The organism is Ruegeria sp. HKCCD7296 (genome assembly GCF_013110775.1).
In the GTDB taxonomy this organism is placed as follows: domain Bacteria; phylum Pseudomonadota; class Alphaproteobacteria; order Rhodobacterales; family Rhodobacteraceae; genus Ruegeria.
Genome location: NZ_WVRF01000002.1, coordinates 1 through 115,343, shown reverse-complemented (window position 1 = coordinate 115,343; position 115,343 = coordinate 1). Strand labels below are relative to the sequence as shown.

The window sequence follows — 115,343 nt, the reverse complement described above, 5'->3', positions numbered from 1 at the left end:
GATACCACCATTCAATCCGATAAGAGGGGTGAGGTCCGTGATCCTTCGGGAAATCAAACGCATACCCCGCTTTGGGCACGTCAAAGCCCTCGGCGGACCCACCCAATCCGGCATACCCCTGGGCCCAGAGCGGTAGCGGGAAAAAGGTCATCAAGCAAAGTAGAAGGGTTTTAACGTTCATTCGCGAACACTCTCAGCAAATCAGCAGGGGGTAGGCGCAGCATTCGTAACGCGGGCAGGGCGGCAGCGATAAGCGCAGCCAGCAAGGTCAGCACGAACAGCCACAGCCAGTCCCAAGGGAACAAGAACATCGGCAGACGCCAGCCAAACGCTTGTACATTGATCACCGCCAGTAGAACCCAGGCCAGAACCAGCCCCAGCGGCAGGGCCAGACAGGCGGTCAGTGCGGCCAGCAGCACGCTGCGCAATAGCTCCAGCCGCGCCAATTGCGCCCGATTCAGCCCCAAAGCCCAAACCGGGGCGATTTGCGGCAGTCGTTGGGTCCATAGGGTCAATAGGCTGGTCAGAATGGCAAAGCCAGCTACGCCAAGGGTCAGAACGTTAAGCGCCGAGGTCACAACAAAGGTCTTCTCGAAAATCGCACGCGATTGCGCCTTCATCGCGGCTTGCTGCACGACCATGCGCGGTGACAGGGCAAACTGTTCTCGTACGTTTCGAGCCATCGCAGTCGCGCCCTCTGGGGGCATTCTGACGCCAAACCGCCGCATCTCGGCCCCTGGTGCGATTTGGTCCAGCTGCGCCATTGACACGATCGCCTGCCCGGTTGGGTTGCCGTAGTCGGAATAGACGCCAGCAATCGGCAGATAGTGTTTAGAGGACAGTTTCAGTTCATCACCAGGCCAAAGAGACGCGCGTCGCGCCAGTTGTTCGTTGATAAGCACTGCGTTTCCGGCCATCACGTCATCCCAAACGGAGTAGGTTGAGGCAATCAACGGCCAGTGCTGCCGGTACACGGGATCATCGACCACGCCGTATAAGAAAAGAGGACCCGTTTCATGGAACAGTTCCACGTTTCGGATCGGCAGGATGGCATCGACTTGTGGGCGTAACCAAGTGGTGATCTCGCGCGCTTGGTCTTCATCTCGCGCGGTCACGTAGAGCTCGGCCGTCAGTCGTTGGTCCAGCCAGCCTACAAATGTTAACCGGAAGCTGGAAACCATTGTGCTCACGCCGATATTTGCCGCCAGCGCCAGCAAAAGCGCCATCAAGGCCAATGACAGACCAGGCAATTGCGCCCGCATATCGGACCAGACCCATTGCGAAACAGGTTCGCGCGCCGTGCGAGCCAACGCAGACAGCGCCATGGCCAACAGCGCGGGCAGCAACAGCGCGGCACCAGTCAGCAGCCCGGCCAGCAGCACGAACCCTGCGACCAGCCCTCCGACACTGATGTAAGCCAACGCCCCGCTGGCGATCAGGACCAGACCAATTGCTCCGACGATGTTGCGTGCGCGAGAATTGCTCTGCCACGCTTGGACGCCCGGTCCTTCGAGCAAAGGCATGTTGGACAAGCGCCATAGCGCATGGCCGCTGGCCAGCAACGTCCCAAATACGGCCATAGCGAGCCCGGCCAAAACCCATTTAGGTTGGAGCGTAAGCTGTCCTGTTACAGGCGCACCATAAAGCCCGCGTAGGGTGGCCGCGACGTCTGGCAGCAGCGCTCCGGCCAGAAAGAAACCCAACAGCAACCCAAGGCTGCCGCCAATCAGGGCCAGCACGGTCAGTTCCGTCAGGATCAGCCAAACCAAACGCCGCATCGAAACGCCCAACGCACGCAAAGTGCGGATCATCCCGCGCCGCTGGGCAAAGGCCAGACCAACGGTGCCGTTCACAATGAATAATCCAACGGCAAAAGACAGCAAGCCAAAGGCCGACAGGTTCAGGTGGAAACTGTCGGTCAGCCGTGCGGTGTCAACTTGTGTTGTAGGGCTGATCCGCTCTAGCTCGGGTGCGATCTGGTTCAAAGGCAAACGATCACGAGGTTGGTTCGGCAACACGACCAGCCTCGAGATTGCGCCCGGTTGGTTCAGAAGTCGCTCGGCCACACCTATATCCGTCAGGATAACGTCCGGGGGCAGGGCCGATGTGATTAGAACAGGCGGAAGGTTAGTTTGCCCTCTCAGCAAAGGCTGTAATTCCGGGGATGCAAGTAGGCGACCTGGAGCGGTAAGCATGTCGGCGGGCTCGGTCGCTTCTGCGCTTTGTTCCGCTTCGATCACGGCGGGTAAGGCCGGATAGGCTACCATGTCCACGCCCATCAGGCGCAAGGTTCGCCCACCTACGCGGTAGGGGCCTTCAAGTACGGCGGCAACCTGCCAACCCGCACGACGCAGTTCGACATAGCGGGACATCGGAATAGGCCCCGAGGGGTCACGCAGTTCGTCAAATTGCCCAACAGCCAGTTGCGCATTGGCACGGGCATAGCTTGCGCGCGCCTCAGCATTGATGGCTTGGACGGCTGACCACAAACCGGTGGCCAAAGCGATGCCGATTAGCAAAGTCGCCAATTGCAAGCGATGTACCCGCCAATGGGACAGCAACGCCTGAACAGTGGCCCATGTCATTGGATACGCCCGCCACTCAGCTTGACCTGGCGATCCAACCGACCGGCAATTTTCTGTGAGTGCGTCACCAACAGAAGCGCGGCGCCGGTATCTGCCACTAGCGACAACATCAAGTCCAACACAGTTTCGCTGGCGGTTTCGTCCAGATTACCCGTTGGTTCATCTGCTAGCAACAAATTGGGACGCGCGGCCATGGCCCGCCCGATGGCGACCCGTTGTTGTTGACCGCCCGACAGGTTTTCGGGGAAGCGGCCCAGCAAATCGGACAGGCCTAACCGTTCGGCGAGATGACTGTTCCAAGTGGTATCTTCTACACCGGCAAGACGGGCGTGAAACGACAGGTTTTGCGCAACGTTCAGAGACGGGATCAAATTGAACTGCTGAAACACCAGCGACACTTGATTCCGGCGCAAACGCGCCCTGCCAGCATCATCTAGCGTGGAAAATCGTGTGTCGCCCAGCGTGATCTCACCACCGTCAAAGCTGTCTAAAGCTGCGGCAAGGTTCAAAAGGGTACTTTTCCCGCTTCCGCTTTCACCGGTCAGGGCCAGCGTTTGACCTTGATCCAGATCCAGTGAAACATCGCGTAGCACCGGTCGTCCGCCGGGATAGGTTTTCTGGACACGATCGATGGTCAACAACATGATCTGCTTTCTTTTCTTCCAAGAATTTGCTGCGGAAATCCAAACTGTCCAGTGCAGACTATCACCCGGTTCCATTCGCCGCAGGTGAACTTGGTATTGGCCGGGGTTGTGCCTTGTAACTCAAAAGGTCATTCTGCCCTGACGATCCACTGCCGTAAATCAGGATGAAAAACATGACGTTGCTGCATCAGATCATTTGGGGCAGTACCTTTCTCGGGCTCTGCTTTGTGATCGAAATCCTGTTGCTGACCTGGTGCACCGTCACGATTATCAATTGGGACAAAAAATGGGCGGACAAAGGTGTGTATGTCGGAACCGCTGCGCCCATTGCAGTATCTTTGGCGTTCATCGTCGCGACGCACACGATACAGGTCTGGATTTGGGCGATCGTGTGGGTACTGCTTGAGGTGCTGCCGGATTGGAATACGGCCATTTATTTTTCATTGGTGACATTCACGACATTGGGCTACGGCGACATCGTGCTGGGTGAAGGGTTGCGTATCTTTGGCTCTTTCGCGTCGGTCGCCGGACTGTTGGCCTTTGGTCTGTCGACGGCTTACCTAGTCGCAATGATGACACGGGTCTTTCAGGAAAAGTTCTTTTCCTAAAGGATCGGTGCAAACAACCGTGCCAGGGGAGAGCCAAAGCGAATGTGAGCAGGTTGCTGGGCCAGCGTGCGCGTCAGTTCATAACTGTTCTCGAAATCTGCTTGCAGCATGTCTGCGACCCGGTTCGCGGCCCTGACATCAAAGAACAGGGCCATCGCCTCGAAATTCAGCCGGAATGAGCGGTTGTCCAGATTGGTGGTGCCTACCGCCGCAAGCGTGTCATCAACCACAAAGGCCTTTTGATGCATGAAGCCGTCGGTATAGCGAAAAATACGCGCGCCGCAGTCACGGACCTCGTCAAAATAGGCGAACGCGGCCAGCCAGGGTAAGCGGTGGTCGATCATGTCCGGTACCAGAATTCGTACGTCCACGCCGCGCATTGCCGCGTGTTGCAGGGCAGTCGTTACGTCGATATCCGGCACAAAATAAGGCGAAGCGATCCAGAGCCTTTCCTTGGCTGCGGCAATGGCGGCAAAAAACATCATCGCACCGGTTTCCGTTTCATCACCGGGGCCGGTGGCAACCAATAAGGCGTTCATGTCTTGCTCGGCCTCTGAGCCCGCCCAGTCCAATTCGTCGATCAGATCTTCGTTACGGGCCCAGTGCCAGTCTTCGGTGAAGATCAGCTGCAGTTGGCGGACGATATGGCCGGTCATTTTCAGATGCGTATCGCGCCAATGACCGAAATGCTTGTCCTGTCCCAGGTATTCCACGCCAATGTTGTGGCCGCCTATGAATCCGGTTTCCCCATCGATGACCACGGTTTTGCGGTGGTTTCGATAGTTGAGTTGAAATCGGAAATTGGGGCCGCGCTGATCCTTCGGATTGGCCACGTCAATCCCGGCCTCCTGAAGTGCCCCAAGATAATCCGAGGGGAGGCCGTAACTGCCCACTGCGTCGGCCATGAAACGGACGCGCACCCCGCGTTTCGCCGCAGCGATCAGCTTTTCCTGCAGCCTCAGCCCCAATTCATCAGCGCGCACGATATAAAATTGAATAAGGATATAGCTTTTGGCTGAGTCAATGGCGTCAAAAATCGCATCAAATGTGGCTTGCCCATCAATCAGCAGCTCGGCCCCGTTCCCGCGTGAAACTGGTAAATGCGCCAGAACTTCGAACGGGCGCGGGTTGATCGACATGCGCGACGGATCGGGTTTTGAATAATCGGCGAAGGTTTTGATGCCTTCGACAACGCGTTCGCTTTCCTGACGTGCGATGCGGTATCCGCGAAAGCGATGGTGGCCTAGAAACAGGTAGGCAGGCACTGCGATAAAGGGGGCTGAGGCCAGAAACACGACCCACCCAACGGCACCTTGAGGGGTCCGCGCTGTTTGCGCAGCGCGGACGACAAACACCGCTGCCGTCGCATAGAGGGCAAAGACGACGGCAGAAACAAGCAATGTCCACATAGGGTTAAGGCTCCGGGTTTGTCAGTTTGCCCCAGTGTAGACCCGAGTCCAATCCTGCGCCATATCCACAATGACCCAACCCATATTCGGGCCTTTGTCCAGCCCGTCAGCCAACTTGCCAACAAGGCCTTCACGATCATAAGCCCATTCGCGGTCTGCATCTGTGTGGTGGATCAGCACGCCCAGTCGGGGGCCGTCACCAGCGGTCACCCACTCCATCATCGCAAAATCACCGTCCGAGTTGCCCCCGGCCAGAATCGGGCGCTTGCCAATTGTGCGTTCGATGTTGATGGGTTTGCCTTCTTTGTCATCAATGAACGCGATTCCCGGCGCCTTGACGATCGTCGGCTTGCCATCAATCACCTCATAGCTGGTGTTACCATAAGTGCCCAAAACCTGATTGGGTGGAATGCCATAGGCTTCTTCGGCAAAGACACGCATGAAATGCAGGCCACCGCCTGAGACGACATAGGTAGTGAACCCTTCATCTCGCAAATAGCGCAAAAGTTCTACCATTGGTTGATAGGTCATCTGGTCATAGGGCAGGCCGGTATCCGGGTGGCGCTCGGTGGCCAGCCAGTTCGACACGGAAGATTGAAACGCGTCGACGCTGTTGCCTGAGTGCGAGGCGTTTACGACTTCAATCAGGGCGTCATGGCCGCCTTGCAGAACCGTGGCCAAATCCCCTTCGGCCGCAGCTTTCAAAGCAGGCGTTGACAGGATCGATGGGTCTTGCTCGGCCATTTCTGCAAGACGGTCCATGGCATAGATGAACTGGAAATATACCGGCTGCTCGGCCCAAAGCGTTCCATCATTGTCGAACACGGCAATCCGGTCGGATGGGGTAACATAGTAGGGACTGTCTTGGCTGGTCACGCCGTCAACAAAAGCGACAATCTGATCTTTGGCATGACTATTGGTCCAACTAGGCAGCGGGTCGGCAAGCAGTGACAGCGGGGCGAAGGCAAGAACTGCGCTGAGAACTAGGTATCGCATGAATTGCTCGTTTAGTTTCAAGAAAAAAAGGGCCGCCATCGAAGTGGCGGCCCGGTTTGGATTTACACGCGACTTAGTTGTTTGTCGGTGTCGTCAGCTTCTCCATAACCTGATCCAGGTTGAAGCTTGCCGCTTTCTGGCGCGGTGGGAATTCCTCGAAGGTTGAGAGGAAATTGCCCACGTATTGCTGTGCCGGCACTAGGAAATACGCGCGATCCAGCAGCCAGTCATAGTAGGTGTTGGACGTGCGATAGGCGCGCTCATACGGGTCGCGACGCAGGTTCACGATCAGCGGGATGCGCAACTCGGTCCAAGGTTCAATCCATGCGCGTAGCGTGGCCCAAGCTTTCTGCTCAAGGAAGATCAGCTTCCAGTCGTCGTAGCGCAGCGCTGTCAGGTCGCCGTCATCCGAGAAATAGAATATCTCGGCGCGCGGGCTTTCTGTCGTCTCACCGGTCAGCAGGGGCAGGATGTTGTAGCCATCCAGATGCACTTTGTAGTCACGCCCCATGCCGGACGAGCTATAACCTGCTTTCAGCTTTTCCTTGATGTCAGGATCGCCAGCAACCGCCAGATAGGTCGGCAACCAGTCCATATGGTGCACGATCTCGTTCGTAACCGATCCAGCTTCGATCTGACCGGGCCAACGGACCATTGAAGGAACGCGCCAGCCGCCTTCCCAGTTGGTGTTTTTCTCACCCCAGAACGGTGTGGCCGCGGCATCTGGCCATGTGTTCATGTGCGGGCCGTTATCGGTCGAGTAGTGAACGATGGTATTGTCGGCAATGCCAAGTTCGTCCAACAGATCAAGCAGTTGTCCGACATGCATGTCGTGCTCGATCATGCCGGCGGTGTACTCGTCCGCAACGCCACCAAAGATTTCGTTGGCCTGTTGGCGCATTTCATCTTTGACGTGGGTGCGGAAGTGCATGCGCGTACCGTTCCACCAAACATAGAAGGGTTGACCCTGCTCATGCGCACGCTTGATGAAATCGATTGCAGCAGCAACAGTTTCATCATCCACCGTTTCCATGCGCTTGCGAGTCAGCGGACCAGTGTCCTCGATCGTGCCGTCCGCCTTGGACTTGATCACGCCACGCGGACCATACGCTTCGCGGAACGTCCGGCCATCGGCCAGAACCTGATCGCCGGGATAGTCTTCGTTTTCCGGCTCTTCCTCAGCATTCAGGTGATACAAGTTCCCGAAAAACTCATCAAAACCGTGGTTTGTCGGCAGATGCTCATCTTTGTCACCCAGGTGGTTTTTACCGAACTGACCAGTTACGTAACCGTGGTCCTTCAGCAGGCCCGCAATTGTTGGATCTTCGACTTGCATACCCAGATCGGCACCGGGCAAACCCACTTTCGACAGACCTGTGCGGAACACCGACTGACCCATGATGTACGACGACCGACCGGCGGTGCAGGACTGCTCGCCATAATAGTCGGTGAAGATCATGCCCTCTTTCGCAACGCGGTCGATGTTTGGCGTCTGGTAGCCCATCAGGCCCATTGTATAGGCCGAGATGTTCGACTGACCGATATCGTCACCCCAGATAACCAGGATGTTGGGCTTTTGATCTTGTGCCCATGCGGGCAGGGCCAGTGCAACAGCGACCGAAGCTACAGCGAATTTGCGGATTGTGCTGCGCCAACTTTCTGTAATCGAACGAGGTGGTGACATAGTTTGCTCCTGAACTGACCGGGTTTTAATGACCCGTTGAAGTAAAAGTAATGGAAGGCGATCATTATCTTATTAGATCGTCCAACAAGGTATTGATTCCCGAAAGGAAAAATTCGCATTACGTCGAGAATCGGATAGCTTTACCTTAGGCTATGACAATGTCTTGAAACCTATCATATGATGAGATTGAAGAATACTAATGATTGATAATCCGCATGATAGACAGCGATTGTTGGGCTCTGGCTGGTTTGGTGCGCGTGGGGCGCGGTTTCAGGCGGATCTGCTGGCCTGCGGGATAGGAAGAAACTTCAAGGCGGACGAAGCGCTTTACCTGTATGGTGATTTGGCCAATGGGGTTTATGCGGTTCTGGAAGGTGCGGTTCAAATCACGGCCCCCGCTGATGATGGTCAGGAATTCGTTGTTCACAAACAAGGCGGTGGGTTCTGGATCGGTGATCTGGCTGTGTTTGCCGAAGCCAGCAGGCTTGTGAGTGTCGTGGCCACCCAAACCACGCGAACGCTGTTTTTCCCGTCGTCACGGTTGGACAGGCTGGTCGACGACAATCCCGATTACATCCGTGATTTTTACGCTTTGTCGCATGAAAACATGCAGACTGCTTTGCGTATCATGGCCAATCTTGCCGTGACAGGAACGGAAAAGCGCCTTGTTCTGCGCTTATTGCACTTGGACGAGGGGACGGCGAAGTCCGATGGGTGGATCGTGATATCCCAGGATGAGCTGGCCGCAATGGTGGCCGTGTCCCAACCGACGTTGCATCGCAACTTGCATCGTCTCGCGGATTTGGGGCTGATCGAGCTTGGGTATGGACGCGTGCGCCTGAAGGACCGACGGCAGTTGATTGCCTCATGTCAGTGCTAAGCTCAGGGGTTGAGCGGCGGTAACGGGTTCGTTGGCGATTGCACGGATTGCTTCAATGACGCGAGCGCCGACAACGCCGCGGCCCAATCCTCGGTCTTGGTGTCGGGGTGCGCCGAGTATCTGGCGGCTCCAATCTGGGCGAGGTGTTGGTCCAAACTGGTGGTTTGACTGGCCATATCGCTGCGGGACTTCCACATTTCCAAAGCTGTGTAAGTCGCTGCAATATCACGATTTTGCAGTGATTTCTTGAGTTCACCCAACGCATAGTCGGGCGAAGCCAGGAACGCATCCCGACGAAGCTGGCGCCAGCGATCGATCCGCGGGCGCAGGAAACGGATAGTAAGCCATAAGAACAGCGCAAAAGCCACCAACCATACGACGAACCTAATAGTGGTTTCTGTGTCTGGCGGCTTCCATTTCGGTCGGGCCAGTGTCAAGTCGACCGGGGCAATGTCGATAGTTTCGACCTGGTCGCTGTCCAGATTGTACCAGCGGATCGAGACCGGAGGCAGCTGCGTCTGACCGCCTTCCTGAGCCAGGTAAACGACCTCATCCACACGCTGCCCGGATAGAACACCCCTGTCTTCATTTTCAGTAAAGCGTGGCTCTTTGGGATAGGCTCGCAGCAGCGATTGCGGGCTGTCCGGGATCAATTCGGGCACCAGAAAAGGCGTTGTTCCAGAGATCTTGGCGGTCAGGCGGCGCGTGATTGATCCACCATTCTCCATATTTTTGTCCCCGTCGATCTGCTGATCTACCGTAAGACCGGTTGCGATGATAAGCGGATCCAGGTCGCGTGCGCCCTCTGGGACCACGGCGTTTAGGGTCAAGTCCGGCAAGGGCACGCTGACCTGAACCGGCGCATTTGTTTCGGGGTCGGCAAAGGTGACCACGACGTCCTGCGCACCAAACGCAATTTCTTCTGCGCTCAGAGGATAGAGGCGATAACTGCGTTGAACGCCGGACCAAGTTTCGCCTTCGACGGTTTCACTCACTGGTCCCGAAGCACGTTCCGGCAGGCGCACCAGCAGGTTCTCTTGCTCAAGCGATGGGAACACCGGAGGCGAGGGCATGAATGTTGGCACTAGCACCTTGATGCGCACAATTGCGGGTTGCCCAACGATAACGGGTTCCGTAGGTGTTTCGGCGGTCACCTGTGGCTGGACGCCGGTCTGGGCGAACAGTTCAGTCGGAATTAGAAGCATGAGAAGAGCGAGGTATCTCATTGCTGCTGCTCCTGATTTTCCAACAGGAACCGGTTGCGAAGAAAATCCTGCATGTCGGTATCAATTGTGCTGATCCACTGGTCAGCGGACATGGCCTGCGATCCGTCTGTCGGAGCCTGAATTGTCGTCTGTTCACCACGCCCGGCGTCGTTGTCAAAGACCGTGTCATCAGCCCCGATCCCGGCTTCTTCACCTGTATCAGACTGTTCGCGCGTGGTTTCAACATAGTCGAGGATCGCTTTCGAGACCTCGAGGTTATGCTGCGCTTCTGGCCAATCCGGCCGGCGTTCCAATGCGGTTTCAAAGGACGCGATGGCTGGACGATACTCGCGGTTTCGTATGCGCGCCATACCTTCGGAAAACGCGGCTTCGGGCGTATCCAGCTCGGCAAAGATCGCAGCAGCTTCGGGATATTGCCCGGCCTTTAGGCGTGCATAGCCTTCCTGATACGGGTCCTGAAACAACTCGGCCGCTTCAGCATAGCGCTTTTGGTTCATCGCGATTTGGCCCTGTTGGTCCGGGGTCAAGAACCAATCCCGCCAGCCATCGGCATAAGCCGGGCCAGACGGGGACCAAATGCAGAAGGTGAGCAGTATCAACCGGATCACCCAACCTCTGCGAAACCAAAGCAATGACAGAAAGGCGGTTGGCCAGGCCAGCAACCATCCTTTGTCTTGCCAGTCTAGGCGGTCTTCATCATCCAGTGAGGCTGTGTATGCTGATTGAATGTGACGCTGTAAGCGATTGATATCCCGATCATCGCTTGAGAACGGAACCACAGTTGTCCCTTTCAAGCCGTCGAGTTGCGCGATGCTGTGACCATTTGGCAGCATGGTCAGAAAGAACACTGGCATGGTGGCGGTCTCGAAACCCGACAGTTGTGAGGGGTCGAGGTCGTCCAACACGAAAAGGACAGCGCCGGGCGTTTCGCTATCGTTCAGAACCGTCTCGGCCAGCGTCAGCGCATTAGCGGCTGCATCCCCCTGTTTAGGCATAATGGTGGGGGTGAGGCCCTCTAGCAGCGGGCGCAGGATATTGGCGTCTTCGGTCAAAGGTGCGACGCGATGCGGGGTACCGGCATATGCGATCAAGGCAGTTCGGGCACCCACGCGCGCATTGATCAGATCGGTGACTTTAAACTTGGCGCGATCCAGACGGGACGGGGCCAAGTCTGGTTCTTCCATGCTGTCGGTCACCTTCAGGGCGATCACCAATGGAGCGGCGTTCGCAACCAGCGGGTTGGGTGCCCGTGACCATGTTGGCCCCGCAGCAGCCAGTGTGACCAAAATCGCCGCAATCATCGCAACGTCAATTGGATAGAGGCGTCTCGCATTGTCAGCCCCCAACTCAAGCGCAGCGGCAAGGTGCGGTGCAATACCGGACATTGCTTGAGCACGGGTTTTTGGCGTGGGGCGGATCAACCACCACAGTGCTGCAATCGGTATGAGGAGCAGGAGCCAAGCCACTCGAATAAAATGGAAATCTGCAAAAACGCCAATCATGCTGCACCTCTGCGCCGTTGGGCAACGTGTTGGAAGGCCAGTGTCATCAGCATCAAAAATACGACCAGCCCAAGTGGATAGTGCGCAAGGCTTTCACGTGGTCGGTAGCTTTGCGTTTCCACAATTCTTGGGTTGAGCTCATCAATCCGGGCGTATGTTTCGGCCAGCGCTTCCTGATCATTGGCAAAGAAATACGCTCCACCTGTTCTGTCTGCGATATCCTTTAGCGCATCCAGGTCGACCCGATCCTCGCCCGACGCGTCTGGGTCGCCTACGCCGACCGTATAGATGACAACGCCTTTTTCCGCCGCGATAGCCGCCGCATTGACTGGCGTCATGCGGCTTGAGGTGTCAGCGCCGTCGCTCAAGACGATCATCAGACGTTGGTCAACCTCGCTGGATTCAAACGTGCGGATACCCAGTCCGATGGCATCCCCAAGGGCTGTGTTCGGACCGGCCATACCTACTTGAGTTTGGCCCAGAAAGCCATTCAAACTATTGAGGTCTTCTGTAAACGGGGCTTGCACAAAGGCGCGGGTGCCAAAGATGATCAGGGCCATCCGATCGCCTTGTCGTTCCGCAATGAACTGGCGCAAAACATCCTTAACCGTAGCAAGGCGTTGGGTCGGCACACCGTCGGACGAGGTGAAATCCTTCTGGTTCATTGAACCCGAGATATCCAAGGCCAGAACCACGTCTCGGGCAGACTTTTCAATCACGATCGGCTCTCCCAGTTCTTCCGGCCGGGCCATTGCGATGATCAGAAGGCACCAGATCACAACGACGGTCACAGTCTGGAAGACTGCACGGCGCGGGATGACAGACCCTGGCCGGGGCTCGACGCCAGCAGCCTTTGCAACATGGCGGAAAAAAGGAATGCGGATCGAGCTGCTTTTCTCGCGGTGAGGCGGGGCAAGCCAGTACACCAACGCGGGAAGCGGCAGCAGGACGAAAACCCAAGGCGCGGCAAAGGAGAACATTACGTACTCCTTTCGCGTTTGTGGGACCTGATCCATTGCTGTGCCAGCTTCGTCAGTTCGGGACTGGCGGGTATGGTCGTGTAGGGTGCTGCAGTAAGTACGCGAGCCTCTACATCAGAAAAATGTGTATGGTCAGAGATTTGCGTCAGAAAACTGATCCACTCGTCTCCATGCAGGGCAGCAACCCGGCTACGTGGAAAGGCAACAAGTGCTGCGCGGCGCAGGATCTCGGCGATCTTTGCGGGATTGTCTTTCGCCACCGCCAGTTCAGTCAGCGCCTCGCGCCGATAGGCATTCATCCGTCGATGGCGAAGATACGCATGAGCACCGAAAGCGATCAGCCCTGCAACAAGGACGCCAAGAACGACCCATCCCCAAGTCTGCGGCACCATGGAAACCGGGCCCGGTGCCGGAGCGGGTTCAAGCATGTCAAGCAGATCCACCAGTGATTTGCCTTCGACGTCAACACTCATCTGCGGCCTCCGGTATGACCAAACAGCATGAGCAACTGGTCGAGAGTTGGTTGCGCGGTTGTCAAAGGCACGATGGGAAAGCCATAGCGGCGCGACCAAGTTTGCAACTGTGCCAACCGATCTTCCATCGCTTGACGGATGCGGTCCGACAAACCCGTGTCCGCGCTGTCCAGTTCGATCTGCTTATCTCCGTCCGATACAGTCAGCCTAAGGTTGGGAACCAATTCACGAGAGCTTGGGTCTGAAATATTGAACAAAATCAGATCATTTGACGCGGAAAGTTCACGTATCAATATCTCGGAGCTGTCATCCAGCCCATCGAAATCCGAAAAGACGCAGATCAGTGTGTTGGTATGCGTAATCTGGGCGGCCTGTTTCAGCACGGCGTTCAAAGTCACGGTCGCGTAGGCGCTCTGCGAGGCGCGCAGACTACTGTTCAGCGCACCCACGGATGCCAAAAAACGCATCAGCGCGGCAGGCCGCCGTTGCGGGCGATGTTCCGCCAGATCAGTGTCGCCAAAGACGAGCCCTCCGACCCGGTCGCCTTGGCCTAGCACACTGTGGGCGGAAATTGCTGCAGCCTCAGCCGCGATGACCGACTTCATATAAACTTGCGTGCCAAAAAACATCGAAACACGCTGGTCGACCAGCAAAAGGGCCGGGCGATCGCGTTCCTCGGTATAGACCCTAACGTGGGGTTTTCCTGTGCGAGCCGTGACTTTCCAATCGATGGTGCGGATGTCGTCGCCGGGCAGATAGTTGCGTAACTCTTCAAAGTTCAAACCGCGCCCGCGCAGGCGCGAGGCGTGCCGTCCGTTGAGAATAGAACGGGCGGGTTGACGCGGCAAAAGGCTGATCGCGCGCGACTTTGGCCCCAACCTTAGAAGGTGGTTCGCATCCACATGGATGCGCGGGTCGTCGCGATATGCGGCGGTCTGTGACACGCGGCGTTCCTTAGCTATCAGGGCAGCGCAACAAGCTGCAGGACTTCCGAGATTACATCGTCGGCGGATTTCGCGCCGCCTTGCGCCTCGAAGCTTAGGGTGATGCGATGTCGGAATACGTCATGGGCGATGGCGCGTACGTCGGCTGGGTCTACATAATCACGCTGGTTCATCCAGGCATAGGCGCGTCCGCACTTGTCCAGTGCCAGCGAAGCGCGCGGGCTAGCTCCGATGTCTATCCAACTGGCCAGTTCCTCGCTCAGCGCACCGGGGGTCCGTGTGGCTTGCACCAGATCGGCCATGTAACGGTCCATCGCGTCTGAAACGTGGATCTGCCCGATCTCGGCGCGTGCGGCAAATACGGCGTCCTGAGGGATCGTCGGCGGCGCATCCTTGGCCCCGCTTTGGCCCGCCGCAATCTCTTCTCCGCGCACTAGTCGGATTACTTCTACTTCGTCTTCGACTGGGGGGTAAGTGATCTGGACATGCATCAGGAAACGGTCCATTTGCGCCTCGGGCAAGGGGTAGGTACCCTCTTGTTCGATCGGGTTCTGCGTTGCCATAACGATGAACAACGGTTCCATTTTATGTGTGGTGCCTGAGACAGTTACCTGCCGTTCTTCCATTGCCTCAAGCAGTGCTGCCTGAACCTTGGCGGGTGCGCGGTTGATCTCGTCCGCAAGAACGATATTGGCAAAGATCGGGCCAGGCTCGAACCGGAAGGTTCCGCCATCGTCGGTTTGCTGAAAGACCTCGGTGCCTGTGACGTCCGAGGGCAAAAGGTCGGGCGTGAACTGGATGCGGCTGAAACTTGCGTCCAGATTGCGGGCCATCGCCTTTACCGCGCGGGTTTTGGCCAAACCGGGCAGTCCTTCGATCAGCAAATTGCCGTTGGCCAATATCCCGATCAACAAGCGGTCGATTACGTCTGTTTGTCCGATGATGGATTGCCCCATGCGGGCCTTGAGATCATTTATCTGATTAAGTGCATTCATTTGGCTGGTCCAATTGGCGTCCACATTCGGCGTTAGCAGCGTGGTTGTTCAGAAAAGGGCTGAGAGCAGAAAAACTGTCGTGACGCCGGTAAGTTAGCAGTGTTCCTTCGGACGATCTACCGAGAAATCCGCGCGGTTAATCGGCGCAAGTCCTGTTTCAGTTCTTCTTGGATCGGCCCGAAATTAGGAGCGTCCCGCAGCGTGTCCAACCAGTGTGGGGGTGGGTTCCGGCCTGCCGACCGGTTCCAGGTCAACGCGCGCAGAATGGTTTGGGTGTCCGTGTCTAGTCTATCGGGAATATAGAACCCGTTCAGCGTCGCCCACACTCCGGTCCACAACCGCCCGACGGACCACGGATTGTAACCACCGCCGCCCAACACCAGAAATCGGGGTGCGAGCTCCTTCAGCGCGGCGACCGCGTTCCAGTGCGAAGAGCTGGACAAGGTCAAACGCGACAGAGGATCCTCGGTCACGGCATCCGCACCGCATTGCAGGACGATGGCCTGCGGCTTGAAGGCTGCCGTGGCAGGAAGGATCAATTCGTCCATGATCGCGCTGAATTCATCGTCGTTCAGGCCTCGGGCAACCGGAAGGTTGAAAGCGGCCCCGCCTGCGTCATCGTCTAGTGTACCGGTAAAAGGCCATCGCCGCGCTTCGTGCATGGAAATCATACGCAGGTTTGTTGAACCATGAAACGCAGCTTCGACCCCGTCACAATGATGGGCATCAATGTCGATATAAACCACGCGGTCGAGACCAGAATTCAGCAGCGTCCGGATCGCCAGCACCGGATCGTTGAGATAACAAAACCCGTTGGCCCGATCAGCCAGCCCGTGATGCGTGCCACCGGCCGGGTTGAAAACGATACCGCCATCTCGGATGAGTTCCGCTGCAAGCATAGAACCGCCAGCCGCTGTGGCTGGGCGTCGGTACATTTCGGGAAATACGGGGTTCGACAATGTGCCCAGCGCATAGCGTTCACGAGTTTCATCCGAGACGTATTGATCCTGTTCCGCCTTTTGTAATGCGGCGATGTAGTCCGGGGTATGAAATGTCTCTAACGCGCTGGGTTTGGCGCAGGGGCTGACACGATAGTTTTCGGGCGTCAACCAGCCCAACGCGCGGCAGAGGTCAATGACGGTTGAAACTCTTGGAATGGCCAACGGGTGCTTCGATCCGTAAGTCGAGTTACGATAAATTTCTGATCCAATGAAAATTGGGCTCTGCATGGCTTAGCGGGCAGGGACCTGTTGATCATCTTCGCCCAATCTGCCGTCCAGAGACATCATAATAGCAACCGGGCGCAGCGCTGGAATATGGCTGAAGACGATCAAAATACACACTGTCATCGGCACGCTCAGGAAAGCGCCGATCAGACCCCAAACGGTTGTCCAGAAGGTCAGGGCCAGAATAACCAGAAATGTCGACATGTTCAGCGAACGGCCCAGCATGGCGGGATCCAGAAAATTGCCGATCAGGAATTGCAATGTCCCACAACCCAAGACGATGACCAGAAACGGACCGATGGTCTCGAACTGAACCAGTGCGATCATAGCAGGAAAGAACACCGCGATGATCGACCCGATGGAAGGTATGAAGTTCAAGGCAAAGGTCAGGACAGCCCAGGTTTCTGCATATTCCAGACCCAGGGCCCGGAACACGCTATAGCTGATGCCTGCGGTAATCAGGCTGATCAGGGTTTTGACGCCAACATAGCGCTGAAGACTGATCGAGATTGCGTCCAGCATGGTTGAAAACTCAGCACCGGTTTTTGGGTCACCTGCGGCCAGTTGTATCTTTTTGCGAAAGGCCAGACGCTCGGCCATCAGGAAGGCGACATAGAGGCTGATGAGAAAGAACTGGTTCAACAGTGACGTGGCGCTGCCCAAAAGCAGGCGACCGACGAAATTCATGTCGATATTGACCAGATTGTCCCGAATGAATCGGGTTACGTCATTGCCCACCAGCCCGGTGATGCGTTCAACCGCGCCGTCGAACTGGTTCTCATATGTGCTGATCGACCGCGCAAATTGTGTTGCCTGACTTCCAAGCACGTACATAATCATGAACAAACCGGCCAAGACCACAGTGACACCGGCAATATTGGCCACCCAAACGGGTGCGCGGGTCAGGGCCGACACCCGATCGCTGAGCGCAAGGATCAGGACGTTGATCAGCAACGCCATGGCCAGCGGGATCAGAAAAGCCGCGCCCGCGTAGAGACCCACAACAATCAGCGTTGCAATGATGCATGTGTCGCGGACAACAGACAGACGTAGCCTGGGTCGAACATTGGTGTCATTATGATCCGGGGTCATTTACCTTCCTGCATGTTCGACGCTGATTGGGCCGTTTCGGTCATTAACCACACAATCCTGCACGCGGCGCTGTTCGGATGCAATGCGTTCCCGCTCGCGCCTGACTGCTTTTGTCAATTTGATACCGATGACGGGTTCTGTGTTTTATTTCGGCAGGTTAGGGTTGCAGGATGACCAATTCTGCGAATCCTCTGTTTGGCCGTCCTGTTCAGGCCCTGTGGTTGGCGCTCCGCCGCTTTGGCAACAAGAACGGAGCCGTCATGAGCAGTCATGTCGCCATGTCGCTGATGATGGCGTTGTTTCCGTTTGTACTGTTTACAGTTGCACTCGCTGGTTCGCTTTCGCAGGGTTATGTGACCGATGAATTGATCGACCTGCTTTTTGGTGCCTGGCCCAAAGACGTCGCTGACCCAATTGTGGCCGAGCTGCGCGCGGTTCTGGCCGGGTCGGGCACGGGTGTTATTACTTTGGGTGGTCTTCTGGCAATCTACTTTGCCTCGAACGGCGTGGCAGCAGTGCGCGCCGCCATGAATAAAGCCTACCAAGATCAGGACAGCTGGCCGTTTTGGAAAACCCGGCTGTTGTGTCTGGTGCTGGTTATCCTAGGGGGTGCAGCAATTCTGGTCATCGCCGCCGTGGAGGTGATACTGCCAGTCTATACCAACTTGGTGGCTGCACATACTGATGTGGCAGTGACGCAGTGGCTATCGGTCGATCGCCTGCGCTGGACTTTTACCGTGGGCGTTCCTGCGGGCACGGTCCTTTTGGCGCATCTCATACTGCCGACCCGTCGGCACAGACTGACGCAAATCCTACCCGGTGTGATCCTGACGCTGACCTTGTGGGCTGCCGGAGGATGGGCGTTTTCGATCTATATCAGCCAGTTCGCCACCTATAGCGCCACATATGCCGGGCTGGCGGGTGCCATGGCCGCGTTGATCTTTTTGTATCTTTGCTCGGCGTTGCTGATCCTTGGTGCTGAATTCAATGGTGCGTTGATGGATCTGAAAAACGCAGCAGATGGGGCCGTGACATGAGGCGTGTAGCTCTTTCAATTTGCCTGATGCTGGCAAGCGAGGCACAGGCTCAAAACTATGTTGGTTCGGAACAATGTGCTGACTGCCATCAAGCAGAAGCCGCAGCCTGGGCAAGTTCGCACCACGCGCTGGCCTGGACAGATGTAGAACACGGCGCGCTGGTTGCAGATTTTGACGGTACGCGATTTGACCTTGATGGGATGACAGTCGCGTTCGCGGAAGATGCTGGCAGATATTCGGCCCGTGTCACCGAAAAGGACGGCGTAACAAAAGGCTATGACGTGCATTCTGTCGTCGGGATCGAACCGTTGCAGCAATACCTGTTCGAAACCGAAGCTGGGCGTCTACAGAGCTTTGACGTGGTTTGGGATACCGAGCGCAAGCAATGGTATCATCTGTATCCTGATCAGGATTTGCCGCCCGATGACGGGTTGCATTGGACGGGCCCTTACAAGAATTGGAACAGCCGCTGCGCCGAGTGCCACGCCACGGGATTTGAAAAGAACTATTCCGCGGAAACAAAATCCTATTCGTCGCAACAAGTTGAAATCGGCGTCGGGTGCGAGGCCTGTCACGGTCCCGGCTCAGCCCACATCAATTGGGTGAAGGGGCAGGGCGCTTCCGAAAATCTTGGACCTTCTGGTTTTTTGATCAGCTGGGGCAAAGGCCAGACCGAGGCAGAAATTCAGCAATGTGCTGGGTGCCATTCCCGGCGTGAAGCGCATGGCGATGGAAACCCTTTGCCCGGCACACCCTTTCACGACGCCTATAATCTAGCGCTGTTGAGACCCGGATCGTACCACCCGGACGGGCAGATATTGGATGAGGTGTATGTTTACGGCTCGTTCCTGCAATCCAAGATGTACGCGCAAGGCGTCGGTTGTATGAACTGTCATGAACCCCACAGCGCAAAACTGAAGGCGGAAGGAAACGGTGTTTGCACACAGTGTCATTCCCCGGCAGGGAACCCGGACTTTCCGACGCTTACAGCAAAGGAATATGATACGCCTGCACATCATAATCATCCTGAAAACAGTGACGGTGCACAGTGCAAAAGCTGCCATATGATCGAAAGGGTCTATATGGGCGTCGATGGGCGACGCGATCACAGCTTCCGCATCCCACGGCCTGATCTGGGGCTTGGCGTAGATGCCTGCACCGATTGTCATGAAGATCGGGATCAGGACTGGGCGGCCAAACTGATCGAAGGGTGGTTCCCGGATGACACTCATCGTGGCCCGCATTTTGGGACAGTTTTCAATGCCGCGGCTGAAGGCGGATTGGACACGCCCGAAGGTTTGCTGGCCGTTGCGATGGACCCCTCCAATGCCGGAATCGTGCGGGCGACAGCGGCCTACTTGCTGCAACCCTTCGCTTCCCCGGACTTGGCCACGGCGACTGCGTCATTGCTGCAAGACGACGACCCCCTTATCCGCGCCAACGCAGCCGCCCTGCAGCGTCAGGCCAACCCGGTTGAGCAGGTTCAGAGATTGGAGCCTTTGTTGTCGGACCCTCTGCGCAATGTACGTATTGCTGCTGCGAAAGAGTTTCTGACGATACCACCGCAAGCACTTACACCTCGGCAACAATCGCTGGCCGGGCAGGGCATGTCAGAATGGCAGCAGGCGATTGCGAACCGATTGGATTTCCCGGAAACCCACCTTGTTCTGGGGGGCATGGCTTTGACACTGCGCAATGCGCCTGCCGCCGAACAGGCCTTTCGCGAAGTCGTAACTTTGGATCCGCAAAGGGGCGAGGCGTGGCCCATGTTGGTGCAACTAGCGCATATCAACCGCGGTTCCGGCGCCGCGCGCGCTGTTCTGCGTGAGGCGCTAGAGCTGTTGCCCAACGACCCGAACCTTCAACAATTGTCGCAACAGCTTGGTCCCTGAGCCGGCACATCCCCGCCCGAATTGCTCCATTTTCACGGCAAAATTTCACGCTACGGACGGGATGAATGTGCTGTTCAGAGGTGAAACATGTCTAAAAATGCGAAAAAGCGACCAACTGCGGGTGTCAACTCGGTTACACTTGCCCAACGCATAGAAGAGCTGCGCGGGCGGGCACCGGTATACGTGTCACATGGTGAAGCGTTAATGTTGCAGGGTATGGCAAACGCCTCTTTCCGCGTTCAGTGCCTGACCGAAGAACGCATTCGTCTAGAGGATTAATCTCCGCCGCGAAACCCTGTTGCTACAACAAATTTTTCGGAACTGTCCGAGCGTGAAGCAGGCGGTTTCACGTTGGCGACTTTCTGGAATTTCTGCTTCAACAGCTTTTGCAAATCGCCCTCGGCGCCTCCGGCCAGAACCTTGGCTACGAAGGTGCCGCCGTCTTCCAACACATCAAACGCAAAGTAAGCCGCCGTTTCGCACAAGGCCATAATGCGCAAATGGTCCGTCTGTTTGTGACCCGAAGACGCGGCGGCCATGTCTGACATCACAACATCGGCCTTGCCACCCAGCCACTCTTTGACCTTTACGTCGGCGTCGTCTTCCATGAAGTCCAGAACATGGGCGGTTGCACCAGCAACGGGTTCGACCTCTTGCAAGTCTACGCCCAAAACTGTGCCGATCCGTTTACCGCTTTTCTCGCCCAGCGCGTTTACGCGTTTAACCGCGACTTGCAGCCAGCCTCCGGGCGCACAGCCCAAATCTACGACCCGCGCTCCCGGTACGAGAAACCTGAATTTATCGTCCAGTTCCAGTATCTTAAATGCAGCGCGACCGCGATACCCTTCGGCCTGTGCACGTTTCACATACGGATCGTTCAATTGCCGCTCAAGCCACCGGGTCGAGCTGAGCTTGCGCCCGCGCGCGGTTTTGACTTTGACCTTCAGGTCGCGCTGGCCGCGGCCTGAGGTGTTTTTTCCACTCGGTGTCTTCGCCATCAAAACGGTCCGTCTTCCAATACCCCGTCCGCGCTCATCTGCGCATAGAGCAGACCTTCACGCAGCCCACGATCCGCCACGGAAAGGCGGTCGGTGGGCCAGCATCTAAGTAAAGCCTGCAAAATGGCCGAGCCGGACATGATCAGAGCTTGCCGGTCATCTCCAATTCTGGGGTCCCGGCGTCGCCCGTGAGGGCCGAGTTCTAAATACCCGCGGATAACTTTGTCAATCTGATCGCTGGTCATGCGCAGACCGTCCACTTTAGTCCGGTCATACCGCTTGAGCCCAAGGTGCGAGGCTGCGACGGTCGTCACAGTGCCGCTGGTGCCGACGATCTGAAACCCCTCACGTGTCTGTTCGTCTTTGTAGGGTGCGAAGTCAGCAAGGTTTTCTTCAAAAAACCAACTCATCAGTGCGAAACGGGCCGCGTCGTCTTCAACGTCGTTGAATTGATCTCGTAGGGTGGCGACACCCAAGGGAACGCTGATCCAATCCACGACTTTCGCCGCTGGAAAAGGGCTGTCGGCTGTATGAAAACCATTGTGAAGCCGCATAATCGCCGCCGGACGATCACGGCGTGGGACGGACGAAATGTCGATCCAAACAAGCTCGGTCGAGCCACCACCAATGTCCACGACCAACAATTGTTCAGTCTTGGTCGAGACCAACGGAGCACAGGAAATCACCGCCAGGCGTGCTTCTTCTTCGGGTTGGATGATCTCAAGCGTCAACCCGGTTTCCCGCTTCACCTGCCGGATGAAGTCGCGCGAGTTCTTAGCGCGACGGCAGGCTTCGGTTGCGATCAAACGCATTCGATTGACCTTGTTGCGTTTCAGCTTTTGCTGGCAGATTCTCAATGCTTGTACGGTGCGAGCCATCGACGCCCGCGACAGCCGTCCGGTGCGTTCCAGACCCGCGCCCAACTGCACGGATTTGGAGAAGCTGTCGACCACATGGAACCCGCTCCCCTTGGGTTGGGCTATCAACATGCGGCAACTATTTGTCCCCAGATCCAGTGCTGCATAAAGGGCATCCGGATCGGGTCTTGCCGGCGCGGGGCTTTCGACCGCCTTCGGGAACGCGCCCGCACCTTTGGGACGCTTGGGCGCCATTCGTCACGCCCTCCGATTTTCGAGTTAACTTGACCCTAGGCGGGGGATTGCCGACGTGCAAGTGATTTCAATTTTGAAATTAACGTCAGTGTCACATGTCGTTCATACTGAAATGCGATTTGAGTGCCCGATCCCGATTTTGGGATTCTTTACTAGCTTACAGCCAGATACGGAGTCTGCCATGAATGATGAGCGTCCCCTTTCCTTTGACGAATTCGATGAAGTCGTAAATCCACGCCCTGAAGAATGCGAATTTGATCGTGTTGTCGAACGCGCATTGTCGCGTCGCGGTTTTCTGGGCGGCGTTCTTGCCATGGGAAGTTTTACGGCTGTTGGCGGTGCACTGATTCCTACGGGCGCACGCGCGGCAGCCGACCGGTTCTCGTTTGAAGCGATTCCGGTTTCCACTGCAGACGATGTTGTTGTTCCTGCAGGCTACAAAGCCGAGGTTATGGTGCGTTGGGGCGACCCGCTGTGGTCTGACGCGCCCGAGTTCGATCACGCGACCCGTGGCACCGCTGCCAGCCAAGAGCGTGCATTTGGCGACAACACTGACGGTCAGGACGTGTTCTTCCACGATGGCCACGTGCTGCTGGTCGTAAACAACGAATATACCAACCGTGACATCCTTTGGGGCAACAACCCTGATGCCAAGGCGGCCTCGGACGACGATGTGGCCAAGGGTATGATGGCGCACGGCGTGACTGTGGTCGAGATTGCCAACACGGACGGTACATGGGGCATCGTCAAAGACAGCCCGTACAACCGTCGTATTACACCGCAGACCGATATGACGATCACCGGCCCTGCGGCTGCTCATGACTTGATGAAAACCGCTGCGGACCCGACAGGCACCACCTCGAAAGGGACCTGGAACAACTGCGGCAATGGCATGACGCCGTGGGGCACCTACCTGGCCTGTGAAGAAAACTTTAACGGCTACTTTTCGGCAGAAGATGAAAACCACGAGGTTAGTGCGGAGCTCAAACGCTATGGCGTCTCGTCCAAGGACTGGGGCTATGGCTGGGCCAAGATCGATGATCGGTTCGACGTCTCGAAAAACCCCAACGAACCGAACCGCGCCGGTTATGTGGTCGAAATCGACCCAACTGACCCAAATTCGACTCCGCGCAAGCTGACCGCTCTGGGCCGATTCAAGCATGAAAACGCCGAGTCGGTGGTGAACAATGACGGTCGTGTTGTTGTGTACATGGGCGACGATGAACGTGGCGAGTTCCTGTATCGCTTTGTTTCGGATGGCGTTTACGCCGCTGGAGTTGACACCAATGCCTTGTTGGAAAACGGCACCTTGTCTGTTGCCAAGTTCAATGACGACGGTACGGGCGAATGGCTGGATCTGACGCCCGAGACGACCGGTTTGGCTTCGCAAGCTGAAATCAGCATCCACACTCGTCAGGCCGGTTCTGCCGTAGGCGCGACCACCATGGATCGCCCGGAGTGGGTTGCTGCAAACCCGAACGTGGCCGAGGTTTACTGCTGTCTGACCAACAACAAGAACCGGGGCGTCAAGCCGAATGCCGGTGGTGATGACACTTCGGTCAACGGTCCGAACCCGCGTGAGGCCAACAACTACGGCCAGATCGTGCGCTGGCGTCCTGAAGGTGGTGATCATACCGCCTCGGGCTTTGCTTGGGATCTGTATGTGCTGGCGGGCAACCCCAATGTGCATCAGGATGCCTACGGAGGGTCTGACAACGTTAATGCCGACAACATGTTCAACTCGCCCGACGGTCTGAAATTCGACAGCAATGGCCTGCTGTGGATCCAGACCGACGGCAACTATGGCAATGAAGGCGACTTTGCCGGTCAGGGCAACAACCAGATGCTGGCAGGTGACCCGGTCACCGGTGAAATCCGCCGTTTCCTTGTCGGCCCGAATGAGTGTGAGATCACCGGCCTCAGCTGGTCACCGGATCGCCGTACCATGTTCGTGGGCATTCAGCACCCGGGTGAGGATGGCAACAGCCACTGGCCCGAAGGCGGTGATGCAGTTCCGCGTTCGGCGATCATCGCGGTGACTCGCGAAGATGGTGGTTTGGTCGGCTAAACCGCACTGACCTTTGAAATACCGCCCTGGACGGATAACTCCGTCCAGGGTTTTTGCGTTTTATGCAGCGCTTTCATAGTGACGTTGAGAATTATGATATGCGCGTCTGCCGTTTGTTTGTGTAAAAGCGCCCTTGGCTAGCTTTAGCAAAAAGGTCGCTGGAAAAGCGCCGTGTGTCGAAAACCGACCGACCAAAGCTAAGTTTGAAGTTTAGAACCGGCCCATCGGGTTAGGAGGAATCACAGCAATGCCTGACGTCACAATCGTGTATTGGCGCGACATTCCCGCTCAGGTCATCGTCGGCAAAGGCCGTCGTGGCGCAAAGCGGCAGTTGGAAGAACGGTTCGAGCAAGCCATCGACCGGGCTGCCATGAAGGTGAACGCCAAGGACAGTGATGCCTACCTGGCCGAATGGCGCAAAGCCGCACCCTTTGCAGTAGATGGCGATCCCGCCGAGATTGCCGAGACCGAGGCGGTGCGTCTGGAAACAGAATACGATCAGGACCGCGTCAAAGCGCTGATCGCCAATGACGGTTGGGCGTAAGCCCAGATTTTAAGGGAGGCCGAAATGGCTTTGCTGAACTTCAAAAAACGTGATGCGGTCGAAACCGGCCCTGTGAACCCAACCGTCGAAGCCTTTTTGCAGGGCTATTCGATCGAGGTGATGCCGCGTACCGCTGAAAAGGTCGACGATTTCCGCGCTTTGCTGCCTGAAGGCACACGCGTCTATATCGCTCATATCGAGGGCACCCCGATTGAGGACATGGTCAAGAACGCCAAGCGCATCGCGGCCGACGGCTATCAGGTGATGCCGCACTTCCCGGCGCGGATCATCAAAGACGCGGCGACGCTGGAAAACTGGATTTCCATGTACCAGGGCGAAGCGGGCGTTGATCAGGCGTTGCTGCTGGCCGGTGGCGTTGCCAACCCGCATGGCGACTTCGACAGCTCGATGCAATTGTTGGAAACCGGCCTGTTCGACAAGGCTGGCTTCAAGCGCCTGCACGTGGCCGGTCACCCGGAAGGCAACAAGGACATCGACCCCGATGGCTCGACCAAGAACGTGGACGATGCTCTGCGCTGGAAGCAGAAGTTCAACGAAACCACCGATGCCGAAATGGCGCTGGCAACCCAGTTTGCCTTTGACGCTAAGCCGATTATCGCATGGGCTGACAGCCTGAAAGGGGCGGGTATCGATCTGCCGATCCATATCGGCATCGCGGGTCCGGCAAAGCTGCAAACGCTGATTAAGTTTGCCATCGCGTGTGGCGTTGGCCCGTCGCTGAAGGTTCTACAGAAACGCGCTATGGACGTGTCCAAGTTGCTGCTTCCTTATGAGCCGACTGACGTGATTACGGAACTGGCCGAGCACAAAGCGGCCAACCCGGATTTCAACATCACCAACGTGCATTTCTTCCCGCTGGGTGGAATCAAAACCAATGCCAACTGGGCGATCAATAACGGCGGCGCTTCGGCAAAGCCTGTAAACTCCTAAGGAACGGACATGACCCGTACAGTCTTAGAATCAAAAACAAAAACCGCCGTTCTGGGCTTTGACGAACCGTTCTGTGTGATCGGTGAGCGGATCAACCCGACCGGCCGCAAAAAGCTGGCGGCCGAACTGGAAGCGGGCGATTTCTCGACCGTTGAGAAAGACGCGCTGGCGCAGGTGATGGCGGGCGCAACCGTTCTGGATATCAACGCAGGCGTTGTCTACAACTCGAACCCCAACCCGAACGAGACCGAGCCGCCGCTGATGCGCAAGATCGTTGAACTGGTGCAGGGTCTGGTCGAAGTGCCGCTGTGCATCGACTCGTCGGTTCCGGGTGCCTTGGAGGCCGGTCTTGAGGCGGCTGAGGGTCGTCCGCTGCTGAACTCGGTCACTGGTGAAGAAGAGCGGCTGGAACTGGTTCTGCCGCTGGTCAAAAAGTACAACGTACCGGTTGTGGCGATCTCGAACGATGACACCGGTATCTCGGAAGACCCCGATGTACGCTTTGACGTTGCCAAAAAAATCGTTGAGCGTGCTGCTGACTTCGGCATCCCGGCACATGACATCGTGGTAGACCCACTGGTCATGCCGATTGGAGCTATGGCGACTGCCGGTCAACAGGTGTTTGCTCTGGTCCGTCGTCTGCGCGAAGAGCTGGGCGTGAACACCACCTGCGGTGCCTCGAACATCTCGTTTGGTCTGCCAAACCGTCACGGCATCAACAACGCCTTCCTGCCGATGGCAATGGGAGCTGGCATGACCTCGGCCATCATGAACCCGGTCGCGTTGCCGGTGACACAGAAAAAGATCGTCGAGAAGAAAGAAGCTGTGGCCGCAGCTGGCATCATTCTGCCTGAAGGCATGGATGACGAAGCATTTGTACAGATGTTCGGTTTGGGATCGACCAAGCCGCGCGCTGGCAAAGAGATGGAGGCCATTCGGGCCGCCAACCTGCTGACCAACAACGACCCGCATGGCGGCGAGTGGATCCGGTTCAACAAAACGCCTGACGAAGCCGGTGCCGCCGGTGGCCGTCGCGGTGGTGGCCGTCGCCGCCGCGCCTGATCGGATCTAATTTGACACCAAAGGCCGGGCCCAGTGCCCGGCCTTTTTGACTCTGATCAATGTCGATTGCGCAGAAGGTTTCACAATAGCCAGATCATTCGCACAAAGATCAGGTGGCACCATGAGTAAACATCATCCCCCGAAACTTTCGGATGCAGACCTGACTAAGCGTCTAAACAAGAAGGATTATTTTGATCAACTGATCGATTTACAAGCCAAGCTTGCCAGAATTCAACAAGCTTATCTTTTTCATGGCCTCAAGGGCGTTTTGGTCTTTGAAGGGTGGGATGCTGCAGGAAAAGGGGGAACCATCCGCCGCATCAGCCAAGCGCTGGACCCGCGAAGTTTCAAGGTTTGGCCCATCGGTGCCCCGCGAAACTATTACCTCAACCGTCACTATCTTTTACGGTTTTGGGAACGTTTACCGCCTGCGGGCGCAATCTCGGCTTTTGACCGCAGTTGGTATGGTCGGGTTCTGGTCGAGCGGATCGAAAAGCTGACGCCGGAAGAACGGTGGCGCGCGGCGTATCAGGAAATTAATGATTTTGAACGCATGCTCGTCGATGACGGCACGCGGATCGTGAAGCTGTTCTTTCACATCTCACAAGAAGAACAGATGCGTCGCTTTACCGAGCGGCTGACAAACCCTTTGAAACGCTGGAAGCTGACGTACGAAGACTTTCGAAATCGCGAAAAGTGGGATGTTGCTGAGGTTGCCGTTGACGAAATGCTGGCGCGCACCTCGACCGAGTTGGCCCCATGGCACGTCATACCTGCGAACAACAAGAAACACGCTCGTATCAAGGCGATGCAAGCCATTGTTGAAGCGTTTTCTGACGGCGTTGACCTGAACCCTCAGCACTTGGACAAACGGACGTTGGAAGCTGCCGGAGAAGCGCTGGACGTAGACCAATCGTTGATCGACAGCCTGCGCGCCCGGACTGAGTGATAATTTCGCCTGATCTGTCTCGCGCCGGCTTGAACCTCTGTCATTACTGGTGATATCTCAAAAGGCGCGGCGGGTATGATGTAATGGTAGCCTGTCAGCTTCCCAAGCTGAACGCGCGGGTTCGATTCCCGCTACCCGCTCCATAAAACACAGCTAAGCTTCGATAAAGTAACAATAAAAAAATGGGGCAACCGAATTTGCCCCACATTCTGCCCCACATCTGGGTTTTAATACCTGCCGATTATGCGGCCCTTCCTTCGTTCAGCTTTTCCAGATCTTCGACCTTCACCATCTTGCAGCCCGTGCCCCGGTGACTATACGATTTGCCGTTTTTTTCTGTGCACAAGATCGGTTGATCCGATTGGCATGGTGTGTAGAACGTTTACTCTTTATCCAGGGCGGATCCCTTAGCTACTTTCGCCCATTCGAGCCAAGCTTTTCGCTGTTCGGGGGAAAGGGCACGGAACGCCTCGAGAAGAAGCACCTCTTCGTCTTTGTCGGGTGCGCTGAAATCTACAAGCTCAGTTGGCTCCACATCAAGGGCTGCGGCAATAATGGCCTGCTTCTTGGTGGTGAGTGGACGTTTCCCCTTTTCCAATTGCGCCAAATAAGATCGAGATAAATCAACCTTCACTGCAAGTTCGTCCTGAGTAAGCCCTTTGGCTTGCCGGATTTCTTTAATGCGTATTTTCATGATCGATCTTTGGGGTCATTGTGGAGCCCGTATTAGCGGTTTCTATCGGGTTTGGTGTGCAGTGAACCGGATTTGCCTTTGAGCCTGCCAATTGGGCATTGTGGGTGGTTGCGTAGTACCGGTTGAGAGCTGCAGGCTCGATGAACATTTTTGGGGATGATCCGTTTGATGAGTGCCATTTCCACTCTTTGCTGCATAGGTGGATCGCAATCTCAGGGCTCGACATTTTCTCGATCAATGACCTTTTCCATGCGTGTACTCCTTGGCCTCATTTGTAAAGTATACATGTTGCACTATGCAACAACAAAGTGAACACGTTTACAATTTTCATGATGTGAGGGTCGGAGCCAGCGCAGGAGCCAAGTAAGAGCCAAATAACTACCTGTTTAAAATAAATAATATTTACATGCGGAGCCAAGTAAGAGCCACAACAGGAGCCAAGCAGGAGCCACTAAAGTAACAAGTAAACAAATACATTGGTGGTGGTAGTAGGGTTTTTGCGTTTACATTTTGTTGCTTAACGCAGAGTTTGCGCCTATCCTGCGGTCGATCTTGAGGCGCAAGAGGCACCGCCCCCCGGAATGAGCAGCACAACCGACAATCCAGCCTTGGCAGACACAACCTGGCTCGATCAATTCGACCTGAACCCGCGCCAGCGGGCCTTTGTGCTTGCCTACCTTGCTGATCCGAACGGGAAAAAGGCTGCAATCAGCGCCGGATATGCAGAAGGATCAGCGGAAGTCACCGCATCCAAATTGCTAAGTAATGCTAAGGTTGCCCGCGCTATCGCAGAGGGCCGCAAACAGGTCGAGAGCAAGGCCATGCTGGATGCAGAGGGCATTGTGAACCTCTGGACGCAAATCGCCCTCGCAGACCCCAACGAGCTAACTCAGCACATCATCGCGCCCTGCCGCTACTGCTACGGCATCGAGCATCAGTACCAGTGGAAAACAGAACGGGAGTTCACCGAGCGTAAGGCCGAAGTGATCTTCTCGATGTTCCACGACGAGAAAGAGCGCGACGTTGCCATGTCAGGCGCAATCGTGGACCCGCGCATCCCTGACGACGCAGGCGGCTACGGTTATCGCCACACAGATCCGCCAAACCCAGCCTGTCCCGAGTGTTCCGGCATGGGGACCGAAATCACCCGCATGGCCGATACCCGCAAGCTCAGCCCCGCTGCGCGCCTCCTGTTCGATGGCGTGAAGGAAACCAAGCAGGGTGTCGAAATCAAGATGCAGGACCGTGCCAAGGCGCTTGAGAACATCGCCAAGCACTACGGCATGTTCGCAGGCAAGGTCGATGCAGAAGAGGTCAGCCCGCTCGACCGCCTCGTTCAGCGCATGATGGGCGCAGGCAACGCAGTGCCTGTCAATCCCAGCAACGAAAGTAACTAATTGGCTAGTGCGCCCTGCATCGCAGGCCGTTGCTGGTGAAATGGATGGTACCGCTGAGAACCTTGAGGTTGTGGAGCCCAGCAACGCCGCTTAGTTTCGGGAAAATGATATTGATGCGGTTAAGACCCTCGTGATCGGGCGAGAACAGATGCGATATGGATAATCCTCCTGTCGCCCTTGAATCACGACAGCGCAGTTGAAGGAATCTACCGAGTAATGACCGCTCAGCATGAGAACCTGTCATCCGATAGAAACCGTCTTATGACGGCTTAGAGCCCAGAGCGGGCATTCATCTAACGGTAGCCCGCTGCTTCGCGGCAAGCGCCTGTTCTGCACTCAGAGTGGCGATCTGATCGATATGCGGCTCTCTCAAACTATCTTCGCAGAAAGAGATACAAACATCGCGCTTCAGCTAACACTACACAAAACAGAGCCTTTTCAAGCTGGGTTCCCTCGTCGTCATCTTCAAATATACTTTCGCAAAGAATCCATAGTAAAGAGCCAGACAGATGAGTATTTTGGAGAGGGCAAATCTGCCGGACGGCTTTGGCTATGTGTTGCTCGTATTCGGCTTGATCCTTACGCTGGCGCCTTGGTTTCATGGCCGTGACTTCGGCATTGTAAAGATCCCACAATTTGAAAATGACCAACGCCGAAAACTAAAGCTATTTGGACCGGCGATACTGACAGCAGCGATTCTGTTGCATCTCCCGTTCTCCGCGGAAACGGTAGGCACCGATTTGACCCGCAACACACCGCCAGGTTCGTCCGTTCCAGAGGACCTAACGCCATCGGTTCTTAAAAACAGTTTCATCCTTGCGGAGTGGAACGAGTCAGGATGTCTGTTTCCAGGCGAACTCATTGAACGAGACAGCGGCAGCGGACTTGTACTTTTTGATTTTGATGATCTTAAAACACTCCCGCTTTCTCAGATCTACGTGACGATAGAGCCAAAAATCTTCATTGGTGCGAGCCTCTATGCTAAACTGCCCGAACGGGATGCTTGGTTACCGGTTTCGGTGCGGAACCACACCGACGGCAAAGTGCAGGTCAGACGTGACGAATCCGCAATTTGCGCAGCTGAATTCGGTAAGAGTGTGAAGTGGCTACCGGAAGCTAGCGTAGTCGGCATTCAGCCGATAGGAGGTGACCCATGACGACCACAACGCAGTTTATTTCCACTGCCACGCTAAGTCTACTTATCTGTTTGTCTTCGCCGGTGGGCATGGCACAAGAAAAGCGCGAATTCTTTGATGACTTCCAAGGGCAGACGCTTAGCCCTGCGTTCAGAGTTTTGAACCCTGACCGGCAAAGAATGGCACTTACACAGGACGAGTTTCTTCTTCTTGTTGCGCATAAAGACAAGAAAAACGTCATTGAGTACAATGGCCTTCTTCCGGAGAATTATGTCGTAACGATCAGGCTAGCCGGCACCCCATCTGAAAGACAACAAGGTGTGCAAATTCGCATTGGCGACGCGTCAAACAACGTGCGGGTGGGTGTATATGTGGACTATTATAAGAGCCTTTATCAGTTTACGAACAAGACTTTAGACAACGAGGACGCCAAAGAAATTTCAATTCGAGATGATGGCCTTCTGGGTGAGCCACTGTATTTGAAGTTCACCAAAACCGATGTAGAATTTGAGGGGGCTTCGAGTCCAGATGGAGTGCAATGGAGTTCACTGGGAAAGCAGGTGTTGATCGACCCATCCGCAAAGGTAAATTTCGAAGTCTATGGGTGGGGTGATGCACCCGAAAGTCCAATAAAGATTGATAGCTTTGAAATTGTGGATATTACTAACTGACATTAAACGGCACAAACTCGATAAAAGCTATCAAAACGAAATTCCGTTCTTGAATGGGGATCAAATGAGTTTGACAAGGTGGTGTATTCCGGGGACTGCGCAAAGGGTTGAGCGTTCGATCTTCTCGGATGGCGGTTTTGTCCCGCGAAGCAGACGCTCCACCAAATTTGCCGACTGTCCGCTTCGAGCCGGAAGCGGACATGGTTGTTTCGCAGAAGTTGTGTTTTAGGTTGTCCTCTTAGTAGCGATATTGCCACCTAATGCATAAATCGGGTTCAATCCAACTGGAGGCTGACAATATCAAAAAAGGCATCTAAATCCTCGCTCTGAGGCCTCTTACATTACATTTATCCGTTGCTTGCAAATTCGTCTTCCGGCTCTTCATCTGGGGTTTGATCTGCTCCCTCCGCTTCTCCATCAGCATCATCGTCCTCCTGGCCGTCGGCATAAATGCTTCCGTCGTCCGAAGTACCTAGTGTGGCTTTTACCGATTCTTCATCGGGATTGGAGGCGCGGACGGCGCCAAGGACGCGGTCTTGCTGTTCCTCCGCGATGATTGTGTCGTCAGAAAAGTCGCCTTTGTAGTGCCCCAACAGGCTGGCTTCCGCGTCATGCACCGCCTCCGCAGCCGCCAACTGATCGTCGGTCGGCTGCCCTATCTTATTTCCGTCCTCATCTGTTGTTACGTCGTGCGCATCTTTCACCGCTTGTGCGGTCTCAAGATCTTCAGGCGCAATCGTACCGGGGGTGGCCGCCTCATCGGCAAGAACCTGTTCAGCTTCCTCCAGCGTCATTGGAGCCGTGTCCAAATAGTCATACGCCGCAGCAATTTCCTTCACTTCTTCTGGGCTCAAGTCGTAGTCTTCACCCATGACATGATTGAAGTTCGCGTCGGCTACTGCAAGACCTGCAGCCAGGCTTACCGGCCCTGTACCTTTCGCATACTGTCCGTTCGCGATATGCGCGAGTTTTGCATTTATACTGGAGTTAATCGCACCATTCAGTTTGCCAAGGTTGCGAGGGTCAAGCGTGCCATCATCAAGGAGTTTTGTTTTTCTGCTTGGTGGGCTGAGGGACTGCTTAACACTCGTTTTTTTTGCTTGTGTTGTGGTCGTCCGCGCCTTGTTCCCGTTGAATAGACCTTTGATACCGTTTTGCTTTAGGTTGCGGCCTAAAGCCTGAAAGTCTTTCTTCATAGCTCGACCTAAACGACTGCCGCTCTTTGACTTACGACTTTTGCTGGCAGACTTCGAGTTTGTCCCGTTCAGCGATTTGTCAGAACCCCATCCCCTTTTGGCACCTTTTTCACCGCTGTTGCCGCCCTTTTCACCTCCGTTATCCCCTTTTCCACCGCCGTTACCTCCACCCTTGCCGTTACCATTTTTGGCGTATGCGTAATCAGCGGCAGAAACCGTCACGATCGGTGCAACTACAAATGCAGACAGTACGAGTGCGGAGACGCTCACTTTAAGGAAGTTCAACACGTAAGAAATCCTTTTTACTTAGCGAAATACAGATTAGCGGTGACGTGCAAATGCCACACTTAAGAGTGTTGCCAAAACGGGGCCAGAATGTGGCAACTATCCGACATTTCGGAGTGGATATTTTTAATTTAACATTAACAGCTTAGCCGTTACTCCCAAAAGAATCACTGGGGAAGTATTAATACTGTTGACAATAGTAATTAGCTTGGAGCTTTTGTCTCCAAAAGCGGTCAAAAAAACCGCCAAAACTGAAATAATTTGAGCGTTAATCTTCGGTTAATGTGAGGTTTGAAACAGATTAGTCAGTTTTTCACGAGTTGACTATGATTAAGCAAAGCAAAAGAGATCTATTTCCACCTTTAAGTGACGCCAAGGTCGAAAATTTTAGCCCAAACAAGAATAGCGACCTAAAATATATGATAAGGAAGGCTATAATTGCTTTTCCCGTATTGCTATATTTTCTTCTTTTGGCCTTTTTTCTAAATAGAGCGTCCGCCGCAAGTTATGTATCGATCCTATTGTAGAAGAAGGCTTTTGCCCTCGGCTGGAAAATGAGGGTCCGTGCCGTTAGGCCCAGCAGCGAAAGGTAGCTCTATTCATCAACTTGGTCAGCTGATCAATCATTCAATTGATTCTGGAGCTCCCCGCCGCAACAAACGGAAGCTTTGCCTGCCCAGCAGTCACTGGTCGTTTCCAGTAGACTGCCCCAATTACAGTTGTGCACCGCTTTTTTTGTTTTTCATTTGTCAAAAGCTACGTTGGCAACCCTTTCGGGATGATGCGTCTAGGAAATCAAACTTCACTCTAAACGACCTCGCTCGGAATTTTTGAACTAAAACTTAGGAGATTGCAGGCAATTTCCAGGCCGCGCGCAATCTAAGTACAACGCCTTCTTTGTTACTCCTTCGAAGACAGACAGTAGAATTTCTTTACGCAAAAGACCTCAAAATTGAAAATTGTCACTTTTGACCGAACAAATTCAAAATTTTATTGAAATTTCTCAATGGCAAAGCGACCCTTTGAAAAGTCGGTGCCGCTTTGTGTTTTGGCGGATATTTCGGCTTTGTTAGTGCCAAGGTGGGGGGACATTTTGGAGTATGGTAAATGGTTTTTCGTTTTCGGGCTTTGACCCTATCTCTTGTCGCCTCTACAGGCTTGCTTTCTGCATGTGCGACGCCTTCTGAAACAACGATTACGCGAGACTCACAGATTGACGACACATTGGCAAATCCAGACAAGGAATGTCAGTTCGACGCGATTTCGCATGTGGTCGCGCGGCAAGTAAAACTTCACGACGGCGGCGGAGAAACACTTCTTCAACTTGGCGATGCTTGCCCAGACTTGGAAGTTGCATTCTATTTTGAGAACGGCCGACGGGAAGTTAGGATGCCGTTTGAAGACGGCAATTTTTCCGATCCACCTCTCGGAGCAATCGATTCTGACCGTGAGCAGGATTCTTCCCAATTTGCTGATTTCAGTGATGGTGTTCAGTCCGGTGGCCGTGACAGCTCCGGCAGCGAAAGCTCTGGCAGCGGGGACAGTTCCGACGGCAGTGGCAGTTCTGGTGGCGGGAGCAACTCCGGTGGCAGTGACAGTTCTGGTGGTGGGGACAGCTCCGACGGAGCGGACAGTGCAGAGAGTGAAAACCGCGGTCGTGGAAGCACGGCTAATAATGGACACGGCAATGGTAGTGAAGGGTCCAGTCCTGGACGCGGCTCGCGCTCAAATGTCGACGAATGAAGCTACGTGGGTCTTCCCCATTTTAACGTTCATCATACCCATCAATTGTAGATATAAATCGGCAGTTCGTTCAAAATGCCGCGAACGGCCGCTGTCGTAAAATGCAGACCTTCAGGCGAAAATTCTCGGAATGACCACGAACAATGATCGCTATCGTTCTTAAGCCGTCATCTGACAAAATCACTCAGATGACCGCCTAGAGCCCAAAATTGTCAATCGGTAAAAACGCGTCGAAACACTTTCTAGTTGTTGATGGCCGCGCGATCTTTGTCTGGGATGACTGACGACGCGGGCAACAGTTTGGATACAGGACTGCCCAGACTATCTGGATCGTGCCTAGAAGCACACTTATTCAAACGGTGTGGTGTGAACGCTAGCTCGTGATACCGGCGCTCAAACTAGTGACCAAACACCCAAGCAGATATTTCGCTGCGTTTTGGTGTCTCGCCGTTGGGTTTTAATACGCAAGTTAACTTCAATCCAACGAGACTATTCTTCTTTGCGCGCGTAAAAATAGTTGATTTGTTGCATTTTGGAATCAAGTATCCGCACGCGTGGTAAAACTGAATTACCTCTGTTACTTACGCATTCGCCAGACTTTTCTGGTCGCCTCCTGGAGATGTAAGTGAGTGGCGTCGCCAGGAGGCTGCTGATATATTGAGCGGGTCGTTACAGGGAAACTATGAAAGAAGCGATTTTATAGTCAGAAGAGATATGTGACTCGCCTTGAGCAATGTCGCTTATTTCGGGATTCCCAGAGATTCTTGTTCGACGTCACAAGGAAACATTCAAACATCAGCATAATTCTGGATTTATTGCGTCAGTACGTGCTTTCTTCGACCGTTAAGGAAGTAGGGGAGAGCCAAATGAAACAGGAGCTGAGAACGTTGACGATTTGGTCATTCCTTTGGTTCACGGCATTTTCGATTGCTTTTCCCATCGGCGCGCAAGAAACTGAGGCGGATCAAGAGGCTGTCGAGGTCGAGAACGACGATCTTATTAATGCAGCCGTAGATGAGATGATTGCGGCCGATGATCTCGAAATCCTACTTGTTCCCTGAAGTGAGTTAAGAGACGGTATGTGCATAAGCCGGAAGTGTTGAATGCGGTGCGTCAAGCATGACAGAGTAGAAGGGAACCACTAAAATGCCGTTAAACAGATACCGCGGACAATAGTTGTTCTTTGCCAATTTGGCATTTGGATCCGCATAGAAGAGGGGTGCCTCGCTCGAGAACCAAGAATTCATCGCCTAACGAATAAGCAAACTCAAAAAACTGCTCGACCAAAATTATGGCCATTTCGCCTTGATCGCGTAGCAGGCCGACGACTTCCCCGATCTGTTTGATAATGTTCGGTTGAATACCTTCGGTCGGCTCGTCCAAAAGCAGTATCTTTGGCTTCGTGATCAATGCACGCGCAATTGCAAGCTGTTGCTGCTGACCTCCAGATAAGTCGCCCCCGCGCCGAGAAAGGAACTCTTCTAAGATCGGAAAAAGCTCGAAAATATAGCCGGGGATCGCGTGATCGCTGCGGGGCAGGCAGGCGAAGCCTGTTTCGAGGTTTTCGCGAACCGTTAAAAACGGAAAAATCTCGCGCCCTTGCGGAACGTAAGCCACTCCTTTTCTGGCGAGTTCAAAGGAAGTGACATTGCCGATTATTTCGCCGTTCAGGACATAGTCGCCACCGCTGCGGGGATGCGCGCCGGATATAGCTTTCAACAGGCTTGTTTTTCCAACGCCATTGGTGCCCATGACACAGGTCACTTGACCTTGACGCGCGGTGATGTCGACACCGTTCAAGATCTGGCTGCCTCCATAGTGAAGGGTCAGATCGGAGATGTTCAGAAAGTCAGCGGCCAAGATAAACCTCGATTACTCTTTCGTTCTGGGTGACATGGTCCAACGATCCTTCGGCCAGAACCGACCCCTCATGCAGAACGGTTACTTTGCAGTTGAGGCGGCTGACGAACTCCATATCGTGTTCTACGACGACCACTGCTCGGGTTTTGGCCGCTTCAACAAGGATGTCGGTCGTATGTTCGCGCTCTGCCGGGGTCATCCCTGCCGCAGGCTCATCCACCAGCAGCAATTGCGGATCCTGGGCCAGCAGCATCCCGATCTCGAGCCATTGCTTTTGCCCGTGGCTAAGTTCACCGGCTTTGCGGTCCAAGGCGCTCTGCAGACCGATTTCGTCGGCCAGCGATGCGACTTTCTCATGATCTTGCTGACGCGCCCGGAACCGCAGCACGGCCAACGGCCCGCGTTTGTTTTTCAGGGCAAGAATCAGGTTTTCGCGGACACTTTGGTCTTCGAACACAGTTGGTCTCTGGAACTTTCGCCCCACTCCGGCCTGCGCGATCTGACTTTCGCTCATCGACAGTAATGAGACAGATTTTTCGCCCCACAGAACATGACCATCGTCCGGCTTGGTTTTGCCCGTGATGATGTCCATGAACGTCGTCTTTCCCGCCCCGTTCGGGCCGATGACAGCGCGCATTTCGGCGGGGCCGATTTGGAACGTGAGGTTGTTGATCGCCTTGAAGCCGTCAAAGGATACTGAAACGCCAGAAACTTCGAGAAGTGTGCTCATTCATTCGCCTCCTTTTCGCGCAACGATCCAAGGTCCGGTCCCAGGTCGGCCCCATGTCGGTCCGGTGCGCGGCGTTCCGTAAGCTTGTCGATCAGTCCCCCTATGCCGCGGGGCGCGAAAAGCGTGACCGCAACAAACGAGAACCCAAGCAGGATGGTCCACCAATCGACCCATTGGATCGTGTAGAACCCCAGCGAGATGTCGGGGGCCTGCCCGCCTGTGAACCATGTCGACAGCAACGAGACAAAGGCCGCACCGATCACCGCCCCGTACAGCCGTCCGCGCCCGCCGATCGCCACCCAAACGGCCAGATAGATTGACGCAATGGGCGCAATTTCGGCCGGGTTAATGATGCCCGCCTGTGGATAGTACAAAGCTCCCGCGATACCACAGATCACGGCGGTGAAGGTAAAGATGAAAAGCTTGTAGGCCTCGACCGAGTATCCAAGGAACCGGACGCGGCTTTGGTCGTCGCGGATGGCGCGAATAACCGATCCTAATTTGCCAGACACCACCCATGCGCAGACAAGGTAGCCAAGGCCTAGCGCCAAGGCGGACGCCCAGAAGAACAGGATCGAAACCGTTGATTGCGGCACCGAGTCCAGCCCTGGCAGGTTCTGCAGCCCCGACAAACCGTTGTTCCCGCGCAACCCGCTGTCGTTCTGGAACAGGTACAGGGACAGCGCCAGTGTCATCGCCTGCGTCAGGATCGACAGGTAAACCCCGGTCACCCGGCTGCGAAACGCCAGCCACCCAAAGATAAGTGCCAGAAGACCGGGCACCAACACGACGGCAGCCAGTTGCAGCGGCAGGGAATGTGCAAAAGCCCAGATCGGGGGGAACTCGGATGCGCCGACAACGCCGAAAATCTGGGTGGCAATGCCATCCGAGATTTCCTGGGCCGTCGGCGGCAAGGCAGAGGCCGCGAGGCTGTCGACCACGATAATCTCGGTACGGGCGTACATCAGCCACATACCGATGGCATAGCCGCCAATGCCAAAGAACGCCATGTGCCCCAGCGACAGGATACCTGTGTATCCCCACACCAGATCCATCGCCAGTGCAGCAAGACACAGGCACAGCGTTTTGCCCAAAGTTTTGATAAAGCTGGTGGAAATCAGCCCGATGCCAAACCCTTCGCCCAAAACGGTGATGATGGCAGTAAACAGGGACAGGAAGATCAGAAAGATCGCGACAGAGGGATAGCGCAGCACCAGTGGCTTGCGTATCGGTTCGACTGTAGAAGTCATGTCAACCATATCACGCTTCCGCCGCCCGACCTTTGAGCGCGATGATGCCGCGCGGTCGGAATTGAATGAACAGGATGATGAAAAGGATCATGTAGGTCTGCGCCGCCAGCGTATTGGACGGGTTGAACCACTCGATCCCCTTTTGCAGCGTTCCAACCATCGTCGCGCCCAGCAGCGTGCCCCAGATGTTGCCAACGCCGCCGACGACCACCGTCATAAAGCTTTGCACGATGTAGTCAGAGCCCATCTCGGACGTGACTTTGGCGTACAGCCCGATGGCCACGCCGGCGATGCCAGCAATGCCCGAGCCCAGACCGAACGTCAACATGTTGATCCGGTCCGGGTTGATCCCCATCGAGGATGCCATGCGGTTGTTCTGGGTTACGGCCCTCACCTCAAGCCCCAGCCGAGTTCGGTTCATGACGATAAGGAATAGCGACAGAAACAGCAGCGCCAGAACGAAGATCGCGATGCGGATGTAGCTGATCGACACGATGTCGTTCAGAACCATCGACCCATCCAACCATGCCGGAGCCGTCAGAGGACGCGCCTGCGTGCCGAATATATTCTTGGCCAGTTGCTGCAAGGCAATGGAAACGCCGAAGGTTGCCAGCAACGTCTCTAGCGGGCGGTGATACAGCCACCGAATGACCAGCCGCTCCAGCAGAACTCCGGCCCCGAAGGTCACGAGAAACGCGCAGGGAATGGCCACAAGTATCGAAAGCGTCAGGTCAGGAATGAACAACTGCACCACATAGCCGGTATAGGCGCCCATCATGATAAACTCACCATGCGCCATATTGATCACGCCCATGACCCCGAAGGTGATCGCAAGACCGATCGCCGCAAGGAAATAGATCGAGGCCAGAGACAGCGCGTCCAACACCAGATCCGCTGTCTGGTTCAAAGCAACCTGCGTTTCGATGTTGTCCAAAGCCGCCTGCGCAGCAAGAGCGATGGGCAGGGGGGCTGAGACGTAAACCTTGAAAAACTTATGCTTTTGAACAGTTTCGGCAATATCTTCCTGTGTCACCAGCGGGGTCGCAAGACCTTGCTGGGCCAACACCTGATACGCGGCCTCTCGGGCGGCGTCCTCGTCAAGGCTCGCCACTTGTACACCCGCAACGGTATCGCCGTTTATGTTGGCGATCAGGGTTTGCTTTACCGCTGCGGCATCCACCGGTTCCGGGGCCAACCCATTTGCGACAAGAAGTTTATAGGCCTGGTCCTGCGTCAACTCGTCTGATCCGACCTCAATGCCAACCGCACCGTCCGGGATTTGATCTGCGACCTTGATTTCGGATGAAACCAAAGGATTGAGCGTTGCCCTGACATCTACACCCAGATCGCCGGCAAAGCTGTCGATTGCAGCAAGCCTCGCAGCCTCATCCTCATCAAAGCGAATGGTGAGCAAGCGTTCCAACCGGTCTTTGCGCGCCTTGAGGTCGGCGTCTTGTTCAGCTTCGATGGAACCCCGCAGGGCAGACAGGTGCGACGCCTCGGCGTCTCGCTCAATCGCTGTCAAAGCAGCGTCGCGTGTCCTGGGATTGGGGTCGTTCAGCTGAAACTGTACCAGGGCAGACGCGATCAACCCGCGAATACCAGAATTGGGTTTGAGTTGTTTGTATTCCTTCTTATCGACAACTCCGATCTCGACACCGTCAGATACATCAAAAATCTGCAACCCACCGTCAGCCGTTGAGGCAAAGACAAAAAGACCGGTTTCTTTGTTGAACCACATGTCCTTGGCCTGCCAACGCTCCAGAACGGTCTGCGCTTCCGGCAGTCCACTTTGCGCCAACGCGTCAATCGCGGGGCCAATCGTCTTGCGAGAGGATTTCTGGATCACCTCCGCGTGGGACCGCAATATCTGCTGAACCGGGGCGTCTGCGGATTGCGCTTGCAAAAGGGTAGGGGCCACAAGGACCAGCAGGGCAAGCACTGCCCGCCTGAACGGAAGCGTCATTTAGGAAGACCTTTGTTTTGAGCCTCGGGGCACAACTCGTGCGCCCCGAGGAATTCAGGTTCTTAGTAGTTGGACTTGATCTGTACGCAGCTCTCAGTTTCGGTGTTGTACATACCGCAACCCAGCTGTTTCCAATCCGACACGAGAATGGCGGATTCAGGCAAATAGTCGGTCCAGGCGTCGCCCGGAACTTCTTCTGTCTGGCTGATGATGTCGAACTGACCGTCTTCCTGGATTTCACCGATCAGAACCGGCTTGGCCAGATGGTGGTTGGGCAACATCACAGCGGTGCCGCCTGTCAGGTTCGGGAATTCCTGACCGTACATGGCGGTCCGAACGGCGTCGACATCGGTGGTGTCGGCAGCAGTCGCCGCGTTCACCCACATATTGAAGCCGATGTAGTGGGCCTCCATCGGGTCGTTGGTCACACGGTCTTCACCCATGCGGGCTTTCCACGCTTCGACCCATGCCTCGTTCGCATCGCTTTCGGCCGACTGGAAATAGTTCCAGGCCGCCAGGTGACCGACGAGGTTGGTGGTATCCAGACCGGCCAACTCTTCCTCACCGACCGAGAAGGCGACAACCGGAATGTCGTCAGCCGAGATACCGGCGGCAGCAAGTTCCTTGTAGAAACCGACGTTCGCATCGCCATTGATGGTCGAAATCACTCCGACTTTCTTGCCGTCTGCGCCAAGCGCGACCACGTCGGCCACAATCTTGGACCAGTCCGAATGACCGAACGGCGTGTAGTTAACGAAAATGTCCTCTTCCGCGATGCCCTTTTGCTTCAGATAGCTTTCGAGGATGTTGTTCGTGGTTCGCGGATAGACGTAGTCGGTTCCCAGCAGCGCGAATTTTTCAACTTCCAGCTCATCCAAGAAGTAATCCGTGGCTGGGATCGCCTGCTGGTTCGGCGCGGCACCTGTGTAGAATACGTTTTTCGAGCTTTCTTCGCCCTCGTACTGAACCGGATAGAACAGCAGTCCATTCAATTCTTCGATTACCGGCAGGACGGATTTGCGGGAAACAGAAGTCCAGTTGCCAAAGATCACGTCAACTTCATGCACTGTCAGCAACTCACGCGCCTTTTCGGCAAACAGTGGCCAGTCCGAGGCCGGGTCTACAACGACGGCTTCAAGCTCGCACCCCAAAAGACCACCGGCTTCGTTTTGCTGTTCGACTAGCATTTCCATTGTGTCTTTCAGCGTCGTTTCCGAAATGGCCATGGTGCCAGACAACGAATGAAGGACGCCAATCTTGATCGGGCAATCGGCCAGTGCAGGCAATGAACTGGCCAACAGGACTGCGGCGGTTGTGGTGAGAAGTTTGGTGTGCATCAGCATTTCCTTTTATGCGACGCGCAGCAGGGTTGTTCGGGGCGCTTAAACGTCCCATATACCCACTACGCATAATTGCGGTGTGCGAGGGCGTCTTCAGGTTCCTAGGCCGGGCACCTTCGCACATGTTCCAAGCCGTCTTGCGGCACTCCATATTGCTAGGATAGTTCTCCACAACACTCAGAGTCTCATGACCCGAGTTACTGGACAGATTGAGGGTATTGCCTGATTTTGCGGCAGCGCAGCATGTCTCGCTTAAAAATGCGGCAACGCAGCGAAGCGACTCTTATACACCGCCCAGGATCAACAGATTACACTGATCCAAATACTGCTTGGCGGCACGGCGCGCCGCACTTGCTTTCACCTCATCCGAAGCAAAGGTCGCGGTTTGCAGCAAACGTGCATGCGCGTGTTTGGAATTCACCCTGTGGCTTAGGACAAATTCTGCGTTGTCCGCTGTCGTAGTCGCTTCCAGCAATGAGATAAATCCGCCGCGCCGCAGTTCATAGTCCTGAGCTTTTGGATCGTTCAAAAGCCACGCGTGTTCCATTTCAGCCGAGAATCGCCCTGCACAACCCGCAAAGGACTTTACGATCCCAATTTCCGCATATAGCAACCCAGAAGACACCAGGGTGCACAGATTTGAAAGCAAAAGTGTTCTCAAAGCGCTCATAAAATAACCATCATCAATGGAATTGCGCCCGTCAAGGCAGCGCTCTGAAATTAACTGTGTTCAGTTTAGGGCTTACTTGAAATAGTATTTCCCGCCTTTTTCGAGCTCAGATTTGGTTAATCATAGCGGTTCCTCAATGAACGGCTGAGCTCGCCCTAAACTTCTGAAGAGGACGAGTTGACGCTTACTATCGGCTTCAAATAACTAAAGCGTCGCATTGGTTGGAAGTTTCAAAGTCTGAACTGAGACCCGCTTGAGACTCTCGATCCGCTAACCAAGACCAAGATTGAGCACGCTCAAGCAGTCGTTCACTCAAACCAAACGTGCTGCAATGCAGCTAACGACAGCTTTGTCCGCATTGCAGACATTGGGCGTTATTAACTGAATGTCCGCATCGAGCCCAAAGCGGCCTATTGTGATCCATCGCGTGCCGGATCGATACGATGGCAGAGACCATTGTATGACCTCTGCCTTATCCCTTTTTGGAAGGCGGGTTTCCTCCGCCTTTCGAGGCCCAGTTTGGACCAACAATGCTAAGAGCTTTGGGGCACCGGAAGCGGTGGGACGAGTTGTTCCATTGGTGGCGGCATAAGAAACAAAACGTACACCTGAAGAAGCTGCGCCGCGGACACCTATTCTTCGACAATTCCCACGGCGAGACCTTCCGTGAAGCTCAGAGCTACTCTGTCTCCCGGGCTAAGCTGTTCAACAAACTCACGACCAACTTCTGTTTCAACCTCGATCATTTGTTCCGTGCCGCTGCTGTCTGTCACAGTGGCGATTGAGCTCGCGGCGTCGAAGGAAACAAAAGTCAGAATTAACGTAACCATCGTTCCGGCAGCCACGCCCGGTGTTGATCCCTCTGCAGCCTGGGCTTCCAATTCAACCATACTGTCAACCTCACCGGGGAAGGCCATGCTTGCAGCTACCCCCAGTGTGTAAACCGCTTTGACTGTGTCGCCTTCTTCAATTTGGTCGAAGTTTACGACTTCCGGTCCCGCAACAATGGTCTCTTCTTCGCCCGTCTCTGAGTTTTGCAGCACGATAAGCCGAGTGTCCGGATCAACCGACTTAACTGTCGCATCGGCTTCGATGGTCACGCTGCGCTCAGCTGTTTGAGCGAAACTGAGCGCGGGCAAAATCAAGAAAAATGCGGACGCTAGAAGTTTGATTAGCATGTCTTCTCCTAATGAGATTGATGATGGAAGTCTGCAAAGTAGCACACAGTTTCGCAGGATAGCCAAACGTTGCCACACCGCTTCGCAGTTTCAAAGATGTTTGTCAGTCAGCATCAGCAAGGACCGAAGTTCTCGAGCATCAGATTTCCACCAGAGCGCACACGTAATCTTGAGTGCTTGGGCGGACAACGCTTCAGGTTTCGGTCTCTTGCTTGCCATTCTTGGTCCTCCGTTTCCTAAATATAGCAGTGGACCAATTCAGTTGGGGAAGCTCATACAAGGCTGTAGGCTGAGTACCGTTGTTTATATTGTTTAGGGGTCATATCGCCAAAAAAATGGCCGCCCACAACGTGAGCGACCTTGAGATTTTGAGTCAAATTAGTTGGTTAGAGAGGCATTGCACTCACGCGCCGCTTCTATTGCCTTCTTTGTTCCAGCAAGGCTTACTTCGAAAGCAAAATTACTCTCTGGCATTACAATCATAGACTCGCGTTCCATAACGTCTGTTACGAAGTCAGGGTTGTTGGCTAGAAGATAACCGCCCTTGTAACCATCTGCCAGATTGGGCGGCGCCGCTGTTGTATCTCCGTAGTACAACTTGTTGTCCATGAGTAGCTCGACCTTGTCATCCTTAAACTCCATGTCCGCCTTGGTGAAGACCCCCATGTAGCCGAACTCTTTGTCCGGGGTCAGACCCATTTGCACGACGTTGGTATTCTCATCGACCCGTTCTATCAGGCAGGTGTTCCGGCTCTTGTCCACAAAGATGTTCCAGCCGGATTCTTCGCCATAGTTTACGAACTCCGCATTGTCTTTCGGCAGAATGTTTTTGTCCTTGGCATTCCCGACGGTTGCACCGCAGGCCAGCACGGCAGCAACAAAAAGAGCCTTGGTTGTCGTTTTCATAGTAATACTCCCGCATAAGTCTTTCGTTTCGGCATTGCGATACTAGGCGGCGTACGCTCGCCGTGTAAATGATCAGATCGAACTTCGAGCTGGAGCTTATACGCAAATCGTATGGCGGACATAGATTACAAGCAAGTTAGCTCAGCATATTCGATTGTAGCGACGTCTGTTTCGTCCGCGAAGCAAACGCTCACGATAATACTGCGAATGACCGAACCGAGTCCTTTTCAGACTTTGGGTCAGGCGCAGCATCCGTTTCGAAGGCGGGTATCAGCTATTCGCTTCATCTGAATAAGCAATACTCTTACCGGCATTCACTTCGCTAAAATAAAGTAATCGGCTTCACTGATGCGCCATCATACGCATGCTAAAATCCTACGCAGAGAATGTTGGTTCATGAGAGGTGCGCGGTTTTTTTTGCGCACGGTGAAGGATTTGAAAAATGGAGCTTCTGGCGTTGAAACCACTGGCCTTGGCCGTCTTGGCGGCAGGGGGGTATGGCGTTGCAACCATCGGAATGAAACTGGCCTCAGCCGAATGGACGGCGGTGGCGCTCGCTCTGATCATTCTGGGTTTTCTTGCCGCCACCCAATCCGAGGTGGTGCTGATGCGCACAGTTCCACTTTCCGAGCTGTATCTAATAATAATTGCGCTCGAGACGCTGATCGTACTGACCTACGCCTACAGTATCGGCGAAGGGCTAGAGCCGCGCGATTGGACAGGCGGCGCGCTTGTATTCGCGGGGCTCGCGATCGTCTCGCACTGACCGGACATGGGGTGGCCGGCGCGATACGCTACGCTCGGGCCAACGATGACTTGTTTGCCCAATGGGGTCGGGAGCAGTCTCTAAGTGTTCTGACGGCAACGGCGGGTATGTCCGCGCAACAGTCATTGGTGACCGTTGTAGCGAATGGCGGCTGTGAGCCCTTTGCGGTCATTCGGCTTGACCTGACGCAAGCATTCAAGACAAGCGGCAAAGCAAGGGCCGATCACAGGAAAAATCAGGCCGGGATACCTGCCTTTGCAAGCCCTGCAAGGTAAAGTTCCATTTGATCATCCCGCTTCAGATAGAACAGCTTATTTTTTGCGAATGACCGCGAGAATTTCGGCTCTTCCACCATTAGGTTATGCACCATCTTCGCCAGATCTTTGTCCCGCCCGAGATTGGCAAGCGCCACGACTGCATGCGCGGTGGCCCAGTATTGGCAATTTGGCACATCGCGAGCCCGCTCTGCCCAGTCCAGAGCTTTCTCGAACTGGTGATCGAAAAGCAGAGTCAGCGCGCCATAGCTCAGAAAGGCCCAAAGCTGTGGATGGTTAGGGCTCATCTCCACGGCTTTCTCGAAATTGGCAATCGCCTCTTCGTATCGTCCCTCATAGGAAAGTGAGTCTCCCAATCCGCAATATGCTGGAGCCAGCGTCGGGTTCAATTTGATTGCAGTTTCATTCTCAGCCAGCGCGCTGCGGTATTCCCGGCGGGCCAGTTGGACTCTGCCCATCAGCATGTAGAGCAGCGCATTCTGGTTATCCATTGAAACGGCGGTGCGTGCGGCAGCCAGCGCTTCGTCCATAAAGGCAGAATCCGGTTCCGTGTCCCAATACACCATCCCGAGAATCGTGGCATAGGCCCACCAGGCGTGTGCCTCGGGAAAACTGGGGTCCAGTTCGCGGCTTTGGAGAAACAACCTCTGAGCTTCACGGTTGCTTACGGCAGTAAACTTGTAAAAGTGCGCAAGCCCAAGATGATAGCAGTCCCAGGCATGGGGGTTTCGGCGCGGCGTATCTTCTAACTTGCGCCGGATCGCATTTCCGACCTCGGGCTCCAGTCTGCCAACAATTGTTTCCGTGATCTCGTCCTGAACATCGAAGATGTCTTCCAACTGACGGTCATATTTTTCCGCCCACACGTGGTTGCCAGTCGATGCGTCAATCAGCTGAACCGTGACTCGAATGCGCGCACCCGCTTTTCTGACCGAGCCTTCGACAACGTAGTCGGCGTCCAAGTCATCGGCGAGCTGCCGAACATTCGGGGATTTTCCCTTGTAGGCAAAGGTCGTGTTGCGCGCGACGACCTCGAGCCAGTGGTGTTTCGACAGAGCCGTAATTATGTCTTCGGACAACCCGTCCGAAAAATATTCCTGTTCAGGGTCGCCTGAAATGTTGTCAAATGGTAATACGGCGATCGCAGTTCCGTCAGGGGACCCGGGCGGTTCAGAATCAAAAAGCGGATCTACAGACTCGGCGTCCCCCCACCACCAGACTGGCACCGGTCGATCAATGTTCTTAAGCTCACGGTTTTCTCCGCCTTGGAACGCGCAAGCCGTTTTGCTGTCCAGGCATTCATAGGCGGAGCCGGAGATGAGAACCTGCCCGGCTTCGGCAAGCGCTTCCAAACGAGCGGCGACGTTAACGCCGTTACCAAATACATCATCCTCCTCGAAAACGACTTCACCTGTGTGTATCCCAATTCTCAACTTCAGTGTATTCTGGCTGGCCAAAGAGTTCTGAATGGCGACAGCACAGGTCACAGCGTCAGAGACTGATGGAAACTCGACTATCCAACCATCCCCCATGCATTTCACTAAATTGCCGCGATGCGCGACTACAGAAGGGTCAAAAAGCCCAGATCGAAACTCTCGCAACGCGCTGAGCGTTCCGCTTTGATCCGAGTTCATAAGGCGGGAATACCCGACCAGATCGGCTGCTAGTATGGCGGTCAGCCTGCGTTTCAGAGGTCATCCTCCTCCGAGCAAAGTGTAATTATCAAAGATTATCATGCGCAGGCTTGGAAAGAAACCGAAGGGCGACTTCGCCCGCAAGACGGCCGCCGGATGAGTAAAGTTGCAGCGAAGGCATGAGCAAGGCCATTGGATGTCACAGTCGTGCCGAAGCGCATTAGCAGCGCTACTGGCCCACGCGTAACAAGCTGAATTGGAAGGGCTGAGAGCTTCCCCAAGGAGTATGGTGTGTGTGCTTCCGATGCGTGACCAGGGAAATACGATCGCCTAATACCTCGCTTAGCCCCTCTGGATCATAGCGAACGATTGGCAAACCGCTGCACTTCTTCGGACCATCGAGTGCAAACGTTGCGATAATCGCATGGCTACCTGGGAGAAGGCAGCGGTACAACTGGTCCCGGTAGGCGGAACGGTCGTCCTCATCGACAAGGAAATGAAATACGGCGCGATCGTGCCATAGATCATAGCTTCTCTCCGGGCTCCAGGTTGTGACATCGGCTGCGATCCATTCAATCTGCTCGCCTACGGCGCCAAGTTGTCCACGAGATCGATCAAGCGCAGCTTTGGATACATCGAGCACAGAAACGTCGCTCAGTCCTCTTTCGATCAGGCGTTCTGCGAAGCGTGAAGTGCCTCCGCCTATGTCTATCACAGAAGAGGCATTATCGACGCCGACCACGTCGCAGAGCTCCAACGAGATCGAGGGATCATCCTGATGCCAACTCAGCTGGGTATCGTCTTTCTCGCGGTAGACCTCCTCCCAGTGGCTCACTCTCTCGTCTGCCATGGTGTCTCCACTTGATCCCGTCAGGTGGTGATCATGTAACTTTAGGTCAATGACTGCAATGTCCGCAACTCGGTCACAGCCCAAATTTTGACGAACGTCCGCTATTTGGTTTGAAGATGCAGTTGAAAATATGCTTGTTTTCAGGTCTTGCCCCCAGAGTACACAAAAATTGTGTCGTAAACGAACCGAGCCGCTGCCTATTTAACCGCGAAGCTGCAATATCTTGCTTTCGGTCTGGGTTACGAAATCGGCCCATTTCTGCATGAGGACGCGTCGCTTATCCAGCAGATCTGAGCGCGCATAGGACCGCTCCACCTTATTGCCGATGGCATGGGCTAAGGCCGTTTCCGCGGTTTCGAAACTTGCCGTTTCATTGTCCTGAATCCACATCCTGAACGACGACCGGAAACCGTGTATGCGACCCATTTCATTCAGGTGGTTCAGTACCTTCGCCATGGCAACGTCGCTGACGCCTTTGTTCGTCCTCGGGCTTGGAAACAGGAAGTCATTGCGCCGTAGTTCGCGGCATATCTCAACCACGTTCATGGCCTCGGTCGATAGAGGGATACGGAAATCCTGCACTTTGCCTCGTTCGCCTTTCATCCTCTCTTTCGGCACCGTCCACACGTCGCCGTCAATCTCATCGAATCGAGCCCCGCGCACTGGCATCCCGCGCGCCGCCGTCAGGATCGTGAAACGCAGAGCCAGGTAAGAGGGGTGATGTTGATCCAGCCGCGAATACAGATCAGGGATCTCTTGCCAAGGCGTTGCGGGCAGGGGCTTTTGAACGCGTTCGACATAACCCAACATATGACGGGCCGCGTCACAGATGAACGGTTCCGCCTCATAGCCCATCAACTTTGCCTGCCGCAGAACCATGCGAGTGCGGTACATCGCCTTGTCGGCAGTCTCGTGCTTGGTGCGCCAGATCGGTTTCAAGGCATCGTGAATATCGCGCTGGTGCAGGGTGCTGATTCTGCAATTGCCGATCTTGGGGATTACGTGGTTCTTGAGCGGCGAAAACCACATGCCTCGCTTGCCATCGCCGCGCAGACGCTCCTTGCGCCCATCGAACACCAGTTGTGCCATTTCCTCAAACGTAGGGTCGTTCTGGCTGTTTTCTTCCTCTAAGCGCCTGCGCTCACGCTCCGCAATCGGATCTTCGCCGCGTTCCGCGAAGGCGGCCCACTTAGATCGTTCTTTACGTGCATCAGACAGGGACATGTCAGGGTAAGAGCCCAAGCCCATATCTCGCCGCTTTCCGTTGATCTGGAAACGGAATGTCCAGCGCCCGCCGCTCTGCGACCGCTTTAGGGATAGGCCGCCGCCATCCTGCACGACGCTGCCTGGAGGTGCGTTCTTTACTTGAATCGCGGAAAGTCGGTTATTTCCTCTTGCCATATCTGCCCCACATTCTGCCCCACACTTGCGGTGGATTGATTTGCAACATGTTGACACAAGTTGCTACAAGCCAAATTCGCAAAATGCAACATGGACAAGGATGTAAGTTCGATTTGCAACATGTTGCAACAGCAACATGGTGCGCGCTACCCGCTCCAGAGCACGCCACGGCCATGCGGAGTCTAACGGATCTGGTTTTCCTTTGCCCCGGTCAAAGAATCTCGCGCAACCAAGCGGGTGGACAGTTCAACGGAACGTCCGGGCGCGCTTGTTTCAATCATATGTATCAATTCCAATGCTGCTTTTTGACCCATTTTACGATGGGGGACATGAACCGTTGTCAAAGTAGGTGAAACTATACAGGCCAATTCGATGTCATCGAACCCGGTGATCGAGATTTCGTCAGGCACGCTCAGTCCCATCTCTTGCGCTTGGCGCATTGCGCCCACGGCCAGAACATCATTGCCACACAGAACCGCCGTCGGGGCAGGGGTTTGAGACATGAGATTCTTGAAAGCGTCGGCACCGCTTTCGATTTCATAAGTGGTTTCCACTACGATCAGGTCGTCTGGCAGCAGTCCGCTTTCCGCCATCGCGTCTTTGATGCCCGCGATTCTCAACCGAGCACGGTCGTTGCCTTTGCTGATGCCTGAAATCGTGGCGAGACGTCGATGCCCAAGCGCGATAACTTGTTGCGCCAAGGTTTTCATGGCTTGCCGGTTGTCGAATCCTACCGAAGGTGTGCGGTTGCTTGGGTTGAAAGACCAAGCAACCAGCGCTGGTATCTTTTGCCGTTCCAGATAGTCATAGATCCGTTCTTCACGGTCATGACCGATCAGCAAAAGCCCGTCAGCGCCGCGCGCAACCAGAGTTCTGATCTGCTCTTCCTCGGCTTCGGGTTTGTAGGCAGAGCTTGAGACAAGCAGCGTGTAACCGCGTTTGTGAATCTCTTCTTGAAACGCCTGCAAACCGCGCGCAAAAATGGAGTTTTCCATCGTTGGAATGATTGCACCGATTGTGAAAGACCGCTTTGCCGCCATCACTCGGGCTGCAAAGTTTGGCGTATATCCCAGTTCATCAACCGCGCACAAAACACGCTGGCGCGTCGTTTCAACAACGCGTTGCGGATTGTTCAGACAGCGCGACACCGTGGCGGTGGAAACACCCGCCGCCTTGGCAACGTCATCCAGCGTCGGTGCGGATCGGTGCTTTGACATTTTCAAACTCTTAGTTCCGTTTGCCCTAAGTTATGCGTTTTTTGGGTGTGATGAAAGTGGTTATGTAAGCGCTTGCATTTATCATGTAAGCGCTTACAAATGAATTTGAGAGCCGATTCTATTGGGAGCCCCGAATATGTTTGTCGCTGCATCTGCTGTCGTTTTTGCGATCTACTTCGCCAACGTCGCCCTTGGTGCCTATGCGAACAGCGCGTTTCTTGGGGACGTTGGAGAGATGTTGGTTCTGTTCGCGGCGTCGATCTTGTTCGTTGTCGCAATTCTGAAAAAGGAAGCTGACCGCGACGCAACAAACGGTAGCTGAATTTTTGCTTGGGAGGACAATTCATGAACAACGACAAGACCGAACTGGCGTCAGCCGAACGCCGTAATTTTCTTAAGCTGAGCGCAAGTGGTGCGTTCACAGCTGCCTTGGTAGCCGGGGCAGGCGGGGTGTTGTGGTCGTCCGAGGCCGCAGCGCAGACCGCTAAGGAAGAGCGCGAGCGCGAGCAAGCTGCAGACCATGTGATGACGGTCGCCACGGCCTACGTTCTGGGCGCCTCACGCAGCTATCCAATCATGCAGCTGGACCTGAAAGAGAACATCCAGAACGCCACTAATGGCAAAGTCTATGTCAAACTGGCACCGGGCGGGCAGTTGGGTGCTGGCGGGTCCCTCGTTCAGAAAGTGCAGGGCGGGACCATTCAGGCGGCGCAGCATTCGCTTTCGAACTTCGCGCCTTTTGCGTCGACTGTTGACCTGATCAACATGCCTTATCTGTGCGGTTCGAACCAGCGTTTTACCAATCTTGTCCATTCTGACACGTGGAAGAACGAAGTTCATCCCAAGGTCGAAGCTGCGGGCTTCAAGGCCCTGTTCTACGTTAACATTGACCCGCGTGTTGTCGCGGTTCGGCAGGGTGGCAATGCGGTCATCACGCCGGGCGATATGAGTGGCATAAAGTTCCGCGTTCCCGGCTCTAAGATGCTCCAGCAGTATTACCGTATGGTTGGTGCCAACCCGACGCCTGTTGCCTGGGGTGAGACGCCTTCGGCCATCAAGCAGGGTGTCGCGGATGCGCTTGACCCCTCGGTCGGGGCGCTGTTTGTCTTTGGCTTCAAGGACATCCTGAGCCATGTAACCTTCACACAGGCGGTTCCGGACAGTCAGGTTTATTCCTGTAACCTCGAGTGGTTCAACTCGATGCCCGCTGATGTTCAGGAAGGCATCATGTGGGGGTCTGAAATGACTGCGCATCAGAACCTCTCCAAAGTTCCGTCAGCACGTGCATACGCCATGGCCGAGTTGAACAAGGCAGGCGTCCAATTCCACTCGCTCAGCGAAGACCAACTGGCCGAATGGCAGGATGCGGGCGGCTATCAGAACGCCGATTGGGATCCGTTCAAGACCGAACTGGCCGGGTCGATGGAAAACTTCGAAAAGCTGGTCGAAGCCGCCGGAACGCAGGGCAAATACTACGTTCACGACGCCTAAGGCGCTATCCGTGGACGCCATCCGGGCGTCCACGATTGTTTTCTGCAGTCAGCCCGTTATCGGCCCGCCACGGCGGGCGAGGGTCTGGCTGTGCTGTCGCCGGAGGATCAGATGGCCATTCTTCATAACATAGACCGAAACGCAGAGCGCTGGTTGCTGCTGGTGTTCTACGTGATGCTGGTGATCACCATGGCGATCGAAGTGCTGCGGCGTGAGATCTTCGCTTACTCCTCGATCTGGGGCGAAGAGATCGTACGCTATTCCTTCATCTACCTCGCCTGGATCGGGGCCGCCGCTGCGGTCAAGGAACGTGCGCATATCCGCATTGATGTCATCATGCATTACCTTGGACCGCGCCCCAAGGCGTTACTGTATATTTTCGGCGATCTGGTGATGTTCGTCGTGGCCGTGATCGCGCTCTATTGGTCTTACGAGGCGGTTCATGTCTCGGCCAAATTCGGCTCGGTGACGGATGGTCTGCGGGTTTCCAAAGTCTGGTTCCTCATGGCCGTTCCAACTGGGTTTGCGCTGATGATCTGGCGGCTGATCCAATCCCTGATACGCGATCTGAAATGTCTGCGAGACGGCACCCCCGTCTTCGAAGGCGACAAGCTGTTTGACTGAGGAGAAATTGAATGCTTTGGAATTCCCTCAATCAAACCGTTGAACTCGGCTGGGATTTCTATGTCCCTGTAATTCTTTTCGTTGCTTTGATCGCCATGGCCGTGCCTGTATGGGCCGCTATTGGGTCGGCAGCTATTGTAATGCTGATCATGTCTGGCGACTTGCCGCTAAGCTTGGTGGGCGAAAGCCTTTTCACCGGTATCGATGCATTCGCGCTGACCGCTGTGCCCCTGTTCATCCTGACCGGAGACGTTCTGGTTCGTACAGGATTGTCGCGCAAGTTTCTGGACGTGGCCGAGGCGCTGACCTGCTTCGCCAAGGGCGGGTTCGGCTCGGCCACCGTGCTTGTCTGCGGCATGTTCGCGGCGATCTCGGGTTCGGACGCGGCGGGCGCTGCTGCCGTGGGCCGGATGACCATCAACCGTCTGGTCGAAAGCGGGTATCCGCGCCCTTATGCCTGTGCACTAGTGGCCGCCGGGGCCTGTACCGGCATTCTGATCCCACCCTCTATCGCATACATCATCATCGGCCTTGTTCTGGGTATTTCCGCCTCGACACTGTTTCTGGCCGCTCTGATCCCAGGACTGGCCATTCTGGTATCGATCCTGATCACCAACATCATCATGAATCGTCTATACGCCTATGAGGGCGGCGGCATAATGACTATGGGTGAATGGTTGTCCAACTTGGGCAAAGCCCTTAAATCAGGCTGGTACGCTTTCATCGTGCCGGGCATCATTTTCTACGGCATCTTTTCGGGCCGACTGACGCCGACCGAGGCCGGTGCGACCGCCGTGGTGGTCACCATCATCATGGGGTTTATTCTGCGCACGCTGACGCTGGCTGACTTCCCGTCCATGTTGGTCAGCTCGGCGAAAGTGAACGGGGTGATCCTGCCCATCATCGCTTTTTCCGCGCCGTTGGCCGAAGCGCTGGCAATCATGGGCGTGCCCCAGGGGTTCGTGGCCTCGGTAACGTCGCTGACGGATGATCCTTATCTGCTGATCCTGTTGATGATCGGCATTCTGATCGCTGCGGGGTGCGTGATGGAAACGACGCCCAACATCGTGATCCTGGCACCGATCCTGAAACCCTTGGCCGACAATATCGGTATGAACGAGATCCAGTTCTGCATCATGATGATCACCGCGCTGGGTGTTGGTTTCATCACGCCACCGCTGGGTCTGAACCTGTTCGTTGTGTCTGGCATTACCGGCGAGTCGATTCTGAAGATTGCCGCCCGGGCCGTGCCTTTCGTATTGACTATGCTGATCGTGGTGCTCTTGATCGCCTACGTACCAGCTGTCTCGACCACCTTGCTTCCTGAAATCTACCAATAGGACCTTTGCAACATGCCCCGTGACTATCTGAAAAAGGCAACCCTGACGGCGCAGTCTCATGCGACCGAGGTGCATGATACGGTCAAGACAATCCTGTCTGATATCGAGACCGGAGGCGACGCCAAGGCATTGGAATACGCCGCCAAATTCGACAAGTTCGACGGAAATGTCCTGATGACCCAGGACGAAATCGACGCGGCCATAGCGTTGGTGCCCGAGAAACTAAAAGCCGATATCCGCTTTGCCCATGACAATGTGCGTCGCTTTGCCGAAACACAAAAGGCCACTGTGTCGGACGTTCAGACCGAGATCGTGCCCGGAGTTGTGGCGGGACAAAAGGCCATACCCGTAGATGCGGCAGGGTGCTACGTGCCCGGCGGGCGCTACAGCCATATCGCCAGTGCGATCATGACTGTAACCACGGCCAAGGTTGCCGGGTGCCGCCACATCACCGCCTGCTCTCCGCCCCGTCCGGGCGAAGGGGTCGCGCCAGCGATCGTCTATGCGGCCCATATTTGCGGGGCCGACAGTATTCTGGCGATGGGCGGCGTGCAGGGCGTGGCAGCAATGACCTATGGTCTATTCGGCCTTCCACGCGCAAACATCCTTGTTGGGCCGGGCAACCAGTTCGTGGCCGAGGCCAAGCGCATTCTTTACGGCAAAGTCGGTATCGATATGATCGCAGGACCAACTGACTCCCTGATTCTGGCCGATAGCAGCGCAGATGCACATGTGGTCGCCACAGACTTGGTCAGTCAGGCCGAGCATGGGTATAACTCTCCGGTTTGGCTGGTGACGGATGATCGTGCTCTGGCTCAGAAAGTCATGGACCTGGTGCCGCAGCTGATCGACGATTTGCCCGAATTGAATAAGGAAAACGCTGCAGCCGCGTGGAGGGACTATGCAGAAGTCATCGTCTGCGATAATCGCGAAGACATGGCTGCGTGTTCCGATGAATACGCCCCCGAACACCTGACCGTGCAGGCCGAGGATCTGGATTGGTGGCTGGACCGGCTGACTTGTTATGGTTCGCTGTTTTTGGGTGAGGAAACTACTGTATCCTACGGCGACAAAGCCACCGGAACCAATCATGTTCTGCCGACCTCTGGCGCGGCCAGCTATACCGGTGGTCTGAGTGTCCACAAATATATGAAGATCGTGACGTGGCAGCGGGCAACACGCGAAGGGTCCAAGCCCATTGCCGTCGCCACCGCGCGGATTTCTCGGTTGGAAGGGATGGAAGGGCATGCACGCGCCGCAGATGTGCGTTTGGCCAAGTATTTCCCGGATGAGCAGTTCGATCTGACCGCAGATGGATGACCCGCGCGCCTTGTTTGACCTGACGGGCAGGGTGGCTTGTGTCACCGGCGCAAGCTCGGGGCTGGGGCGGCAAGCGGCACACGCGCTTGCAGCCGCAGGCGCGCAGGTTGTTGGCGTGGCTCGACGCCAAGATGCGTTGGCGCAGCTGCAAGTCGAGATTGGGTCTCGGGCCGCTTCGGTGGAAGCCGATGTTGCTGATCGTGACGGAATTGAGCACGTGGCGGAAGCCGTCAGCGCCAAGTTCGGCGCGCCCGACATCTTGGTTCATGCGGCTGGGCTAAACACGCGTGAGGTCGCCGATGATGTGACACCAGAAGGGTGGGACGCCACGCTGGCGGTGAACCTCAGCGCACCTTTTTTTCTAAGTCAGGCCATGGTGCCTGCGATGAAAGAAAAGGGGTGGGGGCGCATTGTCAATTTTGCTTCGCTGCAAACAACGCGCGCGTTTCCCGGCGGTATCGCCTATGGCGCAACCAAGGCGGGGATCGGGCAATTGACCCGCGCGATGGCCGAGGCATGGTCGCCCTTTGGTATTACTGCAAATGCCATCGGACCGGGGTTCTTCCCCACAGAACTGACGCAGGCCGTGTTCGATGACCCCGAGCGTGCCAAGCGGAATGCGGCGCAAACCTGCATCGGACGCAATGGTCGGATGCAGGATATCGACGGACCGATTCTTTTCCTGTGTTCACGGGCCTCGGACTATGTGACCGGGCAGGTTTTGATGGTGGATGGGGGGTTCACAGCCAAATGAAAGCACTGGTTTACAAAGGTGTAGAGCAGATGGAGTTCGGGGATGTGCCGAATGCAGTACCCGACGCATCTGAACATCTGATCCGGATTGAAGCCGTAGGCATCTGTGGATCAGACATGCACGCGTATCTTGGCCATGATGCGCGGCGACCGGCTCCTTTGATCCTTGGCCATGAGGCCGCCGGGGTGATTGTCGAAGGTCTTCGCGCAGGAGATCGCGTGACGATCAATCCGCTGGTGAGCTGCGGTCAATGTCCAGCCTGCGTGGCAGGTCGTGAAAATCTGTGCCCGGATCGTCAGATCATTTCAATGCCACCACGCGAAGGGGCGTTTGCGCAGTTTGTCTCGATGCCGGACAGAAATCTGGTTGTTGTACCGGATCATGTCTCGTTTGCGAAGGCCGCTTTGGCCGAACCACTGGCCGTCAGTTGGCATGCGGCGCGGCTGGCGCTGGAAGCATTGCACCCGGCGATGCCTCGTCGCGCTCTGGTCATAGGCGGCGGCGCGATTGGGCTTGCCGCCGCATTGGCCTTGCGTGCGATGGAGGTCGAAGATGTCACAATTGCAGAACCCAATGCCTTGCGCCGGACTTATCTGCAGAAGGTTGAGGACTTCAAAATCGCGGACGCTGCGATTGGAAACTTCCCGCTCGTTATCGACGCTGTGGGATATGCGGCAACACGATCCGTCGCATCAGCCGTCGCGGACCCCGGCGGCGTGATCGCGCATGTAGGTCTTGGCGAAGACACCGGCGGTCTGGACGTGCGCCGCATGACGTTGCAGGAAATAACCTTCATCGGCACATACACCTATACCGCTCGGGATTTCCGCGAGACGGCAGAAGCGATCTTTGACGGACGGCTGGGCGCGTTGGACTGGGCTGAGGAACGCGCCTTGGCTGAAGGGGCGCAGGCATTTCGCGATATCCGCTCTGGTGCTGTGGCCGCTCCCAAGATTATCCTGAGACCCTGGGCATAGTCCCGCCAGATTTGGAGGCCTCGATGTATAAAAAAGTTCTTGTCCCTATGGCATTGGATCACGGCATATCTCAGCATACGCTGGAAGTTGCACGCGCATTGTCGGAAAACGGGGCCGACATAATCGCATTGCACGTTTACGAAATGCCACAGGGGTCTGTCAGTGCCTATCTGGATAAATCCCTTGTCGCAGAAGGTTTTGAACGTGCGCGACTGAAATTGCTTGAAAAAGTCGAGGGCCTTGAAGGGGTGAAGTCCGAAATCGTCAAAGGCCATACGGCCCGAACGATCATTGATTATGCCACAAGCCAGGGTGTCGATTGTATCGTCATTGGTTCTCACCAACCGGGGTTGAGCGACTATTTCCTAGGATCGACAGCTTCGCGCGTTGTTCGTCACGCGCCGTGCGCCGTGCATGTGCACCGCGGTTTGACTTGATTTCTGGCATTGACGGCCATTGAACTTGGAAGTTCTGCAAGGAACGACCGGCTAACGTAAGCCGGTCGTTCCAATGCATGATTGCCCGCGACGCCGACGGCGACGACCGCCACCGGCTTCGGCGTCGGCACCGCCGGTATTGAAGCTTGGGTTGGGCAGCCTGACAACCTGCGCCAGTTCCGGGAATGGATCAGTTTTGTGTGGAATCGCGTTGGCCGCGACGAAGTGATCCTGGAACTTTGGTTCGATAGCGGTTTCAATTTTCGTGATCTCGCGTACGACGCGTTCAATCTCAGTCCGCGCTGCGATATTGCACAGTGCAATACGTGCGCCGGTTCCTGCGGCGTTGCCCGCGCTTGAGACTTTCTCAAGCGGCGCATCCGGTATCATGCCTAGTACCATTGCGTGTTTGGTTGAGATATGCGCCCCAAACGCGCCGGCCAAAACCACACGGTCCACACGGTCGACATCCATTTCATCCATCAGCAGGCGTGCACCGGCATAAAGAGCCGATTTTGCCAGCTGGATCGCGCGGATGTCGCCTTGGGTGACGGTGATACGCGGGCCACCTTCGGCGCTGGCATCGTGGATCAGATAGGCATGGGTTCGGCCTTCGGGGACACAGCGTGCTGTGCCAGTCTGCTCGGCCGAGCCAATCAACCCGCTTTCGTCCAGCAAGCCTGCAATGCGCATTTCGGCAACGGCTTCGATGATGCCGGAACCACAGATGCCGGTGATTCCTGTGGTTGCGATATCAAGGTCAAACCCGTCCTCATCCGACCATTTCTCGGATCCGATCACGCGAAAGCGGGGTTCTTTTGTGACTGGGTCGATCTCAATCCGCTCAATTGCGCCGGGGGCTGCGCGCTGGCCCGAGCTGATCTGAGCGCCTTCGAATGCAGGTCCGGTGGGCGACGAACAGGCCAGAACGCGGCTGGTGTTGCCCAACAGGATTTCCGCGTTGGTGCCGACGTCCACAATCAATACCAGATCTTCGGATTTGCCTGGTTCTTCTGACAACGCCACGGCGGCGCAGTCCGCGCCCACATGGCCTGCAATACAAGGAAGGATATAAACCTGCGCGCGTGGATTCATGGTCGTCAGATCCATGTCACGCGCGGGCAGGGACATGCTCTCCGAAGTTGCCAGCGCAAAAGGTGCTTGCCCAAGCTCAACCGGATCCAGCCCCAACAGCAAGTGGTGCATGACCGGGTTACAAACAAATACGGTTTCCACGATCAGGGATGCGTCGATCTCGGCCTCTTGGGCAATTGAGGTCGTCAGATCGTTGATCGCTTCGCGTACGGCCTTGGTCATTTCCTGATCGCCACCAGGATTCATCATCGAATATGAAACGCGGCTCATCAGGTCTTCGCCAAACCGGATCTGCGGGTTCATCAGACCCGAGGACGCCTTGACCTCGCCGGTTTCCAGGTCGGTCAGGTGGGCCGCAATGGTGGTCGAGCCGAGGTCGATCGCCAAGCCATAGAGCCCGCCTTCATGCAGGCCCGGCCAGATTTCGACAATTCGGGCAACGCTGTCGTTGTGGCCCTTGTGAACGGCCACTGTGACCTCCCATTTGCCTTTGCGCAGAACGGGCTGAAGCTTGGACAATAGCGATAGATCGGCTGTGACAGCTTCGATCTTCCATTGTTCGCGCAGGGTACGTTCCAAACGCTCAAGATCCCCGGTGGGCGAGTGCATGTCGGGTTCTTCGACGACCACGAAATACAAGCGTGTCGCGGGATCCATGGTGATAGCACGCGCCGCCGCAGCCTTGCGTACAACTTGACGATGCACCTGGCTTTCGGGCGGGACGTCGATCACCACATCGCCTTGCACCGACGCCTGACACCCCAGACGACGACCCGGTTTCAGACCACGTTTATCGTCATAGCGCTGTTCAACCGCGTTCCACTCGCTCAGCGCGTTTTCGGATACGGTGACACCATGCTTGGGAAATTCGCCATAGCTGGGTGTGATCTGGCATTTAGAGCAGATCCCACGCCCGCCACAGACCGAATCCAGATCCACACCCAACTGGCGGGCCGCAGTGAGAATCGGGGTCCCGACGGGGAAGTGTCCGCGTTTGCCAGAAGGCGTAAAGACTACAAGAGGATCGGTGGTCATCAGTGACATACCTTTTCATATTCGCGCGTATGGGGCGCAAGATATGATGTTGAGCGCAAAGGGAAAGGCCTATCAGCGGCACGATTTGCTCAGCTAGCGGCGTTTTCTGCACAGCGATGGCTCAGAGTTGCGCTGGGGGGCTTTCCCTTTGGTTAAATCCATGCGATAGGGTCGCCGTCAAACGGGCTTTTGCATGGGGTTTTCAGATGCAGATTCGTGAGGCACTCACCTTTGACGACGTTCTCCTGGTTCCGGGCGCATCTTCTGTGCTGCCGGCAACGGCGGATACCACCACGCGGGTGACGCGTGAAATCACAATGAACATCCCGCTGCTAAGCTCAGCTATGGATACTGTGACCGAAGCCCGCATGGCCATCGCCATGGCACAGGCAGGTGGCATCGGGGTCATCCACAAGAACCTTTCGGTCGAAGAGCAGGCCCGTGAAGTGCGGCGTGTCAAACGGTTTGAATCGGGCATTGTTTATAACCCGGTGACATTGCGCGCGGATCAGACGCTGGCGGATGCACAGGCCTTGGTGGAACGCTATAACTTCACCGGCTTCCCTGTTGTGGATGCGGAAGGTCGTGTCGTGGGTATCGTGACCAACCGTGACATGCGCTTTGCAACATCGGACGATACTCCGATCAAGGCGATGATGACGGCTGACAATTTGGCCATGCTGCAAGAACCCGCTGATCTGGAAGAAGCCAAAAGCCTTATGCGGGCACGACGCATCGAAAAGCTGCTTGTGGTTGACGGCCAGGGGAAACTAACTGGCCTTCTGACGCTAAAGGACACAGAACAGGCCGTCCTGAACCCCACCGCTTGCAAAGATCGGCTTGGTCGTTTGCGAGTGGCTGCTGCAACTTCGGTGGGTGATGCAGGATTTGAGCGGTCCGAACAGCTGGTTGATTCCGGCGTCGACATCATTGTGGTCGATACGGCGCATGGTCATTCTCAGGGTGTTCTGGACGCAGTCAAACGCGCGAAAACCCTGTCGAATGAGGTTCAGATCATCGCAGGAAACGTCGCCACGGGCGAGGCGACCAAAGCGTTGATCGATGCGGGTGCTGATGCCATCAAGGTCGGTATCGGCCCTGGGTCGATCTGTACGACGCGCATGGTGGCGGGTGTTGGCGTGCCTCAGTTGACTGCTATCGGAGATTGCGCCGCCGCAGCGGGTGACGTTCCGGTTATTGCAGATGGGGGCATCAAATTCTCGGGCGATTTTGCCAAGGCAATTGCGGCGGGGGCCTCCTGCGCCATGGTCGGCTCGATGATTGCAGGCACCGATGAAAGCCCGGGCGAAGTGATTCTGTATCAGGGTCGTTCGTTCAAATCCTATCGTGGGATGGGCAGTCTGGGTGCAATGGCACGCGGATCGGCTGATCGTTACTTTCAGAAGGACGCAGCCAACGACAAACTGGTACCGGAAGGCATCGAAGGGCAGGTGCCCTACAAAGGGTCTGCCAGCGCAGTGATTCACCAACTTGTGGGCGGTTTGCGCGCAGCGATGGGGTACACGGGGTGTGCGACCGTTGAAGAGATGCGCAAAAACTGCAGCTTTGTCAAAATCACCGGTGCAGGTCTGAAGGAAAGCCATGTGCATGACGTTCAGATCACCCGCGAAAGCCCGAACTATCGGGTGATGTAATCTGTGGACCTGTTGCACGCGGCGCCCTGATCCGGGCGCCGTTTTGCGTGTCCCTGCACCTCAAGGAACTCGACATGACCCCGGTAGCCCGTGTTCAGGCCTCAATAGAAATCCTCAACGAGATTCTGGACGGTGCTCCGGTTGAAAAAGCGTTGACCGGATGGGCCCGTCGCAGCCGTTTTGCGGGCTCAAAGGATCGCGCGGCAGTGCGGGATCACGTTTTTGATGCCCTGCGATGTCAGCGGTCCTTTGCAGCACTTGGTGGCGCCGACACTGGACGCGGTTTGATGATCGGAGCGATCCGGGCACAGGACGGCGACGTTTCCGCAATGTTCACCGGCGACCGTCATGCTCCTGAACCGGTGCTACCCACAGAGACGCCACGCGCCTTCCGGTCCGACGCCGAACGGCTTGATATTCCCGAATGGCTTTGGCCTCGATTTTTCGCCTCGTTAGGGCCTGACACACAGGCGTCGGCCGAGGCCTTGCAGTCTCGCGCGCAGGTACACCTGCGGGTGAACCTGCTGAAAACTGACCCGGTGTCTGCGATTGCCGCACTCCGGGCGGATGGCGTTACGGCTCAACCGCATCCGTTTTGCACAACGGCTTTGGAAGTGACTGATGGCGCGCGGAAGATCGCGCAAGGTAGGGCCTATCAAGATGGGTTGGTGGAGTTGCAGGATGCGGCCAGTCAGGGGGTTGTTGCAGTGCTGGATCTTCAGCCAGGCATGCGTGTTCTTGACTATTGCGCCGGGGGTGGCGGCAAAGCGCTGGCTATGGCCGCGCATGAGGGGGTAGAAGTCTTCGCCCACGATGTAAATGCGGGGCGCATGCGTGACCTTCCCGCGCGAGCAGAACGCGCGGGAGCCAACGTCAAGATATTGACTTCAAAAGATATTGCTGAACACGAGCCCTATGACATCGTGCTGGCTGATGCACCCTGTTCCGGCAGCGGATCATGGCGGCGTGCACCTGCTGGAAAGTGGTCGTTGACCGAAGAACGCTTGCATGACCTCACGCTTGTTCAGGCAGGTATTCTGGAAAGCATTTCCCCCTTGATCCGATCAGGCGGCGTTTTGGCTTACGCTACTTGCTCGGTCCTGGCTGACGAAAACGGGGCTGTAGTCGATGACTTTTTGCAGCAAAACCCCGAATGGACAGAAACGTTCCGCAAATCATGGCAGGTCACACACGGGTCTGATGGTTTTTTCACCGCGCACTTGACGCGCTGACCTTTCGGCAAATAACAACCTTAGGTAGAAGTTCGCTTTTCGCGTTTTGTTAAGCGCGCGTTAACCATTTGTGCTGTTACTGCCGATACCTTTGCCCTTGAGCCTTTTTAATGCCTGATACTGCCGCTTTGTTACGCGACCCTACTGCTGCCCATCAACCCTCAGCGATGCGCCTAGGATCGTTGCTGGTGTTGGCTTTATTAATCACGATAGCACCTTTCACAGATTTGGTGCCGCCCAACTGGGGCGCAGGCCTGAAAGTGGCGGGTCTCTCTCTGCTAGGTGTTCTGCTTTGTTTCGTAGCCAAAAAACAGGTGGAGCTCAGATTCGAACTGCGTAGCATTTCCATTATGCGCTTATTTTCGGAACTAGAAGATGCTCCGGTTCTAGTTGCTAACGGGTATGGTGATATTCTGCTTGCCAATACGCACGCACAAAGGCGGTTTGGTGCCGAAGCCGAAAAACCACTGACCTTGTGCCTGCGGTCGACATTTTCGAACCCGCAAGCAGTTTTGTTCAGGCTGCAATCTCAGGCACATTTGAGCGGCCGTGCATACGAGGAATTTCCCAGCAATGCCAACATGATGGCTGTAACAGTTTTCCGATTGAGACCCGAGGTATATTGCTGGCGCTTTCAGGAATGCGACGACAAAAGCTGCCGAGAGTTAACCATCCCGGTTCTCTCCGTTGGACGCAAAGGTGAAATCCTGCAGTTCAATTCTGTCGCCGAAAAGATGTTTGGGGCTGATCTTGGCGATTTTCAGGACCTGTTTTGTGGTGGGGCGCCAAGTGTGGGGGCGATCAACCAGGTTCGAACTCGAAATGGTGTGGATTCGGTTGCCGTTGCCGAATTGTCCTCATCCGGGTCGCATCGGCGATTGGGATTGATCCCTATACAACTGTCTTCACCTCCCGGGGCAGGCGCGTCGATTGAGGATCTGCCAGTGCCAATCCTTAACTTGTCTTCGGATGGCACAATTCTTGACACTAACAGGCTGGCTGCAAAGCTCTTGGGGAAAGACAGCCTCAAGGGAACCTGCATCAATGAAATTATGCGGGGGCTGCGCATACCACTTCGCGATTGGCTGGCGCAAACGGCTTCGGACGAAGACGTGCCGCGATCAGAGTTCCTGCAGTTGATCCGGGATGACAAAGAGGTCTTTGTGCAAGTAACTTTGAGCAAAGCTGCCATAGAGGGCAAGGCGGGTCTGATCGCCGTCTTGAATGATGCCACCGAGCTGAAAACACTGGAGGCGCAGTTTGTCCAGGGCCAGAAAATGCAAGCCGTGGGACAGTTGGCCGGCGGCGTCGCGCATGATTTCAACAACCTGTTGACGGCAATCTCGGGTCATTGCGACTTGTTGCTGCTGCGGCATGATCAAAATGACCCAGACTATGGAGATCTGGTGCAGATCAATCAGAACGCCAACCGCGCAGCAGCATTGGTCAGCCAGCTCTTGGCGTTTTCCCGGAAACAAACGCTAAGGCCCGAAGTTCTTGATCTGCGCGACACGATTTCGGACCTCATTCACCTTTTGAACAGATTGGTGGGCGAAAAGGTTCAGTTGACGCTCAGCCACGATCCAGTTCTCAAACCGGTGCGCGCTGACAAGCGGCAATTGGAACAGGTTTTGATGAACCTTGTGGTCAATGCCCGAGACGCGATGCCTGATGGTGGCGAGATTCGCATTGAGACTGAGGTCATGCGTCTGTCACACCCTCTCAGCCGAGATCGTGCAACGGTGCATCCCGGAGAATATGTAACGGTAAAAGTTGTGGACAGCGGCTCAGGTATACCGGCTGACAAGCTGCAAAAAGTGTTTGAGCCTTTCTATACAACGAAACGCACGGGTGAAGGCACTGGGTTAGGGCTTTCGACCGTTTATGGCATTGTGAAACAAACCGGAGGTTTTATCTTTGTCGACAGTGTGATGGGGCGTGGTACAGAGTTCACGGTCATTTTGCCGATTTGCACCGCCGCTGACGAGGTCGAAGAAAAAACTTCTGACCAACCCGACCCACAAAGCACGCGGCAAGGCGAAGGGGTTGTGCTTTTGGTCGAAGACGAAGCGCCGGTACGCGCCTTTGCAACGCGCGCATTGCGTTTGAAAGGGTATACGGTGCTTGAGGCGGACTCGGCGGAAGAGGCGCTCAGGTTGCTTGAGGATACCACTTTGAATGTGGATGTCTTTGTAACCGACGTGGTTATGCCGGGTATGGACGGGCCAACCTGGGTGCGCAAAGCGTACGAAACACGCCCGGACGCGCGGGTGGTGTTTGTCTCGGGCTATACCGAGGGCGCGTTCGGCGAATCTGGAACGGGTATCGCTAATTCGACATTCCTGCCCAAACCGTTCTCACTTAATCAACTGACCGAGGCCGTTTTTCAACAATTGAACTGATTACAACGCCGCATCGTGGATCGCAAATTCGGCGGCGAACCTGTTGCGGAATCGGCTTTCCGTATCTTTTGACAAGTTCAGGTTTGCGGCAGGCGACACGTTTTCAAGCGGCAAGTCGATTTCCATGTTTAGCCGTGTCTGCAGGAATTCCAGAATCCGGGTTTGGTTTTCGTATTTGAAGATATGCGTAGCACCACGACCGTTGCTGCGGGTGCGGAAGAACTGGCTTTGGCTGCCAACATCGGCGAACTCGGGACGCTTGTCTTGCATATAGGCTTGGACGAAAGCGTCGAAACTAACATCATGTGTGGAATGAGGGTGTCCAATCAGGTCATCGCGGTTGCGAAACCGATACCAGCTGCCCAGCCAGTCGATGGGTTCACGGACGACGGCCATTATTTCCATTTCTGTATCGTACATTTTCAGGAAGATGTTCTGAAAAAAACGATCAAATCGGCGCACCGGCGCATGTTTCAACTCAGGAGGATGTGTCACAACAAAATCCGCGCGGTCACGCAATGCACTGTGATACGCCGTGCTGCCGGTTTTTGGAACGGCAAGAAAAGCCAGACGTTCTTCATAAAAAACAAGCATATATCGCGTTCCGCTTCAATCTGATCCTCTGAGCAGATTGTCGTAAACGACTCTTTAACACAATTGCAGAAGAGTGAGTTCTGTAAGTTTTAGTTGAAATGTTCTCTTTTTGGTCCCATAAGGAACAAGAGGCGAACAAAGCAGCGATTGCCGCCCGATCAAGGGTGTGACAAAAAGGAAGGCGACAGGACAATGGCGGATCTTCTGACAATGAGCGACAAGAAAAACGCAGACAAGCAAAAGGCGCTCGACAGCGCACTGGCCCAGATCGAACGGCAATTCGGTAAGGGTTCGATCATGAAGCTGGGCGAAGGTGCCAAGCAGGATATCGAAGCAAGCTCGACCGGCTCTCTGGGACTGGATATCGCGCTGGGAATCGGTGGTCTGCCAATGGGGCGGATTGTTGAAATTTATGGCCCGGAAAGCTCGGGCAAAACGACTCTGACGCTGCACTGTATTGCCGAACAACAAAAACGTGGAGGTGTGTGCGCCTTTGTTGATGCAGAGCACGCATTGGACCCGCAATATGCTCGCAAATTGGGCGTCGATTTGGATGAGTTGCTGATCTCGCAGCCGGACACTGGTGAACAGGCACTGGAAATCACCGATACGCTGGTGCGTTCGGGGGCGGTCAACATGGTCGTGGTCGACTCGGTGGCCGCTCTGACGCCGAAATCCGAGCTGGAAGGCGATATGGGCGACAGTAATGTTGGCGTTCAGGCCCGTCTAATGAGCCAGGCGATGCGTAAGCTCACGGGTTCGATCAGTCGTTCGAACTGCATGGTGATCTTCATCAACCAGATCCGGATGAAAATCGGCGTGATGTTCGGCAGCCCGGAAACCACCACCGGTGGTAACGCGCTGAAATTCTACAGCTCGGTGCGTCTGGATATCCGCCGCATCGGTGCGATCAAGGATCGGGATGAGGTTGTCGGCAACCAGACCCGCGTCAAAGTCGTCAAGAACAAGGTTGCGCCGCCGTTCAAACAGGTCGAATTCGACATCATGTACGGCGAAGGCATCTCAAAAATGGGTGAGCTGCTGGACCTCGGTGTCAAAGCAGGCGTGGTTGAAAAGTCAGGCTCATGGTTCAGCTATGGCGATGAACGGATCGGGCAGGGGCGTGAAAATGCCAAGCAATACTTGCGCGACAACAACCGGATCGCATTTGAGATCGAAGATAAGATCCGCGCCGCGCATGGGTTGGATTTCGATATGCCTCCGGGTGCTGCTGAGGATGACGATATCCTGGAAGCTTAAAGGCCGCAGAACGGAGCAAGATCATTCGGTGGGTTTCGTTTCAAACAGAATAGGAAACTCCTGTAACAAGGCGGTCCAAAGGATCGCCTTGCCGCATTCTGGCACACCTCTGCTGTGGACACTTTTCTGACAGGGGGATAAACCTGCGGAGACCAAGATTTATGTGCGCCGAGAGAGCCCAATGCCAACCCTGAACGATATCCGATCGACCTTTCTGAATTACTTTGAAAAACAGGGGCATGAGGTTGTGGCATCCAGCCCGCTGGTTCCACGCAACGACCCAACGCTGATGTTCGTGAATTCTGGCATGGTCCAGTTCAAGAACCTGTTCACTGGTTTGGAAACCCGCGACTACACACGTGCCACAACCGCCCAGAAATGTGTGCGGGCCGGTGGCAAACATAACGACCTCGACAATGTGGGCTATACCGCGCGTCACCACACGTTTTTCGAGATGCTGGGTAACTTTTCCTTTGGCGACTATTTCAAGCATGAAGCAATCCCGTTCGCTTGGAACCTGATTACCAAGGAATTCGGCATAGACAAAAACCGCCTGCTGACCACCGTCTATCACACCGATGACGAAGCGTTTGAGATCTGGAAAAAGGTCGGTGTTCCCGAGGACCGCATCATCCGCATCGCCACCAATGATAATTTTTGGCAGATGGGCCCGACCGGTCCCTGCGGACCGTGCACCGAGATTTTCTATGACCATGGCGATCACATCTGGGGAGGCCCTCCGGGATCGGCCGAAGAAGATGGTGATCGTTTCATCGAAATCTGGAACGTCGTCTTCATGCAGAACGAGCAGTTCGAAGATGGTTCGATGGTCGAACTGGACATGCAGTCCATTGACACTGGCATGGGGCTGGAGCGGATCGGTGCGTTGTTGCAGGGCAGCCATGACAACTATGACACTGATCTATTCAAAACCCTGATCGAGGCGTCTGCAGATGCGACCGGCGTGGATCCCTATGGGGATCAAAACGTGCATCACCGCGTCATTGCGGACCACCTGCGATCGACCTCGTTCCTGATTGCCGATGGCGTCATGCCCAGCAATGATGGGCGCGGTTACGTTCTGCGGCGGATCATGCGCCGTGCCATGCGCCATGCGCACCTATTGGGGGCCAAGGATCCGGTGATGCACCGCCTTGTTCCAACGCTGGTGCAGCAGATGGGCGGGCATTACTCGGAACTGACGCAGGCCCAGCCCCTGATTGAAGAGACTTTGTTGCTTGAAGAAACTAAGTTCAAGCAAACACTGGATCGCGGCTTGAAGCTGTTGGATGACGAGGTAGCCGGGCTTGCCGAAGGCGCGCCTTTGCCAGGGGCTGCGGCCTTCAAACTCTATGACACCTATGGCTTCCCGTTGGACTTGACGCAGGATGCGCTGCGCGAGAAGGGTCGCGCCGTGGATACCCACGGGTTTGATTCTGCGATGGCAGAGCAAAAAGCCAAGGCGCGGGCGGCTTGGGCCGGGTCCGGCGAAGCTGCAGATCAGGCCGTGTGGTTTGATGTCTTAGATACGGCAGGTGCGACAGATTTCTTGGGCTACGAGACCGAGAAGGCCGAAGCGCAGGTTGCCGCGTTGGTCGTGGAAGGCACTCTCGTCGATGCGATCAAGGCCGGTGGCAGCGGCTGGGTTGTCGTGAACCAGACCCCGTTTTATGGCGAGGCCGGTGGTCAAATCGGTGACACCGGAGAATTGCGCCGCGTTGATGATCGCGACGACCTAAGCCGCGTGGATGACACCAAAAAGTTTGCCGATGGCAAAGTCTATGCGCATAAGGTTACAGTCGAAAACGGCACACTCTCCAAAGGGGACGCGGTCGAGCTTGAGGTCGATCACGCCCGCCGATCCGCCATTCGGGCCAACCATTCGGCCACACACCTGCTGCACGAAGCGTTGCGGGAGGCGCTGGGGGATCATGTGGCGCAGCGCGGCTCGCTGAATGCGGCGGATCGCTTGCGGTTTGACTTCAGCCATTCCAAAGCACTGAGCCTTGAGGAAATCCAAAAGGTCGAACGCGAAGTGAACAGCTTCATTCGCCAGAACTCAACCGTCGAAACCCGGGTCATGACACCCGACGACGCGCGCGAACTGGGGGCGCAGGCGCTGTTTGGAGAGAAATACGGCGACGAAGTACGTGTTGTCTCGATGGGCAAGGCCCCGACCGGCAAGGGACAGGATGGTGAAACATGGTCGATAGAACTGTGCGGCGGTACTCATGTGCGCCAGACAGGGGATATCGGCACTTTTGTGGTACTGGGCGACAGCGCCAGCAGTGCCGGTGTACGCCGGATCGAAGCGCTGACCGGGGACGAGGCCAACCGTTACCTCTCGGCCCAAGATCACCGGCTTGCTCAGGTGGCGCTGGAACTGAAAGCGCAGCCAGATGACGTGGTCGCCCGTGTGAAAGGACTGTTGGACGAACGCAAATCCTTGCAGAACGAAGTAGCTCAACTGCGTCGCGATCTGGCAATGGCCGGAGGCGCCGGACAGGGCGGCGGGGCTGATGCGCGTGACGTCAACGGTGTAAAATTCCTGGCCCAAACGCTCAGCGGAGTTTCGGGTAAGGATCTTCCCGCGCTGATCGACGAACACAAGGCCCGCCTGGGGTCGGGTGCAGTCCTTCTTATTGCAGATACGGGAGGCAAGGCAGCGGTTGCAGCCGGTGTAACGGAAGACCTGACCGGGACCGTTTCGGCGGTAGATCTGGTCAAAGCTGCTGTCGTCGAATTGGGCGGCAAGGGCGGTGGTGGCCGACCGGATATGGCCCAAGGCGGCGGCAAGGACGCATCGAATGCAGAAGCCGCAATTAAGGCCGCGGAACAAGTAATGGGAGGTTAAGATGGCAGCACTCTGGATCGCGCATGTAACGGTAACGGACGCCGAGGCATACGGAAAATACGCTGAACTGGCCGGACCAGCCATTGCCAAGCACGGTGGTGAATTCATAGCGCGCGCCGCACGGTATGTTCAGCTGGAAGGTAAAGAGCGGCCCCGCAACGTGGTCGCCCGATTCCCTTCTTTGGAGGCAGCGGTCGAGTGCTACAACTCAGACGAGTACCAACAGGCGCTGAATCACGCCCGAACCGCCAGTGAACGAGAGTTGGTCGTGGTCGAGATCACCGAATAAGTGTAGAACAAAACGCTGTTTTGCTGGTTTCAGCAGTTTTCAGCTTAATGTTGGGTATCGAGCCCTTAGAGCAGCCTGCATTTGCAGGCTGTTTATTTATTCTACTTTATTACAAAATCTTACGTCGCCTTCTTAATGTTTTTTTCCGCGTGAGTTTTCCAGAATTGTGGCGACTCTATCCAATTTCCCACCCGAAATTGTCAAATTGTAGAACGAATTTTCGCCCTTTTTCATTTGCAGGTTCTCTATGATTGCGACTGAGGCCCGTTCAGCGATAGGTTCAAGAAGTGGAATATAGTCCTGCGGTATCGGCAATCATACGAATGATACTGAACCAGGGAATAGGCATGACATCATTGATCAAAACGACCAACGAACAGATTGCAGAGGTTTTGACCGCTGCCGCGTGTGTCATTGGCCTTGGGGTCGTGTTCCTGGCTTCGCCTATTAGCACAACAGATGCCCAGGCGTCGGAAGGGCGCTTTATTCCTGCTGTTGCTTCTTCACCGCCACCGTCCGGAGCGATAAACCTGTGTGATCAGTACCGTTGGGCATGTACGGCGAAACGTTCGGCGGCCCTGTCCAGTCAACAAGAACTAAAGGTTGTCGAACAAATAAACCGGCGGGTGAACAGATCCACCCGTGAAATTACTGATCAATCTCAATATAAAACTCGCGAACGGTGGGCGCTGCCGACGGCCCTTGGGGGTGACTGCGAGGATTTTGCGCTTCTGAAAAAGCGAGAGCTGGTTCATGCCGGTGTCGATCCAAACAAACTTTTGATCGCCACAGTTTTGGACACGCGCCGTATCCCACATGCGGTTCTTGTTTACCGGTCGGATCAAGGAGATCTTATCCTGGACAACCAAACCAATCGCATCAAACCCTGGGCAGCTACACGTTACCTGTTTCTGCGGATGCAAGACCCGAAACGGCCCAGTGGATGGGTCGGCATCTACGGGCACAGCTAAGGCTAGTGTGTATTTTTAACTTTGGGTATTTGATTCACGGGCGCAAGGTTATTACGCGCCCGTAATCTCTTCTTAGCTCACCTTGGTACTTCGAAATTTTGCACCAACCAAACCGGCAACGACAAATATTTATTCGTCAAAAAAGCAGGCCTTCGAATAAGGTTCAGCGACCAAGTTAGCTTGCGATCACCGCAACTCTTCGCCGGGTTCTTCGCCACCGGGTTCTTCGCCACCGGGTTCTTCACCACCAGGCTCTTCGCCACCGGGCTGTTCACCACCGGGCTGTTCGCCGGGTTCTTCGCCACCGGGTTCTTCGCCACCGGGTTCTTCACCACCAGGCTCTTCGCCACCGGGCTGTTCACCACCGGGCTGTTCGCCGGGTTCTTCGCCACCGGGTTCTTCGCCACCGGGTTCTTCACCACCAGGCTCTTCGCCACCGGGCTGTTCACCACCGGGCTGTTCGCCCTCTGGCTCGCCCCCGCGTGGTCCTTCTCCTCCTGGAGTTTCTCCTCCGGTGGTTTCCGGACTTCCGCTCGGACCAGATGGGCCCGGCCCGCCAGTAAGGCCTGTATCTTGGCCTTCATTTGCTGGACCATCCCCCGCTCTCTGATCGGAAGCGCCGATTGATGCTGTGGGGAGGTCAGTCAGCAAATCCGCAAGCGGCGAGCACTCTGCGCCCAAGCGTGCAACGATCTCCTGAAAATCAGCCCGACGCTGGATATAGCGCAGCATCCCGGATGTAACTGAATCGCATTCGCAGAGCACTCCAGGAGAACCAGCAGACTGGCGCGCCGTTTTGACAGTACACGCCCCACTTGCAAAAGCTTCGGTTACAGGAGCGACCACAAAAGTCGTGGCGGCTAAAAAAACTGGTAACTTAAGGGAACGAAAAACCATCATTAACTCCTTGGAACTCGGTACCTATCACGTGCATCCCTATGCACCATTATTTTGGTCGTGTGAGTGAAGATCATCACACTTCGGGCACATTTACACCTTGAGATCGACTTAATCGCAATATGTGGGAAGAGAGAATGGAGCAAAAATAATGCAATTTAAGGTAGAAAAGCACATGTTTTCAAGAAAAAGCCGGGTTTTTTGCCCGACTCTCCGAATTTCGTTTTTTGACCCATAGGAAGCAAAAATGCCACAGTATCGCCATTGTTTCCCATTTGGGTCGATACAGGCGCAGGTTGATTAGGCCGATTTCGCCATTCGTTTGCGTTCGTGAGGATCCAAAAAGCGTTTGCGCAGCCGCACAGCGTTCGGCGTCACCTCGACCAATTCGTCGTCATCGATATAGGCGATGGCTTCTTCCAGCGAAAATTGAACGTGAGGCGTCAGGCGCACTGCATCGTCCGAACCGCTTGCGCGGACGTTGGTGAGTTTCTTGCCCTTGAGCGGATTGACTTCCAGGTCGTTGTCGCGCGAATGCTCTCCGATCACCATGCCCTGATAGACGTCGGTCTGAGGGCCTACAAACATGCGGCCGCGCTCTTCCAAATTCCAGAGCGCATAAGCCACGGCCTGGCCGTTTTCCATCGAGATCAGAACGCCCGCGCGACGGCCCGGGATTTGACCTTTATGTGGGGCCCAGTCGTGGAACACACGGTTTAGAACACCTGTGCCACGAGTATCCGTCAAAAACTCGCCGTGATACCCGATCAGACCGCGCGAAGGTACATGCGCGATGATGCGTGTTTTGCCAGCACCGGCAGGGCGCATTTCGACCAATTCACCTTTTCGCGCACCTGTAATCTTTTCGATGACCGAGCCAGAATACTCATCGTCCACGTCGATTGTGACTTCCTCGATCGGTTCCAGCCGCTGGCCGTTTTCTTCGCGGAACAAAACCTGTGGGCGCGAGATACTGAGTTCGAAACCCTCGCGGCGCATGTTCTCGATCAGAACACCCATTTGCAATTCGCCGCGGCCGGCAACTTCGAACGCTTCACCGCCCGGCGTGTCGGTGATCCTGATCGCAACGTTCGATTCGGCTTCTTTCATGAGCCGGTCGCGGATGACGCGGGACTGAACCTTTTTACCGTCGCGGCCAGCCAACGGAGAGTCGTTGATACCAAAGGTCACGGTGATGGTTGGCGGGTCGATGGGCTGCGCGGGCAGCGCCTCTTCGACCTGCGGCGAAACCAGCGAATCCGCCACGGTTGCCTTACTCATGCCTGCAATGGTTACGATGTCACCAGCTTCGGCTACGTCGATGGGCTGTTGCGCCAAGCCGCGGAATGCCAGGATCTTCGAGGCTCGGAAGTTTTCGATCAGCGTGCCGTCGCGGCTAAGGGCCTTCAGGCTGTCACCCGCCTTCAAAGCTCCGCTTTCGACGCGACCGGTCAGAATGCGGCCGATGAACGGGTCGCTGCCAAGCGTCGTGGCCAACATCCGGAACGGTTGGTCTTTTTGATCGACCTGCTTGGGGGCAGGGACGTGATCGACGATCAGATCGAACAGTGCGCTCAGATCCTTGCGGGGACCGTCCAGTTCCATATCCGCCCAGCCAGAACGGCCCGAAGCATACATGGCCGGAAAATCCAGCTGGTCGTCATCGGCGCCAAGGTTGGCAAACAGGTCGAAACATTCGTCCAGAGCGCGGTCAGGCTCGGCATCGGGTTTGTCGACCTTGTTCAGAACTACGATCGGGCGCAGACCTAACGCTAGCGCCTTGGAGGTCACAAACTTGGTCTGCGGCATAGGGCCTTCCGCGGCATCGACCAGCAGAACCACGCCGTCGACCATGCTGAGAATCCGTTCAACCTCGCCACCGAAATCGGCGTGACCGGGGGTGTCGACGATGTTGATGCGGGTGCCATTCCATTCGACGGATGTTGCCTTAGCCAGAATGGTGATTCCGCGTTCGCGTTCCAGGTCATTACTGTCCATGGCTCGTTCTGCCACAGCTTGGTTTTCCCGGAACGCACCGGATTGTTTGAGAAGCTCATCCACCAGGGTCGTTTTGCCGTGGTCCACGTGAGCGATGATTGCGATGTTGCGCAGGTCCATGAGAGGTCAGCCTTTGAACGGGAAGTTGTCGCGCGCATAACGCGGCGCGGCAAAATATACCAGCCCTAACCGCAGATCAGTGGCCAGCAGTCTTCGAAAACAAGTGAATGATCAGAATTCCGGCCAGAATCATGGTCAGTCCAAGTATTGCAGGCCAATCCAGCTTTTGACCGAAAACCACAAACCCGATGAGCGCGATCAGAACAATGCCCAGGCCGGACCAGATTGCATAGACAATGCCCACGGGCATGGATTTCAGGGTTAGTCCCAGCAAGTAGAAAGCAACACCATACCCCAAAATGACAAGAACGGACGGTCAAAACCGGGTGAACTGCTGGCTCGCCTGTAGGGCGGTTGTGCCAATGGTTTCCGCCATAACGGCCAATAACAAAAACAGATAGGCTTGAGGCATTGCAGTCTCGCGGGGCTATAGGGTTTCAGCACCTCGAACACAGAATGTGTGGACAAGGCAAGGTCAGTCTCAAAGTTTAACTTCCGTCGGGTCAGGTATACCTTACTGTTATCAGCCTAGAATAAGTGTAAGATACTCCACATATTTTATTAATTGTTAATGAGTTTTGTTCGATGACGACATTCGCAAAGTCGATCGTTTTTGTTTCTGGTCTGATAGTGGCAGTTGGGTGGCTTGCTGACGGGGGGTCCGTCGATAATGAAGCAGCCGGTGTGGTTCAACAGTTTGATGGTAATCGTGTTTTTTAACGCCACTCAGAACTAAGAAGGGAAAAGGAGCCTTTGGGCTCCTTTTTTCTGTTATGCGTCTAACGGCGTCGCTTCGAAACTTTGGAAAAATGCCGCAAGTTGCGGGTGAAGCCAGTTCCATAGTTCAGGTGCTCCGGCTGTAATGGAGGGTTCAACCCGCGCTTTGAGCTGGGCGAGGGTAACGTTGTAGTCCGCCCACGACCCACCACCGTTTTCCAGATTGGCTATCGGTGTTTGAAAACGATCTACTGCCTTTGCGAACCTTGCGTCTGTACTCTTGGCGGCTTCGAACTCGAGCCACATATCCGTGAAATGCGCCTGCTGCATGTCCGGTAATAAGCCAAACAATCGCTGAGCTGCGGCCTGTTCCTTGACCTCTTGTTCGGCGTGGTTCACCTGTCCGTGAATAGGGTGATCTCCGGCGTCGATTTCGACGATATCGTGCAGAAGAAGCATCTGAAGCACACGATCCACGTTAATTTCTGATTGCGCGTGCTCAGCCAAAACCCAAGCGTAGAGCATAATATGCCAGGAATGCTCGGCAGAGTTCTCGAACCGATCCCCGGCCATCAGACGCGACGCGCGAATAACCGATTTCAGTTTGTCTGCCTCGGCCAAAAACGCGATCCGCGTTGAGAATGCGTTTTCCTCTGTTGCAGATCCGGCCAGCAAGGCCGTGGCTTGGTGATAGGCCAGCGGAAATACCTGTGAAAGATAGGCCGCGCGACCGCCATCCAGATTGGCCCGTGCAATTTTCACATGGTCCGGGTGAGGGTCCGAAGCGCACAGAACCTGAAACAGCGGCTGACACCGATCCAGGATTTTGGCAAATTGCGCGTCCGGTGTCTGATCCGATTCGAACTCCTGCCACAAAGACAGGAATGTCTGTGCTTGATCCCGGGGCAGTAAACCAAACAGTTCTGAGGCGGCTGCCTGTTCCGCCTCAGCCAGATGATCCCAGTCGGTTTCCAAGTGAATAGGATGGTCGCCAACCACGATCTCGACCAGATCGTGTAACAGCAACATACGAATGACTCGATCAATTGATACATTTGGCCCCGCCAAGGGGGCCATGACCAAGGCCCAAAGCGCCAGATGCCAGCTGTGTTCGGCAGAGTTTTCAGGCCGGGACTGATCGAGCAGGACATTTGCCCGCTCAACCATCTTCAACATGTCGGCCCGTTTCAAAAACGCAATTTGTGCCGACAACCGTTCCGTCATTGTTTTTCGATCGCTTTTTGTTTCGAGCGATGCGCAGCCAGGCGTTTGATGACAAATTGTCTGGCTTTGCGTTCCGCCAAGCGCACGCGGATTTCGGTCAAGTAGGCCTCTTCCAGCGATTGTGAAGCGGCCCCAAGAACTTCGCCGACCTCGACAAAGAAACGGTCTTCGCCAGTTTCGTCCATAACCTTCATCGTGTCTTCGGCCAGTTTGGCCGCAAGAGTTGTGATGGTGTCGGACATTAGCGGGTGTTCTCGGTCAAGCGACGTTTCACATAGTCACTGACATCGGTGATCAGCGTGTCCATGTGGCGATCCTGGAAGAAGTGGTCTGCGCCCTCGACCTCGGTGTGGGTGATCGTGATGCCTTTTTGTTCGTGCAGTTTGTTCACCAGTGACGTGGTGTCTGCCGGTGGGGCCACGCGGTCGGCTGATCCGTTAATGATCAGGCCCGAAGACGGGCAGGGCGCCAAGAACGAAAAGTCGTACATGTTGGCCGGAGGTGAAACACTGATGAACCCTGTGATCTCGGGCCGGCGCATCAGCAATTGCATGCCGATCCATGCCCCAAACGAAAACCCTGCGACCCAGCAGTGTTTCGAATTGTTGTTCATGGATTGCAGATAATCCAGCGCCGAGGCAGCATCGCTTAGTTCACCTACACCCTGATCATACTCGCCCTGACTGCGGCCAACGCCACGGAAGTTGAAGCGAAGCACGGTGAAGCCCATGTTGTAGAAGGCATAGTGCAGGTTATAGACCACCTTGTTGTTCATGGTCCCGCCAAATTGTGGATGCGGGTGAAGCACGATTGCGATCGGTGCGTCTTTTTCCTTTTGCGGGTGGTAGCGGCCTTCCAGGCGGCCTTCGGGTCCGGGAAAAATCACCTCGGGCATGTGTGCTTTGGTCCTGTCTTTTTCGTACGGGTGCCCGGATATACTTGACGATAATCGTCGGACACCTTAGAACGGTTCTAATTACATAACGTTGCGCGTCAGCGCTGTCAGTCGGAGATACGCACTGGCAGCGTCGGCGTCAATGATTTCGCGCAAATCCTGCTGAGAAGGGGCTAAATATGAAGCTGTCGACCAAAGGCCGATATGCGATGGTTGCCTTGGCGGATATTGCGTTGCAGCCAACAGACCGGCTTGTAACCCTTGGCGAGATCTCAGAGCGCCAGGATGTGTCGCTGCCTTATCTGGAACAGCTCTTTGTCAAACTTCGTCGCGCCGAGCTGGTGTCTTCAGTCCGTGGCCCGGGCGGCGGGTATCGTCTTGCGCGTCCCGCGTCGGAAATCCGTGTGGTCGAAATTTTGGCAGCAGTGGACGAAACGGTAGATGCTTTGCAGAAAGGGGCCGGGGCCTCTGGTGCGTCTTCAGGCAGCCGGGCGCAATCCCTGACCAACCGCCTTTGGGAAAGCCTGAGCGCGCATGTCTATGTGTTTTTGCATCAGACGCGCCTGTCTGACGTGATCAAGAACGACCTGGCTCCATGCCCCGCAGTGCCGAGCCTGTTCTCGGTGGTGGACGAGTAAGACGAAAAGGCGGCACCGTCATATGAAATCTGCTGGCAAAAAGATGCATCCATGAATCGTGTTTATCTGGATCATAACGCAACAACACCACTGCGCCCTGAGGCACGAGAGGCGATGATTGCCGCGATGGAAGTCTGCGGAAATCCGTCCTCTGTTCATGCCCAGGGCCGAGCTGCAAAGGCACTTGTCGAACGGGCGCGTGCACAGGTTGCAGCTGCTTTCGGCGCTGATGGTGCGGATATCGTTTTCACTTCGGGGTCGACCGAGGGCGCGGCATTAACTTTGGCCGGGCGCAATTTGCATGGTGCCGCAGTTGAACATGATGCGGTAAGGGCATGGATCCATGAGGATCTTCCGGTTTCTGCGGCCGGAGAGGTTCTGGTTGAGACACCAGAGGCTTCAACCGTTCAACTGGCAAATTCCGAGACTGGTATCGTTCAGACATTACCGCCCGGATTGGCTGTGACAGATGCCACGCAGGCATTTGGAAAGCTGCCGATTGCGTTTAATTGGATGTATGCCCAGATGGCTTTGGTCTCGGCGCATAAACTTGGTGGACCCAAGGGTGTTGGCGCCGTCGTGATGAAGCGCGGTACCGACCTGCCAGCTCTGATTAAGGGCGGAGGCCAGGAAATGGGGCGCCGCTCCGGCACTGAAAATGTCATTGGAATCGCTGGCTTCGGAGCCGCAGCTGAAGCCGCAGCACGTGACTTGGCGGATGGCGTTTGGGAGCAAATCGAAGAATTTAGAAATATTCTAGAAAACGCTCTTGAGGGCGCTGTAAAATCACCTATTTTTGTCGGGAAAGGGCGGCAACGCCTGCCGAACACCTTGTGTTTTGCCGCGCCGGGATGGAAGGGTGAAACCCAGGTCATGCAGATGGATCTGTCGGGTTTTGCGGTCAGTGCGGGCTCTGCCTGTTCCAGCGGCAAGGTTCGTGCCAGCGCGGTGCTCACCGCAATGGGTTTTGACGAGGTGACAGCCAGCAGCGCAATCCGCGTTTCGCTGGGCCCTCGGACAACGAAAGAAGATGTGCTGCGTTTCGCCGAAACGTGGCTTGAAAAAGAGAAAAAGCATCGCGCGCGGGCCGCGTGATCTGACGGAGGGTAAGTTATGGCCGCTTTGGACCAGACCCAGGTGAAAGAGGGTGTCGATCAGGAAACCGTGGATGCGGTACGCGAGGTCGGAACCTACAAGTACGGCTGGGACACTGATATTGAGATGGAGTACGCGCCGAAAGGTGTGAACCCGGATATCGTCCGTCTGATCTCGGAGAAGAACGAAGAGCCAGAGTGGATGACCGAATGGCGCTTGGCCGCGTTCGAGCGCTGGACCAAGATGAACGAACCAAAATGGGCGATGGTCAACTACCCTGAAATCGATTTCCAGAACCAGTATTACTATGCGCGTCCGAAATCGATGGAAGAAAAGCCAAAGTCTCTGGATGAGGTCGATCCCAAGCTGCTGGCCACATATGAAAAGCTTGGTATCCCACTGAAAGAACAGATGATTCTGGCTGGTGTCGAAGGTGTTGAAGACGCGCCTGCCGAAGGGCGCAAGGTTGCTGTGGACGCGGTGTTCGACTCGGTTTCTGTAGGTACGACCTTTCAGGCCGAACTGAAAAAGGCCGGGGTGATCTTCTGCTCGATCTCGGAAGCGATCAAAGAACACCCCGAGTTGGTCAAGAAATATCTTGGGACTGTCGTCCCAGTTTCGGACAACTTTTATGCGACACTGAACTCGGCTGTGTTTTCGGATGGGTCTTTTGTCTACATCCCGCCGGGCGTTCGGTGCCCGATGGAGCTGAGCACCTATTTCCGCATCAACGCCGAAAACACTGGCCAGTTCGAACGCACGCTGATCATCGCTGACAAGGGCTCGTACGTCTCTTATCTGGAAGGCTGCACTGCGCCCCAGCGTGATACGGCGCAGCTGCACGCGGCTGTTGTCGAGATCATCGTCGAAGAAGACGCCGAGGTGAAGTATTCGACCGTGCAAAACTGGTTCCCAGGGGATGAGAATGGCAAGGGTGGCATCTATAACTTTGTGACCAAACGCGCCGATTGCCGGGGCGATCGTTCCAAAGTCATGTGGACACAGGTGGAAACTGGGTCTGCCGTGACCTGGAAATACCCGTCCTGCATCCTCCGCGGCAATGAAAGCCAAGGCGAGTTCTACTCGATTGCGATTGCCAACAACTATCAGCAGGCCGACACCGGCACCAAGATGGTTCATCTGGGCAAGAACACCAAATCGCGCATTGTGTCCAAAGGCATCAGCGCAGGTAAAGCGCAGAACACCTATCGCGGTCTGGTCTCGATGCATCCGAAAGCTAAAGACAGCCGGAACTACACGCAGTGTGACAGTCTGTTGATCGGAGATAAATGCGGCGCGCATACGGTTCCGTATATTGAGGTCAAGAACAACTCGTCCCGCGTTGAGCATGAGGCGACGACGTCGAAAGTGGATGACGATCAACTGTTCTATTGCCGTCAGCGCGGCATGGACGAGGAAGAGGCCGTTGCGCTGGTTGTGAACGGGTTCTGCAAGGACGTATTGCAGGCGCTGCCGATGGAATTTGCCATGGAAGCGCAGCAGCTGGTGGCGATCTCGCTTGAGGGGAGCGTCGGCTAACAATGCGCCCGCGTTCCAAGATCAAACGGTTTGTTGACCGCACGGTTGCCAAACTATTTGTCAGCTTATGCGGCCCGTTCGTGCGGTATTGCGATGCCGGCGGTCAATTTCTGTTGTTCGAAGTGTCCAATCCACGTGATGTGATCCAAGGACGTCATTTTTGGGGTGATGTGTATGAGTTGGGTCTGCTCCAAGACATATCGCGCTATCTGCCGAAAAACGCGCAAATCTCTGATATTGGAGCCAATATTGGTAACCATGCAGTGTATTGGGGGCGCGCGTGTGCAACCAAGATCGTACGTGTGATCGAAGTTAACCCGGACGCTATCGCCATCTTGAAGCGCAACATCAAGCTTAACGGCCTGGAAGATGTTGTTGACAGTTCGAAACTGGGTGTTGGAGCAGGGCGCGAGGCTGCGTCTGGCTTTGAGCTTAAGCCAGAGGCGGGCAATCTAGGCGGCACGCAATTGACACTGGGATCTGGAAATCTGCGGGTAGAGCCCGGTGATACGCTTTTAGAAGGTATGACACCGGATCTGATCAAGATCGACGTTGAGGGCATGGAGCTGGACGTGTTGGCAGGGTTGTCCCGCACGGTGGCTGCGACGCGCCCCATCATCTTTGTCGAGGTAGATCACAAAAACCGCGCGTTCTTTCAGAAATGGATGGCCGAGCAAAACTACGAAACTCTTCGGAGCTTTGGGCAAGACCGCGACAATGAAAACTTCCTGATCGTTCCGGCCGAAAAGGCCGACACGTTCAAATCGAAATGACACCCGCGCAAGATGACGCGCGAATAGAGATGAGAGCCGAGGAAAATATGCTGGAAATCAAGAACCTGCACGTGCAGCTTGAAGAAGAAGACAAGCAAATTCTCAAAGGTGTGGACCTGACGGTTGAGGCCGGCAAGGTGCATGCGATCATGGGGCCCAATGGGTCGGGTAAGTCGACGCTCAGCTATGTTCTGTCCGGTCGCGACGGTTACGAGGTGACCGAAGGCTCGGCCACGCTGGACGGCGAAGACCTGTTGGAAATGGAACCGGAAGAGCGCGCCGCTGCGGGTGTATTCCTGGCGTTCCAGTACCCGGTGGAAATCCCGGGCGTTGGCAATATGACCTTCCTGCGGACTGCAGTGAATGCGCAACGCAAGGCACGTGGCGAAGAAGAGCTGTCGGCCGCCGACTTCCTGAAAGAAGTGCGCGCGAAGGCGAAAACTCTGAAGATCGACGCTGACATGTTGAAGCGTCCGGTCAATGTTGGCTTTTCGGGCGGTGAGAAAAAGCGCAACGAAATACTTCAGATGGCCATGCTGGAACCTAAGATGTGCATCATGGACGAGACAGACTCGGGCCTTGACGTGGATGCGATGAAGCTGGTGGCCGAAGGTGTGAATGCCCTGCGCGATGAAGGCCGTGGTTTCCTGGTGATCACGCACTACCAGCGTCTTTTGGATCACATCAAACCGGACGTCGTGCACATTATGGCCAATGGTCGTATCGTCAAGACCGGCGGTCCGGACCTCGCGCTTGAGGTCGAAAACAACGGTTATGCTGACATTCTTGCCGAGGTGAACTGATGGCCTTGCCCGAAGCAAAACAAACCGCAACCGAGGCGCGGCTATCTGCGCTGACCATGCCTGACGCAGGTTGCACGCGTGCCGCGCGCGAAGACGCTCTGGCACGTGTGCTTGAAACTGGCCTGCCTAACCGTCGCGACGAATACTGGAAATACACCCAACCTGACACTTTGGTGTCGCCCGAAGCGATGCCTGCTGCTGTCTTCTCAGATGATGAGCCGTTGGTATTCAGTGAGTTCGACCGGCTGAATATCGTTTTCGTGGACGGTGTATTCAGTGCCGAGGAATCGGATGATCTGTCGATGGAAGGTGTAAGCATCGACCGGCTTGAAGACATCTGCTGCAAAGACATTCACTGGGCCAAGGACCTGTATGGCGTTCTGGAAGCCCGCGGTCAGGTACCGGTCCAGCGCCCGCTGGCAGCGCTGAACACGGCATTTGCGTCGGATGGTGTTGCCATTCACGTGACAGGCAAACCGTCCAAACCGATCAACCTGATCTATCGCCACGCTTCGCCGACGTCAGACGCGATCCTGCATCACGTGGTTCGGGTGGAAAGCGGGGCCGAGGCGACCATCCTTGAAACTGGTCCAGCAGCCTCGCGCTTTAACAAATGCATGGAAATCGACATTGCCGACAAGGGTACGCTGCATCATGTCCGTGCACAGGGCAGGGACCATGAGCGTCGCGCGGCGACCCATATGTTCACACGTCTGGGCACGGAATCGGTCTATAAATCCTTCACTTTGACGGTGAATGGCGTTCTGACCCGCAATGAACAGGTTGTAGAACTAACCGGCGACGATGCGGTTGCGCATGTGGCGGGGGCCTGCGTTGGCGATGGCGAGTTTCACCATGACGACACAGTCTTCATCACGCATGACGCAGTGAATTGTGAAAGCCGTCAGGTGTTCAAGAAAGTGCTGCGCAACGGTGCGACCGGCGTGTTCCAAGGCAAGATTCTTGTGAAGGAAGGGGCTCAGAAAACCGACGGCTACCAGATCAGCCAGTCGCTGCTTCTGGATGACGACAGCCAGTTCCTAGCCAAACCCGAGCTTGAGATTTACGCCGATGATGTGGCGTGTTCGCATGGCTCGACTTCGGGCGCGATTGACGAAACCGCACTGTTCTACCTGCGCTCGCGCGGGGTTCCGACCAAGGACGCGACCAATATGCTGACACTTGCGTTCCTGGCCGAAGCGGTCGACGAAATCGAAGACAGCGCGTTGGCCGAAGCGATTGTCAGCCGTCTGGAGGGGTGGCTCGACCGCCGCAGCTGATGGCTCTTTCGTCAGATATTTTGGCAACTTACCGGGGGCCGGGGCGCGTTGTGCGTCGGCTTCTGGATTTGGGGCCTCGTGAAGACCGCGCGCTAGTGTTTGTCATGGGCTTTTGCATCGTCGCGTTTATTGCGCAGATGCCAGGGCTCGCACGGCAGGCTCATCTGGAAGGTGTTGAACTGAATATGTTGCTGGGCGGTGCGCTGCTGGGCACCGTGTTTATCTTGCCGTTGTTCTTCTACACGCTGGCTTTGGTCTCGCATTGGGCCGCGCGTCTGGTTGGCGGCAAGGGCACTGCTTATGGGGCAAGGCTGGCCCTGTTCTGGGCGCTGCTTTCGTCTGCACCGCTGGTTTTGCTGAATGGTCTGGTAGCTGGGTTCATCGGACCCGGACCTGCTTTGTCAATTGTAGGCTTCCTGTGGGTTGCTGTTTTTGTCTGGTTCTGGTTATCGGGTCTCAGGCAAGTACAAAGGGCGGCTGAATGACTATTCCACCACTAGGTCCACTGGCTGTTCTGACGCTCAGACGGCCTGCCGAAGCGGCCCGTCAGATTTTGGCCCTGGATCTGGGGCGAGAAGCAGTCTGGCTAGCGTTCGCTCTAGCTGTGGTTATCAGCAGCCTCGTCCAATTAGCACTCCGTTTAACGGCTCAAACTTTGCCGAATGACCAACCGTCCCAAGCTTTCGATAGCATTTCGATAATTTTGCTTACCTCTGCCGGTGGATTGCTTCTGAGCGTACTGGCTTTTCTGTTGGTCGGGCGGGTACTTGGTGGACGTGCAACGCTTTCTGGCCTGTTGTCCCTCATGATCTGGCTAAGTTTGTTGCAAAGCGTTGCGTCGTTGGCCATGGCCTTATCCACAGTGGCCTTGCCCGCTGTATCGCTTCTCTTGGGGCTGGCAACCCTGGGGTGGAGCCTTTACATAACGCTCCATTTTTTAAACGAGGCGCATCAGTTCGGCTCACTCGGCAAGGCTTTTGCTGTGATCCTGCTGGCCGCGATCGTCGCCTTGCCCATTGTTCTGATGTTCACCCCAACCGGACCTGTCTAGGAAATACGCTTATGTATGATGTGCAGAAAATCCGCTCTGACTTTCCGATCCTGTCACGTCAGGTCAATGGCAAGCCTTTGACCTATCTGGATAATGGCGCTTCGGCTCAGAAGCCACAGGTCGTCATAGACGCCGTGACTCGGGCGTATGCCGAGGAATATTCCAACGTCCATCGCGGTCTGCACTACCTGTCCAACCTTGCGACCGAGAAATACGAATCCGTGCGCGGCACCATCGCCCGCTTTCTTGGCGCATCTAATGAAGACGAAATCGTCCTGAACTCGGGCACGACCGAAGGGATCAACCTTGTCGCTTACGGCTGGGCAATGCCGCGCCTTGAAGCCGGGGATGAGATCGTTCTGAGCGTCATGGAACATCACGCCAACATCGTGCCCTGGCATTTTCTGCGTGAACGGCAGGGCGTTATTTTAAAATGGGTCGATGTGGATACAGAGGGTGGGCTGGACCCTCAGGCCGTGATTGATGCGATTGGCCCAAAGACCAAACTGGTCGCGGTGACCCAGTGTTCAAACGTCCTGGGTACTGTCGTGGATGTCAAAGCCATCACAGATGGCGCCCATGCCAAAGGCGTTCCGGTTCTGGTGGATGGCAGCCAGGGTGCAGTCCATATGCCGGTGAATGTCGAAGAGATCGGCTGTGATTTCTACGCGATCACAGGTCACAAGCTCTATGGTCCGTCCGGTTCCGGGGCGATCTTCATCAAATCCGAGCGCATGACCGAAATGCGCCCCTTTATAGGCGGCGGGGACATGATCAAGGAGGTCGGCAAAGATCAGGTCATTTATAACGATCCACCAATGAAGTTCGAAGCTGGCACGCCGGGTATCGTTCAGACGATAGGTTTGGGCGTGGCCTTGGACTACATGATGGAGCTTGGAATGGCGAACATTGCGGCGCATGAGTCCAGTCTACGCGATTATACCATGCAGCGATTGATGGGCTTGAACTGGTTGCAGGTTCAAGGCACGCGCCCCGACAAGGCCGCTATCTTCAGCTTTACACTGGACGGGGCGGGGCATGCCCATGATGTGTCGACCATCCTGGACAAAAAAGGCGTCGCTGTTCGCGCAGGTCATCACTGCGCCGGGCCACTGATGGACCACCTGGGTGTAACTGCAACATGCCGCGCCAGTTTCGGTCTGTATAACACCACGGAAGAGGTCGACATTCTGATCGATGCCCTTGAATTGGCACATGATCTTTTCGCCTGACTTTGATCCGAAACTGAGCGCAACGGGCACGATTTCCAGTTGCACCCAAGTCGGATCAAGGTTAGCTAACGACCAACGCACCTGTAGCTCAGCTGGATAGAGCGCTGCCCTCCGAAGGCAGAGGCCAGAGGTTCGAATCCTCTCAGGTGCGCCACTTTCTTGCATGTTCTCAACCACTTTGAACGGATTCTAAGTACAGTTTCGTCGGATATTGAGAACGCCCGCAGGCACACTCTTCGAAGTGTAATTTTTTATCAGCACATTTTGCTATACACTTTCCCGATGGGGTTGGTTCGCGTCACCTTTGATGGAGGAAAGAACGTGCAAGTCATCTCTTCAAAAAAATTGTTTTTCGTTGTGGTCGTAACAGTAGCGGTTTTGGGCTGTACTGTTATTTCGGGTTATTCCCTCCCCAGCGTTATAAGCTGGATAATAGTCGGAGTGGTGCTTGCATTCATCCTTGGCAAGCTGACCGACGACGATCCAAACAGCGACGATGAAGCAGAGAGCAGCGATGTGTCTGTGTCTAATGTTTATTCTGATGTCGAAAAGGAAAAGGCGCGTGAGTCTGGCAGCTCGACCGCCGAGGCTGCATCCAGTAGCGACTCGGGTGACGCAGGCGGAGGAGGTGGAGATGCGGGGATATAGCAGGTAAAACCAGTTTTCCTGCTAAAGCGTTTCAGAAACGCGAAAACCGTTTGGTGTGCGCTTTAACCACGCCAGCTGCGAACGACTCCGCAATCCATATGAACGAAATTGGAACCGTAGTATTGGCCGACACCACCTGCGCGGCACGAAATAGCTGCTTTGGCCATCTGCGAGACCGAGCGAGAAGCTAGACGCAGGTCAGCAGCCTGACCTTCCATATGGAGCGATTTTCGCGCAACGCGACGCGACCGGGAACGCAACATAGCGTTGGTCTGCGGAGAGCGATAGCCGGACAGCAACATATAAGGTTCATTCACATCCAAAAGGTTGTGTGATGCTGCCATGATATCAATCGCGCGTAAATCGATGGATTTTACCTGATCTGTACGCCAATCACGCATGAAGTGGTTCACTTCTTTGACAGCGTCCTTGATATACTTACCATCGACCCAATAAATCATATCCAACCGTTCGCCCGTGCGACCGGAATACATACGAATGCGACGAATATCGCCGCCGCCACGCAAAAAGCCCGCTGCATTGGAGTAGGTGGGAGCTGCCGCGACTGCGGTTGCTGCAAACGCGCCCAATAGGGCACGCCGGGTCAAGCCCGAGGAACTGCTCTTTGTCATTTTTGGTTCGTCCCGTACTGTTCCTGCCTGCGCACGATGTTACGCGCGCCGTATTAATTTTTTCCCATCCCAGATGCGATTTTTATGACACAATCGGAATCGGTGGCCAAGAAGTGTTTCAGATTCACCATTTCAAGGGGGAAATTTCGGCAGTTTTTTGCGCAAATGACACAGTACTTCTTAGAAACTGTGCAACTGCGAAGCTTTCGCCGACAGGCCGATGCAAACACGCATCAGCCACCAACAGAAGCGATTGAGTAAGGTATTTGTGAATAGACAAGCTTTGCCGCCCAAACCCATAGTTGTTTGACGCACATATCCCAAGTCCAAGCTATTGAATACTCAAGGCCCTATAATGCTTTCTGTTTTCCGCACCAGTACCAGTATCTTTCTCACCGCGTGTTTTACCGCGACGGCAAGCTTTGCGAACACGGCTTCTGACCCCGCGCCGAACACCGCGTTTCAAATGGCGGTTGCGGAACACACTCCGCAGACCTCAAATATAGCAGAGTTCTATCGCACGAATGGGTTTTCACCCATTTGGGTCGGTGAAACGGTTGAGCATGCAAATCGTCGTGCCGCGCTGATAAATGCGTTGTCCAAGGCCCAAATGCACGGTCTGCCACAGTCGGATGCAACAGTCGCAGCTTTGATAGAGAAAATGGAGCAGGCCCGTTCAGTTCGTGATCTTGGTGCGGTTGAGGCAGAACTCAGCCGGGCTTTTATCGAATATGCTGACGCGCTTTACTCGGGAACTGTTGAGCCCGGACGTGTGGACGATGGCCTTGTTCGGACATTGAAACGTCGGAGCGCGGCCGAGCATTTGGCCGGTTTGGCTGATCAAGGCGCGCAATATCTGGAACAATTGCCACCCCAAACACGTCAGTACCGAGCACTAATGAAGCAAAAGCTTCTGCTGGAGGACCTGGTAAACCAGGGAGGTTGGGGCGCAACTGTGCCCGTTTCCAAACTGGAATTCGGTGACACAGGACCGAATGTTGTTAAACTGCGCAATCGTCTGGTGATGATGGGTTACATGAAGCCATCGGCCAGCCCGTCTTTTGACGACGCACTGCTGGCTGGCGTTCAGGCGTTTCAAACTGCACATGGGTTGGAGCCTGACGGCGTTGCGGGCAAGGGAACAATCACCGAGTTGAACCGGCCAGCATCGGACCGTTTGAAAGCTGTTCACGTAGCGCTCGAACGCGAACGCTGGTTGCCAAGGGAACGTGGCACGCGCCATATCCTTGTGAATCAGGCGGACTTTTCAGCCAAAATTGTTGATGACGGGCAAGTCACGTTTGAAACCCGCGCGGTGATTGGCAAGAACACATATGATCGCCGCAGCCCCGAGTTTTCTGATGTGATGGAGCATATGGTGATCAACCCCAGCTGGTATGTGCCGCGCTCGATCATAACCAAGGAATATCTGCCGAAACTGCAATCCAATCCAAATGCGGTGGGTCACATAGAAATCACCGACCGCAGCGGTCGTCAGGTTAATCGCGGGGCGGTGGATTTCACTCAGTTCACGGCGCGAAACTTCCCGTTTGCGATGCGCCAACCCCCCAGCAAAAGCAATGCGCTGGGTTTGGTGAAGTTCATGTTTCCCAACAAGCACAACATCTATCTGCATGATACGCCTCAGAAAAGTTTGTTTGCGCGTGAAGTGCGGGCGTTCTCACATGGCTGTATCCGTTTGGCGCAGCCTTTCGAGTTTGCGTATGCGCTGCTGGCAAAACAAGAGGAAGACCCCAAGGCGTTCTTTCACCGTGTTCTCAAGACCGGCAAGGAAACCAAAGTTGAACTGGATCAACATGTGCCGGTGCATCTGATCTATCGGACGGCCTATATCGGCCCCAAGGGTCAAGTGCAGTATCGTCGCGACGTCTATAACCGCGATGCCAAGATTTGGGACGCTCTGCAAAAGGCAGGGGTGGCCCTGCAAGACGTTCAGGGGTAAGCACGGGTCAAATCCTGCCAAAAGGAAACCCGTCATGCAGTTTACCGTTCAACACATTGCTGAAGCTCTGGGTGCAGAATGTCAGGGCGATGGCGGCCTTACAATTTTGCGTGCCGCCGAACCCGGAGACGCGGGTCCAACAGATTTGGCGATGGCGATGTCTCCGAAATATGCCGAGGCACTTTCGGGTGGAGAGGCACGTGCTGCGGTTCTTTGGGAAGGGGCCGATTGGCAAGCGTTGGGTCTGCGCGCGGCCATCTTTGTCACGCGCCCTCGCATGGCCATGGCAGGCATTACTTCGATGCTTGATCGCGGGCAGGGGGCCGAGCCGGGCATTCATCCGTCAGCCGTTATTGATCCAACGGCAGAGATTGGTGCTAACGTTTCTATCGGGCCTCTGACAGTTGTTGGTGCGCGCGCACGGATTGGCGAAGGTTCCGAAATCGGCGCGCATTGCACGATAGGCATCGATGCCACGCTAGGAAAGCGTGCCTTGCTGCGCGAAATGGTCAGTATTGGGGCCCGCGCGCAGATCGGAGACCGTTTTATTGCGCAACCTGGTGCGCGGATCGGAGGCGATGGCTTCAGCTATGTCACCCCCGAAGTTTCGGGTGCTGAGAATGCGCGCAAAACCATGGGCGATCAGGGCGAAGCCAAGGCGCAAAGTTGGCTGCGCATTCACTCTCTAGGGGCGGTTGAGATCGGAGATGACGTCGAGGTTGGCTCGAACTGCACAGTCGATAACGGCACGATCAGAAACACCCGGATCGGGGACGGCTCGAAACTGGATAATCTTGTCCATGTCGGTCACAACACCCGAGTCGGACGGGATTGTCTGCTATGTGGGCAAACCGGCGTGTCTGGGTCTGTAGAGATTGGGAACAATGTTGTCCTTGGTGGCCAAACCGGGGTCGCCGACAACATTTTCATAGGCGACGGCGTGATCGCCGGTGGGGGTACCAAAATCCTGTCCAATGTCCCTGCTGGAAGGGTTATTATGGGCTATCCGGCGGTCAAGATGGACACCCACACCAATATCTATAAATCCCAGCGCCGACTGCCTCGTCTGGCCCGCGACGTCGAGGCACTCAAAAAGGCTGTTTTCAAACAGTCCTCAAGCGACTAAATCATCGACAGATTGAAAATCAGGGGATCGACATGAGCATCAGCGACCGCGTCATCGCAATCATTGCAGAGCAGGCCGTGCTGGAGCCATCGGATGTGACGCCCGAAAGCACACTGGAAGATCTGGGCATCGATAGTCTGGGTCTGGTCGAAAGCATCTTTGCAATCGAGGAAGAGTTCGACATTTCAGTCCCGTTCAATGCGAACGAACCAGAAGCTAACGATTTCGACATTTCCAATGTGGCTGCGATCATCACCGGGATCGAGCAGCTTGTGTCGGAAAAGGTCTGACCTGCTCTCATGAAACGTGTTGTCATTACCGGCGCAGGTACGATCAACTCTCTGGGCCATTCGGTTCCCGACACTTTGGAGGCCATGCGCGAAGGGCGCTGTGGCATTTCGGAACTGGAGTTTCGCGACGTCGAACGTCTGGCCATCAAGATCGGTGGTCAAGTTCGGGGGTTCGAGGCGGAAGGGCGGTTCAATCGTCAGCAGATGTCCTTGTACGACCGGTTCACTCAGTTCACTCTGACTGCTGCCAAAGAAGCGATTGACCAGTCGGGTATTGAGTTTCACGGCGAATTGGCCGCCAGATCCGGTGTTGTACTTGGCACGGCGGGCGGGGGCGTTTCGACCTGGGATGACAATTACCGTTCGGTCTATGAGGATGGTAAGAACCGGGTTCACCCGTTTGTTGTTCCAAAGCTGATGAACAATGCGGCTGCCAGCCACGTGTCCATGGAGCATAACCTCAAAGGCCCCAGCTTTACGGTCTCGACCGCCTGTGCCTCTTCCAACCACGCCATGGCGCAGGCCTTTCAGATGGTACGCAGCGGGGCCGCCCCGGCGATGATCACAGGCGGGTCTGAATCCATGCTGTGTTTCGGCGGGATCAAAGCGTGGGAAGGTTTGCGCGTGATGTCCAAGGACGCCTGCCGCCCGTTCAGCGCCAACCGCAACGGAATGGTTCAGGGCGAAGGGGCTGGCATCTTTGTTTTCGAAGAATATGAGCACGCGCGCGCGCGCGGCGCGGGGATACTGTGTGAAGTTGTCGGTTTTGCGATGTCGTCGGATGCAGCAGATATTGTGATGCCAAGCAAGCAAGGGGCTGCACGTGCAATGGCGGGCGCTCTGGCGGATGCAAGGCTGAACGCCAGCGATGTCTGTTATATCAACGCCCACGGCACAGGCACTGCAGCCAATGACAAAACCGAATGTGCAGCAGTCGCAGATGTGTTTGGACCGCACGCGGATGATCTGATGATCTCGTCCACCAAATCCATGCATGGACATTTGATTGGAGGCACCGGAGCGGTAGAGCTTCTGGCCTGTATCATGGCGCTGCGGGACGGTGTCATTGCACCAACCATCGGCTATGAAGAGCCGGATCCGGAATGTGCGTTGGACGTGGTGCCGAATGAAGCTCGTGAAGCAAAGGTTGACGTTGCTTTAAGCAACGCGTTTGCGTTCGGTGGGCTGAATGCCGTCTTGGCCTTGAAGCGCGTCTGAGAATACCTGACGCTCAGTTTTGAAAGGCCGCTTTGTGACAAAGCGGCCCTTGTTGCATTAAATCAGTTTTGCAAGACTTCCAACTGATCATATCCACTGGTGAAACCGGCCAGCGACATTTCGATTTGCAACAGTTGATTGGGGGCAAGGATGGACACCATAGATATGGTGGCCGTGCTACCAGCCTTCATTGCGTCGATGTCACCTTGCGTGAAACCCAACTGAGCAACGCAGCCAACCGGGTTACAGTGATGATAGTTGTATCGCTTGCTTGGTGCCCCATCGATGGATACCGCGATCTGCGCTTGCAGCAAGGTCTCCAACGGCACGATCAGGCTGGCACCAGCCACGGCTGCAGCACCCTCGGGAAGCTTGTTGATCGAGATTTCCGCAATGGGTTGACCCTCGGCACCCGAAAGAATTTGACGCAACAAACAAGGGTCATTGTCTGCTTCGGTCTTAAGGCAGGTAATGTTCCAGTCGCCACTTGTTTCCTTAACGTATTGCTCGCCAACACGGGGGCCAGTTTCCCCCAGGTCTAGCTCTTGCGTCGCTTCGGTCTGAGGTGTCTCGGCCTGTTGTTGGGTTTCGTCAGTGGATTCTTGAGCGTTGACCGCACTGCTCAGAAAGACGGCGGCCAGAACATTCGCGGAAAGAAGGTGCTTGATCATGAATGCCTCGGTTTGATGATTGCGCTTTTTGCCTCATGTAGCATTGTTCTGAACCGGTGTCAGGCACTAACAGACCCGCCCTGATCAACGTGAACAAATTCTTGCTCTTACGGCGGAAAAGGGTCCTTCGACCATAAAGAAAGGGAGCCGTTTGATCAGCTCCCTCCCTCAAAAGGTTCTCCCCGTCGGACTGGCCGACTTATTTATGCGCAAACCCTACGAGAGCGGCGCTGGTGGGTCAACAGCTATCCTGAAAATTTAATCTGCCAATCAGCACATACACATGTATTGGCGCAGACAAAAAAGCCGTGCCCGAAGGCACGGCCAGTCGACAGGGAGGAAGTCTGCCCCACGTGATCCGAACCTCCGCAGGGCAAAATGACTATCGCAGTCAAAGGTTAACTTTGTATGCTGGACACGGATCGGTGAACTATAAGGCAGTGTTAATGGGCAAAATTATTTTTTTGGGCGGCGGTGGCGAAGGGTATGGCACTCCGCAGGAATTGACGTTGAACTACGCAAACCGCCACGGCTTGATTGCCGGAGCCACCGGAACGGGCAAAACCGTAACGCTGCAAATCCTGGCTGAAGGGTTCTCGCAAGCCGGCGTTCCGGTTTTCCTTTCGGACATCAAGGGCGACCTGTCTGGTCTGGCCTTGGCCGGAAGTCCGACACATAAACTGCATCAGGCCTTTCTGGACCGCGCTGACCGTATCGGGTTTTCGGATTTCAACTATTCTGCCTGCCCGGTGACCTTCTGGGACCTGTTTGGCGAACAAGGCCATCCGGTGCGCACGACGGTCACGGAAATGGGGCCGCTGCTGCTGTCGCGTTTGATGGAACTTAGCGAAGCGCAAGAAGGTATTTTGAACATCGCGTTCCGTGTGGCCGATGAAGAAGGGATGCCGTTGCTGGATCTGAAGGACCTTCAGGCGTTGATGGTCTGGATCGGAGAGAACCGTGCGCAGCTATCCTTGCGCTATGGCAACGTGTCGACATCCTCGATTGGCGCAATCCAAAGACGTTTGCTGGTGCTGGAAAACCAAGGTGGCTCGAAACTGTTTGGCGAACCTGCCCTGGATCTGGCCGACCTTATGCGCACGGATGATAACGGGCAGGGCATGGTGAACATCCTCGCCTCTGACAAATTGATGGGCTCGCCCCGGCTCTATGCCACTTTCCTGCTCTGGCTGTTGAGTGAATTGTTCGAAGAACTGCCCGAGGTCGGCGACCCCGAGAAACCAAAGCTGGTCTTTTTCTTCGACGAAGCGCATTTGCTGTTTGACGATGCCCCCAAGGTTTTGGTGGACAAGGTAGAACAGGTGGCGCGTCTGATCAGATCGAAGGGCGTCGGGGTATATTTCATCACGCAAAACCCGGCGGATATTCCTGAAGACATTCTGGGCCAACTGGGCAATCGCGTCCAACACGCCTTGCGCGCCTTCACAGCGCGAGACCGCAAGAACCTGCGTATGGCCGCCGAAACGTACCGAGAGAACCCGGCTTTCGACACCGAAGCCGCGATCCGAGAGGTCGGGGTCGGAGAGGCCGTGACCTCGATGCTGCAAAAGAAGGGCGTTCCGGGCATTGTCCAACGCACCTTGATTCGTCCTCCGGGATCTCAGCTGGGGCCGATTTCTGGCGCTGATCGCAAAGCGATTTTGGCGGCGTCCCCGATGGCAGGCAAGTATGACAAAGGTGTGGACCGAAAGTCTGCATTTGAAATCCTGCAGGCTCGTGCCGATGCGGCGGCAAAATCTGCGGAACAGGCAGAAGCAGACGAGGTGCTAGAGGCTCAATCACCAATGGAGCGGGAGTTTTCTGCAGCTCGCAGATACTCAGGCAGCAGGGTGGGGCGATCGTCTTCTCGTGTGCAGCGCAAGAAAGACACGTTTGCGACGGCGATGACCGAAGCCGTCATCAAGGAGCTAAAAGGAACAACCGGGCGACGTATCGTGCGCGGTATTCTGGGTGGTTTGTTCAAAAACAGATAGCGGCGCGGCGCCCAAAATGGGCGCCGACACAGTTATTTCAGGCGACGTTGACCCTCTTGTCGGCAATAGGCATCTGCTTGGGGTACCGACATCTTCGTCGCTGGAAAATCGATGGCGCGATCCCAGGTGACTCTATCCTGGCGATACAGCTGACAAGTCACTACGCCCTGGGGCGTCTGTACCTTAACAGGTGCTGTTTCCAGGTCTTCTGGTCTGGGGATGCAGGCGGCTGTTGTAACGACAACAACCGAAAGTAGGAAAACAGTTCCGAAGCGTGGTGCTTTCATTTTTTACTCTTATCAACACGTTTGAATGATCGTTTTAGATCGGCTTGAGCGGGTGTGAGTGCCAGCAACAGACCGCAGAAGAAAAACACTGCGGTGGGTCCGTTTATTCAAAAAAACGCCAAGAATCAAGAAACCGCGCCGAAGTGCCGGCGCGGCTTCACGAAATGGTTATGGATAAGTCCTATTTTTCGGGGATCAGGCCCCTTGGGCTGAATCTGAGAACAATCAACAGGATAAGACCCATAGTGAACAAGCGCATATGGGCAGCGCTTTCGACCAGATGCGCTTTCAACCAACTTCCATCCGGCATACCTGCGGTGATCAGGTTCATCAGCCATAGGCCGATTGGTTCAACCTGAACCCATAAAAACCAGATCAGAAACGCGCCAAGAACGGACCCGAAGTTGTTTCCCGATCCGCCAACAATCACCATCACCCAAACCAGAAAGGTAAAGCGCAGAGGCTGGTAGGCGCTTGGCGTCAACTGACCGTCCAGCGTTGTCATCATCGCCCCTGCGATCCCGCAGATGGCCGACCCCAGAACAAAGATTTGCAGATGGCGGCGGGTCACGTCCTTGCCCATCGCCTCGGCCGCGACCTCATTGTCGCGGATCGCGCGCATCATACGGCCCCACGGGCTTTTCAACGCCATCTGGGCCATCCACAGCAGCGCCAGCAAGACGATCAGGAACAGTAGCGAATAACCCAACTTGACCGAAAGGGTAGAGGCCGTGACCGGATCAAGTCCAAACCACTCTGCACGGGCCAGGAACGTGGGGTCTTGCTGCAACTCAACTTCGTAACCGACGACAGGAGACGGGCGCGGGATACCGTAGACGTTTTTCACACCCCGGGCCAACCAGTCTTCGTTCTTCATGACGGCGATGATGATCTCGGCAATGCCCAGCGTCGCAATGGCCAGGTAATCCGACCGCAGACCCAACGCCGTCTTGCCGATCAGCCATGCAGCGCCCGCCGCAAGCAATCCACCGGCAGGCCAGGCCAGCAGAACCGGAAGGTTCAGACCGCCGATATTGCCTGCAATCGCGGGATCAATGGCTTCGACAGCTGCAACATTGGGATCAAAAACTGCGCGGTAGACAAAGAAGCCCACGACCAGAACAGCGATGATGGTAAGGGTTTGCGCCCGGCCTTTTGGCATCTTGGTCGCCACCAGAACAGCAGCCACAACGGTCGCGGCCCCCAACAGCAGTGACAATACAATCCCGTAACCGCCAGCGCTCCAGGCCCCCGGGGTGGGCGGTGTTGATACCAGAACCACGGCCAGACCGCCGAGCGCGACGAAGCCCATCACACCCACATTAAATAGGCCCGCAAAGCCCCATTGCAGGTTGACCCCAATGGCCATGATGGCCGAGATCAGCCCCATGTTCAGGATCAGGATGGCGGTGTTCCAGCTCTGAGTGAACCCTGTCAGAAGGATCAAACCGGCGACAACAGCAAAAAGCAGCGTGTTTTTGACAGACTCGGTCATACCGCTTTCCCCTTGAACAGGCCCGTGGGCTTAAACAGAAGCACAATCAGCAGAATGACGAAGCTGACGGCAAATTTGTAGTCGGTGGACAGGAACTGGACCAAGCCTGAGGGTTCCAAGTTTTCTGGAGCCAGGTAGGTCAGCACCTTCTTCCAAGCATAGGTGATGGTCACCTCGGAAAACGCGATGATGAACCCACCTGCGATGGCACCCAGAGGATTACCAAGTCCGCCCACGATGGCCGAGGCAAATATCGGCAGCAGAAGCTGGAAATAGACGAAGGGTTTAAAGCTCTTGTCGAGACCGTAGAGCACCCCGGCCGTAGTCGCTAATGCAGCGACGATGATCCATGTGATCATCACAACACGCTCGGGGTTGATGCCGGACAATAACGCCAGATCCTCGTTATCCGAATAGGCTCGCATGGACTTGCCTGTGCGGGTCTTGTTGAGGAACCAGAACAGCAACGCCACGGCGACAACAGCCACAATCACGGTGATACCCTGAGAGGTCTTGATCGCAAGCCCCTCACGCAGCCCAGTCAGTGCCTTGAAATCGCGCGCCGAGATAATGAACCGCGCACCGTCCGAGAACCTCTGATCATCTGGCCCAATGATAAAGCGGACAAGGCCGTTCATGATGAACATAACGCCCATCGAGACGATCACGAGGATCACCGGCTTGGCCTTTTGTTCCCGGTAAAACCGATAGACAAGCCGGTCGGTGATCAACACCAGAACGATGCAGCCCAGAATGGCAAAAGGCAGGGCGAGCAGGGCGGTTGGCAGCGGCCCAAAACTGACCCCGGCGGCTTGTAAGCCCCACGTGACCAGAACAGCGATCATCGCGCCAAAAGCCATCGTGTCGCCATGGGCAAAGTTCGAAAACCGCAGGATGCCATAGATCAGCGTTACCCCCAATGCCCCCAGCGCCAATTGGCTACCATAGGCGATTGCGGGAACAAGGACGAAGTTGGAGAGCGCCACAAGGGCGTTGAGGAAGTCCATTAGTTGCTTTCACACCCCTGAAACTCTACAAGAAATTCGGAGAGACTAGTATTTTTGAAGTTCCGCTCGATCCATTCGTATCCGCGTGGAACGTAGGCTAGAAACAGCACGCCGCTTTCGAGTTCGAACTCGTCACCGCCTCGAAAGTCAACTGCGTGATCATCGGGTACTGATGTCGAAAAGTCGTGGTTGGGTTTCCCGTGAAAGCCTTCGTCGAGCAGCTGAATTTTTGTATAGTAGCCATTCTCGGCGGGCGAATGACCCAAATAGGCACCTTCATTTCCATCATGTCTGACCAAGGGAAACTGAAGCGCGCGCGCCATACTTTTACATTCATCGGCGATTTCGCATATTGAAACGCTTCGACAGTCCAGCGTGAGCGCGTAGTCAATTGCTTCTTCGAATGCGAATACAGGGCTGGCTGTAACGGTAGCGAGTGCAATTGGGTAAATTGATTGCATCCTCACCCCCCCAAGAAACTCTTGCGCACTTCGGGATCGGCCAGCAGTTCTTTGCCCGTGCCGGTATAGGCATTCCGTCCCTGAACCAGCACATATCCCTTGTCCGCAATCTCCAGTGCCTGGCGGGCGTTCTGTTCTACCATCAGGATTGGCAACCCGGTGCGGGAAACCTCGATAATCCGATCAAACAGCTCATCCATCACGATGGGCGAGACACCGGCAGTGGGTTCGTCCAGCATCAGCACCTTCGGCTGGGTCATCAGCGCGCGGCCTACGGCGACCTGTTGGCGTTGACCGCCCGACAGTTCTCCGGCGGCCTGATTGCGTTTGTCGCGCAGGATTGGGAAGAGGTCATAAACCTGTTCCATTGTCTCAGTGATATCGTCACGGCGGATGAACGCACCCATTTCAAGGTTCTCTTCCACCGTCATGGACGTGAAGATATTCGAGGTTTGCGGCACAAAACCCATACCTTTGATCACCCGGTCCTGCGGTGACAGCTTGGTGATGTCTTCACCGTCCAGCCGCACCGAACCGGCACGTACGTCCAGCATGCCGAACACAGCCTTCATCGCCGTGGACTTGCCCGCACCGTTGGGGCCAACGATCACCGCGATCTCACCCTTGTCGACGGCAATGGTGCAGTCATGCAGGATGTCCGGACCTTTGCCGTAACCGCCGGTCATTGTGTCGCCGATCAGAAAAGGGCCGCCGCCAACGTAACGCGCTTCACCGCTTGCTGAATTCGCTGGCATCATCGTACCAGCCCCGTGCGTATTGGTGATAGAGGCGTCCTTGTTCCCCTTGTCGTCGTGATAAGGATTGTCGCTCACGCGCCTGCCTCCAGCTTGTCTTTATTCTTCAGGCCGGTGCCCAGATAAGCTTCGATCACGTGCTCGTTTGCCTTGATCTCGTCCAAAGTGCCTTCGGCCAGAACCTTGCCCTCGGCCATACAGATGACCGGGTCGCAGATTTTGCCGATGAAATCCATGTCATGTTCGATGACCACGAAGGTGTAGCCGCGTTCCTTGTTCAGGCGCAGGATGGTGTCGGCAATGGTCATCAGCAGGGTACGGTTCACGCCTGCGCCGACCTCGTCCAGGAACACGATCTTGGCGTCGACCATCATGGTGCGGCCAAGCTCCAGCAGTTTCTTCTGTCCGCCCGAAACCTGACCGGCCTTGTGATCGGCCAGATGCTCGATGGTCAGAAACTCTAGCACCTCGTCTGCCTTAGCACGCAGCGCGCGTTCTTCATCCGCGATGCGCTTTCGGCCAAACCAGGTGTTCCACAGCGATTCACCCGATTGCGCACCGGGCACCATCATCAGGTTCTCGCGACAGCTCATCGATGAAAACTCATGCGCGATCTGGAAGGTGCGCAACAGACCTTTGTGAAACAACTCATGAGGGGGCAGGCCGGTGATATCCTCACCATCCATAAAGACCTTGCCGCTGGTTGGCGGCAAAACGCCCGCGATCACATTGAACAGAGTGGTTTTTCCTGCACCGTTCGGCCCGATCAGGCCGGTGATCGACCCTTTTTGGATTTCCAGCGATGCCCCGTCCACCGCGTGAAACCCGCCGAAATGCTTATGCACGTCTTCGACGACGATCATGTTATCCCCTTGCCTTTGCCCCGTGAAACGAGGTGCAGCCTTTTGTCATTGAAACAGCCCGGACACAAGGACCGGGCTGCTTGTTTTTATGGTTTTTAACGTTGGATCAACGGAAGTTGACGGTCTTGTTTTCGCCGTCGGTCACTTCGATTTCGCGATAGGAACCCGCGCTTTCACCGGGGCCGATCAGCTCAACGCCAGACGCGCCGACATAGTCGATGTCTTGACCAGCAGCCAGCAGTTCCAAACCCTTGGCCAGCTCACCCGGATAGATCTTTTCACCCGGAGCGTTAGCGACGTCCAAGACTTTTGAACCATAATCGGCCGGGTTGGTTGACCCTGCGGCCTGCATCGCCAGCATGAACAGCGCGGCCGCGTCATAGCTTTCGGGCGAGTAAGGTGACGAGCCGTCGAAGCCAGCGGCTTCTGCCATGGCAAAGTACTTCTCGGCACCTTCACCGCCGGATCCGGCGATCTGACCGAACGAACCATTCAGGTCGGGGCCAACATTTGCAGGCAGCGAGTCACCGATCATACCGCCTGGCAGGCCGAATGTATCAAAGGCACCGCTGTCCAGTGCAGACTGGATGATGCCCAGACCACCCTGGTCCAGATAGCCTGCAACGACCAGAATGTCACCACCGGCCGAGGCCAGCGCGCCCACTTCAGCCGAATAGTCGGCCTTACCGTCTTCGTGTGCCGCAACAATCGTCACTTCGCCGCCCGATGCCTCGAAAGACGACTGAATCGCGTCCGCGAGACCCTTGCCATAGTCGTTGTTGGTGTAGGTCAGAGCAATCGAGCTGATGCCGCGGTCATTCAGGATGTCCGCCATAACCTGACCTTCACGCGCATCCGACGGAGCGGTGCGGAAGAACAGGCCGTTATCCTCCATGGTCGACAGGCCGGGCGAGGTGGCCGACGGCGAGATCATAACCATACCATTCGGAATCGCGACGTTCTGCAGGATCGCACCGGTCACGCCCGAGCAGTCACCACCGATGATACCGGCGACACCATCCGCAATCATGCGCTCACCGTTCGAGGTGGCCAGACCGTTGTCGATACAGCCTGTATCGGCACGCATTCCGGTGACGGTTGCACCATCCAGCAGCTTGCCGGACTCGGTGACTTCGGCCATCGCCATTTCGGCGCCAGAGCCCATTGCCGGTGCCAGCGATTCGATTGGGCCGGTAAAGCCAAACAGCACGCCCAGCTTCACATCCTCGGCCATGGCGGTTCCCGCAAGCAAGGCGGTGGCTGCAGTAGCAGTCAGCAGCTTTTTCATATGTTTACTCCCTGTATTGAACGTCTTTGTTCTGGCCTCGACCCTAGGCAAGCTGTTTGGAAAAGAAAAGTCCTAACGCAAACGTGTTTTTACCGTTTGGGAAACTAACTGTTTTGTTAGAAACTCTTCCGTGATTGCCGCCGAAAGGGGCCGACATGCTTCGCATTGTTACACTTCTGTTTTTCACGCTCAATGCGTTCTCAGTTGCCGCACAAACCCTGTCAACGTCCGCCGGAGGCATTGAACTGACCAAGATGGTAAGCGGTCTCGATACGCCCTGGGCCGTCGGAGTCTTGCCGGATGGGGCGTTCCTGATCACCGAGCGGGACGGAGATTTGCTGTTTGTTCAGAATGGTAAGGCGACCACTGTGCGGGGCGTTCCGAAAGTTGCCGCCAGAGGGCAAGGTGGGTTGCTTGATGTGACGGTTCCACGCGATTTTCGACAAAGCCGCGAGGTATTTCTGAGCTTCTCAAAGCCTCAAAACGGGGGCGCTGGCACTGCCATTGCCGTTGGGCGGCTGTCGGAGAACGGTAAACGTCTGACCAACGTTCGGGTGATCTACGAAGCAACACCCGGCGGTTCCGGCGGGCGGCATTTTGGCAGCCGCATCGTCGAAGCACAGGATGGAACGTTTTTTGTAACCATTGGCGATCGCGGCCAGCCCGACAACGCACAGGACCGGTCTTCTCCGATGGGGTCGGTCATTCGGATAAACCGGAATGGATCGATCCCTGTAGACAACCCTTTTGTCGGGCAATCAAACATCAAACCTGAAATCTGGTCCTTCGGCCACCGCAACCCGCAGGGAGCTGCACTGGACGCGCAGGGGAGGCTGTGGGTTTCGGAACACGGCGCTCGCGGAGGCGATGAGATCAACCAACCCCGCGCGGGCCGCAATTACGGGTGGCCGGTCATTTCTTACGGCACGCATTATTCCGGCCAAAAAATTGGCGAAGGTACGTCCAAAGCCGGCATGGAGCAGCCCGAGTTGTATTGGGATCCGTCCATCGCGCCTTCGGGTTTGTTGGTGTATTCCGGCAAACTCTGGCCCCAATGGAAGGGGAATATCTTTGTCGGGTCTCTGAAATTCGACTATATCGCGCGACTTGCCGGAAAGTCTCTGCGTGAGGTCGAACAGATCAAAGGGCCGGAAACCGAACGTGTGCGCGATATCGTTGAAGCACCGGATGGTTCGATCTGGTTCATTTCAGTCGGGCAGGGCGCGGTGTACCGCATGACCCCGCAGGGCTAAACCGACAATCGCGTGCTCTGCGCGCCACGTTCCCGGTAGGGTGTCGTATTATAATGTGCCCTGTAGCATTTCGAGAAATGCGAAGGGCTGGCGAACCCACATGCAAGCGCAACGTTGATGACGCTCATATCCGTCTGCATAAGAAGATTCCGCGCTTTGTGCAGTCGCAGTTCCATGTAGTAGCGTTTAGGGGAACGGCTGAGATACCTGCGGAATAGACGCTCTAGCTGGCGGGTCGACATGCCGACATCTTTGGCCAAAATAGAAGGCGAGATTGGCTCTTCGATGTTTTTTTCCATCATCAAAATGACCTGGCTCAGCTTTGGATGTCGCACGCCGATCCGCGTCGGTGTCGACAAACGTTGCGTGTCCTGATCAGTACGGATGGACGAATAGATCATCTGGTCCGCTACGGCATTGGCCAATTCTTCGCCAAAATCATCCGCAATCAGTTTAAGCGACAAGTCTATCGAGGATGTGCCGCCAGCAGTTGTCATGCGGTTGCCGTCAACCTGAAAAACCGATTTCGTCAGTTCGACCTCATCGAATTCCTCGATAAAACTGTCAGAGTTTTCCCAGTGAATCGTCGCCTTCTTGTTGTCCAGCAACCCTGCCTTGGCAAGCGTATACGCGGCAGTACACAGACCACCGATTCGAAGGCCGCGCCGCGCCTCGCGACGAACCCAGTTCAGGACGCGTTTTGTGGTCGCTGTTTGAACGTTTACGCCTCCGCAGATGAGGACGACATCATCGCGCTGCAGTTCTTCTAGATCCGTGTCGAGTTTGAACTCGGTTCCAGCCGAGCATTTGACCGTGCCGCCGCCTTCTCCAGACAGTGTCCAAGTATACAATTCCTGGTCTGCCATACGGTTTGCGATCCGCAAACTATCAAGAGCCGAAGCAAATGATAGCAACGAGAACTTGTCCAGAAGAACAAAAACATAATGGCGCGGGATGGCCTCAGCGTTTTCCACTGTGACTGCCTGGCGTTGCACTTGCATGGCGGGTTGTCCTTACTTTGGCACTGAATACAGCCTTATCCAGCGACATATTTAGAGTTCACCATGATCAAAGCTTGTTTGCGCCGTCAAGAGGCGCAAATGGGATATGGTCACTCTTCAAAGCATTTTGTATAGAGGCCACCTGAACACTTCAGCGGAGATCAAAGCTATGACCGAATGGCAAAAATCGAACTGGCGCAACAAGCCCCGGGTTCAGATGCCAGACTATACCGACTCGGCCGCTCTGGCCAAGGTCGAGGCCCAGCTTTCACAGTATCCCCCGCTGGTCTTTGCCGGTGAGGCGCGGCGTCTCAAACAACATCTGGGTGCCGCCGGTCGCGGCGAGGCCTTCCTGCTGCAAGGTGGGGATTGTGCTGAAAGCTTTGAACAATTCAGCGCGGATGCGATCCGTGACACCTTTAAGGTGATGCTGCAGATGGCAATGGTTCTGACCTATGGCGCAAAAGTCCCGGTGATCAAAGTCGGCCGCATGGCCGGTCAGTTCGCCAAGCCGCGCAGTGCACCAACCGAAGTTGTGGATGGTGTGGAACTGCCCAGCTATCGTGGTGACATCATCAACGAATTGGCATTCACACCAGAAGCGCGCATCCCGAATCCTCAGAAGATGCTGCAAGCCTATACACAGGCTGCTGCCACTCTGAACCTGCTGCGGGCTTTTTCGACCGGTGGATTCGCGGACATGAGCCGCGTTCATTCGTGGACCCTTGGGTTCACAGATGAACAGGACGTGCAGAAGTACTCCGAGATTGCCGATCGTATTCAGGACACCATCGACTTCATGGAAGCGGCCGGGATCACGGCAGATACCACACATGAATTCTCGACCGTCGAATTCTATACCAGCCACGAAGGGCTGCTGCTGGAATATGAAGAGGCGCTGACGCGCCTGGATTCGACCTCGGGCAACTGGCTGGCTGGTTCTGGTCACATGATCTGGATCGGCGACCGTACACGTCAGCCCGACGGTGCGCATGTTGAATTCTGCAGCGGAGTTTTGAACCCGATTGGTCTGAAATGTGGTCCGACAACGACCGTGGAAGACCTTAAGGTTCTGATGTCCAAACTGAACCCCGAAAACGAAGAGGGTCGCCTGACCCTGATCGCGCGCTTTGGTGCGGGTAAAGCAGGTGAGCACCTGCCGCGTCTGGTCAAAGCTGTGAAGGAAGAAGGGGCCAAGGTCACTTGGGTTTGTGATCCGATGCACGGCAACACGATCAAATCGGCGACCGGTTACAAGACCCGTCCGTTCGACTCAGTCTTGCGTGAGGTGCGCGACTTCTTTGGCGTACATCAGGCCGAAGGCACCATCCCCGGTGGCGTGCATTTTGAGATGACCGGTCTGGATGTGACCGAATGCACCGGCGGCGTGCGCGCGGTGACCGAAGAAGATCTGTCAGATCGCTATCACACCGCCTGCGACCCGCGCCTGAACGCGTCACAGTCGCTGGAACTGGCCTTCCTGGTGGCAGAAGAACTGACAAATCTGCGCCGCAACGGCAGCAAGCGCGTCGCTAGTTAAGCGCGTAAAAACAGATTTAAACAGCGGGCCTTTGGTCCGCTGTTTTTCGTTTCAGGAAACGCTAATCGTCCCGTGACACGATCAATCGCAAATGCTTGGCAGGGTGTTTGAATTTTCCCTCGACTTCCGCAAACCCATGGGCCGGCGTTGGTTTCACTGGGATTTGGACGTGAATGTCAGACACCATTTTGATCCGCGTATCCGAGATTGAAAACCGCCGCGGCGTTTTTCCAATTGCCCCGTCAGCGATCATGACGCCCAGAACGCGGCTGACATCGCCCAGATCACTTTTCAGCGGCAGCAATATCATTCGGGCTTGCATAGGCGTGCGACCAAGTACTCCACCCGAAGTCATGCCCAACTCGGCAACAGCAGGGGCCGCGAACACTTGTTCCAGAACATCCTTAATGCCTGCGCGGTCATCAGGCTGGAAGAACGCAGTCAACGGCATACCCCGCACTTCCATACCCGCAAGCGCGTTCAAATGGCTTCCGGCTAGACGAAAACGGGCCAAGCCAGGCGCAATGCGCTCGAGTATAAACGTGTATTCCAGGATATTTTCCAGACCGCGCGGGTCAATCTGGGACCGCATCGGGACACTGTCACGATTCAGTAATGCGGTCCAATACGCCTCGGCCTGGCGGATCGGCGAAAGGCTGCGCCCATTGTCAAAGCGATCCATTGCGACGATCTTTCCAAATTCTGACCCGGAACCAATCCCGAAAAAGGTTTTCATCTTCTTTACCCTTACGCCAAAAGGCTGCCATTTTTCTAAAATGCAACACATCGGGAGCAGCGGCAGCCTGCAAACCATTGCTCTGGGTAGTTTGACTCGGGTTAAATCAATTTTGGAGCAATTCTTTAACGAATGGTTAACTCGAACCAAACAATTGCGCTTTCAGCAAATACTTGCCCTGCACCGTTCAATGGCATTAGGTGCGACATGAGTGAGACGCATCAGGGCCAAATGAAGGGGCGGGTATGATCAGATCCATGACCGGGTTTGCCTCGGCACAGGGGCAGCACGGGCCACATAGCTGGACGTGGGAACTGCGCAGTGTGAACGGCAAGGGGCTCGACATGCGCCTGCGCGTGCCGGATTGGCTGACCGGGCTTGAGGCCGCGCTGCGGGCAAAACTGTCCAAATCCCTCAGCCGCGGGAATGTTACTCTGTCGATGCGCCTGAACCGCGAGGACTCGGCCTCAGAACTGGCTCTGAACGAGACAGCCATGAACGCTGCGCTGACCGCTCTTGAGCAGGCAGAACAGATGGCCTCGGCGCGTGGCATAACTCTGGCCCCATCGCGGGCCTCAGACCTGTTGGCGTTAAAGGGAATGCTGGATGCGGGATCGGATTCAGATGATCCGGGGCCACTGGTTGCCCACCTCACGGCTGAATTTGACGCTCTTGTCGACGCGTTCTTGGATATGCGCCGAACAGAGGGCGCCGCGTTGGCAGCGGTTCTGAACACGCAACTGGATCAGGTCGCCACGCTGACCGCGAAAGCGGCAGAACTGGCCGAACATCGCAGGGATAATATGGCACAGGCCTTGCGGGAAAATCTGGCGCGGGTGCTGGACAATTCACAAGGCGCCGACCCGGAACGAGTTGCGCAGGAATTGGCCCTGATCGCAGTTAAGGCCGATATCACGGAAGAAATCGACCGATTAACAGCACATGTCAAAGCCGCGCGCGATCTGTTGGGGAAAAACAGTGCCGTCGGCCGCAAGCTGGATTTCCTGATGCAGGAGTTCAACCGCGAAGCCAACACACTGTGTTCCAAAGCCCAAAGCTCGGATCTGACAGCTGTTGGGCTTGAGCTAAAAGCGGTGATCGATCAAATGCGCGAGCAAGTGCAGAACGTAGAATAAGAATGGGAACATCTGACATGGCGGATCGCCGCGGCCTTTTAATCATCCTGTCTTCTCCGTCCGGGGCAGGCAAATCCACGTTGGCCAAACGGCTGATGGCCTGGGACACAGATCTGGAATTCTCGATCTCGGCCACGACCCGCGCACCGCGTCCCGGTGAAGAACATGGGCGCGAGTATTTCTTTCTGTCAGAGGACGAGTTCAAGCAACAAGTGGCCGAAGGGCAGATGCTGGAGCACGCCCATGTTTTCGGAAACTTCTACGGTTCACCGGCAGAACCCGTGCGCAATTCGATCAACACTGGCAAGGATGTTCTGTTCGACGTTGATTGGCAAGGTGAGGTGCAGATCAGAAACTCTGACCTTGGCAAACATGCCCTGTCGATCTTCATTCTACCACCGTCGATCCCCGAACTGCGCCGCCGTCTTGAGACACGTGGTCAGGACAGCGATGACGTCATTGGCAAGCGCATGCTCAAAAGCTGGGATGAGATCAGCCACTGGGGCTATTACGACTATGTCCTGATTAATGATGATCTTGAGGCAACCGAAGAAAAGCTGAAGACCATTGTCAGCGCCGAGCGAATGCGCCGTATCCAGCAACCAAAGCTGCAACAGCATGTGCGCAAATTGCAAAATGAGTTCGAGGGCCTGTCATGACCGTTTACGCCTTGGGAGATCACGCACCGGACTTACACGAGGACACATGGGTCGCGCCCGACGCCAACCTGATTGGCAAAGTGGTGTTGGAGCAGGGTGCCTCGGTTTGGTTTGGCTGTACGATACGCGCCGATCACGAAGAAATCCGCGTAGGCGCGGGAAGCAACGTGCAGGAGAATTGCGTCATGCATATCGATGCGGGCTTTCCTTTGACCATCGGGGCAAACTGCACGATCGGGCATAAGGTCATGCTTCATGGTTGTACAATTGGAGACAACTCACTGATCGGTATGGGCGCGATCATTTTGAACGGCGCAAAGATCGGGCGAAATTGTCTGATTGGGGCAGGGGCCCTGATCACCGAGGGCAAAGAAATTCCAGACAATTCGCTGGTCATGGGTGCGCCGGGCAAAGTTGTGCGACAGTTGGACGAGGCATCGGCGCAACGCATCACACTCAGCGCACTTCACTATCAGGAAAACATGCGCAAGTTTCGCAAAACTTTAAAACCTGTCTCGTAAGACGTTCGGGCCAATTGAGTTTTAAGTCATGTCCACCGAGCTGTTAGACGAATTTGTCCAAGCGATTCCGATGCCCGCGCTGATGGTGGATCAGACGGAACGGATCATTGCCGCCAATACCGATGCAAAGACTCTGCTTGGTCAGAATATCGTCGGACGCCACTTCGCCACGATCCTGCGGCAACCGCAGGTATTGGAAGCCATTGAACAAAGCCTCCAAACCAAAAGCACAAAAAAGACGCGCCACCTGTCCAATGACGGCGCGCAGGATACGACGTTTGAGGTTGATTGCCGCTATATGAACGGTGTTGGCGCGGTATCAGGTGGGGCTGTTTTGGCCTCATTTCAGGACATCACCCATCTGGAACACGCCAGCCAGATGCGGCGGGATTTTGTGGCCAATGTCAGCCACGAGTTGCGCACCCCGCTGACCGCGTTGATGGGCTTTATCGAAACCTTACGTGGCCCGGCGCGCGATGATCCAGGCGCGCGGGAGAGGTTTCTTCAGATCATGACGGATGAAGCCAACAGAATGAACCGATTGGTTGGCGATCTTCTGTCTCTCAATCGGGTCGAAAGCGAAGAACGCGTCCGACCCATTGAACAGCTAGAACTAACGGGGCTGTTACAATCCATTCTGAACTCAGTGCGCCCTCTGGCCGAGGACGCAGGCGTGGCCTTGGTACTCGAAGCGCAGGACGGACCGGTGTCGGTCACCGGCGACAGCGACCAGTTGCGTCAGGTTTTCACCAACCTCGTCGAAAACGGCATAAAATACGGGGGCAGCGGCGGCAACGTGACAGTACGCGTTTTGTCCATGGAACGAGACACTGCGCTGAGGGGGCCGTCGGTGCGGGTTCAGGTCATCGACAAAGGCCCCGGCATAGATCCGATTCATCTGCCACGTCTGACAGAGCGATTCTATCGCGCGGACAGCCACAGATCCCGGCAACTGGGGGGAACAGGGCTTGGGCTTGCCATTGTCAAACACATCGTCAACCGGCACCGGGGACGGCTAAGAGTTGAGAGCGAGTTGGGAAAAGGCTCTGTTTTTACGGTGATTTTGCCACGGTGACGCGTTGCCAGAGCGGACTTTAAAAACCGCCGCTTCGCCCAGTCGGATCACTTTATGACACGTAAAGCGTTACAAAACGCAGGTTGTCATAAAACCGTTACACACTTGTCACAAAAGGCTTACGCATGCGGCCTAGGGGTTCGCGCAGGATCATCATGGGGGTGATCAAACATACCTTTTCAGGGAGACTGAAATGTCCTTTGTCAAACTGTCGGCTTCTGCGCTGGCGATTGCTGCCGTCTCGGCAACCACTGCTGCTGCCCGTGACAACGTACAGGTTGCCGGTTCGTCGACCGTTCTGCCTTATGCTTCGATTGTTGCTGAACTGTTCGGTGAAAACACCGACTTCCCGACCCCGGTTGTAGAATCCGGCGGCTCTTCGGCCGGTCTGAAGCGTTTCTGTGAGGGTGTTGGCGAAAACACCATCGACGTTGCAAACGCATCGCGTAAAATCCGCGAAAAAGAAATCAAAGCCTGTGCCGAAAACGGCGTGACCGACATCATGGAAGTCCGCATCGGTTATGATGGCATCGTATTTGCCAGCCAGCAATCCGGCCCCGCCTTCACCGCGTTCGAGCCTGCTGACATCTACAACGCCATCGGTTCAAAAGTCATGAAAGACGGCGCACTGGTCGACAACAGCTTCAACAGCTGGGCCGAGTTCAACGCCGATCTGCCGGACGTTGAAATCGCGATGTTCATCCCGGGCACCAAGCACGGCACCCGTGAAGTGTTCGAAGACAAGGTTCTGCTGGAAGGTTGCGAAGCCACTGGCGCGATGGAAGCCATGGTTGCAGGCGGCATGAGCGAAGATGACGCAGAAGACGCATGCCTGGACGTCCGCACCGACGGTAAGTCGGTCGACATCGACGGTGACTACACCGAAACTCTGGCGCGTATCGACACCAACCCCAACGGCATCGGCGTGTTCGGTCTGGCGTTCTATGAGAACAACACCGACAAGCTGAAAGTGGCCACCATGGGCGGTATCGCACCGTCGACCGAGACCATCGCGTCGGGTGAATACCCTGTGTCGCGTCCGCTGTTCTTCTACGTCAAGAAAGCGCATATCGGCGTGATCCCTGGCCTGAAAGAATACGCACAGTTCTTTACTGCTGATGAAATCGCAGGCGGTTCCGGCCCTCTGGCCAACTACGGCCTGGTTGCAGATCCTGAGCTGGCCAAGACCCAGGACGCCATCGCAAACGAAGTTACCATGGGTTCGGGCAGCTAATCCCGCCTTTGGCTTGAATGACCGGGGGCGGCAACTGATGCCGCCCCCAACTGTGTTTTCCGAAATTCCCAGCCAAGACCTTACGGGGGTGTCATGCCGATACTATGGCTCTTTCTGATCGTGCTTGCGATCGCCGCAGTCGGTTATGTGTCAGGACGCGCACGCGCCTTGCAAAGCGCCGGCGGAGACAGCCGGAACCTGCATTCGCTGCCAACTTACTACGGCGCAAATGTAGCCCTTAAAGCGATTGTACCCGCCTTTGGTCTGCTGATCATTTGGCTGCTGGCCCAGCCGCTATACGTGTCGTCTCAGGTTTCCGAAATGATCCCAGAGACTTCCGTCAAAGAAGGCTCGTCGCTAAGCCTGGTTATGGCTGAAGTACGCCGCACGGCGGACGGTCTGAACAACGCTGTGGCCGCCGGCGTGCTTTCGGAAGATCAGGCCCGCAACGCGCGCGCGGACGTAACCGACGTGACGCAGCGCCTGAAAGATGCCGGGCAGGTGGTGACGTCCGATATCACTCAACCGGTTCTGCGGGCTGCACAAAGCTACCGCGCCATGAATTCCACCGGTTACGCGATCATGACGGGTGCGGTCATTCTGGTGGCTCTGATTGGAGCCGCAATTAGCTGGTTTCAGACACATTCCGACTACCGTGCCCGCAACGTGGTCGAGCAGGGGATCCGCTTTCTGCTTCTGGCTGCGGCATCTATCGCGATTCTGACGACCATCGGAATCGTTCTGTCGCTGGTTTTCAACACGTGGGAGTTCTTCAAGCTCTATCCCGCGTCTGACTTCTTCTTTGGGACAACCTGGGCGCCCAGCTTTTCGGGCCGCGGCGGCGCATCGGATCTGGGGATCATCCCTCTGCTGTGGGGCACGTTCTATATCTCGCTGGTGGCTCTGCTGGTGGCTGTTCCTATCGGACTGTTTGCCGCGATTTACCTCAGCGAATACGCCTCATCCCGCGTGCGCTCTGTCGCAAAGCCGCTGCTTGAGGTTCTGGCCGGGATCCCGACCATCGTTTACGGTCTGTTTGCCCTGTTGACTGTCGGCCCGCTTTTGCTGGACGTGTTCGGCGATAACGGTTTGGGCTGGATGAAGGCAGGTACAGCCGTAATGACCGCCGGTATTGTGATGGGGATCATGCTGATCCCATTTGTTTCGTCTCTGTCTGACGACATCATCAACGCGGTACCTCAGGCGATGCGCGACGGATCTTACGGTTTGGGTGCGACCCAATCCGAGACCATTCGCCAAGTTGTTCTGCCAGCCGCATTGCCCGGTATCGTGGGTGCGATCCTGCTGGCGGCATCGCGCGCCATCGGTGAAACCATGATCGTGGTTTTGGGGGCAGGGGCCGCCGCCCGGCTCAGCCTCAATCCTTTTGAAGCGATGACAACCGTCACCGCCAAAATCGTCAGCCAGTTGACCGGCGACGCGGACTTCGCCTCGCCCGAGGCGCTTGTCGCCTTTGCCCTTGGCATGACCCTTTTCATCCTCACGCTGGGGCTCAACGTTTTTGCCCTCTACATCGTGCGTAAGTATCGGGAGCAGTACGAATGACCGACGCAAGCATGGACACCCCGAACGCAGACCGTCACGCGTCTTCGTTGATGGCCACGGACGCGCGTACAAAGAAGCGTGCGAATGCAGAGAAGCGTTTCCGCGCGTATGGTATCGTTGCAATCGCGACCGGGCTTTTCTTTCTGATCGTGCTGTTCGCTTCGATCTTGTCGCAGGGCATCCCGGCCTTTCAGCGTACCGTCGTGAGCGTCGAGTTCACTCTGTCGCCGGCACAACGCGACGAAGCAGAAGGTACTCTGTTCAAGACCAAAGCCTATTCCGACCTGTTTATCGGTGCGCTGAACGATCAGTTGACCGAAAGCGGTGTCACCGTCGATTTCGATCAGGACGCGATTGAGCGTCTTTTGGGTAAAGTGGGTGGCACGATCCGCACCTTTTACGCGGACAACCCAGACAAACTGGGGGAAGCGGTACAGTTCGATCTGGCCGCCTCAAGCCGGGTTGACGGATACTTCAAGGGTCGCGTTTCGCGTGACACCCTGCAAGACAGCCGCTTCCTGCAGCTTAGCGACCTGGATCTGGTCGATGCTCTGAAAGAGGCAGGTATCATCAAACAGGCATTTAACTGGCCCTTCATTACAGGTGCAGACTCGGGCGTGGACAACCCCGGAGGGGCGGGCATCGGCGCTTCGGTTGTTGGTTCGTTCTTCATGATGCTGGTGGTTTTGGCGCTGTCATTGCCCATCGGTGTCGCGGCTTCGATTTACCTTGAGGAATTCGCACCGCAGAACCGGTTTACGGACCTGATTGAGGTGAATATCTCTAACCTCGCCGCTGTTCCGTCGATTGTGTTCGGTATTCTGGGTCTGGCCGTGTTCATCCAGTTTATGCATCTGCCGCAATCGGCGCCCTTGGTCGGTGGTCTGGTGCTGACCCTGATGACGTTGCCGACAATCATCATCTCGACACGAGCCTCGCTGAAGGCAGTTCCCCCGTCGATCCGTGACGCGGCGTTGGGGGTAGGGGCCTCGAAAATGCAGGCCGTGTTCCACCACGTCTTGCCTCTGGCCGCACCGGGTATTCTGACCGGCACCATCATTGGTCTGGCGCAAGCCCTGGGCGAGACCGCACCATTGCTTCTGATCGGCATGGTAGGCTTTGTGGCGCGCGGATATCCCGATGGCTTCGTAGCTGGCTTTACCGAGCCGAACTCGGCCATGCCCGCGCAGATCTACACCTGGGCCGCGCGTGCCGATGTTGGGTTCTACGAGAAAGCATGGGGCGGTATTATCATCCTTTTGATGTTCCTGCTGACCATGAATATCATCGCAATCATCCTGCGCCGCCGCTTTGAACGCCGCTGGTAAGAGGGGGCACCAATGAACGATATGACACGAGTGGAGAGAGCCGTGGACTCCAAAGACATCAAGATCAACGCCAAAAAGGTTCAGGTCTATTACGGCGACACCCATGCCATCAAAGACGTGGATGTTGCGATTGAAGACAAGACTGTGACCGCCTTTATCGGCCCGTCGGGCTGTGGCAAATCCACGTTTCTGCGGTGTCTGAACCGGATGAATGACACCATCGACATCTGCCGGGTCGAAGGCGATATCCTGCTGGACGGCGAAGACATCTATGACAAGCGCGTCGACCCGGTTCAGTTGCGCGCCAAGGTGGGCATGGTGTTCCAAAAGCCAAACCCGTTCCCCAAGTCGATCTATGACAACGTGGCTTATGGCCCGCGCATTCACGGCCTTGCAAAGAACAAAGCGGAACTGGATGAAATCGTTGAAAAATCCCTTCGTCGCGGCGCGATCTGGGATGAGGTTAAAGACCGCCTGGACGCGCCCGGAACAGGTCTGTCGGGTGGTCAGCAACAGCGTCTGTGCATCGCCCGCGCCGTTGCGACTGAACCCGAAGTTCTGTTGATGGACGAGCCATGCTCGGCGTTGGACCCGATTGCGACCGCACAAGTCGAAGAGCTGATCGACGAACTGCGCTCGCGCTATTCGGTGGTTATCGTGACCCACTCGATGCAGCAGGCTGCGCGGGTCAGCCAGAAAACCGCCTTCTTCCATCTGGGCAATCTGGTCGAGTTCGGAGAAACCGGCCAGATCTTCACCAACCCCGTAGATCCGCGCACGGAAAGCTACATCACCGGCCGTATCGGCTGAGCACAGGTATTCAGAAATGTCCGATTTGACCGAACAACACATAGCGTCTGCGTTCGACCGCGATCTGGAAGCGATCCAAGCGCATATCATGAAGATGGGTGGCTTGGTTGAAGCCGCCATCATGAGCGCCGCGCGCTCTCTCGAGACCCGTGATGTGGAACTGGCGCAAGAAGTGCGGCAGGGTGACAAGGCCATTGATGCACTGGAAGATATCATCGACGAGGAAACCGCGCGCCTGATCGCACTGCGTGCGCCCACAGCCAGCGACTTGCGGTTGGTGCTGTCTGTTCTGAAAGTCTCGGGCAATCTTGAGCGGATCGGCGACTATGCCAAGAATATCGCAAAGCGCACCACGGTTCTGGTTGATGCAGGCGAGATCAATGGCAGCGCTGCAGCCCTTCGCCGCATGGCGCGCGAAGTTGAACGCATGCTGCGCGATGCGCTGGATGCCTATATTCAGCGCGATGCCGAACTTGCCACCGACGTTATCAACCGCGATGAAGAAGTTGATCAGATGTATAACGGTCTGTTCCGCGAATTCTTGACCTTCATGGCCGAGGATCCGCGCAATATCTCGTCCTGTATGCACCTGCATTTCATCGCCAAGAACATCGAACGCATGGGCGATCACGTCACCTCGATTGCCGAACAGGTGGTCTATCTGGTCACCGGAGAACGCCCAACCGAGGCACGGCCCAAGGCCGACACCACGTCGCAAACCGTGTAGGAGACGACAGAGATGTCCGCAGATCAACCGACAGTTCTGGTGGTTGAGGATGAACTGGCCCAACGCGAAGTGCTGGCCTACAACCTCGAAGCAGAAGGGTTTCGCGTCTCGAAAGCCGCCAGCGGCGACGAGGCCATGTTGCTGGTGGATGAAGATTGCCCCGACATCATCGTTCTGGATTGGATGATGCCGAACCTCAGCGGCATCGAAGTTTGCCGCCGCCTTAAAAGCAGGCCCGAGACACGTTCGATCCCGATTATCATGCTGTCGGCGCGCACTGAAGAAGTCGACAAAGTGCGTGGTCTGGAAACCGGTGCGGACGACTACGTGGTGAAACCGTACTCTGTTGTCGAATTGATGGCGCGCGTTCGCACACAGCTTCGCCGGGTTCGTCCGGCAACGGTTGGGATACGTCTGGAGTTTGACGACATCGTTCTGGATTCTGAGACACACAAAGTCAGCAGAGACAGCAAACCTTTGAAACTCGGTCCAACCGAGTTTCGTTTGCTTAGCACCTTCATGGAAAAGCCGGGCAGGGTCTGGAGCCGCGAACAGTTATTGGACCGCGTTTGGGGCCGCGACATCTATGTAGATACCCGAACTGTTGATGTCCACATTGGACGGCTGCGCAAAGCGTTGACGCAACATGGCGGTGAAGATCCTGTGCGGACCGTACGCGGCGCGGGGTACGCACTGGGTTGAGCTGAGAGTCTTTTAAACCAAGAGCTTACGACAACTTCTTGACGAGATGGTCGCAAGTGCATGCAGAAGTCTCAAGGGTCGTTGCGACGTTTTCCGCTATCTCAGTTTCATCAATTCATCTCTGAATGCCTCGGTTGGAGTTTGCCATCCGAGGCACTTTCTGGGGGTTCCGTTCAGGCGGTCGCAAATCGCCTTCATTTTGCGATTTGAGAGCGCCGCGAGCTGGGTGTCGCGCGGAAGATATCGGCGGGCCCGCTTGTTCAGATTCTCGACCGATCCCTTCTGCCACGGTGCCTGCGGATCACAAAACCAACTCTCCGTGCCAATGCCGGATTTAAGCTTTCGCCACTCTCGGAATTCAAAGCCCCGATCAAATGTAATCGAGCGTCGTGCTGGTTGGGGCAGGGGTTCCATCACATCCATCAGTTTGTTCATGAAATGCATTGAACTGCGGTCGTTGTTGCGGAACAGAACAGCGAACCGGGTCTTTCGCTCGACCAACGAGGCGACATTCATTTTGCCAGTGTGACGCTCGAAGATCATCAGATCGCCTTCCCAATCACCGAATTCTTCGCGTGTTTTTACACATTCTGGGCGCTGGTGAATGGACCGATCCGGTGGGAAAACCTGACCTCTGGGCCGTCTGGCGTAACGTGGTCGGCGTTTCTTGCGTCGGCTCGGCAGATGGCGCGCCAGTTGTTCGGATTGGCCTTCGGAGCTGTAGATATAGGCGTAGATCGTCT

General features: G+C 55.5%; 106 protein-coding genes, 2 tRNA genes and 1 pseudogene (1 of these 109 running past the window's edge). 60 read left to right on the top strand and 49 right to left on the bottom strand.

All coding sequences use genetic code 11. From position 1 onward, the window contains the following. The 3 genes in view from GS632_RS03280 to GS632_RS03270 are tightly spaced (each overlapping or abutting the next) and all read right to left on the bottom strand, a layout consistent with a single transcriptional unit that may run on beyond the window. Positions 1 to 181: the 5' portion of a lipocalin-like domain-containing protein gene (locus GS632_RS03280; RefSeq protein WP_171237535.1), read on the bottom strand. 860 nt of this gene lie to the left of the window's left edge; the window shows 181 of its 1,041 coding nt (coding positions 1-181); its start codon is at positions 179 to 181; its stop codon lies off the left edge, out of view. Then, positions 171 to 2,585, bottom strand: coding sequence for an FtsX-like permease family protein (locus GS632_RS03275; protein WP_171237536.1), 2,415 nt, complete (start codon positions 2,583 to 2,585; stop codon positions 171 to 173). The genes GS632_RS03280 and GS632_RS03275 overlap by 11 nt, the downstream gene beginning before the upstream one ends. Beyond that, positions 2,582 to 3,229 carry an ABC transporter ATP-binding protein gene (locus tag GS632_RS03270; RefSeq protein WP_171174166.1) on the bottom strand — a complete coding sequence of 216 codons (648 nt, stop codon included), beginning with the start codon at positions 3,227 to 3,229 and terminating at the stop codon, positions 2,582 to 2,584. Before GS632_RS03270 ends, GS632_RS03275 begins: the two co-directional genes overlap by 4 nt. Before the next feature lie 173 nt (positions 3,230 to 3,402). Between GS632_RS03270 and GS632_RS03265 the strand changes: the two genes are divergently transcribed. After that, on the top strand, positions 3,403 to 3,837 hold the full coding sequence (locus GS632_RS03265) for an ion channel (protein ID WP_171234216.1): 435 nt from the start codon (positions 3,403 to 3,405) through the stop codon (positions 3,835 to 3,837). Here GS632_RS03265 and cls read toward each other — a convergent pair. From cls to GS632_RS03250, 3 genes are all read right to left on the bottom strand, one after another. Further along, on the bottom strand, positions 3,834 to 5,246 hold the full coding sequence (gene cls, locus GS632_RS03260) for a cardiolipin synthase (protein ID WP_171234217.1): 1,413 nt from the start codon (positions 5,244 to 5,246) through the stop codon (positions 3,834 to 3,836). The genes GS632_RS03265 and cls overlap by 4 nt on opposite strands. Positions 5,247 to 5,267: 21 nt before the next feature. After that, the gene (locus tag GS632_RS03255; RefSeq protein ID WP_171237538.1) at positions 5,268 to 6,242 is read right to left on the bottom strand and encodes an HAD family phosphatase; all 975 of its coding nucleotides are present in this window, start codon (positions 6,240 to 6,242) and stop codon (positions 5,268 to 5,270) included. Positions 6,243 to 6,315: 73 nt separating this feature from the next. Beyond that, entirely contained in the window at positions 6,316 to 7,926 is a 1,611-nt protein-coding gene (locus tag GS632_RS03250) for an arylsulfatase (protein WP_171237539.1), read from the bottom strand. 199 nt (positions 7,927 to 8,125) lie between these two features. On the opposite strand from GS632_RS03250, the gene GS632_RS03245 reads away from it, so the two are divergent. Then, positions 8,126 to 8,806 carry a Crp/Fnr family transcriptional regulator gene (locus GS632_RS03245; RefSeq protein WP_171721395.1) on the top strand — a complete coding sequence of 227 codons (681 nt, stop codon included), beginning with the start codon at positions 8,126 to 8,128 and terminating at the stop codon, positions 8,804 to 8,806. Positions 8,807 to 8,808: 2 nt separating this feature from the next. Here GS632_RS03245 and GS632_RS03240 read toward each other — a convergent pair whose 3' ends face one another. The 8 genes from GS632_RS03240 to GS632_RS03205 form a co-directional block, all read right to left on the bottom strand. Continuing rightward, positions 8,809 to 10,032 carry a BatD family protein gene (locus GS632_RS03240; RefSeq protein ID WP_171721396.1) on the bottom strand — a complete coding sequence of 408 codons (1,224 nt, stop codon included), beginning with the start codon at positions 10,030 to 10,032 and terminating at the stop codon, positions 8,809 to 8,811. Beyond that, on the bottom strand, positions 10,029 to 11,534 hold the full coding sequence (locus GS632_RS03235) for a VWA domain-containing protein (protein ID WP_171237542.1): 1,506 nt from the start codon (positions 11,532 to 11,534) through the stop codon (positions 10,029 to 10,031). Before GS632_RS03235 ends, GS632_RS03240 begins: the two co-directional genes overlap by 4 nt. Further along, positions 11,531 to 12,514 carry a VWA domain-containing protein gene (locus GS632_RS03230; RefSeq protein WP_171721397.1) on the bottom strand — a complete coding sequence of 328 codons (984 nt, stop codon included), beginning with the start codon at positions 12,512 to 12,514 and terminating at the stop codon, positions 11,531 to 11,533. Before GS632_RS03230 ends, GS632_RS03235 begins: the two co-directional genes overlap by 4 nt. After that, entirely contained in the window at positions 12,514 to 12,987 is a 474-nt protein-coding gene (locus tag GS632_RS03225) for a DUF4381 domain-containing protein (protein WP_171721398.1), read from the bottom strand. The genes GS632_RS03230 and GS632_RS03225 overlap by 1 nt, the downstream gene beginning before the upstream one ends. Then, entirely contained in the window at positions 12,984 to 13,931 is a 948-nt protein-coding gene (locus GS632_RS03220) for a DUF58 domain-containing protein (protein WP_171237544.1), read from the bottom strand. The genes GS632_RS03225 and GS632_RS03220 overlap by 4 nt, the downstream gene beginning before the upstream one ends. 17 nt (positions 13,932 to 13,948) lie before the next feature. Then, complete coding sequence (locus tag GS632_RS03215; RefSeq protein WP_171721399.1) at positions 13,949 to 14,926, bottom strand: MoxR family ATPase; 978 nt, start codon at positions 14,924 to 14,926, stop codon at positions 13,949 to 13,951. Between the two features lie 116 nt (positions 14,927 to 15,042). Continuing rightward, a complete protein-coding gene (locus GS632_RS03210; protein WP_171721400.1) occupies positions 15,043 to 16,155 on the bottom strand; it encodes an acetoin utilization protein AcuC in 1,113 nt (370 codons plus the stop codon). Positions 16,156 to 16,158: 3 nt separating this feature from the next. Beyond that, positions 16,159 to 17,244 (bottom strand): AI-2E family transporter, encoded by a 1,086-nt coding sequence (locus GS632_RS03205; RefSeq protein ID WP_171174139.1) that lies wholly within the window; start codon positions 17,242 to 17,244, stop codon positions 16,159 to 16,161. Between the two features lie 170 nt (positions 17,245 to 17,414). Between GS632_RS03205 and GS632_RS03200 the strand changes: the two genes are divergently transcribed. The 3 genes from GS632_RS03200 to GS632_RS03190 all read left to right on the top strand — a co-directional run bounded on the left by GS632_RS03200 (position 17,415) and on the right by GS632_RS03190 (position 20,452). After that, positions 17,415 to 18,281 (top strand): YihY/virulence factor BrkB family protein, encoded by an 867-nt coding sequence (locus GS632_RS03200; protein WP_171721401.1) that lies wholly within the window; start codon positions 17,415 to 17,417, stop codon positions 18,279 to 18,281. After that, a complete protein-coding gene (locus GS632_RS03195) occupies positions 18,278 to 20,173 on the top strand; it encodes a cytochrome c3 family protein (RefSeq protein WP_171721402.1) in 1,896 nt (631 codons plus the stop codon). The genes GS632_RS03200 and GS632_RS03195 overlap by 4 nt, the downstream gene beginning before the upstream one ends. Before the next feature lie 87 nt (positions 20,174 to 20,260). Continuing rightward, entirely contained in the window at positions 20,261 to 20,452 is a 192-nt protein-coding gene (locus tag GS632_RS03190) for a hypothetical protein (RefSeq protein WP_171174134.1), read from the top strand. Here the strand turns inward: GS632_RS03190 and GS632_RS03185 are convergent. Further along, complete coding sequence (locus GS632_RS03185) at positions 20,449 to 21,171, bottom strand: RlmE family RNA methyltransferase (protein ID WP_171174132.1); 723 nt, start codon at positions 21,169 to 21,171, stop codon at positions 20,449 to 20,451. The genes GS632_RS03190 and GS632_RS03185 overlap by 4 nt on opposite strands. Continuing rightward, positions 21,171 to 22,283, bottom strand: coding sequence for a Ppx/GppA phosphatase family protein (locus tag GS632_RS03180; protein ID WP_171174130.1), 1,113 nt, complete (start codon positions 22,281 to 22,283; stop codon positions 21,171 to 21,173). Before GS632_RS03180 ends, GS632_RS03185 begins: the two co-directional genes overlap by 1 nt. Before the next feature lie 181 nt (positions 22,284 to 22,464). On the opposite strand from GS632_RS03180, the gene GS632_RS03175 reads away from it, so the two are divergent. From GS632_RS03175 to GS632_RS03150, 6 genes are all read left to right on the top strand, one after another. After that, positions 22,465 to 24,351: a PhoX family phosphatase gene (locus tag GS632_RS03175; protein ID WP_171237547.1), complete on the top strand. Its 1,887-nt coding sequence runs from the start codon at positions 22,465 to 22,467 to the stop codon at positions 24,349 to 24,351. Between the two features lie 247 nt (positions 24,352 to 24,598). Further along, positions 24,599 to 24,895 (top strand): virulence factor, encoded by a 297-nt coding sequence (locus GS632_RS03170; protein ID WP_171174126.1) that lies wholly within the window; start codon positions 24,599 to 24,601, stop codon positions 24,893 to 24,895. Positions 24,896 to 24,919: 24 nt separating this feature from the next. Next, complete coding sequence (locus GS632_RS03165) at positions 24,920 to 25,846, top strand: methylenetetrahydrofolate reductase (protein ID WP_171721403.1); 927 nt, start codon at positions 24,920 to 24,922, stop codon at positions 25,844 to 25,846. A gap of 9 nt (positions 25,847 to 25,855) precedes the next feature. Next, complete coding sequence (locus tag GS632_RS03160; protein ID WP_171721404.1) at positions 25,856 to 26,908, top strand: methyltetrahydrofolate cobalamin methyltransferase; 1,053 nt, start codon at positions 25,856 to 25,858, stop codon at positions 26,906 to 26,908. A gap of 121 nt (positions 26,909 to 27,029) precedes the next feature. After that, on the top strand, positions 27,030 to 27,857 hold the full coding sequence (locus GS632_RS03155) for a polyphosphate kinase 2 family protein (protein WP_171237550.1): 828 nt from the start codon (positions 27,030 to 27,032) through the stop codon (positions 27,855 to 27,857). A 69-nt stretch (positions 27,858 to 27,926) separates the two neighbouring features. Beyond that, positions 27,927 to 28,000: transfer RNA gene (locus GS632_RS03150), tRNA-Gly, on the top strand. Positions 28,001 to 28,239: 239 nt separating this feature from the next. Here GS632_RS03150 and GS632_RS03145 read toward each other — a convergent pair. After that, a complete protein-coding gene (locus tag GS632_RS03145; RefSeq protein ID WP_171239121.1) occupies positions 28,240 to 28,551 on the bottom strand; it encodes a helix-turn-helix domain-containing protein in 312 nt (103 codons plus the stop codon). Between the two features lie 581 nt (positions 28,552 to 29,132). On the opposite strand from GS632_RS03145, the gene GS632_RS03140 reads away from it, so the two are divergent. The 3 genes from GS632_RS03140 to GS632_RS03130 all read left to right on the top strand — a co-directional run bounded on the left by GS632_RS03140 (position 29,133) and on the right by GS632_RS03130 (position 31,755). Then, the gene (locus GS632_RS03140; RefSeq protein ID WP_171239122.1) at positions 29,133 to 29,948 is read left to right on the top strand and encodes a terminase small subunit; all 816 of its coding nucleotides are present in this window, start codon (positions 29,133 to 29,135) and stop codon (positions 29,946 to 29,948) included. A 509-nt stretch (positions 29,949 to 30,457) separates the two neighbouring features. Then, positions 30,458 to 31,105: a hypothetical protein gene (locus GS632_RS03135; protein WP_171619433.1), complete on the top strand. Its 648-nt coding sequence runs from the start codon at positions 30,458 to 30,460 to the stop codon at positions 31,103 to 31,105. Continuing rightward, positions 31,102 to 31,755, top strand: coding sequence for a hypothetical protein (locus tag GS632_RS03130; protein ID WP_171619431.1), 654 nt, complete (start codon positions 31,102 to 31,104; stop codon positions 31,753 to 31,755). Before GS632_RS03135 ends, GS632_RS03130 begins: the two co-directional genes overlap by 4 nt. Before the next feature lie 347 nt (positions 31,756 to 32,102). On the opposite strand, the gene GS632_RS03125 is transcribed toward GS632_RS03130, so the two are convergent. Continuing rightward, on the bottom strand, positions 32,103 to 33,239 hold the full coding sequence (locus GS632_RS03125; protein WP_171721405.1) for a hypothetical protein: 1,137 nt from the start codon (positions 33,237 to 33,239) through the stop codon (positions 32,103 to 32,105). A 1,104-nt stretch (positions 33,240 to 34,343) separates the two neighbouring features. On the opposite strand from GS632_RS03125, the gene GS632_RS03120 reads away from it, so the two are divergent. Further along, positions 34,344 to 34,979, top strand: coding sequence for a hypothetical protein (locus GS632_RS03120; protein ID WP_171236973.1), 636 nt, complete (start codon positions 34,344 to 34,346; stop codon positions 34,977 to 34,979). Positions 34,980 to 35,845: 866 nt separating this feature from the next. Continuing rightward, positions 35,846 to 36,040 carry a hypothetical protein gene (locus GS632_RS03115; protein WP_171236974.1) on the top strand — a complete coding sequence of 65 codons (195 nt, stop codon included), beginning with the start codon at positions 35,846 to 35,848 and terminating at the stop codon, positions 36,038 to 36,040. Between the two features lie 91 nt (positions 36,041 to 36,131). Here the strand turns inward: GS632_RS03115 and urtE are convergent, their stop codons facing one another. The 8 genes from urtE to GS632_RS03075 form a co-directional block, all read right to left on the bottom strand. Then, positions 36,132 to 36,839, bottom strand: coding sequence for an urea ABC transporter ATP-binding subunit UrtE (urtE, locus tag GS632_RS03110; protein WP_171175045.1), 708 nt, complete (start codon positions 36,837 to 36,839; stop codon positions 36,132 to 36,134). Beyond that, positions 36,829 to 37,569, bottom strand: a complete 741-nt coding sequence (gene urtD, locus GS632_RS03105) for an urea ABC transporter ATP-binding protein UrtD (RefSeq protein ID WP_171175043.1) — start codon at positions 37,567 to 37,569, stop codon at positions 36,829 to 36,831. Before urtD ends, urtE begins: the two co-directional genes overlap by 11 nt. Continuing rightward, complete coding sequence (gene urtC / locus GS632_RS03100) at positions 37,566 to 38,819, bottom strand: urea ABC transporter permease subunit UrtC (protein WP_371809942.1); 1,254 nt, start codon at positions 38,817 to 38,819, stop codon at positions 37,566 to 37,568. The genes urtD and urtC overlap by 4 nt, the downstream gene beginning before the upstream one ends. A gap of 10 nt (positions 38,820 to 38,829) precedes the next feature. Then, positions 38,830 to 40,785, bottom strand: a complete 1,956-nt coding sequence (gene urtB / locus GS632_RS03095; protein ID WP_171239127.1) for an urea ABC transporter permease subunit UrtB — start codon at positions 40,783 to 40,785, stop codon at positions 38,830 to 38,832. 62 nt (positions 40,786 to 40,847) lie between these two features. Beyond that, on the bottom strand, positions 40,848 to 42,122 hold the full coding sequence (urtA, locus tag GS632_RS03090; protein WP_171175039.1) for an urea ABC transporter substrate-binding protein: 1,275 nt from the start codon (positions 42,120 to 42,122) through the stop codon (positions 40,848 to 40,850). 286 nt (positions 42,123 to 42,408) lie between these two features. After that, positions 42,409 to 42,795: a hypothetical protein gene (locus tag GS632_RS03085; RefSeq protein WP_171239128.1), complete on the bottom strand. Its 387-nt coding sequence runs from the start codon at positions 42,793 to 42,795 to the stop codon at positions 42,409 to 42,411. Between the two features lie 632 nt (positions 42,796 to 43,427). Beyond that, positions 43,428 to 43,973, bottom strand: a complete 546-nt coding sequence (locus GS632_RS03080) for a hypothetical protein (protein WP_171721406.1) — start codon at positions 43,971 to 43,973, stop codon at positions 43,428 to 43,430. Between the two features lie 378 nt (positions 43,974 to 44,351). After that, complete coding sequence (locus GS632_RS03075; protein ID WP_171238398.1) at positions 44,352 to 44,879, bottom strand: hypothetical protein; 528 nt, start codon at positions 44,877 to 44,879, stop codon at positions 44,352 to 44,354. A 442-nt stretch (positions 44,880 to 45,321) separates the two neighbouring features. Here GS632_RS03075 and GS632_RS03070 point away from each other — a divergent pair, with 442 nt between their 5' ends. After that, positions 45,322 to 45,645, top strand: coding sequence for a 5-aminolevulinate synthase (locus GS632_RS03070; RefSeq protein ID WP_171238397.1), 324 nt, complete (start codon positions 45,322 to 45,324; stop codon positions 45,643 to 45,645). A 235-nt stretch (positions 45,646 to 45,880) separates the two neighbouring features. Here the strand turns inward: GS632_RS03070 and GS632_RS03065 are convergent, their stop codons facing one another. The 4 genes from GS632_RS03065 to GS632_RS03050 all read right to left on the bottom strand — a co-directional run bounded on the left by GS632_RS03065 (position 45,881) and on the right by GS632_RS03050 (position 51,022). Beyond that, positions 45,881 to 47,590, bottom strand: a complete 1,710-nt coding sequence (locus GS632_RS03065; protein WP_371811104.1) for an adenylate/guanylate cyclase domain-containing protein — start codon at positions 47,588 to 47,590, stop codon at positions 45,881 to 45,883. 193 nt (positions 47,591 to 47,783) lie between these two features. Beyond that, on the bottom strand, positions 47,784 to 48,404 hold the full coding sequence (locus GS632_RS03060) for a trans-aconitate 2-methyltransferase (RefSeq protein WP_171721408.1): 621 nt from the start codon (positions 48,402 to 48,404) through the stop codon (positions 47,784 to 47,786). 201 nt (positions 48,405 to 48,605) lie between these two features. Continuing rightward, positions 48,606 to 49,805, bottom strand: coding sequence for an integrase arm-type DNA-binding domain-containing protein (locus GS632_RS03055; RefSeq protein WP_171721409.1), 1,200 nt, complete (start codon positions 49,803 to 49,805; stop codon positions 48,606 to 48,608). 182 nt (positions 49,806 to 49,987) lie between these two features. After that, positions 49,988 to 51,022 carry a LacI family DNA-binding transcriptional regulator gene (locus GS632_RS03050; RefSeq protein WP_171619074.1) on the bottom strand — a complete coding sequence of 345 codons (1,035 nt, stop codon included), beginning with the start codon at positions 51,020 to 51,022 and terminating at the stop codon, positions 49,988 to 49,990. 136 nt (positions 51,023 to 51,158) lie between these two features. Between GS632_RS03050 and GS632_RS03045 the strand changes: the two genes are divergently transcribed. The 8 genes from GS632_RS03045 (at position 51,159) to GS632_RS03010 (ending at position 57,965) form a co-directional block, all read left to right on the top strand. After that, positions 51,159 to 51,344, top strand: coding sequence for a hypothetical protein (locus GS632_RS03045; protein WP_171174115.1), 186 nt, complete (start codon positions 51,159 to 51,161; stop codon positions 51,342 to 51,344). Between the two features lie 23 nt (positions 51,345 to 51,367). Beyond that, positions 51,368 to 52,513 (top strand): TRAP transporter substrate-binding protein, encoded by a 1,146-nt coding sequence (locus GS632_RS03040; protein WP_171234234.1) that lies wholly within the window; start codon positions 51,368 to 51,370, stop codon positions 52,511 to 52,513. Positions 52,514 to 52,624: 111 nt separating this feature from the next. Beyond that, a complete protein-coding gene (locus GS632_RS03035; protein ID WP_171174111.1) occupies positions 52,625 to 53,137 on the top strand; it encodes a TRAP transporter small permease in 513 nt (170 codons plus the stop codon). A gap of 11 nt (positions 53,138 to 53,148) precedes the next feature. Next, positions 53,149 to 54,477: a TRAP transporter large permease gene (locus GS632_RS03030; RefSeq protein ID WP_171238889.1), complete on the top strand. Its 1,329-nt coding sequence runs from the start codon at positions 53,149 to 53,151 to the stop codon at positions 54,475 to 54,477. Positions 54,478 to 54,489: 12 nt separating this feature from the next. After that, positions 54,490 to 55,797: a histidinol dehydrogenase gene (gene hisD / locus GS632_RS03025; RefSeq protein WP_171174107.1), complete on the top strand. Its 1,308-nt coding sequence runs from the start codon at positions 54,490 to 54,492 to the stop codon at positions 55,795 to 55,797. Continuing rightward, positions 55,790 to 56,551 carry an SDR family NAD(P)-dependent oxidoreductase gene (locus GS632_RS03020; protein ID WP_171238888.1) on the top strand — a complete coding sequence of 254 codons (762 nt, stop codon included), beginning with the start codon at positions 55,790 to 55,792 and terminating at the stop codon, positions 56,549 to 56,551. The genes hisD and GS632_RS03020 overlap by 8 nt, the downstream gene beginning before the upstream one ends. Further along, positions 56,548 to 57,528, top strand: a complete 981-nt coding sequence (locus GS632_RS03015) for a zinc-binding dehydrogenase (protein WP_171238887.1) — start codon at positions 56,548 to 56,550, stop codon at positions 57,526 to 57,528. The genes GS632_RS03020 and GS632_RS03015 overlap by 4 nt, the downstream gene beginning before the upstream one ends. A 23-nt stretch (positions 57,529 to 57,551) precedes the next feature. Continuing rightward, positions 57,552 to 57,965 (top strand): universal stress protein, encoded by a 414-nt coding sequence (locus GS632_RS03010; RefSeq protein ID WP_171238886.1) that lies wholly within the window; start codon positions 57,552 to 57,554, stop codon positions 57,963 to 57,965. A 51-nt stretch (positions 57,966 to 58,016) separates the two neighbouring features. Here GS632_RS03010 and GS632_RS03005 read toward each other — a convergent pair whose 3' ends face one another. After that, positions 58,017 to 60,095, bottom strand: a complete 2,079-nt coding sequence (locus GS632_RS03005; RefSeq protein ID WP_171721421.1) for an ASKHA domain-containing protein — start codon at positions 60,093 to 60,095, stop codon at positions 58,017 to 58,019. 206 nt (positions 60,096 to 60,301) lie between these two features. Between GS632_RS03005 and guaB the strand changes: the two genes are divergently transcribed. From guaB to GS632_RS02990, 3 genes are all read left to right on the top strand, one after another. Beyond that, on the top strand, positions 60,302 to 61,750 hold the full coding sequence (gene guaB / locus GS632_RS03000) for an IMP dehydrogenase (protein ID WP_171238884.1): 1,449 nt from the start codon (positions 60,302 to 60,304) through the stop codon (positions 61,748 to 61,750). 74 nt (positions 61,751 to 61,824) lie between these two features. Beyond that, positions 61,825 to 62,982, top strand: a complete 1,158-nt coding sequence (locus GS632_RS02995; RefSeq protein WP_171238883.1) for an RsmB/NOP family class I SAM-dependent RNA methyltransferase — start codon at positions 61,825 to 61,827, stop codon at positions 62,980 to 62,982. A 110-nt stretch (positions 62,983 to 63,092) separates the two neighbouring features. Continuing rightward, the gene (locus GS632_RS02990) at positions 63,093 to 65,384 is read left to right on the top strand and encodes an ATP-binding protein (protein ID WP_171721410.1); all 2,292 of its coding nucleotides are present in this window, start codon (positions 63,093 to 63,095) and stop codon (positions 65,382 to 65,384) included. Here the strand turns inward: GS632_RS02990 and GS632_RS02985 are convergent, their stop codons facing one another. Continuing rightward, complete coding sequence (locus GS632_RS02985; protein WP_171174090.1) at positions 65,385 to 65,978, bottom strand: sulfotransferase family 2 domain-containing protein; 594 nt, start codon at positions 65,976 to 65,978, stop codon at positions 65,385 to 65,387. A gap of 192 nt (positions 65,979 to 66,170) precedes the next feature. On the opposite strand from GS632_RS02985, the gene recA reads away from it, so the two are divergent. The 4 genes from recA to GS632_RS02965 all read left to right on the top strand — a co-directional run bounded on the left by recA (position 66,171) and on the right by GS632_RS02965 (position 71,352). Next, a complete protein-coding gene (gene recA / locus GS632_RS02980; RefSeq protein WP_171174088.1) occupies positions 66,171 to 67,238 on the top strand; it encodes a recombinase RecA in 1,068 nt (355 codons plus the stop codon). 181 nt (positions 67,239 to 67,419) lie between these two features. Next, a complete protein-coding gene (alaS, locus tag GS632_RS02975) occupies positions 67,420 to 70,092 on the top strand; it encodes an alanine--tRNA ligase (protein ID WP_171238880.1) in 2,673 nt (890 codons plus the stop codon). 1 nt (position 70,093) lies between these two features. Further along, complete coding sequence (locus GS632_RS02970; protein ID WP_171174084.1) at positions 70,094 to 70,381, top strand: DUF1330 domain-containing protein; 288 nt, start codon at positions 70,094 to 70,096, stop codon at positions 70,379 to 70,381. Positions 70,382 to 70,728: 347 nt separating this feature from the next. Further along, the gene (locus GS632_RS02965) at positions 70,729 to 71,352 is read left to right on the top strand and encodes a transglutaminase-like cysteine peptidase (protein WP_171238879.1); all 624 of its coding nucleotides are present in this window, start codon (positions 70,729 to 70,731) and stop codon (positions 71,350 to 71,352) included. A gap of 186 nt (positions 71,353 to 71,538) precedes the next feature. Here GS632_RS02965 and GS632_RS21970 read toward each other — a convergent pair whose 3' ends face one another. From GS632_RS21970 to GS632_RS02935, 6 genes and pseudogenes are all read right to left on the bottom strand, one after another. After that, a complete protein-coding gene (locus GS632_RS21970) occupies positions 71,539 to 72,084 on the bottom strand; it encodes a hypothetical protein (RefSeq protein WP_216601709.1) in 546 nt (181 codons plus the stop codon). A gap of 465 nt (positions 72,085 to 72,549) precedes the next feature. Then, complete coding sequence (gene typA, locus GS632_RS02955) at positions 72,550 to 74,367, bottom strand: translational GTPase TypA (protein ID WP_171721411.1); 1,818 nt, start codon at positions 74,365 to 74,367, stop codon at positions 72,550 to 72,552. 76 nt (positions 74,368 to 74,443) lie between these two features. After that, positions 74,444 to 74,779 (bottom strand): annotated as a pseudogene (locus GS632_RS02950) (multidrug efflux SMR transporter). A gap of 359 nt (positions 74,780 to 75,138) precedes the next feature. Further along, positions 75,139 to 76,308 (bottom strand): HD domain-containing protein, encoded by a 1,170-nt coding sequence (locus GS632_RS02945; protein WP_171238878.1) that lies wholly within the window; start codon positions 76,306 to 76,308, stop codon positions 75,139 to 75,141. Further along, complete coding sequence (locus GS632_RS02940) at positions 76,305 to 76,550, bottom strand: hypothetical protein (protein WP_171174072.1); 246 nt, start codon at positions 76,548 to 76,550, stop codon at positions 76,305 to 76,307. The genes GS632_RS02945 and GS632_RS02940 overlap by 4 nt, the downstream gene beginning before the upstream one ends. After that, positions 76,550 to 77,203, bottom strand: a complete 654-nt coding sequence (locus GS632_RS02935; RefSeq protein ID WP_171174070.1) for an alpha/beta hydrolase — start codon at positions 77,201 to 77,203, stop codon at positions 76,550 to 76,552. Before GS632_RS02935 ends, GS632_RS02940 begins: the two co-directional genes overlap by 1 nt. A 179-nt stretch (positions 77,204 to 77,382) precedes the next feature. On the opposite strand from GS632_RS02935, the gene GS632_RS02930 reads away from it, so the two are divergent. The 11 genes from GS632_RS02930 (at position 77,383) to GS632_RS02880 (ending at position 86,262) form a co-directional block, all read left to right on the top strand. Beyond that, a complete protein-coding gene (locus GS632_RS02930) occupies positions 77,383 to 77,841 on the top strand; it encodes an Rrf2 family transcriptional regulator (protein WP_171238877.1) in 459 nt (152 codons plus the stop codon). A gap of 51 nt (positions 77,842 to 77,892) precedes the next feature. Beyond that, positions 77,893 to 78,936, top strand: a complete 1,044-nt coding sequence (locus tag GS632_RS02925) for a cysteine desulfurase family protein (RefSeq protein ID WP_171238876.1) — start codon at positions 77,893 to 77,895, stop codon at positions 78,934 to 78,936. Positions 78,937 to 78,954: 18 nt separating this feature from the next. Beyond that, on the top strand, positions 78,955 to 80,475 hold the full coding sequence (sufB, locus tag GS632_RS02920) for a Fe-S cluster assembly protein SufB (RefSeq protein ID WP_171238875.1): 1,521 nt from the start codon (positions 78,955 to 78,957) through the stop codon (positions 80,473 to 80,475). Between the two features lie 2 nt (positions 80,476 to 80,477). Further along, complete coding sequence (locus tag GS632_RS02915) at positions 80,478 to 81,248, top strand: FkbM family methyltransferase (RefSeq protein WP_171721412.1); 771 nt, start codon at positions 80,478 to 80,480, stop codon at positions 81,246 to 81,248. A 47-nt stretch (positions 81,249 to 81,295) separates the two neighbouring features. Next, the gene (gene sufC, locus GS632_RS02910; protein ID WP_171176171.1) at positions 81,296 to 82,051 is read left to right on the top strand and encodes a Fe-S cluster assembly ATPase SufC; all 756 of its coding nucleotides are present in this window, start codon (positions 81,296 to 81,298) and stop codon (positions 82,049 to 82,051) included. Further along, a complete protein-coding gene (locus tag GS632_RS02905; protein WP_171721413.1) occupies positions 82,051 to 83,331 on the top strand; it encodes a SufD family Fe-S cluster assembly protein in 1,281 nt (426 codons plus the stop codon). Before sufC ends, GS632_RS02905 begins: the two co-directional genes overlap by 1 nt. Further along, positions 83,331 to 83,816: a YIP1 family protein gene (locus tag GS632_RS02900; protein ID WP_171238872.1), complete on the top strand. Its 486-nt coding sequence runs from the start codon at positions 83,331 to 83,333 to the stop codon at positions 83,814 to 83,816. The genes GS632_RS02905 and GS632_RS02900 overlap by 1 nt, the downstream gene beginning before the upstream one ends. Continuing rightward, the gene (locus GS632_RS02895) at positions 83,813 to 84,382 is read left to right on the top strand and encodes a Yip1 family protein (protein ID WP_171238871.1); all 570 of its coding nucleotides are present in this window, start codon (positions 83,813 to 83,815) and stop codon (positions 84,380 to 84,382) included. Before GS632_RS02900 ends, GS632_RS02895 begins: the two co-directional genes overlap by 4 nt. An 11-nt stretch (positions 84,383 to 84,393) precedes the next feature. Further along, positions 84,394 to 85,614 carry a cysteine desulfurase gene (locus GS632_RS02890; RefSeq protein WP_171721414.1) on the top strand — a complete coding sequence of 407 codons (1,221 nt, stop codon included), beginning with the start codon at positions 84,394 to 84,396 and terminating at the stop codon, positions 85,612 to 85,614. A gap of 77 nt (positions 85,615 to 85,691) precedes the next feature. After that, positions 85,692 to 85,768 (top strand) — tRNA-Arg (locus GS632_RS02885). Between the two features lie 5 nt (positions 85,769 to 85,773). After that, a complete protein-coding gene (locus GS632_RS02880; RefSeq protein ID WP_171174053.1) occupies positions 85,774 to 86,262 on the top strand; it encodes a hypothetical protein in 489 nt (162 codons plus the stop codon). Between the two features lie 62 nt (positions 86,263 to 86,324). Here GS632_RS02880 and GS632_RS02875 read toward each other — a convergent pair whose 3' ends face one another. Continuing rightward, positions 86,325 to 86,894, bottom strand: coding sequence for a DUF882 domain-containing protein (locus tag GS632_RS02875; protein WP_171234259.1), 570 nt, complete (start codon positions 86,892 to 86,894; stop codon positions 86,325 to 86,327). Positions 86,895 to 87,249: 355 nt separating this feature from the next. On the opposite strand from GS632_RS02875, the gene GS632_RS02870 reads away from it, so the two are divergent. The 4 genes from GS632_RS02870 to GS632_RS02855 are packed head-to-tail and all read left to right on the top strand — an operon-like array spanning position 87,250 to position 91,491. Then, positions 87,250 to 88,857, top strand: coding sequence for a murein L,D-transpeptidase (locus GS632_RS02870; protein WP_171238869.1), 1,608 nt, complete (start codon positions 87,250 to 87,252; stop codon positions 88,855 to 88,857). Positions 88,858 to 88,891: 34 nt separating this feature from the next. Beyond that, positions 88,892 to 89,983 carry a UDP-3-O-(3-hydroxymyristoyl)glucosamine N-acyltransferase gene (gene lpxD / locus GS632_RS02865; protein WP_171174047.1) on the top strand — a complete coding sequence of 364 codons (1,092 nt, stop codon included), beginning with the start codon at positions 88,892 to 88,894 and terminating at the stop codon, positions 89,981 to 89,983. A 32-nt stretch (positions 89,984 to 90,015) separates the two neighbouring features. After that, entirely contained in the window at positions 90,016 to 90,273 is a 258-nt protein-coding gene (locus tag GS632_RS02860; protein WP_171238868.1) for an acyl carrier protein, read from the top strand. A 9-nt stretch (positions 90,274 to 90,282) separates the two neighbouring features. Next, positions 90,283 to 91,491 (top strand): beta-ketoacyl synthase, encoded by a 1,209-nt coding sequence (locus tag GS632_RS02855; RefSeq protein WP_171238867.1) that lies wholly within the window; start codon positions 90,283 to 90,285, stop codon positions 91,489 to 91,491. Positions 91,492 to 91,553: 62 nt separating this feature from the next. On the opposite strand, the gene GS632_RS02850 is transcribed toward GS632_RS02855, so the two are convergent. Continuing rightward, a complete protein-coding gene (locus GS632_RS02850; protein WP_171238866.1) occupies positions 91,554 to 92,162 on the bottom strand; it encodes an invasion associated locus B family protein in 609 nt (202 codons plus the stop codon). Positions 92,163 to 92,608: 446 nt separating this feature from the next. On the opposite strand from GS632_RS02850, the gene GS632_RS02845 reads away from it, so the two are divergent. After that, positions 92,609 to 94,156 carry a helicase HerA-like domain-containing protein gene (locus GS632_RS02845; RefSeq protein WP_171238865.1) on the top strand — a complete coding sequence of 516 codons (1,548 nt, stop codon included), beginning with the start codon at positions 92,609 to 92,611 and terminating at the stop codon, positions 94,154 to 94,156. A gap of 468 nt (positions 94,157 to 94,624) precedes the next feature. On the opposite strand, the gene GS632_RS02840 is transcribed toward GS632_RS02845, so the two are convergent. The 6 genes from GS632_RS02840 to GS632_RS02815 form a co-directional block, all read right to left on the bottom strand. Beyond that, complete coding sequence (locus GS632_RS02840) at positions 94,625 to 95,938, bottom strand: branched-chain amino acid ABC transporter permease (protein WP_171238864.1); 1,314 nt, start codon at positions 95,936 to 95,938, stop codon at positions 94,625 to 94,627. Then, a complete protein-coding gene (locus GS632_RS02835; protein ID WP_171238863.1) occupies positions 95,935 to 96,945 on the bottom strand; it encodes a branched-chain amino acid ABC transporter permease in 1,011 nt (336 codons plus the stop codon). Before GS632_RS02835 ends, GS632_RS02840 begins: the two co-directional genes overlap by 4 nt. Then, the gene (locus GS632_RS02830; protein WP_171721415.1) at positions 96,945 to 97,406 is read right to left on the bottom strand and encodes a hypothetical protein; all 462 of its coding nucleotides are present in this window, start codon (positions 97,404 to 97,406) and stop codon (positions 96,945 to 96,947) included. Before GS632_RS02830 ends, GS632_RS02835 begins: the two co-directional genes overlap by 1 nt. A 2-nt stretch (positions 97,407 to 97,408) precedes the next feature. Continuing rightward, positions 97,409 to 98,239: an ABC transporter ATP-binding protein gene (locus tag GS632_RS02825; protein ID WP_171238861.1), complete on the bottom strand. Its 831-nt coding sequence runs from the start codon at positions 98,237 to 98,239 to the stop codon at positions 97,409 to 97,411. Continuing rightward, complete coding sequence (locus tag GS632_RS02820; protein ID WP_171174031.1) at positions 98,236 to 99,024, bottom strand: ABC transporter ATP-binding protein; 789 nt, start codon at positions 99,022 to 99,024, stop codon at positions 98,236 to 98,238. Before GS632_RS02820 ends, GS632_RS02825 begins: the two co-directional genes overlap by 4 nt. Positions 99,025 to 99,130: 106 nt before the next feature. Then, entirely contained in the window at positions 99,131 to 100,312 is a 1,182-nt protein-coding gene (locus GS632_RS02815) for an ABC transporter substrate-binding protein (protein ID WP_171174029.1), read from the bottom strand. 155 nt (positions 100,313 to 100,467) lie between these two features. Between GS632_RS02815 and GS632_RS02810 the strand changes: the two genes are divergently transcribed. Then, the gene (locus GS632_RS02810) at positions 100,468 to 101,565 is read left to right on the top strand and encodes a PQQ-dependent sugar dehydrogenase (RefSeq protein WP_171174027.1); all 1,098 of its coding nucleotides are present in this window, start codon (positions 100,468 to 100,470) and stop codon (positions 101,563 to 101,565) included. Here the strand turns inward: GS632_RS02810 and GS632_RS02805 are convergent. Further along, the gene (locus GS632_RS02805) at positions 101,562 to 102,566 is read right to left on the bottom strand and encodes a GlxA family transcriptional regulator (RefSeq protein ID WP_171174025.1); all 1,005 of its coding nucleotides are present in this window, start codon (positions 102,564 to 102,566) and stop codon (positions 101,562 to 101,564) included. The two genes, GS632_RS02810 and GS632_RS02805, sit on opposite strands and share 4 nt — an antisense overlap. Positions 102,567 to 102,735: 169 nt before the next feature. Here GS632_RS02805 and GS632_RS02800 point away from each other — a divergent pair, with 169 nt between their 5' ends. After that, entirely contained in the window at positions 102,736 to 104,106 is a 1,371-nt protein-coding gene (locus GS632_RS02800) for a class II 3-deoxy-7-phosphoheptulonate synthase (RefSeq protein WP_171174023.1), read from the top strand. Positions 104,107 to 104,167: 61 nt separating this feature from the next. Here the strand turns inward: GS632_RS02800 and GS632_RS02795 are convergent, their stop codons facing one another. Continuing rightward, positions 104,168 to 104,842, bottom strand: coding sequence for a PAS domain-containing protein (locus tag GS632_RS02795; protein WP_171174021.1), 675 nt, complete (start codon positions 104,840 to 104,842; stop codon positions 104,168 to 104,170). Between the two features lie 245 nt (positions 104,843 to 105,087). Between GS632_RS02795 and GS632_RS02790 the strand changes: the two genes are divergently transcribed. The 10 genes from GS632_RS02790 (at position 105,088) to phoB (ending at position 114,600) form a co-directional block, all read left to right on the top strand. Further along, entirely contained in the window at positions 105,088 to 105,978 is an 891-nt protein-coding gene (locus GS632_RS02790; RefSeq protein ID WP_171238859.1) for a YicC/YloC family endoribonuclease, read from the top strand. A gap of 17 nt (positions 105,979 to 105,995) precedes the next feature. Continuing rightward, on the top strand, positions 105,996 to 106,637 hold the full coding sequence (gmk, locus tag GS632_RS02785) for a guanylate kinase (protein ID WP_171090030.1): 642 nt from the start codon (positions 105,996 to 105,998) through the stop codon (positions 106,635 to 106,637). Beyond that, positions 106,634 to 107,158: a gamma carbonic anhydrase family protein gene (locus tag GS632_RS02780; RefSeq protein ID WP_171174017.1), complete on the top strand. Its 525-nt coding sequence runs from the start codon at positions 106,634 to 106,636 to the stop codon at positions 107,156 to 107,158. The genes gmk and GS632_RS02780 overlap by 4 nt, the downstream gene beginning before the upstream one ends. Positions 107,159 to 107,186: 28 nt before the next feature. Beyond that, a complete protein-coding gene (locus GS632_RS02775; RefSeq protein WP_171238858.1) occupies positions 107,187 to 108,233 on the top strand; it encodes an ATP-binding protein in 1,047 nt (348 codons plus the stop codon). Between the two features lie 193 nt (positions 108,234 to 108,426). Then, entirely contained in the window at positions 108,427 to 109,467 is a 1,041-nt protein-coding gene (locus tag GS632_RS02770) for a substrate-binding domain-containing protein (protein ID WP_171090036.1), read from the top strand. 93 nt (positions 109,468 to 109,560) lie between these two features. Beyond that, a complete protein-coding gene (pstC, locus tag GS632_RS02765; RefSeq protein ID WP_171238857.1) occupies positions 109,561 to 111,033 on the top strand; it encodes a phosphate ABC transporter permease subunit PstC in 1,473 nt (490 codons plus the stop codon). Next, positions 111,030 to 112,361, top strand: coding sequence for a phosphate ABC transporter permease PstA (gene pstA / locus GS632_RS02760; RefSeq protein ID WP_171238856.1), 1,332 nt, complete (start codon positions 111,030 to 111,032; stop codon positions 112,359 to 112,361). The genes pstC and pstA overlap by 4 nt, the downstream gene beginning before the upstream one ends. Positions 112,362 to 112,373: 12 nt before the next feature. Continuing rightward, the gene (pstB, locus tag GS632_RS02755) at positions 112,374 to 113,171 is read left to right on the top strand and encodes a phosphate ABC transporter ATP-binding protein PstB (RefSeq protein ID WP_171090042.1); all 798 of its coding nucleotides are present in this window, start codon (positions 112,374 to 112,376) and stop codon (positions 113,169 to 113,171) included. A gap of 25 nt (positions 113,172 to 113,196) precedes the next feature. Continuing rightward, positions 113,197 to 113,898, top strand: a complete 702-nt coding sequence (gene phoU / locus GS632_RS02750; protein WP_171234567.1) for a phosphate signaling complex protein PhoU — start codon at positions 113,197 to 113,199, stop codon at positions 113,896 to 113,898. Positions 113,899 to 113,910: 12 nt separating this feature from the next. After that, on the top strand, positions 113,911 to 114,600 hold the full coding sequence (gene phoB, locus GS632_RS02745) for a phosphate regulon transcriptional regulator PhoB (protein WP_171090046.1): 690 nt from the start codon (positions 113,911 to 113,913) through the stop codon (positions 114,598 to 114,600). A gap of 96 nt (positions 114,601 to 114,696) precedes the next feature. On the opposite strand, the gene GS632_RS02740 is transcribed toward phoB, so the two are convergent. Further along, a partial coding sequence (locus tag GS632_RS02740; RefSeq protein WP_171721416.1) for an IS30 family transposase occupies positions 114,697 to 115,343 on the bottom strand: 647 nt, incomplete at its 5' end.

Bases quoted from the DNA above. Each gene is read 5' to 3' on its own strand.
- GS632_RS03275 (WP_171237536.1), bottom strand. From the start codon at position 2,585: ATGACATGGGCCACTGTTCAGGCGTTGCTGTCCCATTGGCGGGTACAT.
- GS632_RS03270 (WP_171174166.1), bottom strand. From the start codon at position 3,229: ATGTTGTTGACCATCGATCGTGTCCAGAAAACCTATCCCGGCGGACGA.
- GS632_RS03265 (WP_171234216.1), top strand. From the start codon at position 3,403: ATGACGTTGCTGCATCAGATCATTTGGGGCAGTACCTTTCTCGGGCTC.
- cls (WP_171234217.1), bottom strand. From the start codon at position 5,246: ATGTGGACATTGCTTGTTTCTGCCGTCGTCTTTGCCCTCTATGCGACG.
- GS632_RS03255 (WP_171237538.1), bottom strand. From the start codon at position 6,242: ATGCGATACCTAGTTCTCAGCGCAGTTCTTGCCTTCGCCCCGCTGTCA.
- GS632_RS03250 (WP_171237539.1), bottom strand. From the start codon at position 7,926: ATGTCACCACCTCGTTCGATTACAGAAAGTTGGCGCAGCACAATCCGC.
- GS632_RS03245 (WP_171721395.1), top strand. From the start codon at position 8,126: ATGATTGATAATCCGCATGATAGACAGCGATTGTTGGGCTCTGGCTGG.
- GS632_RS03240 (WP_171721396.1), bottom strand. From the start codon at position 10,032: ATGAGATACCTCGCTCTTCTCATGCTTCTAATTCCGACTGAACTGTTC.
- GS632_RS03235 (WP_171237542.1), bottom strand. From the start codon at position 11,534: ATGATTGGCGTTTTTGCAGATTTCCATTTTATTCGAGTGGCTTGGCTC.
- GS632_RS03230 (WP_171721397.1), bottom strand. From the start codon at position 12,514: ATGTTCTCCTTTGCCGCGCCTTGGGTTTTCGTCCTGCTGCCGCTTCCC.
- GS632_RS03225 (WP_171721398.1), bottom strand. From the start codon at position 12,987: ATGAGTGTTGACGTCGAAGGCAAATCACTGGTGGATCTGCTTGACATG.
- GS632_RS03215 (WP_171721399.1), bottom strand. From the start codon at position 14,926: ATGAATGCACTTAATCAGATAAATGATCTCAAGGCCCGCATGGGGCAA.
- GS632_RS03210 (WP_171721400.1), bottom strand. From the start codon at position 16,155: ATGCAGAGCCCAATTTTCATTGGATCAGAAATTTATCGTAACTCGACT.
- GS632_RS03205 (WP_171174139.1), bottom strand. From the start codon at position 17,244: ATGACCCCGGATCATAATGACACCAATGTTCGACCCAGGCTACGTCTG.
- GS632_RS03200 (WP_171721401.1), top strand. From the start codon at position 17,415: ATGACCAATTCTGCGAATCCTCTGTTTGGCCGTCCTGTTCAGGCCCTG.
- GS632_RS03195 (WP_171721402.1), top strand. From the start codon at position 18,278: ATGAGGCGTGTAGCTCTTTCAATTTGCCTGATGCTGGCAAGCGAGGCA.
- GS632_RS03190 (WP_171174134.1), top strand. From the start codon at position 20,261: ATGTCTAAAAATGCGAAAAAGCGACCAACTGCGGGTGTCAACTCGGTT.
- GS632_RS03185 (WP_171174132.1), bottom strand. From the start codon at position 21,171: ATGGCGAAGACACCGAGTGGAAAAAACACCTCAGGCCGCGGCCAGCGC.
- GS632_RS03180 (WP_171174130.1), bottom strand. From the start codon at position 22,283: ATGGCGCCCAAGCGTCCCAAAGGTGCGGGCGCGTTCCCGAAGGCGGTC.
- GS632_RS03175 (WP_171237547.1), top strand. From the start codon at position 22,465: ATGAATGATGAGCGTCCCCTTTCCTTTGACGAATTCGATGAAGTCGTA.
- GS632_RS03170 (WP_171174126.1), top strand. From the start codon at position 24,599: ATGCCTGACGTCACAATCGTGTATTGGCGCGACATTCCCGCTCAGGTC.
- GS632_RS03165 (WP_171721403.1), top strand. From the start codon at position 24,920: ATGGCTTTGCTGAACTTCAAAAAACGTGATGCGGTCGAAACCGGCCCT.
- GS632_RS03160 (WP_171721404.1), top strand. From the start codon at position 25,856: ATGACCCGTACAGTCTTAGAATCAAAAACAAAAACCGCCGTTCTGGGC.
- GS632_RS03155 (WP_171237550.1), top strand. From the start codon at position 27,030: ATGAGTAAACATCATCCCCCGAAACTTTCGGATGCAGACCTGACTAAG.
- GS632_RS03145 (WP_171239121.1), bottom strand. From the start codon at position 28,551: ATGAAAATACGCATTAAAGAAATCCGGCAAGCCAAAGGGCTTACTCAG.
- GS632_RS03140 (WP_171239122.1), top strand. From the start codon at position 29,133: ATGAGCAGCACAACCGACAATCCAGCCTTGGCAGACACAACCTGGCTC.
- GS632_RS03135 (WP_171619433.1), top strand. From the start codon at position 30,458: ATGAGTATTTTGGAGAGGGCAAATCTGCCGGACGGCTTTGGCTATGTG.
- GS632_RS03130 (WP_171619431.1), top strand. From the start codon at position 31,102: ATGACGACCACAACGCAGTTTATTTCCACTGCCACGCTAAGTCTACTT.
- GS632_RS03120 (WP_171236973.1), top strand. From the start codon at position 34,344: ATGGTTTTTCGTTTTCGGGCTTTGACCCTATCTCTTGTCGCCTCTACA.
- GS632_RS03115 (WP_171236974.1), top strand. From the start codon at position 35,846: ATGAAACAGGAGCTGAGAACGTTGACGATTTGGTCATTCCTTTGGTTC.
- urtD (WP_171175043.1), bottom strand. From the start codon at position 37,569: ATGAGCACACTTCTCGAAGTTTCTGGCGTTTCAGTATCCTTTGACGGC.
- urtC (WP_371809942.1), bottom strand. From the start codon at position 38,819: ATGACTTCTACAGTCGAACCGATACGCAAGCCACTGGTGCTGCGCTAT.
- urtB (WP_171239127.1), bottom strand. From the start codon at position 40,785: ATGACGCTTCCGTTCAGGCGGGCAGTGCTTGCCCTGCTGGTCCTTGTG.
- urtA (WP_171175039.1), bottom strand. From the start codon at position 42,122: ATGCACACCAAACTTCTCACCACAACCGCCGCAGTCCTGTTGGCCAGT.
- GS632_RS03085 (WP_171239128.1), bottom strand. From the start codon at position 42,795: ATGAGCGCTTTGAGAACACTTTTGCTTTCAAATCTGTGCACCCTGGTG.
- GS632_RS03080 (WP_171721406.1), bottom strand. From the start codon at position 43,973: ATGCTAATCAAACTTCTAGCGTCCGCATTTTTCTTGATTTTGCCCGCG.
- GS632_RS03075 (WP_171238398.1), bottom strand. From the start codon at position 44,879: ATGAAAACGACAACCAAGGCTCTTTTTGTTGCTGCCGTGCTGGCCTGC.
- GS632_RS03070 (WP_171238397.1), top strand. From the start codon at position 45,322: ATGGAGCTTCTGGCGTTGAAACCACTGGCCTTGGCCGTCTTGGCGGCA.
- GS632_RS03060 (WP_171721408.1), bottom strand. From the start codon at position 48,404: ATGGCAGACGAGAGAGTGAGCCACTGGGAGGAGGTCTACCGCGAGAAA.
- GS632_RS03055 (WP_171721409.1), bottom strand. From the start codon at position 49,805: ATGGCAAGAGGAAATAACCGACTTTCCGCGATTCAAGTAAAGAACGCA.
- GS632_RS03050 (WP_171619074.1), bottom strand. From the start codon at position 51,022: ATGTCAAAGCACCGATCCGCACCGACGCTGGATGACGTTGCCAAGGCG.
- GS632_RS03045 (WP_171174115.1), top strand. From the start codon at position 51,159: ATGTTTGTCGCTGCATCTGCTGTCGTTTTTGCGATCTACTTCGCCAAC.
- GS632_RS03040 (WP_171234234.1), top strand. From the start codon at position 51,368: ATGAACAACGACAAGACCGAACTGGCGTCAGCCGAACGCCGTAATTTT.
- GS632_RS03035 (WP_171174111.1), top strand. From the start codon at position 52,625: ATGGCCATTCTTCATAACATAGACCGAAACGCAGAGCGCTGGTTGCTG.
- GS632_RS03030 (WP_171238889.1), top strand. From the start codon at position 53,149: ATGCTTTGGAATTCCCTCAATCAAACCGTTGAACTCGGCTGGGATTTC.
- hisD (WP_171174107.1), top strand. From the start codon at position 54,490: ATGCCCCGTGACTATCTGAAAAAGGCAACCCTGACGGCGCAGTCTCAT.
- GS632_RS03020 (WP_171238888.1), top strand. From the start codon at position 55,790: ATGGATGACCCGCGCGCCTTGTTTGACCTGACGGGCAGGGTGGCTTGT.
- GS632_RS03015 (WP_171238887.1), top strand. From the start codon at position 56,548: ATGAAAGCACTGGTTTACAAAGGTGTAGAGCAGATGGAGTTCGGGGAT.
- GS632_RS03010 (WP_171238886.1), top strand. From the start codon at position 57,552: ATGTATAAAAAAGTTCTTGTCCCTATGGCATTGGATCACGGCATATCT.
- GS632_RS03005 (WP_171721421.1), bottom strand. From the start codon at position 60,095: ATGACCACCGATCCTCTTGTAGTCTTTACGCCTTCTGGCAAACGCGGA.
- guaB (WP_171238884.1), top strand. From the start codon at position 60,302: ATGCAGATTCGTGAGGCACTCACCTTTGACGACGTTCTCCTGGTTCCG.
- GS632_RS02995 (WP_171238883.1), top strand. From the start codon at position 61,825: ATGACCCCGGTAGCCCGTGTTCAGGCCTCAATAGAAATCCTCAACGAG.
- GS632_RS02990 (WP_171721410.1), top strand. From the start codon at position 63,093: ATGCCTGATACTGCCGCTTTGTTACGCGACCCTACTGCTGCCCATCAA.
- GS632_RS02985 (WP_171174090.1), bottom strand. From the start codon at position 65,978: ATGCTTGTTTTTTATGAAGAACGTCTGGCTTTTCTTGCCGTTCCAAAA.
- recA (WP_171174088.1), top strand. From the start codon at position 66,171: ATGGCGGATCTTCTGACAATGAGCGACAAGAAAAACGCAGACAAGCAA.
- alaS (WP_171238880.1), top strand. From the start codon at position 67,420: ATGCCAACCCTGAACGATATCCGATCGACCTTTCTGAATTACTTTGAA.
- GS632_RS02970 (WP_171174084.1), top strand. From the start codon at position 70,094: ATGGCAGCACTCTGGATCGCGCATGTAACGGTAACGGACGCCGAGGCA.
- GS632_RS02965 (WP_171238879.1), top strand. From the start codon at position 70,729: ATGACATCATTGATCAAAACGACCAACGAACAGATTGCAGAGGTTTTG.
- GS632_RS21970 (WP_216601709.1), bottom strand. From the start codon at position 72,084: ATGCTGCGCTATATCCAGCGTCGGGCTGATTTTCAGGAGATCGTTGCA.
- typA (WP_171721411.1), bottom strand. From the start codon at position 74,367: ATGGACCTGCGCAACATCGCAATCATCGCTCACGTGGACCACGGCAAA.
- GS632_RS02945 (WP_171238878.1), bottom strand. From the start codon at position 76,308: ATGACGGAACGGTTGTCGGCACAAATTGCGTTTTTGAAACGGGCCGAC.
- GS632_RS02940 (WP_171174072.1), bottom strand. From the start codon at position 76,550: ATGTCCGACACCATCACAACTCTTGCGGCCAAACTGGCCGAAGACACG.
- GS632_RS02935 (WP_171174070.1), bottom strand. From the start codon at position 77,203: ATGCCCGAGGTGATTTTTCCCGGACCCGAAGGCCGCCTGGAAGGCCGC.
- GS632_RS02930 (WP_171238877.1), top strand. From the start codon at position 77,383: ATGAAGCTGTCGACCAAAGGCCGATATGCGATGGTTGCCTTGGCGGAT.
- GS632_RS02925 (WP_171238876.1), top strand. From the start codon at position 77,893: ATGAATCGTGTTTATCTGGATCATAACGCAACAACACCACTGCGCCCT.
- sufB (WP_171238875.1), top strand. From the start codon at position 78,955: ATGGCCGCTTTGGACCAGACCCAGGTGAAAGAGGGTGTCGATCAGGAA.
- GS632_RS02915 (WP_171721412.1), top strand. From the start codon at position 80,478: ATGCGCCCGCGTTCCAAGATCAAACGGTTTGTTGACCGCACGGTTGCC.
- sufC (WP_171176171.1), top strand. From the start codon at position 81,296: ATGCTGGAAATCAAGAACCTGCACGTGCAGCTTGAAGAAGAAGACAAG.
- GS632_RS02905 (WP_171721413.1), top strand. From the start codon at position 82,051: ATGGCCTTGCCCGAAGCAAAACAAACCGCAACCGAGGCGCGGCTATCT.
- GS632_RS02900 (WP_171238872.1), top strand. From the start codon at position 83,331: ATGGCTCTTTCGTCAGATATTTTGGCAACTTACCGGGGGCCGGGGCGC.
- GS632_RS02895 (WP_171238871.1), top strand. From the start codon at position 83,813: ATGACTATTCCACCACTAGGTCCACTGGCTGTTCTGACGCTCAGACGG.
- GS632_RS02890 (WP_171721414.1), top strand. From the start codon at position 84,394: ATGTATGATGTGCAGAAAATCCGCTCTGACTTTCCGATCCTGTCACGT.
- GS632_RS02875 (WP_171234259.1), bottom strand. From the start codon at position 86,894: ATGACAAAGAGCAGTTCCTCGGGCTTGACCCGGCGTGCCCTATTGGGC.
- GS632_RS02870 (WP_171238869.1), top strand. From the start codon at position 87,250: ATGCTTTCTGTTTTCCGCACCAGTACCAGTATCTTTCTCACCGCGTGT.
- lpxD (WP_171174047.1), top strand. From the start codon at position 88,892: ATGCAGTTTACCGTTCAACACATTGCTGAAGCTCTGGGTGCAGAATGT.
- GS632_RS02860 (WP_171238868.1), top strand. From the start codon at position 90,016: ATGAGCATCAGCGACCGCGTCATCGCAATCATTGCAGAGCAGGCCGTG.
- GS632_RS02855 (WP_171238867.1), top strand. From the start codon at position 90,283: ATGAAACGTGTTGTCATTACCGGCGCAGGTACGATCAACTCTCTGGGC.
- GS632_RS02850 (WP_171238866.1), bottom strand. From the start codon at position 92,162: ATGATCAAGCACCTTCTTTCCGCGAATGTTCTGGCCGCCGTCTTTCTG.
- GS632_RS02845 (WP_171238865.1), top strand. From the start codon at position 92,609: ATGGGCAAAATTATTTTTTTGGGCGGCGGTGGCGAAGGGTATGGCACT.
- GS632_RS02840 (WP_171238864.1), bottom strand. From the start codon at position 95,938: ATGACCGAGTCTGTCAAAAACACGCTGCTTTTTGCTGTTGTCGCCGGT.
- GS632_RS02835 (WP_171238863.1), bottom strand. From the start codon at position 96,945: ATGGACTTCCTCAACGCCCTTGTGGCGCTCTCCAACTTCGTCCTTGTT.
- GS632_RS02830 (WP_171721415.1), bottom strand. From the start codon at position 97,406: ATGCAATCAATTTACCCAATTGCACTCGCTACCGTTACAGCCAGCCCT.
- GS632_RS02820 (WP_171174031.1), bottom strand. From the start codon at position 99,024: ATGATCGTCGTCGAAGACGTGCATAAGCATTTCGGCGGGTTTCACGCG.
- GS632_RS02815 (WP_171174029.1), bottom strand. From the start codon at position 100,312: ATGAAAAAGCTGCTGACTGCTACTGCAGCCACCGCCTTGCTTGCGGGA.
- GS632_RS02810 (WP_171174027.1), top strand. From the start codon at position 100,468: ATGCTTCGCATTGTTACACTTCTGTTTTTCACGCTCAATGCGTTCTCA.
- GS632_RS02805 (WP_171174025.1), bottom strand. From the start codon at position 102,566: ATGCAAGTGCAACGCCAGGCAGTCACAGTGGAAAACGCTGAGGCCATC.
- GS632_RS02800 (WP_171174023.1), top strand. From the start codon at position 102,736: ATGACCGAATGGCAAAAATCGAACTGGCGCAACAAGCCCCGGGTTCAG.
- GS632_RS02795 (WP_171174021.1), bottom strand. From the start codon at position 104,842: ATGAAAACCTTTTTCGGGATTGGTTCCGGGTCAGAATTTGGAAAGATC.
- GS632_RS02790 (WP_171238859.1), top strand. From the start codon at position 105,088: ATGATCAGATCCATGACCGGGTTTGCCTCGGCACAGGGGCAGCACGGG.
- gmk (WP_171090030.1), top strand. From the start codon at position 105,996: ATGGCGGATCGCCGCGGCCTTTTAATCATCCTGTCTTCTCCGTCCGGG.
- GS632_RS02780 (WP_171174017.1), top strand. From the start codon at position 106,634: ATGACCGTTTACGCCTTGGGAGATCACGCACCGGACTTACACGAGGAC.
- GS632_RS02775 (WP_171238858.1), top strand. From the start codon at position 107,187: ATGTCCACCGAGCTGTTAGACGAATTTGTCCAAGCGATTCCGATGCCC.
- GS632_RS02770 (WP_171090036.1), top strand. From the start codon at position 108,427: ATGTCCTTTGTCAAACTGTCGGCTTCTGCGCTGGCGATTGCTGCCGTC.
- pstC (WP_171238857.1), top strand. From the start codon at position 109,561: ATGCCGATACTATGGCTCTTTCTGATCGTGCTTGCGATCGCCGCAGTC.
- pstA (WP_171238856.1), top strand. From the start codon at position 111,030: ATGACCGACGCAAGCATGGACACCCCGAACGCAGACCGTCACGCGTCT.
- pstB (WP_171090042.1), top strand. From the start codon at position 112,374: ATGAACGATATGACACGAGTGGAGAGAGCCGTGGACTCCAAAGACATC.
- phoB (WP_171090046.1), top strand. From the start codon at position 113,911: ATGTCCGCAGATCAACCGACAGTTCTGGTGGTTGAGGATGAACTGGCC.